At 57.4% G+C, this 115,343-nt stretch carries 104 protein-coding genes and 4 tRNA genes (1 of these 108 running past the window's edge); 46 read left to right on the top strand and 62 right to left on the bottom strand.

The features are described from left to right. Both thiC and CLV44_RS17220 read left to right on the top strand, forming a co-directional pair. A protein-coding gene (gene thiC, locus CLV44_RS09275; protein ID WP_106591842.1) for a phosphomethylpyrimidine synthase ThiC crosses the window boundary here: on the top strand, positions 1 to 172 show its end. 1,703 nt of this gene lie to the left of the window's left edge; the window shows 172 of its 1,875 coding nt (coding positions 1,704-1,875); its start codon lies off the left edge, out of view; the stop codon is at positions 170 to 172. Between the two features lie 175 nt (positions 173 to 347). Then, positions 348 to 962, top strand: a complete 615-nt coding sequence (locus CLV44_RS17220; protein ID WP_146139990.1) for a hypothetical protein — start codon at positions 348 to 350, stop codon at positions 960 to 962. A gap of 738 nt (positions 963 to 1,700) precedes the next feature. Here the strand turns inward: CLV44_RS17220 and CLV44_RS09270 are convergent. Beyond that, complete coding sequence (locus CLV44_RS09270) at positions 1,701 to 2,780, bottom strand: TRAP transporter substrate-binding protein (protein WP_425436428.1); 1,080 nt, start codon at positions 2,778 to 2,780, stop codon at positions 1,701 to 1,703. A gap of 190 nt (positions 2,781 to 2,970) precedes the next feature. On the opposite strand from CLV44_RS09270, the gene hexR reads away from it, so the two are divergent. After that, positions 2,971 to 3,870, top strand: coding sequence for a transcriptional regulator HexR (gene hexR / locus CLV44_RS09265; RefSeq protein WP_106591841.1), 900 nt, complete (start codon positions 2,971 to 2,973; stop codon positions 3,868 to 3,870). 173 nt (positions 3,871 to 4,043) lie between these two features. Beyond that, positions 4,044 to 4,253: a PA3496 family putative envelope integrity protein gene (locus CLV44_RS09260; RefSeq protein WP_106591840.1), complete on the top strand. Its 210-nt coding sequence runs from the start codon at positions 4,044 to 4,046 to the stop codon at positions 4,251 to 4,253. A gap of 42 nt (positions 4,254 to 4,295) precedes the next feature. On the opposite strand, the gene CLV44_RS09255 is transcribed toward CLV44_RS09260, so the two are convergent. Beyond that, complete coding sequence (locus CLV44_RS09255) at positions 4,296 to 5,786, bottom strand: FMN-binding glutamate synthase family protein (RefSeq protein WP_106591839.1); 1,491 nt, start codon at positions 5,784 to 5,786, stop codon at positions 4,296 to 4,298. Positions 5,787 to 5,943: 157 nt separating this feature from the next. Here CLV44_RS09255 and CLV44_RS09250 point away from each other — a divergent pair, with 157 nt between their 5' ends. Then, positions 5,944 to 6,597 carry an alpha/beta fold hydrolase gene (locus tag CLV44_RS09250; RefSeq protein ID WP_106591838.1) on the top strand — a complete coding sequence of 218 codons (654 nt, stop codon included), beginning with the start codon at positions 5,944 to 5,946 and terminating at the stop codon, positions 6,595 to 6,597. On the opposite strand, the gene uraH is transcribed toward CLV44_RS09250, so the two are convergent. Both uraH and CLV44_RS09240 read right to left on the bottom strand, forming a co-directional pair. After that, the gene (uraH, locus tag CLV44_RS09245; protein ID WP_106591837.1) at positions 6,582 to 6,992 is read right to left on the bottom strand and encodes a hydroxyisourate hydrolase; all 411 of its coding nucleotides are present in this window, start codon (positions 6,990 to 6,992) and stop codon (positions 6,582 to 6,584) included. The genes CLV44_RS09250 and uraH overlap by 16 nt on opposite strands. A 35-nt stretch (positions 6,993 to 7,027) precedes the next feature. After that, a complete protein-coding gene (locus CLV44_RS09240) occupies positions 7,028 to 7,528 on the bottom strand; it encodes a GlcG/HbpS family heme-binding protein (protein ID WP_106591836.1) in 501 nt (166 codons plus the stop codon). Between the two features lie 147 nt (positions 7,529 to 7,675). Between CLV44_RS09240 and CLV44_RS09235 the strand changes: the two genes are divergently transcribed. Both CLV44_RS09235 and CLV44_RS09230 read left to right on the top strand, forming a co-directional pair. Next, the gene (locus CLV44_RS09235) at positions 7,676 to 8,347 is read left to right on the top strand and encodes a heavy metal response regulator transcription factor (RefSeq protein WP_106591835.1); all 672 of its coding nucleotides are present in this window, start codon (positions 7,676 to 7,678) and stop codon (positions 8,345 to 8,347) included. Continuing rightward, positions 8,344 to 9,768, top strand: coding sequence for a heavy metal sensor histidine kinase (locus tag CLV44_RS09230; RefSeq protein WP_106591834.1), 1,425 nt, complete (start codon positions 8,344 to 8,346; stop codon positions 9,766 to 9,768). Before CLV44_RS09235 ends, CLV44_RS09230 begins: the two co-directional genes overlap by 4 nt. 38 nt (positions 9,769 to 9,806) lie before the next feature. On the opposite strand, the gene glmS is transcribed toward CLV44_RS09230, so the two are convergent. Both glmS and glmU read right to left on the bottom strand, forming a co-directional pair. Next, entirely contained in the window at positions 9,807 to 11,633 is a 1,827-nt protein-coding gene (glmS, locus tag CLV44_RS09225) for a glutamine--fructose-6-phosphate transaminase (isomerizing) (protein ID WP_106591833.1), read from the bottom strand. A gap of 2 nt (positions 11,634 to 11,635) precedes the next feature. Continuing rightward, a complete protein-coding gene (gene glmU, locus CLV44_RS09220) occupies positions 11,636 to 13,003 on the bottom strand; it encodes a bifunctional UDP-N-acetylglucosamine diphosphorylase/glucosamine-1-phosphate N-acetyltransferase GlmU (protein ID WP_106591832.1) in 1,368 nt (455 codons plus the stop codon). 121 nt (positions 13,004 to 13,124) lie between these two features. Between glmU and CLV44_RS09215 the strand changes: the two genes are divergently transcribed. Beyond that, on the top strand, positions 13,125 to 13,865 hold the full coding sequence (locus tag CLV44_RS09215) for a TrmB family transcriptional regulator (protein ID WP_106591831.1): 741 nt from the start codon (positions 13,125 to 13,127) through the stop codon (positions 13,863 to 13,865). Positions 13,866 to 13,916: 51 nt separating this feature from the next. Here CLV44_RS09215 and CLV44_RS09210 read toward each other — a convergent pair whose 3' ends face one another. The 17 genes from CLV44_RS09210 to rpmH form a co-directional block, all read right to left on the bottom strand. Next, entirely contained in the window at positions 13,917 to 14,342 is a 426-nt protein-coding gene (locus tag CLV44_RS09210) for a F0F1 ATP synthase subunit epsilon (RefSeq protein WP_106591830.1), read from the bottom strand. Positions 14,343 to 14,375: 33 nt separating this feature from the next. Then, positions 14,376 to 15,752, bottom strand: a complete 1,377-nt coding sequence (gene atpD / locus CLV44_RS09205) for a F0F1 ATP synthase subunit beta (RefSeq protein WP_106591829.1) — start codon at positions 15,750 to 15,752, stop codon at positions 14,376 to 14,378. Positions 15,753 to 15,789: 37 nt separating this feature from the next. Next, positions 15,790 to 16,653: a F0F1 ATP synthase subunit gamma gene (gene atpG, locus CLV44_RS09200; RefSeq protein WP_106591828.1), complete on the bottom strand. Its 864-nt coding sequence runs from the start codon at positions 16,651 to 16,653 to the stop codon at positions 15,790 to 15,792. Between the two features lie 76 nt (positions 16,654 to 16,729). Continuing rightward, positions 16,730 to 18,274, bottom strand: coding sequence for a F0F1 ATP synthase subunit alpha (gene atpA, locus CLV44_RS09195; RefSeq protein WP_106591827.1), 1,545 nt, complete (start codon positions 18,272 to 18,274; stop codon positions 16,730 to 16,732). Between the two features lie 15 nt (positions 18,275 to 18,289). Next, a complete protein-coding gene (locus CLV44_RS09190; protein ID WP_106591826.1) occupies positions 18,290 to 18,826 on the bottom strand; it encodes a F0F1 ATP synthase subunit delta in 537 nt (178 codons plus the stop codon). A gap of 11 nt (positions 18,827 to 18,837) precedes the next feature. Continuing rightward, a complete protein-coding gene (locus CLV44_RS09185; RefSeq protein ID WP_106591825.1) occupies positions 18,838 to 19,308 on the bottom strand; it encodes a F0F1 ATP synthase subunit B in 471 nt (156 codons plus the stop codon). 72 nt (positions 19,309 to 19,380) lie between these two features. Continuing rightward, a complete protein-coding gene (gene atpE, locus CLV44_RS09180; protein ID WP_106591824.1) occupies positions 19,381 to 19,611 on the bottom strand; it encodes a F0F1 ATP synthase subunit C in 231 nt (76 codons plus the stop codon). A gap of 81 nt (positions 19,612 to 19,692) precedes the next feature. Next, complete coding sequence (atpB, locus tag CLV44_RS09175) at positions 19,693 to 20,514, bottom strand: F0F1 ATP synthase subunit A (RefSeq protein WP_106591823.1); 822 nt, start codon at positions 20,512 to 20,514, stop codon at positions 19,693 to 19,695. A 26-nt stretch (positions 20,515 to 20,540) separates the two neighbouring features. Beyond that, complete coding sequence (locus CLV44_RS09170) at positions 20,541 to 20,963, bottom strand: ATP synthase subunit I (protein WP_106591822.1); 423 nt, start codon at positions 20,961 to 20,963, stop codon at positions 20,541 to 20,543. Positions 20,964 to 21,095: 132 nt separating this feature from the next. After that, positions 21,096 to 21,992: a ParB/RepB/Spo0J family partition protein gene (locus CLV44_RS09165; RefSeq protein WP_106591821.1), complete on the bottom strand. Its 897-nt coding sequence runs from the start codon at positions 21,990 to 21,992 to the stop codon at positions 21,096 to 21,098. After that, entirely contained in the window at positions 21,992 to 22,822 is an 831-nt protein-coding gene (locus tag CLV44_RS09160; RefSeq protein ID WP_106591820.1) for a ParA family protein, read from the bottom strand. The genes CLV44_RS09165 and CLV44_RS09160 overlap by 1 nt, the downstream gene beginning before the upstream one ends. 2 nt (positions 22,823 to 22,824) lie before the next feature. Next, positions 22,825 to 23,448, bottom strand: a complete 624-nt coding sequence (gene rsmG / locus CLV44_RS09155) for a 16S rRNA (guanine(527)-N(7))-methyltransferase RsmG (RefSeq protein ID WP_106591819.1) — start codon at positions 23,446 to 23,448, stop codon at positions 22,825 to 22,827. Next, positions 23,448 to 25,346, bottom strand: coding sequence for a tRNA uridine-5-carboxymethylaminomethyl(34) synthesis enzyme MnmG (mnmG, locus tag CLV44_RS09150; RefSeq protein WP_106591818.1), 1,899 nt, complete (start codon positions 25,344 to 25,346; stop codon positions 23,448 to 23,450). The genes rsmG and mnmG overlap by 1 nt, the downstream gene beginning before the upstream one ends. Positions 25,347 to 26,272: 926 nt before the next feature. Continuing rightward, complete coding sequence (gene mnmE, locus CLV44_RS09145) at positions 26,273 to 27,640, bottom strand: tRNA uridine-5-carboxymethylaminomethyl(34) synthesis GTPase MnmE (RefSeq protein WP_106591817.1); 1,368 nt, start codon at positions 27,638 to 27,640, stop codon at positions 26,273 to 26,275. A 70-nt stretch (positions 27,641 to 27,710) separates the two neighbouring features. Continuing rightward, positions 27,711 to 29,381: a membrane protein insertase YidC gene (gene yidC / locus CLV44_RS09140; RefSeq protein WP_106591816.1), complete on the bottom strand. Its 1,671-nt coding sequence runs from the start codon at positions 29,379 to 29,381 to the stop codon at positions 27,711 to 27,713. A 21-nt stretch (positions 29,382 to 29,402) separates the two neighbouring features. Then, positions 29,403 to 29,768, bottom strand: coding sequence for a ribonuclease P protein component (gene rnpA / locus CLV44_RS09135; RefSeq protein ID WP_106591815.1), 366 nt, complete (start codon positions 29,766 to 29,768; stop codon positions 29,403 to 29,405). Positions 29,769 to 29,798: 30 nt separating this feature from the next. Continuing rightward, entirely contained in the window at positions 29,799 to 29,933 is a 135-nt protein-coding gene (gene rpmH, locus CLV44_RS09130; RefSeq protein ID WP_106591814.1) for a 50S ribosomal protein L34, read from the bottom strand. Between the two features lie 492 nt (positions 29,934 to 30,425). Here rpmH and dnaA point away from each other — a divergent pair, with 492 nt between their 5' ends. From dnaA to gyrB, 4 genes are read left to right on the top strand one after another with little or no spacing between them, the layout of a single operon-like run. Further along, positions 30,426 to 32,009, top strand: a complete 1,584-nt coding sequence (gene dnaA, locus CLV44_RS09125; RefSeq protein WP_106591813.1) for a chromosomal replication initiator protein DnaA — start codon at positions 30,426 to 30,428, stop codon at positions 32,007 to 32,009. A gap of 29 nt (positions 32,010 to 32,038) precedes the next feature. Next, positions 32,039 to 33,142, top strand: coding sequence for a DNA polymerase III subunit beta (dnaN, locus tag CLV44_RS09120; protein ID WP_106591812.1), 1,104 nt, complete (start codon positions 32,039 to 32,041; stop codon positions 33,140 to 33,142). 47 nt (positions 33,143 to 33,189) lie between these two features. Beyond that, positions 33,190 to 34,299 (top strand): DNA replication/repair protein RecF, encoded by a 1,110-nt coding sequence (gene recF, locus CLV44_RS09115; RefSeq protein WP_106591811.1) that lies wholly within the window; start codon positions 33,190 to 33,192, stop codon positions 34,297 to 34,299. After that, positions 34,296 to 36,716: a DNA topoisomerase (ATP-hydrolyzing) subunit B gene (gene gyrB / locus CLV44_RS09110; protein ID WP_106591810.1), complete on the top strand. Its 2,421-nt coding sequence runs from the start codon at positions 34,296 to 34,298 to the stop codon at positions 36,714 to 36,716. Before recF ends, gyrB begins: the two co-directional genes overlap by 4 nt. 169 nt (positions 36,717 to 36,885) lie before the next feature. On the opposite strand, the gene glyS is transcribed toward gyrB, so the two are convergent. Next, positions 36,886 to 38,934 carry a glycine--tRNA ligase subunit beta gene (glyS, locus tag CLV44_RS09105; RefSeq protein ID WP_106591809.1) on the bottom strand — a complete coding sequence of 683 codons (2,049 nt, stop codon included), beginning with the start codon at positions 38,932 to 38,934 and terminating at the stop codon, positions 36,886 to 36,888. Beyond that, a complete protein-coding gene (gene glyQ, locus CLV44_RS09100) occupies positions 38,934 to 39,899 on the bottom strand; it encodes a glycine--tRNA ligase subunit alpha (protein ID WP_106591808.1) in 966 nt (321 codons plus the stop codon). Before glyQ ends, glyS begins: the two co-directional genes overlap by 1 nt. A 176-nt stretch (positions 39,900 to 40,075) precedes the next feature. Here glyQ and CLV44_RS09095 point away from each other — a divergent pair, with 176 nt between their 5' ends. After that, a complete protein-coding gene (locus CLV44_RS09095) occupies positions 40,076 to 40,972 on the top strand; it encodes a lysophospholipid acyltransferase family protein (protein WP_106591807.1) in 897 nt (298 codons plus the stop codon). Here the strand turns inward: CLV44_RS09095 and CLV44_RS09090 are convergent, their stop codons facing one another. The 5 genes from CLV44_RS09090 to def form a co-directional block, all read right to left on the bottom strand. Then, on the bottom strand, positions 40,973 to 42,421 hold the full coding sequence (locus CLV44_RS09090; protein WP_106591806.1) for a TrkH family potassium uptake protein: 1,449 nt from the start codon (positions 42,419 to 42,421) through the stop codon (positions 40,973 to 40,975). A 10-nt stretch (positions 42,422 to 42,431) separates the two neighbouring features. Further along, positions 42,432 to 43,808: a Trk system potassium transporter TrkA gene (gene trkA, locus CLV44_RS09085; protein WP_106591805.1), complete on the bottom strand. Its 1,377-nt coding sequence runs from the start codon at positions 43,806 to 43,808 to the stop codon at positions 42,432 to 42,434. Positions 43,809 to 43,812: 4 nt separating this feature from the next. Next, positions 43,813 to 45,132, bottom strand: a complete 1,320-nt coding sequence (rsmB, locus tag CLV44_RS09080; protein ID WP_106591804.1) for a 16S rRNA (cytosine(967)-C(5))-methyltransferase RsmB — start codon at positions 45,130 to 45,132, stop codon at positions 43,813 to 43,815. After that, complete coding sequence (fmt, locus tag CLV44_RS09075; RefSeq protein WP_106591803.1) at positions 45,125 to 46,072, bottom strand: methionyl-tRNA formyltransferase; 948 nt, start codon at positions 46,070 to 46,072, stop codon at positions 45,125 to 45,127. The genes rsmB and fmt overlap by 8 nt, the downstream gene beginning before the upstream one ends. A gap of 66 nt (positions 46,073 to 46,138) precedes the next feature. Beyond that, positions 46,139 to 46,657 (bottom strand): peptide deformylase, encoded by a 519-nt coding sequence (gene def / locus CLV44_RS09070; protein WP_106591802.1) that lies wholly within the window; start codon positions 46,655 to 46,657, stop codon positions 46,139 to 46,141. 163 nt (positions 46,658 to 46,820) lie between these two features. On the opposite strand from def, the gene CLV44_RS09065 reads away from it, so the two are divergent. From CLV44_RS09065 to CLV44_RS09030, 8 genes are all read left to right on the top strand, one after another. After that, the gene (locus CLV44_RS09065) at positions 46,821 to 47,855 is read left to right on the top strand and encodes a LysM peptidoglycan-binding domain-containing protein (protein ID WP_106591801.1); all 1,035 of its coding nucleotides are present in this window, start codon (positions 46,821 to 46,823) and stop codon (positions 47,853 to 47,855) included. Between the two features lie 18 nt (positions 47,856 to 47,873). Further along, positions 47,874 to 48,980, top strand: a complete 1,107-nt coding sequence (gene dprA / locus CLV44_RS09060; RefSeq protein WP_106591800.1) for a DNA-processing protein DprA — start codon at positions 47,874 to 47,876, stop codon at positions 48,978 to 48,980. A 164-nt stretch (positions 48,981 to 49,144) separates the two neighbouring features. Next, positions 49,145 to 49,633, top strand: a complete 489-nt coding sequence (purE, locus tag CLV44_RS09055; RefSeq protein WP_106591799.1) for a 5-(carboxyamino)imidazole ribonucleotide mutase — start codon at positions 49,145 to 49,147, stop codon at positions 49,631 to 49,633. Positions 49,634 to 49,638: 5 nt separating this feature from the next. After that, the gene (purK, locus tag CLV44_RS09050) at positions 49,639 to 50,703 is read left to right on the top strand and encodes a 5-(carboxyamino)imidazole ribonucleotide synthase (RefSeq protein ID WP_106591798.1); all 1,065 of its coding nucleotides are present in this window, start codon (positions 49,639 to 49,641) and stop codon (positions 50,701 to 50,703) included. Positions 50,704 to 50,782: 79 nt separating this feature from the next. Beyond that, entirely contained in the window at positions 50,783 to 51,340 is a 558-nt protein-coding gene (gene tsaC / locus CLV44_RS09045; protein ID WP_106591797.1) for an L-threonylcarbamoyladenylate synthase type 1 TsaC, read from the top strand. 42 nt (positions 51,341 to 51,382) lie between these two features. After that, positions 51,383 to 52,297 (top strand): oxygen-dependent coproporphyrinogen oxidase, encoded by a 915-nt coding sequence (hemF, locus tag CLV44_RS09040; RefSeq protein WP_106591796.1) that lies wholly within the window; start codon positions 51,383 to 51,385, stop codon positions 52,295 to 52,297. 1 nt (position 52,298) lies between these two features. Beyond that, positions 52,299 to 53,129 carry a shikimate dehydrogenase gene (gene aroE, locus CLV44_RS09035; protein WP_106591795.1) on the top strand — a complete coding sequence of 277 codons (831 nt, stop codon included), beginning with the start codon at positions 52,299 to 52,301 and terminating at the stop codon, positions 53,127 to 53,129. A gap of 145 nt (positions 53,130 to 53,274) precedes the next feature. Further along, on the top strand, positions 53,275 to 55,647 hold the full coding sequence (locus tag CLV44_RS09030) for a Lon protease family protein (RefSeq protein ID WP_106591794.1): 2,373 nt from the start codon (positions 53,275 to 53,277) through the stop codon (positions 55,645 to 55,647). 41 nt (positions 55,648 to 55,688) lie between these two features. On the opposite strand, the gene CLV44_RS09025 is transcribed toward CLV44_RS09030, so the two are convergent. From CLV44_RS09025 to CLV44_RS08995, 7 genes are all read right to left on the bottom strand, one after another. Then, positions 55,689 to 58,088 (bottom strand): TonB-dependent receptor plug domain-containing protein, encoded by a 2,400-nt coding sequence (locus CLV44_RS09025; RefSeq protein ID WP_106591793.1) that lies wholly within the window; start codon positions 58,086 to 58,088, stop codon positions 55,689 to 55,691. A gap of 140 nt (positions 58,089 to 58,228) precedes the next feature. Then, the gene (locus CLV44_RS09020) at positions 58,229 to 59,335 is read right to left on the bottom strand and encodes a cytochrome-c peroxidase (protein WP_106591792.1); all 1,107 of its coding nucleotides are present in this window, start codon (positions 59,333 to 59,335) and stop codon (positions 58,229 to 58,231) included. Between the two features lie 2 nt (positions 59,336 to 59,337). After that, complete coding sequence (locus CLV44_RS09015; protein WP_106591791.1) at positions 59,338 to 60,453, bottom strand: DUF1513 domain-containing protein; 1,116 nt, start codon at positions 60,451 to 60,453, stop codon at positions 59,338 to 59,340. Beyond that, positions 60,443 to 61,519: an imelysin family protein gene (locus CLV44_RS09010; protein ID WP_106591790.1), complete on the bottom strand. Its 1,077-nt coding sequence runs from the start codon at positions 61,517 to 61,519 to the stop codon at positions 60,443 to 60,445. Before CLV44_RS09010 ends, CLV44_RS09015 begins: the two co-directional genes overlap by 11 nt. Then, positions 61,519 to 62,931 (bottom strand): di-heme oxidoreductase family protein, encoded by a 1,413-nt coding sequence (locus tag CLV44_RS09005; RefSeq protein WP_106591858.1) that lies wholly within the window; start codon positions 62,929 to 62,931, stop codon positions 61,519 to 61,521. Before CLV44_RS09005 ends, CLV44_RS09010 begins: the two co-directional genes overlap by 1 nt. 28 nt (positions 62,932 to 62,959) lie before the next feature. Next, the gene (locus tag CLV44_RS09000) at positions 62,960 to 64,273 is read right to left on the bottom strand and encodes an imelysin family protein (protein ID WP_106591789.1); all 1,314 of its coding nucleotides are present in this window, start codon (positions 64,271 to 64,273) and stop codon (positions 62,960 to 62,962) included. Positions 64,274 to 64,398: 125 nt separating this feature from the next. Further along, positions 64,399 to 64,944, bottom strand: coding sequence for a gamma carbonic anhydrase family protein (locus tag CLV44_RS08995; RefSeq protein ID WP_106591788.1), 546 nt, complete (start codon positions 64,942 to 64,944; stop codon positions 64,399 to 64,401). 100 nt (positions 64,945 to 65,044) lie between these two features. Here CLV44_RS08995 and prlC point away from each other — a divergent pair, with 100 nt between their 5' ends. From prlC to CLV44_RS08980, 3 genes are read left to right on the top strand one after another with little or no spacing between them, the layout of a single operon-like run. Then, a complete protein-coding gene (gene prlC / locus CLV44_RS08990) occupies positions 65,045 to 67,075 on the top strand; it encodes an oligopeptidase A (protein WP_106591787.1) in 2,031 nt (676 codons plus the stop codon). A gap of 11 nt (positions 67,076 to 67,086) precedes the next feature. Then, positions 67,087 to 67,362, top strand: a complete 276-nt coding sequence (locus CLV44_RS08985) for a YheV family putative zinc ribbon protein (protein WP_106591786.1) — start codon at positions 67,087 to 67,089, stop codon at positions 67,360 to 67,362. Between the two features lie 21 nt (positions 67,363 to 67,383). Then, positions 67,384 to 67,986, top strand: coding sequence for a DNA-3-methyladenine glycosylase I (locus CLV44_RS08980; RefSeq protein ID WP_106591785.1), 603 nt, complete (start codon positions 67,384 to 67,386; stop codon positions 67,984 to 67,986). Positions 67,987 to 68,090: 104 nt separating this feature from the next. Here CLV44_RS08980 and CLV44_RS08975 read toward each other — a convergent pair whose 3' ends face one another. The 5 genes from CLV44_RS08975 to CLV44_RS08955 all read right to left on the bottom strand — a co-directional run bounded on the left by CLV44_RS08975 (position 68,091) and on the right by CLV44_RS08955 (position 72,649). Beyond that, entirely contained in the window at positions 68,091 to 69,179 is a 1,089-nt protein-coding gene (locus tag CLV44_RS08975) for a PQQ-dependent sugar dehydrogenase (RefSeq protein WP_106591784.1), read from the bottom strand. Positions 69,180 to 69,242: 63 nt separating this feature from the next. Beyond that, positions 69,243 to 70,589, bottom strand: a complete 1,347-nt coding sequence (locus CLV44_RS08970) for an MATE family efflux transporter (protein WP_106591783.1) — start codon at positions 70,587 to 70,589, stop codon at positions 69,243 to 69,245. Then, a complete protein-coding gene (gene znuB / locus CLV44_RS08965; RefSeq protein ID WP_106591782.1) occupies positions 70,586 to 71,383 on the bottom strand; it encodes a zinc ABC transporter permease subunit ZnuB in 798 nt (265 codons plus the stop codon). Before znuB ends, CLV44_RS08970 begins: the two co-directional genes overlap by 4 nt. Continuing rightward, positions 71,376 to 72,164, bottom strand: a complete 789-nt coding sequence (znuC, locus tag CLV44_RS08960; RefSeq protein ID WP_106591781.1) for a zinc ABC transporter ATP-binding protein ZnuC — start codon at positions 72,162 to 72,164, stop codon at positions 71,376 to 71,378. Before znuC ends, znuB begins: the two co-directional genes overlap by 8 nt. Continuing rightward, positions 72,164 to 72,649: a Fur family transcriptional regulator gene (locus CLV44_RS08955; RefSeq protein WP_106591780.1), complete on the bottom strand. Its 486-nt coding sequence runs from the start codon at positions 72,647 to 72,649 to the stop codon at positions 72,164 to 72,166. Before CLV44_RS08955 ends, znuC begins: the two co-directional genes overlap by 1 nt. Positions 72,650 to 72,722: 73 nt before the next feature. Here CLV44_RS08955 and znuA point away from each other — a divergent pair, with 73 nt between their 5' ends. The 3 genes from znuA (at position 72,723) to CLV44_RS08940 (ending at position 74,023) form a co-directional block, all read left to right on the top strand. Continuing rightward, a complete protein-coding gene (gene znuA, locus CLV44_RS08950) occupies positions 72,723 to 73,709 on the top strand; it encodes a zinc ABC transporter substrate-binding protein ZnuA (protein WP_106591779.1) in 987 nt (328 codons plus the stop codon). Between the two features lie 62 nt (positions 73,710 to 73,771). Next, positions 73,772 to 73,858: transfer RNA gene (locus CLV44_RS08945), tRNA-Leu, on the top strand. A 78-nt stretch (positions 73,859 to 73,936) separates the two neighbouring features. Then, positions 73,937 to 74,023: transfer RNA gene (locus CLV44_RS08940), tRNA-Leu, on the top strand. A gap of 264 nt (positions 74,024 to 74,287) precedes the next feature. On the opposite strand, the gene CLV44_RS08935 is transcribed toward CLV44_RS08940, so the two are convergent. From CLV44_RS08935 to CLV44_RS08915, 5 genes are read right to left on the bottom strand one after another with little or no spacing between them, the layout of a single operon-like run. Next, complete coding sequence (locus tag CLV44_RS08935; protein ID WP_106591778.1) at positions 74,288 to 75,481, bottom strand: LPS assembly lipoprotein LptE; 1,194 nt, start codon at positions 75,479 to 75,481, stop codon at positions 74,288 to 74,290. Positions 75,482 to 75,491: 10 nt separating this feature from the next. After that, on the bottom strand, positions 75,492 to 76,952 hold the full coding sequence (locus CLV44_RS08930) for a DUF6844 domain-containing protein (protein WP_106591777.1): 1,461 nt from the start codon (positions 76,950 to 76,952) through the stop codon (positions 75,492 to 75,494). A gap of 17 nt (positions 76,953 to 76,969) precedes the next feature. Continuing rightward, entirely contained in the window at positions 76,970 to 77,587 is a 618-nt protein-coding gene (lpoB, locus tag CLV44_RS08925) for a penicillin-binding protein activator LpoB (RefSeq protein WP_106591776.1), read from the bottom strand. Then, positions 77,584 to 78,000: a DUF1425 domain-containing protein gene (locus CLV44_RS08920; RefSeq protein WP_106591775.1), complete on the bottom strand. Its 417-nt coding sequence runs from the start codon at positions 77,998 to 78,000 to the stop codon at positions 77,584 to 77,586. Before CLV44_RS08920 ends, lpoB begins: the two co-directional genes overlap by 4 nt. 21 nt (positions 78,001 to 78,021) lie before the next feature. Beyond that, positions 78,022 to 79,467 carry a COG3014 family protein gene (locus tag CLV44_RS08915; protein ID WP_106591774.1) on the bottom strand — a complete coding sequence of 482 codons (1,446 nt, stop codon included), beginning with the start codon at positions 79,465 to 79,467 and terminating at the stop codon, positions 78,022 to 78,024. 706 nt (positions 79,468 to 80,173) lie between these two features. Between CLV44_RS08915 and CLV44_RS08910 the strand changes: the two genes are divergently transcribed. Together CLV44_RS08910 and CLV44_RS08905 are read left to right on the top strand one after the other, a co-directional pair. Further along, on the top strand, positions 80,174 to 81,004 hold the full coding sequence (locus CLV44_RS08910) for an SEL1-like repeat protein (protein ID WP_106591773.1): 831 nt from the start codon (positions 80,174 to 80,176) through the stop codon (positions 81,002 to 81,004). Continuing rightward, complete coding sequence (locus CLV44_RS08905; RefSeq protein ID WP_211298110.1) at positions 81,001 to 83,307, top strand: EAL domain-containing protein; 2,307 nt, start codon at positions 81,001 to 81,003, stop codon at positions 83,305 to 83,307. Before CLV44_RS08910 ends, CLV44_RS08905 begins: the two co-directional genes overlap by 4 nt. A 3-nt stretch (positions 83,308 to 83,310) precedes the next feature. On the opposite strand, the gene CLV44_RS08900 is transcribed toward CLV44_RS08905, so the two are convergent. The 6 genes from CLV44_RS08900 to CLV44_RS08875 all read right to left on the bottom strand — a co-directional run bounded on the left by CLV44_RS08900 (position 83,311) and on the right by CLV44_RS08875 (position 90,266). After that, positions 83,311 to 85,392 (bottom strand): putative bifunctional diguanylate cyclase/phosphodiesterase, encoded by a 2,082-nt coding sequence (locus tag CLV44_RS08900; RefSeq protein ID WP_106591771.1) that lies wholly within the window; start codon positions 85,390 to 85,392, stop codon positions 83,311 to 83,313. Next, complete coding sequence (locus CLV44_RS08895; protein WP_245912651.1) at positions 85,392 to 86,420, bottom strand: substrate-binding domain-containing protein; 1,029 nt, start codon at positions 86,418 to 86,420, stop codon at positions 85,392 to 85,394. Before CLV44_RS08895 ends, CLV44_RS08900 begins: the two co-directional genes overlap by 1 nt. A 230-nt stretch (positions 86,421 to 86,650) precedes the next feature. Continuing rightward, a tRNA-Phe gene (locus CLV44_RS08890) sits at positions 86,651 to 86,726 on the bottom strand. A gap of 53 nt (positions 86,727 to 86,779) precedes the next feature. After that, positions 86,780 to 87,052 (bottom strand): oxidative damage protection protein, encoded by a 273-nt coding sequence (locus tag CLV44_RS08885; RefSeq protein WP_106591770.1) that lies wholly within the window; start codon positions 87,050 to 87,052, stop codon positions 86,780 to 86,782. Between the two features lie 14 nt (positions 87,053 to 87,066). Further along, positions 87,067 to 88,110 carry an A/G-specific adenine glycosylase gene (gene mutY / locus CLV44_RS08880; protein ID WP_106591769.1) on the bottom strand — a complete coding sequence of 348 codons (1,044 nt, stop codon included), beginning with the start codon at positions 88,108 to 88,110 and terminating at the stop codon, positions 87,067 to 87,069. Further along, positions 88,107 to 90,266 carry an AsmA family protein gene (locus tag CLV44_RS08875; RefSeq protein WP_170069303.1) on the bottom strand — a complete coding sequence of 720 codons (2,160 nt, stop codon included), beginning with the start codon at positions 90,264 to 90,266 and terminating at the stop codon, positions 88,107 to 88,109. Before CLV44_RS08875 ends, mutY begins: the two co-directional genes overlap by 4 nt. Positions 90,267 to 90,414: 148 nt before the next feature. Here CLV44_RS08875 and hisB point away from each other — a divergent pair, with 148 nt between their 5' ends. The 4 genes from hisB to hisF all read left to right on the top strand — a co-directional run bounded on the left by hisB (position 90,415) and on the right by hisF (position 93,248). Beyond that, a complete protein-coding gene (hisB, locus tag CLV44_RS08870; protein WP_106591767.1) occupies positions 90,415 to 91,008 on the top strand; it encodes an imidazoleglycerol-phosphate dehydratase HisB in 594 nt (197 codons plus the stop codon). Positions 91,009 to 91,011: 3 nt separating this feature from the next. Further along, entirely contained in the window at positions 91,012 to 91,659 is a 648-nt protein-coding gene (gene hisH, locus CLV44_RS08865) for an imidazole glycerol phosphate synthase subunit HisH (RefSeq protein ID WP_106591766.1), read from the top strand. A gap of 61 nt (positions 91,660 to 91,720) precedes the next feature. After that, positions 91,721 to 92,461: a 1-(5-phosphoribosyl)-5-[(5-phosphoribosylamino)methylideneamino]imidazole-4-carboxamide isomerase gene (hisA, locus tag CLV44_RS08860; protein WP_106591765.1), complete on the top strand. Its 741-nt coding sequence runs from the start codon at positions 91,721 to 91,723 to the stop codon at positions 92,459 to 92,461. A 13-nt stretch (positions 92,462 to 92,474) separates the two neighbouring features. Next, positions 92,475 to 93,248, top strand: a complete 774-nt coding sequence (gene hisF / locus CLV44_RS08855) for an imidazole glycerol phosphate synthase subunit HisF (RefSeq protein ID WP_106591764.1) — start codon at positions 92,475 to 92,477, stop codon at positions 93,246 to 93,248. 85 nt (positions 93,249 to 93,333) lie between these two features. Here hisF and CLV44_RS08850 read toward each other — a convergent pair whose 3' ends face one another. The 3 genes from CLV44_RS08850 to CLV44_RS08840 form a co-directional block, all read right to left on the bottom strand. Then, positions 93,334 to 95,463, bottom strand: coding sequence for a putative bifunctional diguanylate cyclase/phosphodiesterase (locus tag CLV44_RS08850; RefSeq protein ID WP_106591763.1), 2,130 nt, complete (start codon positions 95,461 to 95,463; stop codon positions 93,334 to 93,336). Between the two features lie 99 nt (positions 95,464 to 95,562). Beyond that, the gene (locus CLV44_RS08845; RefSeq protein WP_106591762.1) at positions 95,563 to 96,411 is read right to left on the bottom strand and encodes a DNA ligase; all 849 of its coding nucleotides are present in this window, start codon (positions 96,409 to 96,411) and stop codon (positions 95,563 to 95,565) included. Positions 96,412 to 96,504: 93 nt separating this feature from the next. Continuing rightward, the gene (locus tag CLV44_RS08840; protein ID WP_106591761.1) at positions 96,505 to 96,936 is read right to left on the bottom strand and encodes a c-type cytochrome; all 432 of its coding nucleotides are present in this window, start codon (positions 96,934 to 96,936) and stop codon (positions 96,505 to 96,507) included. Positions 96,937 to 97,233: 297 nt separating this feature from the next. Here CLV44_RS08840 and CLV44_RS08835 point away from each other — a divergent pair. Continuing rightward, positions 97,234 to 97,310: transfer RNA gene (locus tag CLV44_RS08835), tRNA-Arg, on the top strand. A 166-nt stretch (positions 97,311 to 97,476) separates the two neighbouring features. Here the strand turns inward: CLV44_RS08835 and CLV44_RS08830 are convergent. Next, positions 97,477 to 98,268, bottom strand: a complete 792-nt coding sequence (locus CLV44_RS08830) for a TIGR00266 family protein (protein WP_106591760.1) — start codon at positions 98,266 to 98,268, stop codon at positions 97,477 to 97,479. 174 nt (positions 98,269 to 98,442) lie between these two features. Between CLV44_RS08830 and CLV44_RS08825 the strand changes: the two genes are divergently transcribed. Beyond that, on the top strand, positions 98,443 to 99,690 hold the full coding sequence (locus tag CLV44_RS08825) for an EAL and HDOD domain-containing protein (protein ID WP_245912650.1): 1,248 nt from the start codon (positions 98,443 to 98,445) through the stop codon (positions 99,688 to 99,690). Then, on the top strand, positions 99,690 to 100,472 hold the full coding sequence (locus CLV44_RS08820) for a sulfite exporter TauE/SafE family protein (RefSeq protein ID WP_106591759.1): 783 nt from the start codon (positions 99,690 to 99,692) through the stop codon (positions 100,470 to 100,472). Before CLV44_RS08825 ends, CLV44_RS08820 begins: the two co-directional genes overlap by 1 nt. Positions 100,473 to 100,493: 21 nt before the next feature. On the opposite strand, the gene uvrD is transcribed toward CLV44_RS08820, so the two are convergent. From uvrD to CLV44_RS08805, 3 genes are all read right to left on the bottom strand, one after another. Next, entirely contained in the window at positions 100,494 to 102,707 is a 2,214-nt protein-coding gene (gene uvrD / locus CLV44_RS08815) for a DNA helicase II (RefSeq protein ID WP_106591758.1), read from the bottom strand. Positions 102,708 to 102,809: 102 nt separating this feature from the next. Further along, complete coding sequence (locus tag CLV44_RS08810) at positions 102,810 to 103,781, bottom strand: homoserine kinase (RefSeq protein WP_106591757.1); 972 nt, start codon at positions 103,779 to 103,781, stop codon at positions 102,810 to 102,812. Between the two features lie 6 nt (positions 103,782 to 103,787). Further along, complete coding sequence (locus CLV44_RS08805; protein ID WP_106591855.1) at positions 103,788 to 104,069, bottom strand: DUF2782 domain-containing protein; 282 nt, start codon at positions 104,067 to 104,069, stop codon at positions 103,788 to 103,790. A gap of 99 nt (positions 104,070 to 104,168) precedes the next feature. Between CLV44_RS08805 and polA the strand changes: the two genes are divergently transcribed. After that, the gene (gene polA, locus CLV44_RS08800; protein WP_106591756.1) at positions 104,169 to 106,913 is read left to right on the top strand and encodes a DNA polymerase I; all 2,745 of its coding nucleotides are present in this window, start codon (positions 104,169 to 104,171) and stop codon (positions 106,911 to 106,913) included. A gap of 168 nt (positions 106,914 to 107,081) precedes the next feature. Here the strand turns inward: polA and yihA are convergent, their stop codons facing one another. Beyond that, positions 107,082 to 107,726: a ribosome biogenesis GTP-binding protein YihA/YsxC gene (gene yihA / locus CLV44_RS08795; RefSeq protein ID WP_106591755.1), complete on the bottom strand. Its 645-nt coding sequence runs from the start codon at positions 107,724 to 107,726 to the stop codon at positions 107,082 to 107,084. A gap of 199 nt (positions 107,727 to 107,925) precedes the next feature. Between yihA and CLV44_RS08790 the strand changes: the two genes are divergently transcribed. The 9 genes from CLV44_RS08790 to tatC all read left to right on the top strand — a co-directional run bounded on the left by CLV44_RS08790 (position 107,926) and on the right by tatC (position 114,979). Beyond that, positions 107,926 to 108,528, top strand: coding sequence for a c-type cytochrome (locus CLV44_RS08790; protein ID WP_106591754.1), 603 nt, complete (start codon positions 107,926 to 107,928; stop codon positions 108,526 to 108,528). 138 nt (positions 108,529 to 108,666) lie between these two features. Beyond that, positions 108,667 to 109,290 (top strand): thiol:disulfide interchange protein DsbA/DsbL, encoded by a 624-nt coding sequence (locus CLV44_RS08785; RefSeq protein ID WP_106591753.1) that lies wholly within the window; start codon positions 108,667 to 108,669, stop codon positions 109,288 to 109,290. A 126-nt stretch (positions 109,291 to 109,416) separates the two neighbouring features. Next, positions 109,417 to 110,982, top strand: coding sequence for a GGDEF domain-containing protein (locus CLV44_RS08780; RefSeq protein ID WP_106591752.1), 1,566 nt, complete (start codon positions 109,417 to 109,419; stop codon positions 110,980 to 110,982). Between the two features lie 51 nt (positions 110,983 to 111,033). Beyond that, on the top strand, positions 111,034 to 112,653 hold the full coding sequence (ubiB, locus tag CLV44_RS08775; protein WP_170069302.1) for a ubiquinone biosynthesis regulatory protein kinase UbiB: 1,620 nt from the start codon (positions 111,034 to 111,036) through the stop codon (positions 112,651 to 112,653). Positions 112,654 to 112,717: 64 nt separating this feature from the next. Next, positions 112,718 to 113,116 carry a phosphoribosyl-AMP cyclohydrolase gene (gene hisI / locus CLV44_RS08770; RefSeq protein WP_106591751.1) on the top strand — a complete coding sequence of 133 codons (399 nt, stop codon included), beginning with the start codon at positions 112,718 to 112,720 and terminating at the stop codon, positions 113,114 to 113,116. Between the two features lie 3 nt (positions 113,117 to 113,119). After that, a complete protein-coding gene (locus tag CLV44_RS08765; protein ID WP_106591750.1) occupies positions 113,120 to 113,449 on the top strand; it encodes a phosphoribosyl-ATP diphosphatase in 330 nt (109 codons plus the stop codon). Positions 113,450 to 113,547: 98 nt separating this feature from the next. After that, the gene (gene tatA, locus CLV44_RS08760; RefSeq protein WP_106591749.1) at positions 113,548 to 113,811 is read left to right on the top strand and encodes a twin-arginine translocase TatA/TatE family subunit; all 264 of its coding nucleotides are present in this window, start codon (positions 113,548 to 113,550) and stop codon (positions 113,809 to 113,811) included. 11 nt (positions 113,812 to 113,822) lie between these two features. After that, entirely contained in the window at positions 113,823 to 114,191 is a 369-nt protein-coding gene (tatB, locus tag CLV44_RS08755) for a Sec-independent protein translocase protein TatB (RefSeq protein ID WP_106591748.1), read from the top strand. Next, positions 114,188 to 114,979: a twin-arginine translocase subunit TatC gene (tatC, locus tag CLV44_RS08750; RefSeq protein ID WP_106591747.1), complete on the top strand. Its 792-nt coding sequence runs from the start codon at positions 114,188 to 114,190 to the stop codon at positions 114,977 to 114,979. Before tatB ends, tatC begins: the two co-directional genes overlap by 4 nt. A 166-nt stretch (positions 114,980 to 115,145) precedes the next feature. Here tatC and CLV44_RS17410 read toward each other — a convergent pair. After that, positions 115,146 to 115,343: hypothetical protein (locus tag CLV44_RS17410; RefSeq protein WP_211298109.1), on the bottom strand; the 198-nt coding region annotated here is incomplete at its 5' end.

Raw genomic sequence — 115,343 nt, 5'->3', positions numbered from 1 at the left:
CCACTTCTGCTCCATGTGCGGACCCAAGTTCTGCTCGATGAAGATCTCTCAGGAAGTGCGTGATCTGGACGAAGCCCAGGTGGCGGCGATCAATGCCCAGGCGGAACAGGGCATGAAGGAGAAGTCGGAAGAGTTCAAGGACAGCGGTGCCGAGATCTACCATAAAGTATAATGGCTATACTTTGAGAGGGCTTCATGCCCTCTTTATGTCTGAATATAGCAGCGTAAAGTTATCATATTCATTTGTGAGTAATTTGTATTTCATACGGTACAAAAAAATTGCTTGAATACCATAAAATGGTTATGTGATAATAAAATTATATTGAAAACTATTACATGGATGTAATATGTCAACTTTATCTATAAAAGACATCCCATACCAAGTTCCTCAAGATACCAAAGGTCAGCTAGCATACCTCGCCTCTATTTTACGCATTGATAAGAGTAAGGCTATAAGCAGCGGAGAGCCTGGACTAAATGCTATGATTTCTGTTCTTGTGTATCGACACTTGGATCGAAATCAGCGAATCGTAGCTTTGCGATCAATAAGAAAGCTATCCTCTATACCGGACTCACCTGGGTTATATCACTTACCAAATAGTCTTACTGCAACAGAATCAAGATCTCTCGAGCAAGCACTCATACATAGGGTTTTAGATACAACGTTTGTAAATAACCAATGGTGGGGACTTTGGGCACTAACAACAGAAGAGCTGAAAAGTGACTTAGACTTTCATGGTATTGTAAATGATGCAGGTGGATCTATAGGTATCACAGTGTCAGCCATGAGTTTCAAAGACTTCTTGGACAAAGCCATTAAAAGTAAAGGCATCAGTAAAAAGGGATGGATCTCATTAATAATTTGGATATCATTTATCGCTAACAAGTCAAGTTTAGATGCAGCGGAAGAAGAAATAGATCGACGTACAATAAAAAATCAAATTGAAACCGGTTTTCACTAAAAGTCATGTTTAGAAAAACATATATTATTACAGTTTATTTTTTGATTTTTTTCATGAGTCTATATGCTTGGGATAATATATCAAACAAGCCATATACTTTTATAGTATTTACAGCTTTTCTATTAATTTATACTTTATTTTTAGAAAGAAAATTAGTCAATAAAGGTTCGATTAAACCAAAGAAAGCCATAACCATCTACTTGATTTATTTTACATTGAATACTGTCATAATAATATTATATTTTTCATCAGCTTACTCAATATCTATCTTTTTCTATTCAGTGTTTTCAATTGGGATTGTTTTTATTAGCACTTTAGGTTATATGAGTTCCAAAAAAAAAATTAATAATCAAAACCTTCCTGAGGAGTAGATTCCGGAATCCAGGCAAGGGAAACTATGAACAAGCACATAACATCTCTGGCTTACCAGCTAGGCTGGCGCACCCTCATTTCCAGTAGTTTATGACCGAACCTCTCATCTTGATCAACGTGTCTTCATAAAAATAAGATGAAAACCGAACACACTGAACGGCTAAAGCTACACTAGGCGACTTTGGGGATAAATGATATGAACCGTTATCTAATACTTACGGCAGTTACTGTAATGCTGACCGGCTGCTGCGGTGTCCCTTTCGTACCGGGAATCTAAATTCGAACCTAACGACAGAGTATTCTGTCAGCGTTACCCAAACAGAAAAGGCCGGAGAATTCTCCGGCCTTTCTCGTTCAGTACGGTGATCAGCCCAGCGAACGGGCGTTAAGGTAGGCTTGCTCGGATACCGCCGTCCATTGCTGGACCTGATCGCGGAACGCCGTGAATGACTCGTACACCTTGCGCGAAATTTCATCCTTCTGCGCTTCCTCGGCGACCACTTCATCCGAAAGGGTGCGCAGTTTGAGGAGAACGTCATCCGGGAAATTGCGCAGTTCAACGCCGTGCTTGTTGACCAGCTGGTCCAGCGCCTGATTGTTCTTCATCGTGAACTCGGCCAGCATATCCTGATTGGCAACGCGCAGAGCGCTACGCACGATCACCTGCAGATCTTCCGGCAGTGCCTGGAAGGCTTCCTTGTTGATGAAGCACTCCAGCGTGCTGCCCGGCTCGTGCCAGCCCGGGTAGTAGTAGTATTTGGCCGCCTTGTGCAGACCAAACGCCATGTCGTTGTAAGGCCCGACCCACTCGGTTGCATCAATGGTGCCGGACTGCAGTGACGAGAAGATTTCGCCGCCCGGCAGCAATACCGGGGTACCGCCGGCACGCTTGAGCACTTCACCGCCCAGGCCCGGAATACGCATTTTCAGACCCTTGAGATCGTCAACACTGTTGATCTCCTTGTTGAACCAGCCGCCCATCTGCACGCCGGTGTTGCCGGCCGCGCCCGGTACCAGCCCGAACTTGTCATACACCTCTTCCCACAGTTCCATGCCACCGCCGTGGTAGAGCCATGAGTTCATCTCCTGTGCGGTCATGCCGAAGGGAACAGAGGCAAAAAACTGTGCCGCCGTACTCTTGCCCTTCCAGTAGTAGGCCGCACCGTGGCCCATTTCAGCGGTGCCGCGAGATACGGCATCAAAGATTTCCAGTGCACCGACCAACTCACCGGCACCGTAGACCTTCACCTGAATCCGGCCATTGGACATGGCATTGATCATCTCGGCCAACCGGTTGGCACCGGTGCCCAGTCCGGGGAAGTTCTTCGGCCAGGTGGTCACCATTTTCCATTTGAATTGCGGTGCGGCAACGGCAGGAGCAGCGATCATGGCACCCGCCGCTACGGTGGCGGCACCGGCACCACGGATAAATTGTCTGCGTTTCACGGCTCTACTTCCTTATTGGTTGTAAACAGGATGTGACAGTCGGATGAAATTAGCACGCGCCCCCTCGCCCTGCAATCGCGGCTGGACCACCCGACTTTCGGTCATTGTACCCGCCTCTTCAGTCGCATTGGGCCGCCACCTGATTCATTGGTATACTGGCAGTTCACGCGATGATACGGAATCAACGGAGATGAACTCCTTCAATCTGCTCAAGTCCATTGCTGAGGCGCGCCCCGAGCTGCGCAAGTCTGAACAGAAAGTGGCCGACTATGTACTGGCGAATCCGAATGACGTGATTCACATGCGCATCGTCGATCTCGCGTCCGAAGCCCAGGTCAGCGAGCCAACGGTGGTCCGTTTTTGCCGGGCGCTGGACTACGACGGCTTTCAGGACTTCAAGCTGACCCTGGCTCAGGGTCTGGCCAGCAACGCCAGTTACGAGCAGTTCTCGCTCGACTCCAAAGATACGGTCATCGAGTTCAAGCAGAAGATCTTCGACTCCATGATCGGCAACCTGATCAATATCCGCGATCAGCTGGACCCCGGTACCCTGGAAGAGGCGATCGACTGTCTGGCCAAGGCCAACCGGGTCGAGTTTTACGGTTTCGGTGCATCGGCACCGGTCTGTGCCGATGCCCAGCACAAGTTCTACCGCATGATGGTGTCTGCGGCGGCCTACTCCGATCCGCATATGCAGACCATCTCCGCGCTGACGCTGGGCGAAGGCGATGTGGTGGTTGCGATCTCCCAGACCGGACGCACCAAAGACCTGCTGCATACGGTCAAGCTGGTGCGTGACAAGGGCGCGGCGGTGATCACCCTGTGTCCGGGCAACACGCCGCTGGCCGATCTGGCCACGATTCCGATTCATGTCGACGTGGAAGAGGACAAGGATCTGAGTACGCTGATGTCCTCTCGGGTCGTGCATCTGGTCATCATCGATATCCTTGCCGTGGGCATGGCGATGAAACTGGGTCCGGCACTAGTCGATCACTTGAAGATGATCAAGCGCAGCCTGCGCAACCTGCGCCAGAACGACAAGCGCATCCCACCGATGCGCCGCCCCCTGACCGATTCCGACGGCGAGTAATCACTCGCCGTCATCCTGCTGCAACACGTCTGTTCTACGCTCATGCCCGTCCTGCATGGATTTGATATTTATCCGCGATTGCGGTAAATAAAAAACTCCATGCGTGTTTGCTGTCATCAGCCAGACACCCGGTTGTCTCCTGATTACAGTGACCCTGAGATCGGAGCAAGGCTATGCTGATACGGAAAGAGCAGGACCTGGACCCTATCCAGACCGAGGTTTTCGACATCATGGTAGGGTACGACATTGAACAACGGAATCGGCGCAAACAGCATGCAACCCGCCGCCTGCTGGAAGCCCGGCGCGCCATCGAACGGCATCGGGAGGAAAAAGAGTTGATGTCCTCAATCGATGAGACGTGCTGGCTGGAAGACGAGCACTGACACTGGAGGAAGCGCCAGCCCCACGGGGCTGGCGTTTTGCGTTCAGCTGCTTGGATAAAGAATGTTGAGCGGCACCGCTCCACCACCGTCTACCACCACCGCCGCGTGCTCGCGCTTGAGCTGGCGTGGCTCGGTGACACCACAGGAGTGTGCTATCAACTCCACTTCGTGCACCAGGTTGTGGTGGAAGTTGGCCACCCGCTCCGCCTTTACCTCGGGTACCAGGCCCTGCTGCAGCTTCGGGTTGTGCGTGGTAATACCGGTCGGGCAGGCATTCTTGTTGCATTGCAGTGCCTGAATACAGCCCAGCGCAAACATGAAGCCACGGGCCGTGACCACAAAATCCGCACCCAGACAGATGGCGGCCGCCACATCGGTGGGGTTGATCAGCTTGCCGGATGCCACGATGCGGATACGGTTGCGCAGGTTGTGCTGATGCAACTTGTTGACCAGCAACGGCAGGCTTTCCCGCAACGGCAGACCGACACTGTCCATCAACGGCATCGGTGCAGCGCCGGTGCCGCCATCGGCGCTATCCAGAGTAATGAAATCCGGGGCCGATTCACTGCCGCGTACGCTCACCGCTTCGCAGAAGGTATCGAGCCAGTCGGTCGTGCCCAGCACCAGCTTGAAGCCGACCGGCTTGCCAGTCACTTCACGCACGTGGGCGATAAAATCGAGCAGGTCGTCGATGCTGGCAATTTCAGGATGACGATTAGGGCTGATTGATGCCTGTCCTACCGGAATACCGCGCGCTTCGGCGATCTCCGGGGTGACCTTGTCCGCCGGCAGGATACCGCCCTTGCCCGGCTTGGCCCCCTGGCTGAGCTTGATCTCGAACATGCGCACCTGCTCGATCGCTGCCATTTCCGCCAATCGGGCATCGTCCAGCTGGCCAAATTCACCCCGCACACCGTATTTGGCCGTGCCGATCTGGAACACGATGTCACAGCCACCTTCCAGGTGATACTTGGACAGCGCACCCTCGCCGGTATTCATCCAGCACCCCGCCTTGGCAGCCCCCATGGACAGGGCCCGCACCGCCGGTGCCGACAGGGCACCAAAGCTCATGCCGGAAATGTTAAGAAAAGACGGCGCGTCATAGGGGGTACGACAGTAAGGCCCGATCCGCATCGGCTGGGTACCGGCAGCATCCTCACTCAGGGTCGGGAACGGGCAGTTGAGAAAGTAGTAGGTACCGGGCTTGCGCAGGTCACGCGTGGAGCCGAAGGCCACGGTGTTGTCGATGTTCTTGGCCGCACGATAGACCCAGGAGCGCTGCGCGCGGTTGAACGGCATCTCTTCACGGTCCATGGCAAAGAAATATTGTCGGAAGAATTCGCCCAGATTTTCAAAGATATAGCGGAAACGCCCCAACAGCGGATAGTTGCGGCGGATGGTATGGGCCGTCTGGCGCTTGTCGACCTGGTACATGACCACACCCGCCACCAGGGCTCCCAGAATTACCACCAGGACAATCACACCGATCAAGGCAATGAAGCCGATCGCCAACATAAAGAGAGTATCGTTCATTTCGTTCCTTGCTTCCCTCGATTCGACAGGCCTTATCCTAACCCGAGGCCTGCACAACAGCCATGGCCTGCTGCGGGAAAAGCCGGCGCGGCCCCACTTTCCCTGCCCCAGTGACTAGCGGTAAGCTGAGCCCCTGAAATACAGGGAGTCATCGCAGATGCGAGTCAAGAAAGTCGTCGTATTACACGGCCTTTACATGTCGGGACTGGTCATGTGGCCACTGTGCCGACGGCTGGAAAAACAGGGGTATATCATCCTCAACCTGAGCTATAACACCCTGTCTCCCGACATGGATGCGATCAGTACACGGCTGGATGAATTCATTGATGGCGAGGCGACAGCGTTTATCTGTCATTCGATGGGGGGGCTGATCGCGCGGCGTTATCTGGAACGCGCGACCGCCCAGGCTGGCTGGGTGGATCCGGTGATTACGCTGGGCACGCCGCACAAGGGCAGCACGCTGGCACGGGAGATTCACGACTCGCGACTGAAGGGGATGCTCAGAAACAGTATCGATTATCTACTTACGGAGAACCGGCATTGGCCGTTCCGCGCGCGCCTCTACAGCATTGCCGGTGATCTGCCGATCGGGTTGATGCCCCTGCTGAGCAAGGACAGTGCATCGGATGGCACCGTGCTGATCGACGAAACCCGTGTCACCGGCATGACCGCACACAAGGTGTTTCCACTCAGCCATACCAGCCTGATCTATTCCAGACGGGTATTGGACTATATCCTGCAAATATTGTCAGCGCCCTGCCTGCCAACAGCAGACAGGACGCCGGACCGGACTGATCAGTTGCCGCGGTAGGTAGAGAAGCCGTACGGGCTCAGCAGCAACGGGATGTGGTAGTGCTCAACCGCGCCGTCGACGTTGAAGATCACCGGAATTTCCGGGAAGAAGGTTTCGCTGTCATGCTTTTCGAACCAGTCACCGGTTTCAAAGGTTACACGGTAGGTACCGGTTTCCAGTGATTCACCTTCCGGGAACAGTGCGGTGATGCGACCGTTTTCGTTGGTCACGCCGCTGTTCAGGGCATCCCAGCTGTCACCGTTTTTCTGCTCCAGGGTCACGGTAACGTCAGGGGACGGCAGACCGTCTTCCAGGTTCAGTACATGTACGCTCAGCGGGTTGCCGGCAGCAACAGCCAGAGTAGACATACCGGTCAGCACGACGCCTGCACAAAGGGATTTCAGCTTGTTCATGTGGTAACTCCTGATAGAGAAAAAGGGTGATACGTTTAAAGGGTTTTCGGTAGCACTTTATCGATTGCCGTCAGCGCGCAACCTTCATCGATCGCTGCACCACTGGCACCGGCGACACCGATCGCACCAATGACATGGCCTTCAACCTTGAGCGGTACACCGCCGCCCAGCAGCAGCAACTCGTCCAGCGTGTTCAGGTTTTCGGCATCCGGGGTATTACGTGCCAGATCAGACAGTGCACGGCTGGTATTCTTGGTGGACAGCGAGGTAAATGCCTTGCGCTGTGCCGCCAGGGTGTTGTGCGGGCCCACATTGTCATCACGCTGCAACGCCACCAGGTTGCCACCGCGATCAACCACCGCCACAACGGCAGTACGGTCATCCTGATGGCAGGCATCCAGCGTGGCTTCAATCAACTGATTGGCCAGTGTCAGGGATACATCGGGACGCTGTTCTACCAGCGCCGGAGCTGCAAATGCGTTGGCAGCGCAGAGGGTCAGGCCGAGGGCGGTCAGACGTGCAGTCTTGGCAAGCATGGTGTTCTCCGTTCGTGGGCTTGATAAGCAATTGGCAGCCATAATGCCTGCACGACCCCGTCAAACTCATTGCCGCTGAATGACCAATTTGTAATGGAAGCGAGATACCGATCGGCTTACCCTAATAGGTCACGTGGAGAGACCAATATGCGCATTCTGGTTGTAGAAGATGAACACAAGACCGCCGACTACCTGTTCAAGGGGCTGAGCGAGTCCGGGTATACCGTCGCGGTAGCGCTGAACGGCCTGGACGGCCAACACCTGATTCAGGAGGAGGAGTTTGATCTGATCATTCTCGACGTGATGCTGCCGGGCATGAACGGCTGGCAACTGCTGCAGACCATACGTCGCACCTCACAGGTACCGGTACTGTTTCTGACCGCACGCGATGCGGTGGAAGATCGGGTCAAGGGGCTGGAGCTGGGGGCTGACGATTACCTGGTCAAACCCTTCTCCTTTGCCGAGCTGCTGGCGCGGGTACGTACCCTGCTGCGCCGTGCGCCCGCCCGTGAATCATCGGTCTTTGAAGTGGCCGATCTGCAGCTGGACCTGTTGCGCCGCCGCGTGACTCGGCAGGAAGAGCGGATCAATCTGACCAACAAGGAATTTGCCCTGCTCCATCTGCTGCTCAGCCGTGAGGGTGAAGTACTGTCACGTACCTATATTGCGTCCCAGGTATGGCAGATGAATTTTGACAGCGACACCAACGTGGTGGATGTCGCCATCCGCCGCCTGCGTGCCAAGGTCGACGACCCCTATCCAATCAAACTGATCCAGACCGTGCGCGGCATGGGCTATGTGCTGGAACAACCGTCATGAGCCCCTGGCCACGGGCATTGAGCCTGCGCCTGGCACTGCTGTTCGCACTGGTCAGCACGCTGGTGCTGGGGGCCATCGGCTTCTACCTGTATCAATCACTGCAGAAAGAGATTGTCTGGCGCGATGACCAGGCCCTGCTTGGTCGACTCGAACGCATGCGCGCGCTACTGGATGACAGTGACAGCATCGAAGTCCTGCGCCAGCGGCCGCATCTGTACAGTAATATGCTGGGTAACCAGGAGAGTCTGCTGTTGATGCTGGACGAACGCCAACAGGTACTGATCGAGATCAACCCGACCCAGCTGCATATCCCGCCCCTGCCGGAAGCCGACCATGTCCAGCTCATTGATACCACAGGGGCAGAACCGGCACGGCTGGCGTGGATACACGTACAGCGGGATACGCAGCCGGTCACGCTGATTGCCGGCAAGGTGCTCACCGAGCGCAACCAGATGCTGGCCGCATACCGGCTGAAGCTCGGGATTGCCCTGGCCGCCGGAGCCCTGCTGGCATTTCTGCTGGGCTGGCTGGTCAGCCAGCGGGCGCTGCGACCGGTACGGCGACTGGCCAAGCGGGCAGCGGCCATCGACGTACAGCATCTGTACCTTCGCCTTGATGACGAGCAGCAGGTCAGCGAACTACGCACCCTGAGCCGCGCGTTGAATCTGATGCTGGCTCGACTGGAGGATGGCTTTGCCCAGCTGTCACGCTTCTCTGAAGACCTGGCCCACGAAATGCGTACCCCGCTCAGCAACCTCATGGGGCAGACCCAGCAAACCCTGCGCCGCTCGCGCAGTGAAGAGGAATATCAAAGCCTGCTGGCCTCCAATCAGGAAGAGTATGAACGGCTGGCGCGGATGATCGACAGCATGCTGTTTCTGGCACGGACCGAACAGCCGCAGGCATCAGTCAACCTGACCCGAGTAGACCTGCATGCGCTGGTCGAACAGCTGTGTGAGTATTTTGAAGGCATGGCCGAGGACAGCGGCATGCAGCTGGTCAATCAGACCGAAGGCTGGCTGCTCGCCGATGAGGAGTTGCTGCGCCGCGCACTGGCCAACTTGATCGCCAACGCCCTGCGTTACGGCGAAGCCAACAGCCCGATCAGTATTACCAGCCAGCAGCTGGAAGACCGGCTGGAGATCGGGGTACACAATTTGGGCACACCGATTGCGGCCGAGCACCTGCCACGGCTGTTCGAACGCTTTTACCGCTGCGACCCGGCTCGGGCCCAGACCGGTGACTGCGGTGGCCTGGGTTTGTCCATCGTACGTTCGATCCTGCAGCTGCACGGCGGCCGTGTCCGGGTCAATAGCAGTGAGCGGGGCACCTGGTTCGTGCTGGTACTACCGACCAACGGTGTCACGCCAACAGCCGAGGCCATGACCGACCCGGCCCAGTCAGGCCCAACGACCCGCTGAGGGACAGCTGTGCCGAATGGCACAGCGGGAGTCTCCGTTTATTCTACCGTCACACTCTTGGCCAGGTTGCGCGGCTGATCCACATCGGTGCCCTTGAGCACCGCCACATGGTAGGACAGCAGCTGCAACGGCAGCGTGAACGCAATCGGGTCCAGCACCTGAGGCATGGCGGGCAGATGGATCACGTGTACGCCCTCTTCCGGCTGGATGCTTTCCTCGCAACCGGCAAACACGAACAGCTCACCGCCACGAGCACGTACTTCCTGCAGGTTGGCCTTGAGCTTGTCGAGCATACCGTTACGCGGCGCTACCGCGATCACCGGCATATCCTTGTCCACCAGTGCCAACGGCCCATGCTTAAGCTCTCCGGCAGGATAGGCTTCAGCATGGATATAGGAGATCTCCTTGAGCTTGAGCGCACCTTCCATCGCTACCGGGTAGAGCACATTGCGACCCAGGAACAGCGCGTGATGCTTCTCGGCAAAGTGCGCCGACATCGCCTCAATCGGGCCATCCAGTGCCAGCAGCTGCTGCAGCAGGACCGGCAACTGTTCCAGTGCCGCAATCAGTTCCGCTTCCTTATCGCGGCCCAGACCATGGCGTCGACCCAAAGCTATGGTGGTCAACATCAGCGCGACCAGCTGGGAGGTGAAGGCCTTGGTAGAAGCAACACCGATCTCGGGACCCGCGTTGGTCATCAGGCTGATATCCGATTCGCGCACCAGCGAGCTGCCCGGTACGTTGCAGATCGCCAGCGTTGCCAACACTCGGTCTTTCACTTCGCGCAGCGCCGCCAGACTGTCGGCCGTCTCGCCGGACTGCGACAACGTCAGCAATAATGTGCCTTCAGGCAGCACAACCGGGCGGTAGCGGAACTCGCTGGCCACTTCCACCATGCAGGGAATGCCGACCAGCTCCTCAATCCAGTACTTGGCTACCATACCGGCATGGTAGCTGGTGCCACAGGCGACAATCTGCACCTGTTTAACCTGGTCGAAAATGGCACTGGCTTCGCTGCCGAACGCCTGCTCCAGCAGATGGCCGGAGGCAACGCGCCCTTCCAGCACTGCCTGCATGACCCGCGGTTGCTCATAAATCTCCTTGAGCATGAAGTGGCGGAATTCGCCCTTCTCCGCACTGGCCTGGCCATGTTCAAACGTGGTAACGGCACGTTCGACTGCCTGCCCCTGTGCATCCAGTACCCGGATCTGATCCGCTTCCAGCACCGCAATATCGCCATCTTCAAGAAACATGAAGCGGTCGGTTACCGGCAACAGGGCCAACTGGTCGGAGGCGATGAAGTTCTCACCAATCCCCACGCCGATGACCAGCGGACTGCCCTTGCGAGCGGTCAGCAGCTGTTCCGGCAGGTCGGCATGAATCACGCCCAGCGCAAACGCACCTTCCAGCTGCGTCATGGTCTGGCGCAGTGCCTCGACCAGCGTCAAACCGTGCTGCAACTCTTGGTCCAACAGGTGCGCGACCACCTCGGTATCGGTCTCTGAGGTAAAGGTGTAGCCCTGCTGCTGCAGATCGCGCTTGAGCGGTTCGAAGTTTTCAATGATGCCGTTATGCACCACGGCCAGACGCTCACCGGACATATGCGGATGGGCATTCTGCTCCGACGGTTTGCCGTGGGTGGCCCAGCGCGTGTGGGCGATGCCAAGATGACCCGCCAGCGGCTGCTGCTCGCAGGCATCGGCCAGCGCCTGCACCTTGCCGATGCGGCGCAAGCGACTGATCTGGCCCTGATCCAGCACGGCCATGCCGGCCGAGTCATAACCACGGTATTCAAGACGACGCAAACCTTCCAACAGGATTCCGGCTACCGGGCGTGCCGCAATGGCACCTACAATTCCACACATGCTCAGGATCCTTTTTTCTGCGGGCGCGCCCAGTTATCGAGATTGACCTGTTTGCCACGGGCCACGGCGAGCTGGTCATCGGCCACGGTTTTGGTAATGGTAGAGCCTGCTCCGACCGTCGCACCGGCTCCGATCTCCACCGGTGCGACCAGCGAGCTGTTGGAACCGATGAAGGCGCCATCACCGATGCGAGTCAGCGACTTGTTGACGCCATCATAATTGCAGGTGATGGTACCAGCCCCCACATTCACCTCTGCACCGATCTCGGCATCACCGATATAGCTCAGATGATTGATCTTGGAACCTTTGCCGATTACCGCTTTCTTGGTTTCGACAAAGTTGCCCACTTTGCTGCCCGCGGCCATTTCAGTCCCCGGACGCAAACGCGCGAAAGGACCGATTTGGGCATTTTCGGCGACCACGGCACCATCGATGATGGAGTTGGCATCGACTCGGGTACCGGCACCAATACGGGCGTTGCGAATGATGCAGTTGGCACCGATTTCAACACCTTCGCCCAGAAGCACCTCGCCTTCAAAGATCGTGTTGATATCGATCAGGACATCCTGACCCACGCTCAGTTCACCACGCACGTCGATACGGGCAGGATCGGCCAATGTGGCACCGGCAGCCATCAATAGATCGGCATGCTGACGCTGATACCAGCGTTCCAGCTGCGCCAGCTGCAGACGGTTATTGACGCCCTGCACTTCCTGCTCGGCCTCGGGCTGGATGGCACGTACACGCATGCCCTCTTCCGCTGCCATCGCAATCACATCGGTCAGGTAGTATTCGCCCTGGGCATTGTCGGCCGACAAACGCGGTAACCAGTCATGCAGTGCAGCCGCCGGCAGCGCCAGAATGCCGGTATTGACCTCGCGCACCAGTTTTTCCTGTTCGGTCGCATCCTTGTGCTCGACAATCGCCACCACATCACCGACCGCATTGCGGATGATCCGGCCATAACCGGTCGGGTCATCCAGCGTCACCGTCAACAGACCCAGATCGCCATGCGCGGCAATGCGGGTCAGCTGCTCAAGCGTGTCCGCACGCGTCAGCGGGACATCACCGTACAGCACCAATACGACCGAGTCCGCCCCAATCTGCGGCATCGCCTGGGCCACCGCATGGCCCGTGCCCAACTGTTCGTGCTGCCAAACGAAGTTCAGTGTCTGCCCTTCCATAGCCTGCTCGACCTGTTCGCCGCCATGGCCGATCACCACATGCAGACCTTCCGGGGCCAGCCCCTGTGCACTGTCAATCACATGCTGCAACATGGGCTTGCCAGCCAGACGGTGCATCACCTTGGGCAGGGCCGATTTCATGCGACTGCCCTGTCCGGCAGCCAGAATTACCACATCCGTTTTCATCGTGTTTCGAAGTCCTGATATCGCGTCGCAGCCTGTACGACCGTTAGCTGATAGATTGCGCGAAACTTTAGCGTATACTCGGTTTCAATCAAGACTAATTGTCACAGAAAAAATGACAAATATGCAGCAGATGATTTTTGACCAGCTCGGTTTGAGCGAGCGCGACGTCCGTATTTACAAGGCATTGCTGGCATTAGGCCCCAGTGCTATTCGAACCATAGCTGAACGTGCTGCTGTCAATCGCGGCAGTACCTATGAGTGCCTGAAGAGTTTGCAGCAACGTGGCATTGTCACCTATCTGCCCAAGGGCAAGCGCCGCTACTTCTCGGCACGGGAGCCTGAAGTGCTGTTGCAACTGGCCGATGCCCGGCGCGAGCAGCTGGACAAGGCGATCGATCAGCTGAAAACGTCGGTGATCCCCGACCTGCACCATCTGAAACCGGACTTCAGTGTCGCTAACGTGGAATTTTATGAAGGCGATGCCGGTATCGAACAGGTACTGCGCGATATTCTCAACCGTGTGGGCGAACAGGAAGATCCTGTCTACTCGGTGTTCTCATCGAAGCCGATCCGGCCTCTGCTCTACCGCCCCTTTCCCAACTTTACCGCCCAACGGGTGGCACGCAAGATCCGCGTGCGCGCGATTGCCATCGGTGAAGGCGGTGAAAGTGCCGAGTACTCGGAGCGCAAATGGATTCGCACCGAAGGCCCGGTCGATGCCGCCTATATCGCCATCTACCCGCCCCGCTGCGCGATCATCTCACTGGCCTCCGACAACTATCCCACCGCCGTGGTGATCGACTCGCGCGAAGTCGCCGGTGCCCAGCAGATCATCTTCAATACGTTGTGGGGGTTGCTGTAGACACAAAAAAAGCAGCCCGAAGGCTGCTTTTTAGTTGTCGCACCGGCTGTTTTACTTGCCGGCTTTGCGACGAATCTGCTGCAAGGTGCGAAGCTGGGCAGCAGCCTCAGCCAGCTGAGCCGCAGCGCGGGAGTATTCAAACTCGCCGGTCTTGTCGGCCATTGCATGCTCGGCATGCTTCTGGGCTTCAAGTGCTGCAGCTTCACTCAGATCACCCGCGTGCAGTGCGGTATCAGCAAGCACTGTCACTTTGTGCGGCTGGACTTCGATGAAGCCACCGGAGACGTAGAATACATCTTCCTCACCGCCCTGCTTGCGCAGCTCGACAGGGCCTGGTTTCAGTTCCGTCAGAAGCGGAGCGTGACCCGGGTATACACCCAGATCACCCAGGCTACCTGTCACGGAGACGAACTCGATCAGGCCAGAGAAAATCTCTTCTTCGGCACTTACGATGTCACAATGAACAGTCATAGCCATCTTGATTACCTCTTAAAAGGTTCCGCTTGGAACTTACAGGCCCTTGGCTTTCTCGATTGCTTCGTCGATGCCACCGACCATGTAGAACGCCTGCTCCGGCAGGTGATCATACTCACCACCCAGAATGCCCTGGAAGCCGCGGATCGTTTCCTTCAGGGAGACGTATTTACCCGGTGCACCGGTGAATACTTCTGCCACGAAGAACGGCTGGGACAGGAAGCGCTGGATCTTACGCGCACGGGATACACTCTGCTTGTCTTCTTCAGACAGCTCGTCCATACCCAGGATCGCGATGATATCCTTCAGTTCCTTGTAACGCTGCAGAGTAGACTGCACGCCACGGGCGATGTCGTAATGTTCCTGACCGATCACCAACGGATCCAGCTGACGCGAAGTAGAGTCCAGCGGATCGATTGCCGGGTAGATACCCAGTTCTGCGATCTGACGGGACAGTACCACGGTCGCATCCAGATGCGAGAAGGTGGTTGCCGGAGACGGGTCGGTCAAGTCATCTGCCGGTACGTATACCGCCTGGATGGACGTGATGGAACCAGTCTTGGTAGAGGTGATACGTTCCTGCAGAACGCCCATCTCTTCCGCCAGCGTCGGCTGGTAGCCTACCGCAGACGGCATACGACCCAGCAGTGCTGATACTTCAGTACCGGCCAGGGTGTAACGGTAGATGTTGTCGACGAACAGCAGTACGTCACGACCTTCGTCACGGAACTTCTCGGCCATGGTCAGGCCGGTCAGCGCAACGCGCAGACGGTTACCCGGCGGCTCGTTCATCTGACCGTATACCAGCGATACCTTGTCGATAACGTTGGAGTCGGTCATTTCGTGATAGAAGTCGTTACCCTCACGAGTACGCTCACCTACACCCGCGAATACGGAGTAACCAGAGTGCTCGATCGCGATGTTACGGATAAGCTCCATCATGTTGACGGTCTTACCTACACCGGCACCACCGAACAGACCAACCTTACCACCTTTGGCGAACGGGCAAACAAGGTCGATAACCTTGATACCGGTTTCCAGCAGCTCGTTGGAAGAAGCCTGGTCAGCATAGGAAGGCGCCTTACGGTGAATCGGCATGCGCTCTTCTTCACCAATCGGACCTTTCTCGTCGATCGGGTTACCCAGTACGTCCATGATGCGACCCAAGGTCTTAGTACCGACAGGTACAGAGATCGGGGCACCGTTATTGGACACTTCCAGACCACGGCTTACGCCTTCAGTCTGGCCCATTGCAATTGTACGCACAACACCGTCACCCAGCTGCTGCTGGACTTCCAGTGTCAGGCCGGTTTTGCCGACGACTAGTGCGTCGTAAACCTTCGGTACGCTGTCACGCGGGAATTCCACGTCAACAACCGCACCGATAATCTGAACAATACGTCCGCTACTCATGTTCGGATCCTCTTAACATGTAAACCTGTTCACTGCATCAAACAGCAGCAGCACCACTGACGATCTCGGATATTTCCTGAGTAATCGCCGCCTGACGGGCTTTGTTGTATACCAACTGCAGCTCATCGATCAGGTCGCCGGCGTTATCAGTTGCGTTCTTCATCGCCAGCATACGGGCTGCCTGCTCACAGGCATTGTTCTCAACCACGGCCTGATAGACCAGGGACTCGATGTAACGCGTCAGCAAGCCGTTCAACAGCTCTTTTGCATCCGGTTCATACAGATAGTCCCAATGGTGGTTGAGCGTCTCATCATTGTCTTCCGCTTTCAGCGGCAACAGCTGCTCAACGGTCGGCTTCTGGGTCATGGTGTTCACGAAGTCGTTAGACACGATGAACAGACGATCCAGCTTGCCTTCCTCGTAAGCATCCAGCATCACCTTGACCGAACCGATCAGCTGCTCCAGCTCCGGCGCATCGCCGAGGCCGCCTTTCGCAGCGACGACGTTACCGCCGAAGTTACGGAAGAAGGTGATTGCCTTGGCGCCCAGTGCGCAGACGTCGACTTCGACATTCTGCTCATGGAACCCCTTCATGGTGCTTACTGCTGCCTTGAACGCATTCACGTTCAAGCCGCCGCAGAGGCCACGATCGGTCGCTACAACGATGAAACCGACCCGCTTGACCTCACGCTCCTGCATATACAGGTGATGGTATTCAGGATTGGCTTTCGCCAGATGCTGAATCACACCTTGGATACTGCGGGCGTACGGACGGGAAGACTGCATGCGATCCTGCGCCTTACGCATCTTCGACGCAGCAACCATTTCCATGGCGCTGGTGATTTTGCGCGTGCTGCCGATACTCGCAATCTGCGTCTTGATCTCTTTTCCGACTGCCATAGTTCCGCCTATTAAACTTGACTCAGTGTCCGGCCGAGCGGGGAAACCCCGAACGGCCGCCTACTCTGACGAGTAATTACCAAGTTTGGGTAGACTTGAACTTCTCGATGCCAGCCTTGAACTGAGCCGCGATTTCGTCGTTGTAATCGCCTTTCACGTTCACTTTCGCCATCAAGTCAGCATGTTCGCTGTTGAAGTAGGCGATCAGGGCTGCTTCGAATGCACCGATCTTGTTCAGCTCAACACCCTTCAGGAAGCCTTCGTTGGCAGCGTACAGGCTCAGACCCATCTCGGCGACGGACATCGGAGAGTACTGTTTCTGCTTCATCAGCTCGGTCACGGCCTGACCATGTTCCAGCTGTGAACGAGTAGCGTCATCCAGGTCAGATGCGAACTGGGCAAATGCTGCCAGCTCACGATACTGCGCCAATGCCAGACGTACACCACCACCCAACTTCTTGATGATCTTGGTCTGAGCAGCACCACCCACTCGAGATACGGACAGACCTGCGTTGATCGCAGGACGAACACCCGAGTTGAACAGGTCAGCTTCCAGGAAGATCTGACCATCGGTGATGGAGATTACGTTGGTCGGTACGAATGCAGAGACGTCACCGCCCTGAGTTTCGATAACCGGCAGCGCAGTCAGGGAGCCAGTCTTGCCCTTGACTTCACCATTGGTGAACGCTTCAACGTAGTCGGCGTTAACGCGCGCAGCACGTTCCAGCAGACGGGAGTGCAAATAGAACACGTCACCCGGGTAAGCTTCACGGCCCGGCGGACGGCGCAGCAGCAGGGAGATCTGACGATACGCCCATGCCTGCTTGGTCAAATCATCATAGATGATCAGTGCGTCTTCACCGCGGTCACGGAAGTATTCACCCATGGCACAGCCGCCATACGGCGCAAGATACTGCATGGCAGCCGGATCGGCAGCGCCAGCAGCGACAACAATGGTGTGATCCATTGCGCCGTGTTCTTCCAGCTTGCGTACTACGTTGGCGATAGTGGACTGCTTCTGTCCGATCGCAACATAGATACACTTGATGCCGGTACCTTTCTGGTTGATGATCGCATCGATCGCAATCGCGGTCTTACCGATCTGACGGTCACCGATGATCAGCTCACGCTGGCCACGGCCTACCGGTACCATCGCATCAATCGCTTTCAGACCGGTCTGCACCGGCTGATCAACGGACTGACGTGCGATAACACCCGGCGCCACTTTTTCAACGGCGTCGGTCAGTTTGGTTTCGACCGGACCTTTACCGTCGATCGGGTTACCCAGGGCGTCAACGACGCGACCGAGCAGTTCCGGACCTACCGGTACTTCAAGAATACGGCCGGTACAACGGGCAGTCATGCCCTCTACCAGACTCTGGTAATCGCCCAGTACTACGGCGCCAACAGAGTCGCGTTCCAGGTTAAGCGCCATACCGTAGACGCCACCCGGGAATTCGATCATCTCGCCGTACATAACATCGGCAAGACCGTGGATCAGGATAATACCATCGGATACGCTGACGATGGTGCCCTCATTACGGGCTTCAGAAGACACGTCGAGTTTTTCGATGCGCTTCTTGAGAATCTCGCTGATCTCAGAAGGATTCAGTTGCTGCATTTTTATTCCTCACACTCAGGAATTCATCGCTTCGGCCAGTTTCGCCAAACGCGCACGAACGGAACCATCGATCACAAGGTCATCAGAGCGAACGATTACACCGCCAATGATGGACTTATCCACCAGAGATGTAAGTTTCACTGTACGACCCAACTTGGTGCTGAGGGCTTTCGCCAGTTTTTCCTGCTGCGCGTCATCCAGTGCGAAGGCCGTGGTCAGGTCAACATCGACCTTTTTCTCCAGGTTGGCCTTCAGTACTTCAAACTGCGCAGCGATCTCTGGCAGCAAGCCCAGACGACGATTCTCTGCCAGCAGGTAAATAAAGTTCTTACCTGCTTCGTCGGCCTGTTTTTCACAGACCGCAATCAGAGTTTCTGCCTTCTGTTCCGCTGTCAAAGCCGGATTACTCAGCACAGGGGTCATCTGGCTGTCCTGCACCACCTGAGTGGCGACAGACAGCAGATTTGACCATTGATCGAGGCTGCCCTTCTCGCGCGCATGTTCAAATGCGGCTTTGGTGTAGGGCCGAGCGACTGTATTGAGTTCAGCCATCGTAACCTCGCTTAAAGCTCAGCTGCCAGTTTCTCAACCAGCTTGGCATGCGCTTTTTCGTCAACAGAGGCTTCCAAGATCTTCTCGGCACCGGCAATTGCCAGTGCACCAACCTGTGCACGGAGAGTTTCCTTCGCACGGTTGACGTCCTGATCGAGTTCCGCCTGAGCAGAGGCTTTTACGCGATTTGCTTCTTCGCGTGCCTGCTCTTTGGCTTCCTCGACGATCTGGTTAGCCCGCTTGTTGGCCTGTTCAATGATGGCGGCTGCCTCTTCCTTGCTTGAACGCATGTCGTCAGCGGCTTTTTCCTGCGCCAGCTTCAGATCTCGTTCAGCACGGTCGGCCGCATCAAGCCCTTCGGCAATCTTCTTCTTACGCTCAGCCAGCGCACCGGTAATCGGCGGCCAGACGTATTTCATACAAAATACGACGAAGAGGAAGAATGCAATGGCCTGACCAATGATGGTGAGATTGATATTCACGCCATTACCTCTCGCGGTTGTGTCTGATTAAGTAGTTACCCAGGATGGGTAAAACGCCATTCGAACTACTTATTAGCCAGCAACAGCGAACAGGACGTACAGGCCAAGACCTACACCGATCATCGGGATCGCGTCGACCAGACCCATTACGATGAAGAACTGTGTGCGCAGCAGCGGTACCAGTTCCGGCTGACGAGCAGCACCTTCCAGGAACTTGCCACCCAGGATACCGATGCCGATAGCAGCACCGATTGCACCCAGACCCAGCATCAGCGCAGCAGCGATATACAGCATTGCTTCCATTTTTTCTCTCCAACTATTTTCAAGGTTAAGTTTAAGTTTTCAGAGTTTTACAAAGGTAAATCGTTAACTATCCGATCCCACTCAGTGGTCATCGTGCGCCATGGCCAGGTAGACAATTGTCAGGACCATGAAGATGAACGCCTGCAGCGTGATAATCAGAATGTGGAAGATCGCCCAGGGCACGGACAGCACCCACTGTGCCCAAAACGGCAGCAGCGCGATCAGGATAAAGATCATTTCACCGGCATACATGTTACCGAACAGTCGCAGTGCCAATGACACCGGCTTGGCCAGCAGGCCGACCAGTTCCAGGAACAGGTTAAACGGTGCAAAGATTTTCGGCAGCGGCTGGAATGACAGCTCTTTCAGGAAGCCGCTCACGCCCTTCTGCTTGATGCTGTAGTACAGGATCAGAGCAAATACGCTGAGGGCAATACCGCCTGTCGCGTTCACATCAGTGGTCGGTACGATCTTCATGTACTCGACACCCATTTCCGCGAACACGAACGGAAGCCAGTCAATCGGCACCAGGTCCATCAGGTTCATCAGGAAGATCCAGACGAAGATGGTCAGCGCCAGCGGTGCAATCACCGGACTCTTGTGATGGAAAATGCTCTTCACATTGTCATCGACGAATTCAATGATGGTTTCGACAAAGTTCTGCGCACCGCCCGGTACGCCAGAGGTCACAGATGTGGCCACTTTGCGGAAGAACCACAAAAACAGGACACCCAGGCCGATAGACCAGAGCATGGTATCAACGTTGATCGCCCAGAAACCCATCTCAGCCGCTTCCTGCGCACCGTGTGCGAAGCTCCAACCGTTTTCGGGATGATTACCGAACGTCAGGTTGGTCAGGTGGTGGGATATGTATTCTGAGGATGTAACTGTTCCACTTGCCATTCTCAGTTTCTCTCATCAAAAGTTTTTCAGGAGCCGGTCTTGTACAGCTTCAACTGCAGCATCCATCCGGATAGTTGCAATAGCATGAAGGTGCCAAATAGGGAAAATGGGCTCAACGGTTGAACCAGCATGAAGGTGGCACTGAACAGTGCTACCGCCAACATCATTTTCCCTATTGCGCTCGCATACATACTGAGCAGCACACGCCGTGCACTGTTGGCGTCCTTGTTGCCCAGGGCACGCCAAGTAAAGTACAGGCCGGGAACCAGATAGAGCATACCGCCCAGCAGAGCCGAATAGGCCGCTACCGCGCTGTGCAGCAAACAGGCCGAAGATACCAGCAGTATCAATATGGCCTGAATGAGAAAGATACGCATGAACTCCCTGTAACTGCGTCGTTGATGACGACTGATCGCAGCCGGAGCCTGTTCTGCTTTACCTTTTCCCAAGTCTGATCCTGTTTCTAGCCTGAACAGTGCCCATATAGCGGGCAGATTATAGGCATTCCCCCTCACATTCTCAACTCAATCCCGACAGTTTTGCACTAAGGTCTTAACTTCACCCAACCTGTCTGTCTTGGGTCAAGAGATCAGTAGCAGAATGGCGTCAAGCTCGGCACGGGATTTGAATTCAATTGCAATTTTGCCTTTACCCTTGCTGCTGGCTCGGATCTGCACACCGGTTGACAGTCGACGTGCCAGGGAGCCTGCCAGTTGCTCCAGTTCCGGACTCTGGGCGGATGCTACCGGCGCAGACGTGTCGGCAGGCTGCAGGTAGCGTTTGACCAGCTGCTCTGTTTCACGAACCGACAGATTTTTGGCCACGACCTCATCGGCAACCCGGATCTGTAACAGTCCCGACAGAGCCAGCAACGCGCGGGCATGGCCCATTTCCAGATCGCCATGCTCCAGCAAACGCTTGACCTCATCACTGAGGTTCATCAGCCGTAACAGATTGGCAATGGTGGAGCGGGACTTGCCGACCGCATCCGCTACCTGCTGTTGGGTCAGCTCAAATTCGCTCTGCAACCGCTGCAGGGCCATCGCTTCTTCGATCGGATTGAGATTTTCGCGCTGAATATTCTCGATCAGTGCCATGGCAATCGCTGCCTCATCCGGCACATCCCGGATGATCACCGGTATCCGCTCAAGACCGGCCATGCGGGTCGCGCGCCAGCGACGTTCACCGGCGATGATTTCGTAGCGATCATCGGCAATGGGGCGCACCACAATCGGCTGCATTACACCCTGGCAACGAATGGACTGTGTCAGCTCTTCCAGGGCTTCGGGGTTCAGGTCCCGACGCGGCTGGTACCGCCCCGGTTCGATGCAATTAAGCGCCAATTCGCGCAGATCGGCGCTCTTTACAGCAGTCGCATCTTGGTTTGACGGCGTTTCTGCCATCCCCCCGTGTGGGCCTGACATATCGGACAACAGCGCATCCAGTCCTCGTCCAAGCCCGCGTTTTTTCACTACCATTATTCGCTTTCCTGTACCGTCAAGGCCGTTGCCACCGGCTCGGCCGTGGCCGTCGCCGCCTGTTCACGTTCCGAGCGGCGAATCAGCTCACCGGCCAATGCCAGATAAGCCTGTGCGCCCCGAGAGTTCTTGTCATAATGCAGCGCCGGCAACCCGTGGCTGGGGGCTTCCGCCAGGCGCACATTGCGCGGAATCACCGTGCGATACACCTTGTCACCGAAATATTCGACCAGGTGTGTAGAAACATCCTTGGTCAGGCTCATCCGTGGATCGAACATGGTGCGCAGGATGCCCTCGATCTGCAGCGCAGGATTCAGCCGCTGGTTGATCTTGTTGATCGTACCGACCAGCGCACTGATCCCTTCCAGCGCATAATATTCACACTGCATCGGAATGATCACCCCGGCAGACGCCGCCAGTGCATTGACCGTCAGCAGGTTCAGCGAGGGCGGGTTGTCGATCAGAATAAAGTCATAGTCATCCATAACCGGCAACAGCGCCATCTTCAGGCGGAACTCACGGCGCGGCAGTTGCAACAACTCCACTTCTGCCGCCGTCAGATCACCATTGGCACCGATCAGATGGTAGCCACACTTGGCATCCTTGATGATCGCATCGGCAGCGGTAGCCTGATCGGTGAGCAGCTCATAAACCGAACATTCCAGTTGATGTTTGTCGATACCGCTGCCCATGGTGGCATTACCCTGGGGATCCAGGTCTATCATCAGAACACGCTTGTGAGTGGCGGCCAGTGAAGCCGCCAGATTCACGCAGGTAGTGGTTTTACCCACACCGCCCTTCTGGTTGGTGATCGTGATGATGTTGGCCACGCCTATGCTCTCCCTAGAATCAGCAGGTGCCGCTCGCCTTCAGTCGCCGGCAACTCCAGTCGATGTGACTCGTGCAGCACGAAATTTGCCGGTATCCCCTCGAGTTCAGATTCAGGATACAGCCCTTTCATGGCAAGAAAAATACCCTGTTCAGAGGCCAGATGACCACTGAGCTGTAACATGTCGGCAATAGAGGCGAACGCCCGTGAAATCACCATATCGAAAGGCGGTGCTTCAACCGCTTCAACCCGGCCGTTGATAACGGTCAAGTTATCCAGCCCCAGCTCGTTTTTCACCTGCTGCTGAAAGCGGGTTTTCTTGCCGTTGCTGTCCAGTGTGGTGACATCGAGTTGCGGCCGGCAGATGGCCAGCGGAATACCGGGCAGGCCCGGGCCGCTGCCCACATCGAGCAGACGTCCGCTACCGATCCAGGGCAACACGCTCAGGCTATCGACCAAGTGGCGCGTTACCATCTCGGCGGGGTCTCGCACCGCTGTCAGATTATAGGCCTTGTTCCATTTCACCAGCAGCTGATGATAGGCCAGCAGCTGCTCAATCTGGGCATCATCCAGCTCGATCTGCAGCGGTTTCAGGCTGCTCAGCAGCAGGTCACGGTATAGGGTCATCACGGTGTCTCCTGGACATTGACCGACTGGTTGAGCTGACGCTTTTTCAGGTATACCAGCAACAGCGACAGTGCCGCCGGAGTCATGCCCTGAATGCGTGAAGCCTGGGCCAGTGTTTCCGGACGTTGCTGGTCAAGTTTCAGTTTCAGTTCGTTGGACAGGCCGCTGATCTGGCTGTAATCGAAATTTTCGGGCAGACGGGTATTTTCCTGACGGCGCATCTGCTCGATTTCACTTTTCTGACGTTCAATATAACCGGAATACTTGAGCTGGATTTCAACCTGCTCCGCCGCCTGAATATCATCGATGGGCTCACCCTTGAGTCCGGCCACATCGGCATAGCCCAGCTCGGGGCGCTTGACCAGATCAGCCAGATTGTATTCACGATTCAGTGGTGTCTTCAGCTTTGCATTCAGCTGCTCGGACTCGGCCGTTGATGGGTGTACCCAGGTGTTTTTCAGGCGCTGCAGTTCCTGTTCCATCGCTTCGCGTTTGGCTTCGAAACGGGCCCAGCGTGCATCACCTACCAGCCCCAATTCGCGGCCTTTCTCGGTCAAGCGCAGATCGGCGTTGTCTTCACGCAGTATCAGGCGGTATTCGGCCCGGCTGGTAAACATGCGATACGGCTCTGACGTTCCCAGTGTAATCAGGTCGTCGACCATCACCCCGATATAGGCTTCGTCGCGGCGCGGATACCAGGCATCTCGCTCCAGTGCGCGGGCAGCAGCGTTATAGCCTGCCAGCAATCCCTGGGCACCGGCTTCTTCATACCCGGTTGTACCGTTAATCTGACCGGCAAAGTAAAGCCCGCCGATATGTCGGGTTTCCAGGGTATGGCGCAGATCCTGCGGGTTGAAGAAGTCATATTCGATGGCGTAACCCGGACGCATGATGTGCGCCTGTTCAAAGCCACGGATTGAACGTACCAGCTCCATCTGCACGTCGAATGGCAGACTGGTCGAGATACCGTTCGGATACAGCTCATGGGTGGTCAGGCCTTCGGGCTCGACAAATATCTGGTGCTGGTCCTTGTCGGCAAAACGATTGATTTTGTCTTCGATCGAGGGGCAGTAACGCGGACCAATGCCTTCGATCACACCGGTATACATCGGTGACCGGTCCAGCCCATTGCGAATAATGTCGTGCGTGCGTGCATTGGTATGGGTGATGAAGCAGTTCACCTGCTGGGGATGATCTTCAACGTGGCCCATGAATGACATGACCGGCGTAGGGGTATCTCCGGGCTGTGGCTGCATAACCGAAAAATCGACACTGCGTGCATCAATACGCGGTGGAGTACCGGTCTTCAGGCGATCAACCCGGAGCGGCAATTCGCGTAGTCGCTCGGCCAGGCGGATGGAGGGCGGATCTCCTGCACGACCACCCGCATGATTATCCAGACCGATATGGATAACACCGCCCAGGAACGTCCCCGCGGTCAATACCACTGAGCGGGCATGAAAACGAATGCCGGTTTGGGTGACGACGCCCTTGACCTGGTCACCCTCGACAATCAGGTCATCAGCGGCCTGCTGAAAGATTTGCAGGTTGGGCTGATTTTCCAGAATCGAGCGGATCGCCGCCTTGTACAGCACACGGTCAGCCTGAGCACGAGTAGCACGTACGGCTGGTCCCTTGCGGGCATTGAGTACACGAAACTGTATCCCGCCACGGTCAGTGGCCAGAGCCATAGCACCGTCCAGCGCATCGATCTCTTTCACCAGATGGCTTTTGCCAATGCCACCGATAGCGGGATTGCAGGACATCTGTCCCAGCGTCTCGATGTTATGGGTCAGCAGCAGCGTCTTGGCTCCGATACGAGCTGATGCCAGTGCGGCCTCCGTTCCGGCATGTCCGCCACCAATTACAATCACATCAAAGTGGTCAGGGTAATCCACTGAAGGCCTCACAGGTTGCATGTTTAGAGTTGACCACAGGGGTCGGGTGAATAGGTGGACAAGTATAGCGTTCTGTCTGGGTTTAAGAAATGGTCAAGGAATGAACAACCCCTTGGCTGACTGTCTTATATAAGGTTAAAGAGTCTTTTATATAAAGAGATGATTATTATGTATTATGTTTATAGAGCCTGTTTTTCGTGCATATCCTCATATTGATCAGCATATTCAACCACTTAGACATCATCAAACCCTGTATAGCCTTACCGTATAGGCTGAGCCGAGGGTGGGTGTACCCTGTGTGTAAAAGGGGCTGTTATGCACAGGGGTATTTCATCCCCTGTTAACTCACAGGTAAGGACCGGTTAGAAACACATCATGCCACCAGGGTTCAGTGGATAACTATTCGCAGGTATAACCCTTTGCATTACTTCTGAGTAACTTGTTGGTAATAAATTCAGGTTGAAAAACTGTCCCGAAAATCTGTGGCTCTCCATGTGCATAAAGCTGTGGGTGTTATGTATAACATGGATGAGGAGTTCTTGATTACTTTGGGGGTAAGTTATTTTTAATAACAAGGTTAAGCTGTAAAGTTATTACAAAACAAATAGTTATGATTGATCCGTATGTGGGTAAGTATGTGCATGGTCTTTTTTTTGCGACCTGTTTGCGACCTGATATACCGTTGCGGTTGGCCATTGGTGAGAGATTGAGCAGTCAGGAATGAAGAGCCAGCTTTCGTGTGGGTAACTATTTATGAAATATTTTTCAATATTCCCTGTGGATAACGCTTAGGCTTGTTCAGAAGATAGCCGCATACGGATATGCCGTGTATCAAAGGGAGATGATGGGATTTTCTGCCGCGGGGAAGGCGTTGGATGAGCGGCTGTTGCAAAGACAGCCGCTGGCAGGAGATGCGTGTTGAGGGATTACTTGCCGATGCAGAAGGAGCTGAAGATGCGGCCCAGAAGATCGTCGGAACTGAACTGACCGGTGATCTCCCCCAGCACCTGCTGAGCTTGACGCAGGTCTTCGGCGAGCAGCTCACCGGCTCCGTGCAGCAGTAACTGTTCGGAACCGGTTTCCAGCAGTTCGCGGGCACGTTCAAGGGCATCAATATGACGGCGACGGGCCATGAAGCCACCTTCGGTGGTGCTGCTGAACCCCATGACCTCCTTCAAGTGTTGGCGCAGCAGGTCTACACCACTACCGCCTTTGGCGCTCAATCGGATCAAGGTGTATTCACCTTGCTGTTCCAGACCGATGCTTTCGCCGGTCAAATCGGCCTTGTTGCGGATCAGGGTGACATGGCTGAAATCATCCAGGTGATCAGCCAGTTCCGGCCATAGCTGAGCCGGATCGGTGGTGGCGGAACGGGTGCTGTCCACCATCATCAGAATGCGGTCTGCCTTGCGAATTTCATCCCAGGCGCGGTCAATACCGATCCGCTCGACGGCATCCGGTGCATCACGCAGTCCGGCGGTATCGATAATGTGCAGAGGCATGCCGTCAATGTGGATATGTTCGCGCAGGACATCGCGGGTGGTGCCTTCGATATCGGTGACAATGGCGGTCTCGCGGCCGGCCAGTGCATTGAGCAGACTGGACTTGCCAGCGTTGGGACGTCCGGCAATAACCACGTTCATGCCTTCGCGCATCAGGCTACCCTGGCGTGCTTCCTGGCGTACCTGTTGCAGGTGGGTCAGGATCTGTTCCAGATCGGCCTGTACCTTGCCGTCGGCAAGAAAGTCGATCTCCTCTTCCGGGAAATCGATCGCGGCTTCAACGTAGATACGTAACTGGATCAGTGCTTCCACCAGCGCATGCACCCGTTCCGAAAACGCGCCCTGTAATGAGCGCAAGGCGCAGCGGGCGGCCTGCTCCGAGGAACTGTCGATCAGGTCGGCAATGGCCTCGGCCTGGGCCAGATCCAGCTTGTCGTTGAGAAAGGCGCGTTCAGAAAACTCTCCCGGACGGGCCAAACGTGCGCCGAGGGCGATGGCCCGGTGCAGCAGCATATCGATAATGACGGGTCCGCCGTGACCCTGGAATTCAACTACGTCTTCCCCGGTAAAGGAGTGCGGATTGGGGAAGTAGAGCGCAATTCCCTGATCCAGCTGTTCGCCAGCAGCTCCCAGGAAAGGTGCGTAGTGGGCATGCCGCGGTTTGGGAGTGAAGCCCAGCAATTGTTTGGCGATGTTCAGTGCGTCGGGACCTGAAAGACGGATGATGCCGACGCCACCGCGCCCGGGCGGCGTAGCTTGTGCGGCGATGGTGTCCTGACTGGTGCTGAGCATGGGATTCTCCTGAACTGAAAACGCAAAAAGGCTCCCGAAGGAGCCTTTTATTCTACTGTGCAAGCGGGTGTTAGTCTTTCACTTCACCGGCTTCAATCTGCTTGTTGATGAACCACTGCTGGGCAATCGACAGGATGTTGTTGACCAACCAGTACAGTACCAGACCGGCCGGGAACCAGAGGAAGAAGAAGGTGAACAGGATCGGCAGCATCTTCATCATCTTGGCCTGCATGGGATCAGGCGGAGTCGGGTTCAGTGACTGCTGGATGAACATGGTCACACCCATCAGGATCGGCAGGATGAAGTACGGGTCCATCTGCGAGAGATCCTGAATGTAGCCGTAGAACGGTGCATGACGCAGCTCCACCGACTCCATCAGTACCCAGTACAGCGCGATGAACACCGGCATCTGTACCAGAATCGGCAGACAGCCCCCCAGCGGATTGATCTTTTCCTTCTGGTACAGCTTCATCATCTCCTGGGACATCTTCTGACGATCATCGCCATAGAGTTCCTTGAGACGGGCCATTTCCGGACCGAATTTGCGCATCTTGGCCATGGAGCGGAATGCTTTGGCGTTCAGGTGGAACAGCGCCGCCTTGACCAGAATGGTGATACCGATGATCGCCAGACCCCAGTTACCAACAATGGAGTGGATCCATTTCAGCAGCATGTACAGCGGCGAAGCAATCCACCACAGCCAGCCATAGTCTATGGTCAGGTTCAGATCCGGAGCGATCTTTTCCAGCTGGTCAACATCCTTGGGGCCGGCGTAGAAGGTTGCGCTGACGGTTTCGCTCTGGCCCGGTGCCACACTGAACTCCGGCGAAATGAAACCAACCAGATACTGACCGTTCAGCTTGCGTGACTCGTACTTGTATTCGGCACCGGGGGCTGGAATCCAGGCACTGAGGAAGTAATGCTGCACCATCGCAACCCAGCCATCCGGGCTGCTGGCGACGAAGCGTTCTTCATCCATGTCGCCGAAGTCGACCTTCTGGTAATTGTTCTGTGCCGTCGAGAATACGGCACCCAGATAGGACTGCATGCCCATGGAGGTCTGCTGGGACGGGTCGGTTGAACCATCACGCTTGATCTGACCGAACAGCACAGCATTGAACGGTGCGGCAGACATATTGTTGACGATGGTTTCGACGCCGACCTTGTATTCACCGCGGGTAAAGCTGAAGCGCTTGGTGACCTGTACACCGGTCTCGGTGGTCAGGTTCAGATCAACGCTCAGGGCATCACCGTCCATGACGTATTCAGTATTGGCCGAGGTGTATACCGGGCGTCCGTCGGGACTGGCATCAGGACCGTCACGGCCGATCAGTCCACTCTGGGCAACATAAGTGCGGTTGGCATTCTGTTCCAGCAGGATGAAGGGCTGGTCGCTGGCGAGCGCGGACAGATGTTCCTGCAGGGCAACCTGAATGATGTCACCACCGTGGGGATCGATCAGGACATCCAGTACGTCGGTACGGACGCTGATCAGTGACTGCATCGCAGGCGCGGTGGCCGGACTGCCGGCAGTAACCGGAATATCGGCACTGGCGCTGGCATCGGTTGCCTGTGGCAATTCAGATACGTTCTGGGCCGGAGTGGTATCGGCATAGGCGGAAACGGTAGCCGCTTGCTGTTGTGGCTGCTGGGCAGGACCGTAATCGTCATTCCACTGCAGCACCATCAGGTAGGAAACCAGTGCCAGAGCGGCGATCAGTATGACTCGCTGTACATCCATGGTGGTGTAACCATCAGTTTGTTATGTGAGCTTTCGGGCTTTTTTACCGGCACGTGACCAGCAACGGATGATCATGGCATGCAAATCCGGATTATCAAGCTCATCCAGTCCCTTGCGGGCCAGAATAATCATGTCGAGAGCCGGGAGTTGATGCTGATGCAGGCGAAAGGATTCGCGTATGACGCGTCGTATGCGGTTACGTTGTACCGCTCGACGGACATTTTTTTTGGACATGACAAAACCGATCCGGGCATGGCCGAGATCGTTGGGGCGGGCCAGAATCAGCAGATGCTTTTCTGGTACTTTTACGACCGCTCGGTCGAAAACGCGTTTGAAATCCCCGCCAGTCAACATTCGCAACTGACGGGGATATCGGAAGTCGCTCATTCAGTCATTCGACCTTATGTAGTGTCTGAATTAAGCAGACAGACTCTTACGACCTTTGGCACGACGACGGTTCAAAATCTGACGGCCGCTTTTGGTTGCCATGCGAGCACGGAAACCATGGTTACGCTTGCGTTTGAGAACGCTGGGTTGAAATGTTCTTTTCATTGCCTCAGTCCTACTTACTTACACTGATGTACGTGAGGTGGCTGATATCCACGGGGAAAATCAAGACGCGAAATTTTAGGTAATTACTGGTTATCTTGCAAACACTTTTTGCAATAACCGCAGCGGCCATCATGGAATGCAACGGTTGGGACCAGATATGTGGATGCTTTATGGGGAAATGCAGGTGCATACCCGTAGGCGGATAAATAAATAAATTATTGTGTGGTTAAGGTTGAAAATATCAATTAAAACAATAAATTAATCTGTTATTAAGTCTGAATAAAAGGTGTATTTAAACTGTTTTTGCAAAGTATTTGTACGCTATTCAAGAATGGAATGTGACTAACTTCGCAGTGAAAATTAGTTATTCATATTTTTACACAAAATGACGTTTTACTGTGGATAACCGTTGTTGTAGGGGTTAGAATAGCGCTTCTTCTATATATGTGATCACCCTTGGACTCTGAAGCCTGAGCGGTCGGGAGTAGATGGATGTCAGTTGATCTTTGGGAGCAGTGCCTGCGGGCATTGCAGCAGGAGTTTCCCTCCCAGCAATTCAACACCTGGATCAGACCTCTGCGGGCGCAGGATGCGGCCGGCAGCGAGCTATTGCTGCTGGCACCCAATCGTTTCGTAAAGGATTGGGTTGCCGACAAGTTTCTGGCGCGCATTCAGCAAGCCGTATCGGAAACCACGGGTGACATGAGTATCGAGGTGCGCCTGGATGTATCTGGCCAGCCTTCATCGGTGCCGCGTACACGTACGGCTCCGGCGCGGATGCGTGCGCAGCAGCAGGCGATGCCTGAACGTGTGGCTCCGGCCCGCGCACCGGCTCAGGCTGCTCCCGTGTTGCAGAGCCCGGTCACTGACTCTGCGGCTGCGTTCCGGCCGGCAGCGGCAGAGCCGGATCGAGTGGACCACGGTGCTGATGCGGTACCGGTATCGGAACCCACGCCGCAGATGGGTATCTTTGATCAATTCGACCAGCCTGAACATGCCAGCAGAATGCCGACCATGGGTGGACGCCGCGTGGATGTTGAAGGCGGCGTGCGTCACCAGTCCAACCTGAACCCGATGTTTACCTTCGATTCCTTTGTTCAGGGCAAGTCCAACCAGCTTGCACTTGCTGCCGCGCAACAGGTGGCAGACAATCCGGGCGGATCTTACAACCCACTGTTTATATATGGCGGTGTTGGTCTGGGTAAAACCCACTTGATGCACGCAGTCGGTACCGAAATGCTCAAGCGCAATCCGAATGCGCGTATCGTCTATTTGCACTCGGAACGGTTTGTTGCTGACATGGTCAAGGCATTGCAGCTGAACGCGATCAACGATTTCAAGCGGTACTACCGATCCGTGGATGCGCTGCTGATTGACGATATCCAGTTCTTTGCCGGCAAGGAGCGTTCGCAGGAGGAATTTTTCCATACCTTCAATGCGCTGCTTGAAGGCGGTCAGCAGATGATCCTGACCAGCGACCGTTACCCGAAAGAGATTCACGGTGTCGAAGAACGTCTCAAGTCCCGCTTTGGCTGGGGCCTGACGGTAGCGATCGAGCCGCCTGAACTGGAAACCCGGGTAGCGATCCTGATGAAGAAGGCACAGGAAGCACAGGTCAACCTGCCAGATGATGCCGCCTTCTTCCTGGCGCAGAAAATACGCTCTAACGTGCGTGAACTGGAAGGCGCGCTGAAGCGCGTGATTGCCAATGCCCACTTCACTGGCAATGTGATCAATACACCTTTTATCAAGGAATCCCTGAAGGACCTGCTGGCGTTGCAGGACAAACAGGTTAGTATTGATAACATTCAGCGAGTGGTGGCTGATTATTACAAGATTAAAGTGGCGGATTTGCTCTCCAAGCGCCGTAGCCGTTCAGTGGCGCGACCGCGCCAGATGGCCATGAGCCTGGCGAAAGAGCTGACCAACCACAGTTTGCCCGAGATCGGTAATGCGTTTGGTGGTCGAGATCATACGACGGTGTTGCATGCCTGCCGCAAGATCAAGTCATTGCGTGAAACCGATACCGATATTGCTGAAGATTACAAAAACCTGCTGCGTCACCTGACGGCGTAGTAAAGGATCCTGACAGGGTAGCCAGAATCATGAGACTTGTTATATCCCGCGAAGCGCTCATCAAACCACTGCAGCTGGTCGCAGGTGTTGTGGAACGCCGTCAGACGCTGCCGGTGCTCTCCAATATTCTGCTGGTGGCAGAGGGAGATCAGCTGTCCCTGACCGGGACCGACCTTGAAGTCGAACTGATCGGCCGCGTGCAGCTGGAAGAGCCTGCTGACGCCGGTTCGGTCACCGTGCCGGCGCGCAAGCTGATGGATATCTGCAAATCCCTGGCTGACGATGCCCGCATTGAGCTGGAACTGTCCGGTCAGAAGATGATGATCAAATCTGGACGCAGCCGTTTCAGCCTGTCCACCCTGCCCGCGCACGAGTTTCCCAATGTCGAAGACAGCCCGGAAACGTTTGAGCTGGAACTGCCGCAGTCATCACTGCGTCGTCTGATCGAACAGACCGGCTTTTCCATGGCGCAGCAGGATGTCCGTTACTACCTCAACGGCATGCTGTTGGAGGTCAAGGATGGCGAGTTGCGCAGCGTGGCCACCGATGGCCACCGCCTGGCGACGTCGGTCAGCGCCGTGCAGACCGATGCCGGTTCGCAGCAGCAGATCATTGTGCCGCGCAAGGGTATTCTGGAACTGGCGCGCCTGCTGCAGGGCGGCGACGAAAGCGTCAAACTGGTGATTGGTGCCAACCATATCCGTGCCAATGTCGGTGATTTCACATTTACCTCCAAGTTGGTAGATGGCAAGTTCCCGGACTATCAGCGCGTTATTCCGCGCAATGGTGACAAGGAGCTGCTGGGCGACCGACAGGAGCTGCGTCAGGTGTTCAGCCGTATCGCCATTCTGTCCAACGAGAAATACCGTGGCGTGCGCCTGACCTTGAACGACGGCGTACTCCAGGTCATGGCGAACAACCCGGAGCAGGAAGAAGCGGAAGAAACCGTATCGGTTGATTACCAGGGCGGTCATCTGGAAATCGGTTTCAACGTCAACTACCTGCTCGACGTGCTGTCGATCCTCAACTCTGACGTGGTGCGTTTCACCCTGCTGGATTCCAACAGCAGTGCGCTGATCCAGGGCTATGACGAGCCTGAAGCACTGTATGTCGTCATGCCGATGCGCATGTGATTCACTCCGGGCACCCTGTCGGGTGCCCGCTTGTCTGTACCCCTCCGATGCCGCTCAAGCAGCTCAAGATCCAGCACATCCGCAACCTGTCTGCAGTCAGTCTGGCACCGTTGAGTCGTATCAACATCTTGCATGGTGATAACGGCAGCGGCAAAACCAGCGTGCTGGAGGCGATCCATTTCCTTGGTCTCACCCGCTCCTTCCGTGGCAGCCAGTTCCGTCATCTGCTGCAGGAAGGTCAAACGTCTGCACTGGTATTTGCTCAGGCCGACCCTTTGGGTCATGGCGCGAACAAGCCGCTGGGGGTGGAACGCACGCTCGATGGTGATGTGCGGGCGCGTTATGCCGGTCAGACGTTGGGTCCAACCGAGCTGGCCGAACTGCTGCCGCTACAGGTTATCAACAGTGATACCTTCGATCTGCTCGATGGCAGCCCAGGCGTGCGTCGCCAGTTTCTCGATTGGGGCGCATTTCATGCCGATCCCGCCTTCATCCAGCACTGGCGCGGGTTCAAACGTGCGCTCAAGCAGCGAAATTCATTGCTGAAATGTGGTAAAATCGACCCTCGGATGCGCAAAGTCTGGGATGCCGAGCTGATCCATTATGCCGAGCTGATGACGGTTCAGCGGCAAGCCTATATTGACCGCTTGTTACCCGATTTCGAAGCCACGTTGGCAGCACTGCTGCAAGGTGTCGAAGTACGGTTGCTGTTCAGTCCGGGGTGGGATCGCAGCAAGGGACTGGAGGCACTACTGGCCGAAAGTTTCGAGCGCGACCTGCGTCAGGGGTTCACCGGTCTGGGGCCTCAGCGTGCGGACATCAGATTTAAGGTCGGCACACTGAATGCCGCCGATCGTCTTTCCCGTGGTCAGAAAAAACTGGTGGTCAGTGCGTTCAGGCTGGCCCAGGGTGCCTTGTTTCATCGCCTCAGCAAGCGCGCCTGTATTTATCTGATTGATGACCTGCCGTCGGAGCTCGATGAGCGCCACTGCAGGCAGTTTTGTGAGTTTTTGGAGGCGAGTGCCAATCAGTGCTTTATCACCTGCGTGGATCCCGGCCTGTTGAGTCGGGTCTGGCAGCCAGAGACTGATGTTGCACTGTTCAGGGTGGAATCCGGTACGTTAATGCACGAGGGTGCACCAGGAGATCAAACATGAGTGGTGAAAACCAGAATTACGACTCGTCCAGTATCAAGGTCCTGAAGGGACTTGATGCCGTCAGAAAGCGACCGGGCATGTACATTGGGGATACTGATGATGGCAGCGGTCTGCATCATATGGTGTTCGAACTGGTCGATAATGGCATCGACGAGGCGCTGGCCGGTCACTGCTCGGAGATCGGTGTCATCATTCACCCGGACGAGAGCGTGACGGTATCGGATAACGGCCGTGGCATTCCGACCGATATCCACGAAGAGGAAGGCGTGTCTGCTGCCGAGGTCATCATGACCGTACTGCATGCAGGCGGCAAATTTGACGACAACACCTACAAGGTGTCCGGCGGCCTGCATGGCGTAGGTGTGTCCGTGGTTAATGCGTTGTCGTCGGATCTCACGCTGACCATCCGTCGTGCCGGTCAGGTCCATGAACAGATCTACCATCACGGTATCCCCGAAGCACCGTTGGCGGTGGTGGGTGAAACCGAGTTCACTGGCACCATCGTGCGCTTCAAGCCGTCCGAAGACACCTTCACCAACATCTGCTTCCAGTACGATATCCTGGCCAAGCGTCTGCGCGAACTGTCGTTCCTCAACTCTGGCGTGCGCATCCGGTTGAAGGATGAACGTAGCGGCCGCGAAGAGGTGTTCGAGTATGAAGGCGGCCTGGGTGCGTTCGTTGAATACCTGAACCAGAACAAGTCACCGGTTAACAAGATTTTCCACTTCAACACCATGCATGAAAACGGTGTGGGCGTGGAAGTGGCGATGCAGTGGAACGACAGTTTCCAGGAAAGCCTGCACTGCTTTGCCAACAACATTCCGCAGCGTGACGGCGGTACCCACCTGTCCGGTTTCCGCACCGCCCTGACCCGCTGTCTGAACAACTACATCGAGTCCGAGCAGCTGAACAAGACCGGCAAGGTCAACACCAGTGGTGACGACAGCCGTGAAGGCCTGACCGCGATCATCTCGGTGAAGGTACCCGATCCCAAGTTCTCCTCGCAGACCAAGGACAAACTGGTTTCCTCCGAGGTGAAAACCGCGGTCGAGCAGCTGATGGGCCTGCAGCTCAATGAATATCTGCTGGAGAACCCGCAGGACGCCAAGGCGGTGGTACAGAAAATGATCGACGCCGCCCGCGCCCGTGAAGCGGCCCGCAAGGCGCGTGAAATGACCCGTCGTAAAGGCGCGTTGGATGTGGCGGGTCTGCCTGGTAAGTTGGCGGATTGCCAGGAAAAGGATCCGGCACTGTCTGAACTGTACCTGGTGGAGGGTGACTCCGCGGGTGGGTCTGCCAAGCAGGGTCGAGACCGCCGTACCCAGGCGATCCTGCCGCTCAAGGGCAAGATCCTCAACGTGGAAAAAGCGCGTTTCGACAAAATGCTGACCTCGGTTGAGGTCGGTACGCTGATCACGGCACTGGGTTGTGGCATCGGCCGCGAAGAGTTCAACCCGGACAAACTGCGTTATCACCGCATCATCATCATGACCGATGCCGACGTGGATGGCTCGCACATCCGTACCCTGTTGCTGACCTTCTTCTTCCGTCAGATGCCGATCCTGATTGAACGTGGCCACATCTATATTGCCCAGCCGCCGCTGTACAAGATCAAGAAAGGCAAACAGGAGCAATATCTGAAAGACGACGAGGCACTGGATAACCATCTGCTGCAGGGCGCTCTGGATGGCACCAGCCTGTTCCCGGGTGAAGATTCGCCGGCGGTTTCCGGCCATGCGCTGGAAACGCTGATTACCCGTTACCGTCAGGTTGAGCGCATGTCGCAGCGCCTGAGCCGTGTGTATCCGCTGGAAGTGCTCAAGCGCCTGCTGTACCTGCCGGAACTGACACTGGAACAGCTGTCATCCGCCGAGGCGGTACAGCAGTGGTCCGAGCGTCTGTGTGAAGCTCTGGCGACCTATGTCGACGGCGGTGAGCGCTATGAGTGTTCACTGAAGGAAGACCGCGAACATCGCCTGTTCCTGCCGTTGATCAAGATCATCCAGCACGGTGTCGATACCGACTATGTCATGGATGCCGAGTTCTTCCGCTCACGTGACTACCAGTCGATCGTATCGCTGGGTGCCGAGCTGCAGTCTCTGCTTGAAGATGCAGCGTATCTGCAGCGCGGCGAACGCCGCTTTGTACTGACGGAGCTGGGTGACGGCATCCGCTGGTTGCTGGAGCAGTCACGTCGTGGCAACTCGATCCAGCGCTACAAGGGTCTGGGTGAGATGAACCCGGATCAGTTGTGGGAGACCACCATGGATCCGAATGCCCGCCGTATGCTGCAGGTGACGATTGATGATGCGATCTCGGCTGACCAACTGTTCACTACACTGATGGGCGACGAAGTTGAACCGCGTCGCAACTTCATCGAGTCCAATGCGCTGAACGTATCCAACCTGGATATCTGATGCGGGTGGTGTAAGGCAAAACACGAAAAGCCGCTCATTGAGCGGCTTTTCTATGGGCGTCACTCAGCACATGGAACGATACTCTCGGGGGCATGGGCAGCGGCGCGTTTCACGTGAAACAAAAAAGCCCCGCGGTCGCGGGGCTTGGCAGTAAGGATCCTGGTCGGGATTAACCCAGCAGTGAGATATCCGCGACACCGAGGAAGAGACGGCGTAGACGCTTGAGCAATGCCAGGCGGTTGTTGCGGATCGCTGCGTCGTCGGCCATGACCATAACATTGTCGAAAAAGGCATCGATGACGTCACGCAGGCTGGCCAGACGCTCCAGCGCGTTACGGTAATCACCCTGTTCGAACAGTGGCTGCAGATCATGCTCGGCGGCGGTCAATGCAGACGCCAGTGCCTGTTCGGCAGCTTCCTGCAGTAGATCGGTATCGATATCGCTGCCGATCTCGCCCTTCTGCTTGCCGAGGATGTTACTGACGCGCTTGTTGGCAGCCGCGAGTGCGGCGGCTTCCGCCAGATTGCGGAAGTGGCTGACGGCGTCGATACGACGGTCGAAGTCCAGCGGGCTGGTCGGGCGCAGTGCATGAACGGCGAGGAAGATCTCGGCGCTGATGCCTTTGTCGTCGTACCAGGCGCGGAAGCGGTCGAGCATGAAATCGAGTACACGATCCGCCAGTCCGTCCTTGCCCGGCAGGTCGCCGTGCTGTTCGGCGGCCAGTGTCAGCAGCTGGTGCAGGTCCAGGTCCAGTTTGTGTTCGACGATAATGCGCAGTACGCCCAGGGCGGCGCGACGCAGTGCAAACGGGTCTTTGGAGCCGGTTGGCGGCTGGTTGATGCCGAACAGGCCGGTCAGCGTATCCAGACGGTCGGCGATGGCCAGCGCGATACCGGTGCGTGTTGCCGGCAAGTCGTCGCCAGAGAAACGCGGCATGTACTGCTCGTTCAGCGCCTGTGCAACCTCTTCCGGCTCACCGTCGTGCAGCGCATAGTGGTAGCCCATCAAACCCTGCAGTTCGGTGAACTCGAACACCATGTCGGTCATCAGGTCACATTTGCTCAGGCTGGCCGCGCGGCGGGCATAGCCGGCATCGCCCTTGATCAGTTCGGCGATGGCCGCAGCCAGGCCTTCAATGCGGCGAGTTTTGTCGTATACGGTGCCCAGCTGCTGCTGGAAGACAACGGTCTTCAGCTTCTCGATACGTGCTTCAAGTGGCTGCTTCTTGTCGGTCTCAAAGAAGAACGCGGCATCGGCCAGACGCGGACGGATCACCTTCTCGTTGCCTTCGATCACCTGGCGCGGATCTTTGGACTCGATGTTGGCGACGGTGGTGAAGTACGGCATCAACTGGCCATCGGCATCCAGTGCGTGGAAGTACTTCTGGTTTTCCTTCATCGACAGGATCAGGGCTTCAGCCGGTACATCGAGGAAGCGTTCTTCGAAGCGCCCGGTCAGGGCGACCGGCCACTCGTTCAGGGCGGTGACTTCGTCGAGCAGGTCTTCATCGATCTGGGCGGTGCCACCGATGCGTTCACCTTCACGGATGACCTGCTCACGGATCAGTTCACGGCGTTCAGCGAAATCAGCCAAAACCTTACCGGTTTCTTTCAGGACGCGGGCATAGTCAGCCGGTGCGATCAGTTCGATTTCGTGGTTGTAGTGGAAGCGATGACCGCGGGTCTTGCGGCCTGCCTTGAGACCGAGAATTTCGGCATCCACAACTTCATCACCCAACAGCATTACCAGCCATTTGACCGGGCGTACAAATTCGGTGCGCGAGGCACCCCAGCGCATGCGCTTGGGAATCGGCAGTTTGCTCAGGGCGTCGGTGACGATGGCCGGCAGCAGTGAGGCGGTGCTCTGCCCCTGCTCGACACCACGATAAACATGGTAGTTGCCCTTGGGCGTTTCCATCACTTCGAGTTGGTCCATGCCTACACCACAGGAGCCGGCAAAGCCCTGTACCGCCTTCTCGGGGGCCTGCGTGGACGGGCCACGCTTTTCGATGGTGCGGTCAGGCTGCTGCAGTTCGATGTCGCTCAGCAGTACCGCGAGGCGTCGCGGAGAGGCGTATGCATGGGTGTTGCTGTAGCGGATACCGGCAGCATCCAGACCGGCACTGATACCTGCCTGGAACGCGTCGGACAGGGCCTTTAGCGCCTTGGGCGGCAGCTCTTCGGTGCCGAGTTCAACCAGAAAATCATGCTGAGACATTATTTATCCTCCTCGCAGGCAGCCAGTACTTCTGCCCGGATCGCTTCAGGTGCCATCGGGAAACCGAGCGCACGACGGGCTTCAAAATACGCCTGGGCCACATCACGGGCCAGTGTGCGTACGCGCAGAATATAGCGCTGACGTTCGGTAACGGAGATGGCGTGGCGGGCATCCAGCAGGTTGAAGGTATGCGACGCTTTCAGCACCATTTCATAGGCCGGCAGCGGCAGGTTGGCCGCCAGCAGTTTCTGGCACTCAGACTCGTAGTGATCAAAGCTGGTAAACAGCGCCGGTACATCGGCGTGTTCAAAGTTGTAGGTCGACATTTCCACTTCGTTCTGGTGGAACACGTCGCCGTAACTGACGGTGCTGCCATCCGGGTGGCGGGCCCAGATCAGGTCGTAGACGCTGTCCACGTTCTGGATGTACATGGCGATACGCTCCAGGCCGTAGGTGATCTCACCGGTGACCGGATAGCATTCCAGACCGCCAGCCTGCTGGAAGTAGGTGAACTGGGTCACTTCCATGCCGTTGAGCCAGACTTCCCACCCCAAGCCCCAGGCACCCAGGGTTGGTGATTCCCAGTTATCTTCGACGAAGCGCACGTCGTGTACACCCAGATCGAGACCCAGGCGTTCGAGTGAACCCAGGTAGAGCTCCTGGATATTGTCGGGTGAGGGCTTGAGTACAGTCTGGAACTGGTAATAGTGTTGCAGGCGGTTGGGGTTGTCGCCGTAGCGGCCATCAGTTGGGCGGCGGCTGGGCTGAACGTACGCCGAGCGCCAGGTTTCGGGGCCGATGGCACGCAGGAAGGTACAGGGGTGGAAGGTGCCGGCACCTACCTCCAGGTCCAGTGGCTGCACGATGACACAGCCCTGTTCGGCCCAGTATTGTTGCAGGGCCAGGATCAGTCCCTGGAATGTGCTAACGTCTGGAGTCACCTTGTCAGTCACGGAAATCACCATTGCTGTTGAATGTGGTCGAAATAGGAGCAGAATTATACATGAACATGGGGCTGAATGACCCCACCCCGCTTGACCCGCCGACATATTCCTGTCTGTTGCACCTCTCGTGCTTACCCCCGCTGGCCGGTCTGACTATAATCACAGCCTTGAGGTAGCCGACGGATGGAGAGCGCGTTGTGAAATTGATCAAGTCATTATTGGCTGTAGCCCTGCTGGGGTTGCTGTCGCTGTTGCCGTTGCGGTGGTCACAGGCGCTGGGCCGACGCCTGGGCAATCGGCTTTGGCGCAAGGGTGATGCGGCCAAGATGACGCGCCAGACCCGCCGCAACATCAATGCCTGCTTTCCCGAGTTGAGCGAAGCGGAGCGCGAGGCGTTGGTACATGCGAGTCTGCAGCAGACCGGCTGCTCCCTGTGCGAAACCGGCATGGCCTGGTTGTGGCCGGCACCGCGAACGCTGAAAAAAGTCCGTCAGGTGCATAACGAAGCGCTGGTGCGCGATGCCGTTGCTGCCGGTAAGGGCGTGATCCTGATCGCCCCGCATCTGGGTAATTGGGAGGTGTTGAACCTCTATCTGTCCGCCCACTATCCGTTCACGGCCATGTACAAGCCGCCGCGGATGAAGTTGATGGATGACCTGATCAAGCGCATGCGTGCCCGCCTGGGGACGCGGATGGCACCGGCGGATACCCGCGGAGTGCGGATGGTGATGAAGGCGCTGCGCCGAGGTGAGATGGTCGGTATTCTGCCGGATCAGGAACCGGATGCCAGTGGCGGCATCCATGTGCCCTTCTTCGGTGTACAGGCGCTGACCATGAAACTGCTGCCACAGCTGGCGGCGCAGACCGGCGCGGTGGTGGTCTGTGGCTATGCCGAGCGTCTGGCCGATGCGAAAGGTTTCGACCTGCACTTCGTTGCGGCTGATGAGGCGATCAACAGCCGTAATCTGGAAGAGGCGACTGCGGCGATGAACCGCTCGGTGGAAGCTTGTGTTCGTGCCCTGCCCGCCCAGTACCAGTGGGAATATCGTCGTTTCAGTACGCGCCCAGAGGGCGCGCCCCGCTTTTACGACTGATCAGCGTCGCCAGAATGCCGGGGTAAACAGTACCAGCATGGTGAACACCTCAAGGCGTCCCAGCAGCATGGCCAGGCACAGAATCCACTTGGCGGTCGGGTTGAGGTCGCCATAGTGGGCGGCCACGTCGCCCAGCCCCGGACCCAGGTTATTCAGTGTCGCGCCCACGGCTGACCAGGCCGTGACCTGATCCAGCCCGGTCGCAAGCAATGCGATCAGCATCACTACAAAGACGATCAAGTAGACCGAAAAGAAGCCCCAGACCGCCTGCAAAATACGATCCGGAATCGGGCGTTGGCCCAGCTTCACCGGGATCACCGCGTTGGGGTGAATCAGGCGCAGGATTTCACGGTAGCCCTGTTTCAGGATCAACAGCACGCGAATCGCCTTCATGCCGCCGGCGGTTGAGCTGGCGCAGCCGCCGACAAACGCCAGCACGAACAGCATGAACGGCAGCATCGCTGGCCAGTGCGCAAAATCGGCGGTAGCAAAACCGGTAGTAGTGGCGACGGACACGACCATGAAGGCGGCCTTGCGCAGTGATTCCACCGCCGGATAAGTCTCGGTCATTACCAGCACAAACAGCGTCAGCAGGGTTATCAGGCCCAACAGTGACAGGTAGAACCTCACTTCCGAGTCTTGTAGATAGTGCATCAGGGTATGGTGGCGCCAGGCAAAAAAGTGCAAGGCGAAGTTGATCCCGGCGACCACCATGAAGAAGATGCCGATCGCCTCGATGGCAGCGCTGTCGAAATACCCGATGCTGGCATCATGGGTAGAGAAGCCGCCGATGGCGACCGTGGAAAAGCTGTGGCCGATGGCGTCGAACAGGCTCATGCCAGCGAGCCAGTAGGCCAGCGCACAGGCAACGGTCAACGACAGGTAGATGTACCAGAGTGCCTTGGCGGTTTCGGTGATGCGCGGGGTCAGTTTGTTGTCTTTCACCGGCCCCGGAGTTTCGGCGCGGTACAGCTGCATGCCACCGATGCCGAGCATCGGCAGAATGGCCACTGCCAGCACGATGATCCCCATGCCGCCGAGCCACTGCAGTTGCTGGCGGTAATAGAGAATCGAGTGCGGCAGAGAGTCCAGTCCGGTCATCACCGTGGCACCGGTCGTGGTCAGGCCGGAGACCGACTCAAACACGGCGTCCACGGCTGACAGCCCCGGTTGTTCGGACAGCATCAACGGCAGCGAACCGAACACCCCCAGTACCGTCCAGAACAGTACCGTGACCAGAAAGCCGTCACGGATGCTGAGTTCCTGTCGTACCGAATAGACGGGTACCCAGATAATGAAACCGGTCAGCAGGGTGATGATGAAAGCGGTCATGAACGCCCAGTGGGTCATGTCCTGGTAATAGAGTGACACCGCCAGAGGCGGCAGCTGGGTGATGCTGAAGATCATCAGCAGAATACCCAGAATGCGCAGAATCACTTGAAAATGCATCGACAAAACCTCAGAAGAAGGCCAGACCAACCTGGAACAGACGCTCCACTTCCGCAATGCGCCGCTTGTCGACCAGGAACAGGATGACATGGTCGTCGTTTTCGATGACCAGATCATCATGTGCGATTAGCACTTCACTGCCGCGGATAATGGCACCGATACTGCTGCCCGGTGGCAGATCGATCTCTTCAATGGCGCGGCCGACAACCCGTGAGCTGCGCTTGTCACCGTGAGCGACCGCTTCCAGTGCCTCGGCGGCTCCACGGCGCAATGAGTGTACGGCAGCCACATCACCACGGCGTACGTGGGTCAGCAGCGCACCGATAGTGGTCTGCTGCGGCGAGATGGCGATATCGATGACACCGCCCTGCACCAGGTCCACATAGGCGGGGTTGTTGATCAGCGTCATCACCGTGCGTGCGCCCAGACGCTTGGCCAGCATCGACGCCATGATGTTGGCTTCGTCGTCGTTGGTCAAAGCGCAGAACACATCGGTATCTTCGATGTTCTCTTCCACCAGCAGATCGCGGTCGGAGGCACTGCCATGCAGCACGATGGTGTTGTTCAGGTCTCGTGCCAACAGATTGCAGCGCTCCATGTTGCGCTCGATCAGCTTGACCTGGTAATCGTTCTCCAGCGAGCCGGCCAGACGCGCACCGATATTGCCGCCCCCGGCAATCATGATCCGTTTGTAGGAGCGGTCGAGACGGCGCAGCTCACTCATTACCGCACGGATATCGCGGCGGGCAGCGATGAAGAACACCTCGTCATCGGCTTCGATCACCGTATCTCCCTTCGGGATCATGGGGTGGTCCTGACGGAAAATCGCGGCCACACGGGTATCGATGTTGGGCATGTGCGAGCGCAGAAAGGAGATTTCGCGGCCCACCAGCGGCCCGCCATAATACGCCTTGACTGCGACCAGCTGGGCCTGTCCAGAAGCGAAGTCGAGTACCTGCAGGGCACCAGGGTACTGGATCATCCGCTTGATGTGCTGAGTGACCAGCTCTTCCGGACTGATCAGTACATCGACGGGAATGCCCTTGTCGCCGAAAATGGCCTGGTTATGCTGCAGGTAATCGTGTTCGCGTACACGGGCGATCTTGGTCGGTACGTTGAACAGGGTGCGGGCGATCTGACAGGCGACCATGTTGACTTCGTCACTGTTGGTCACGGCGATCAGCATGTCGGCATCCTGGGCACCGGCTTGTTCCAGTGCGCTGGGGTAAGATGCCTTGCCTTCAATGGTGCGAATATCGAGGCGATCCTGCAGCTCGCGCAGGCGTGCGCTGTCGGTATCGATCACGGTGATGTCATTGGCTTCATTGGCCAGATGTTCCGCCAATGAACCGCCCACCTGCCCGGCACCCAGAATGATGATTTTCATAAGCTCAGCCGTCCGTCACTTTGCTCAGCACCGCATAGTAGAAGCCGTCATGTCCGCCGATCTGTGGGAACAGCTGACGACCGAAGGGGCGTTCTTCACCCCAGTCCGCATCAATCGGCTGGTGTCGGGCATCAGCATGCTGTTTCAGGAAACGCCCGATGATGCGTTCATTTTCCTGACTGAAGACGGAACAGGTGGCATACACCAGACGGCCCCCGGGTGACAGCATCTGCCAGAGGTTGGTCAGGATGTTGAGCTGAACCTGAGCCAGTGCGTTGACATCCTCGCCTTGGCGCAGCCACTTGATATCGGGATGACGGCGGATAACCCCGGTGCCGCTGCATGGGGCATCAATGAGGATTCGGTCGAAGGGCTGCCCATCCCACCAGTCGCTGCTGCTGGCGTCGGCGGTCAACACCTTGCACTCCAACTCCAGGCCCAGGCGCTGCAGGTTGTCGGTGATGCGCTGGGCGCGTGCAGGTTCCAGCTCAACGGCCACAACATCTTGCAAGCGTGGCGTTGCTTCCAGCAGATGACATAACTTGCCACCGGGCGCGGCGCAGGCATCCAAAACGCGCTGTTCGGGTTCGGTCGCGAGCAAGGTGGCGGCCAGCTGGGCGGCTTCGTCCTGCACGCTGAGATCACCCTCGCTGAAGCCGGGAATGGCCTCGACATCCATGGCCTGGGCAAGAGTCAGGCCGACCTCACTAAAGGGGGTGGCAGTGGCTTCAATGCCTGCGGTTTCCAGTCGTTCAAGTGCCTGCTGGCGTGACTGGCGGCGGGTGTTGGTTCGCAGTGTCAGGGGAGCCTGCTCGTCATTGGCCGCGAGGATGTCCTGCCAATGCTCGGGCCAGTTGTGGCTGAGCTTGCTGATGAACCATTGCGGATGGTTCCACGTGAAACAGGGGTCATTCGCCAGCTGCTGTTCCAGGGTCTTGTGCTCACGCTGGTAGCGGCGCAACACGGCGTTGAACAGTTTCGTGGCCCAGGGCTTGTTGAGTACAAGCGTGGCTTCAACGGTTTCATGCAGCGCGGCATGTGCCGGAATACGGCTGGATCTGAGCTGCCACAGACCAATCAGCAGCAGTGCCTGCAGGTCCATGTCTTCACTGCGGAACGGCTTTTTCAACAGACAGGCGGCCAATGCCTGCAGCCGGAAAAATTCGCGCATGCTGCCATAGCAAAGCTGTTGCAGCAGTGCCCGGTCCTGCGGGGGGCAATGTTGCAGCGCGCTGGGCAGGTGGGTGTTGAGCGAGCCATGCTGACGCAGCAGCGGTGCCATGACGTTGGCGGCCATGGCACGAATGTTGATGGTATCAGCCAAGTTTAACCCCCGGCGCAAAGCGCTCCTTGTGAGCATTCAACAGTGTTTTTACGGGTTGTGCCTTGCCGCCTGGCAATTGCAGCTGGGTCAGCCGCAGGGTGCCCTGACCACAGGCAACATGGATGCCCTGGCCGTCGGCGGCGAGAATGGTACCGGCAGCAGCATCACTGCCCTGCTGGTCAGGCTCGGCGGACCAGATCCGCAGGTTGTCATCGCCCAGGCGAGTAAAGCAGACGGGCCAAGGGTTGAAACCACGGATGCGGCGCAGGATTTCTGCAGCGGGCAGGGTCCAGTCGATCAGGCCCTCCTGCTTGTCCAGCTTGTGCGCATAGTTGGCCAGTTGGTCATCCTGCGGTTCGGGTGCCAGGGTGCCTGCAGCGAGTGGAGCCAGCGTGCTGACCAGCAGCTCAGCGCCGAGCACGGCCAGGCGGTCATGCAAGGTGCCACTGGTATCGTTGTCATCAATGGCACAGGTGGCTTTGTTCAACATGGCACCGGTATCCAGCCCGGCGTCCATCTGCATGATGGTGATACCGGTTTCAGTATCCCCTGCCAGCAATGCTCGGTGGATCGGTGCAGCCCCGCGCCAGCGCGGCAGCAGGGAGGCATGAACATTGATGCAGCCCAATCGCGGAATGTCGAGTACCGCTTGCGGCAGCAACAGACCATAGGCTACGACGATCATCAGGTCGGCATTAAGCTCAGCAAGGATCTGTTGTTGCTCGGCATCCTTGAGCGACAGCGGCTGATATACCGGCAGATCATGTTCCAGTGCCAGTGTTTTCACCGGCCCCGGATGCAGCTTGCGCCCTCGCCCCGAGGGGCGGTCGGGTTGGGTATAGACTGCCACGACCTGATGTTCGGTCTGAAGTACGGCAGCCAGACACTCGGCGGCAAAGTCGGGGGTACCGGCAAAAACGATACGCAGGGGGGTACTCATCAATCAGGACTCCATACAAAAACAGGCTTGCCTTCGCAAACCTGTTTCGGAACATGCCAGCACTACTCAGGCCTGGTGTTGCGCATCAAGCCGATGCTGTTTTTCCAGCTTGGTGCGGATACGGTTGCGCTTGAGTGTGGTCAGGTAATCGACAAACAGCTTGCCGTTCAGATGGTCCAGCTCGTGCTGGATACATACTGCCAGCAGGCCTTCCACTTCACGTTCATAGGGCGTGCCGTCGCGGTCAAGCGCCTTGAGTCGAATGCGGTTGGGTCGTTGCACTTCTTCATAGAAGCCCGGTACTGAAAGGCAACCTTCCTGCATCGGCTCCAGTTCGTCCTGCAGCACGGTGTATTCCGGGTTGATCAGCACCATAGGTTCGCTGTTGTCTTCTGACAAGTCGATGGTAACGACGCGTTTGTGTACATTGACCTGGGTTGCCGCCAGGCCAATACCTGAGGCGTCATACATGGTCTCGAACATGTCGTCGACCAGTTGGCGGATAGCGTCATCAACTTGCGTCACCGGTTCGGCGATGGTTCTTAGACGCGGATCAGGAAATTCGAGAATATTGAGCTTGGCCATAGGTATCTGCTTTGCCGGACGTTAAAATCCAGCCCTTAAGTGGTAAAAAAATTAATCTGCCATCATTATACTGAATAACGTGCCTAATGCATTGCTTTGCAGGCCGGGCGCACGCGGATGCGGCGGGTTGTTTGAGGCCAGAAACATACAAGGGAGCTGAACAATGAGAGGATTGCTGTATGGCGTGGTCGGCGCCTGCCTGATGCTGGCAGGTACCGTCAACGCTGCCGAGCGTGCAGACCGGTTGAAGCTGAACGAAGACCACCCGAGTGAATATGTGGTGGTCAAGGGCGATACCCTGTGGGATATCTCGGGTCGCTTCCTGCAAACGCCCTGGCGCTGGCCGGATGTCTGGGAGGTCAATCCGCAGATTGACAATCCCCACCTGATTTACCCGGGTGACCAGATCTATCTGACCTGGGTCGATGGGCAGCCGCGCCTCAACCTGCGTCGAGGCATCCGCAAGTTGACCCCGCAGGTACGAGTACAGCCGCTGGTACAGCCGGTGCCGGCCATTCCACTGCGTGACATCGCCAGCTTCCTTAACGACAACCTGGTGACAGAAGATGATGTGCTGCAAGCGGCACCCTATGTTATCGGTGGTCGCAATGAAAGCATCATCGCCGGTGCCGGTGACCGTGTGTATGCCCGCGGTATGTTGCTGGATGAAGCGGTCGATCAGCAGACGCTGTACCGCCCCTCGCGTGAGTATACGCATCCGGTGACCGGCGAGTTCCTGGGCTATGAGTTGTATAAGGTCGCTGACGTGTCGGTGGCGTCCATCGATGCGGATATTGTCACCCTGGACCTGCGCAAGACTCGCGAGGAGGTGCGTACCCGTGACCGCCTGCTGCCGAGCCAGTCCGAGCGCATCCAGTCAGTGTTCCAGCCCCAGCCGGGCCCCGAACTCAAGGATGGCGTGATCATCGATGTATTGGGCGGCGTGGCCAAGATCGGCCAGTTCGATGCGGTGGCGCTGAGTTTCGGTGCCTACGAGGGTGTTGAACCGGGACATGTGTTTGCCATCTATAAGAAGGGTGAAGCGGTCAAGGATCCGGTCAACGGCGAGATCATCACCCTGCCGGCAGAGCGTGCCGGTGAACTGATGGTGTTCAAGGCATTCGAGCGGGTCAGCTACGGCCTGGTGTTGAATGCGACCAATGTGATCTCGGTCGGCGACGAGCTGCGCGCACCCTGATTCTGCAAGGATAACGACATGAGCGATCCAATGGAGTGGATCGCAGCCAGTCTGTTGCCGGGCCTGGGTCCGGTGACATTGGCGCGACTCCGCCAGGAAGGCGTTGATATCCCTCGCCTGTTACGAGCCGAAACCGGCCTGCCTTCACACTGTCGCCTGCGTCCGCAGACGATGGCTGCATTGCATGACTACCAGCGCCGTGGTGCACTGTATCGCCGGGCCGAAGAGATGCTGGCGGATGCCGAAGCACACGATTTCAGCTTGCTGACCCTATCCGATCCCGCCTACCCCGAACTGCTGCACCAGATTCCTGACCCGCCAATGCTGGTGTGGTTGCGTGGTGATGCCCGCCTGCTCTCGTTGCCACAGCTGGCGCTGGTGGGCAGTCGCAAGGCCAGCCGCGAAGGCTGCCGCCTGGCCTACGAGTTTGCTGCCGCTCTGTCGGCGTCGGGTATTGTGCCGGTCAGTGGGCTGGCGTTGGGTATCGATGCGGCAGCCCATCGCGCCTGTGTTGACCAGCAACGGCCGACAGTGGCGGTGATCGGGACTGGTGTGGACCGAGTGTATCCGCAGCGGCACCGAGCGCTGGCCGATGCGATCCTTGATAACGCTGGCGTTATTCTGTCGGAATATCCCCCCGGAACCCCGCCGCTACCGGCCCACTTCCCCAAACGCAATCGCATCATCAGCGGGCTTGCGGTGGGCACACTGGTCGTCGAGGCTGCCGTGCGCAGCGGTTCGCTGATCACGGCTCGACAAGCTCTGGAGCAGGGCCGTGAGGTGTTTGCCATCCCCGGCTCCATCCATAATCCGCTGAGCCGTGGCTGCCATGCCCTGATTCGTGAAGGGGCCACTCTGGTCGAGCAAGTGGATCAAATCATTGAGCCGCTGGGTGCGTTGCTGGGCGCGTTACTGCCGGAGCGACCGCCGGCATCTTCACATGTGGCAGCCGCTCCTGCACCGACCGATCCGTTGCTGGAGCAGATTCCCTTCGACAGTGTGTGGCTGGATCACTTGGCCGCCGAGCTGGCGCTCCCGGTTGCCGAGTTGCAAGCGGGTTTGATGCTGCTGCAACTGGATGGCCATATCGAATTAAGTGGCTCCCGTGTGCGCCGCATTCGCTAGCGCTGCAGCGGTCGACATTCACCGGCTATAAGTGGGGAATTTTTGCCCGGTGCTTGCTATAATCGCGCCCTTTCCTTTTTTCCGGCGCGGCCGGAAGCCAGACCGCAAGTGTAGTGGCGGCTCCCTGCCCTGCTGCGCAGTCAGAGTGAAGACGGGAGTTAAACATGAGTGCAAAAGTGGCGATCGTGATGGGTTCACGTTCAGATTGGCCCACCATGGAAGAAGCGGCCGGTATCCTGGATACCCTGGGTGTCGACTATCACACCGAGGTGGTATCTGCGCATCGTACACCGGACAAGATGTTTCGTTTTGCCGAGCAGGCCGCCGATAACGGCTACAAGGTCATCATCGCCGGAGCCGGTGGCGCGGCACATCTGCCGGGCATGATTGCGGCCAAGACGCTGGTGCCGGTACTGGGTGTGCCGGTGCAGAGCAAGGCACTCAATGGCCAGGACAGCTTGCTGTCGATCGTACAGATGCCGCGTGGCATCCCGGTCGGTACGCTGGCGATCGGCGGTGCCGGTGCCTTTAATGCAGGCCTGCTGGCGGCGCAGATGCTGGCGACCGAAGACAAGGCGCTGGCGCAGCGTCTGGCCGACTGGCGTCTGGCCCAGACCCAGACTGTTCTCGATAATCCCGATCCGCGAGGTTAATTGCCATGCTGCCACGAATCGTCGTTGCCGGTAACGGCCAGCTGGGCCAGATGCTGCAGCAGGCCGCTGCACCGCTGCAGCTGGAAGTGATGCCGGTAGATCCCAATGCCGATGTTCAGCTGGATCTGCGTGCGGATGATGTCATCACCGTAGAGATCGAACACTGGTCCGACAGCGTTAGCGGTCTGCAGCTCAAGCAGCACCCGAACTTCCGCAACGCTGAAGCCCTGTACGCGGTGATCGACCGTCAGCGCCAGAAGGCGCTGCTGGACCGCCTGCAGGTGCCGACCTCGCCCTGGGTCAGCCTGGAAGACGGCGACCTGAGCGCACAGCTGGAATCCGTGGCCGACAAGGTGATCGTCAAGCGCCGTCGCGGTGGCTATGACGGCCGTGGTCAGTGGCGCTGGCAGCAAGGCGACCAGCCGGAAGCCGAGTGGGCGGGTGAATGTATCGCCGAGGCGATGATTCCGTTCAGCCATGAAGTGTCACTGGTGGGTGCCCGCAACGCGGCTGGCGAGAAGGTCTTCTACCCGCTGACTCGCAACTGGCACGAAAACGGCATCCTGCGCGCCAGTGTCGCCAATCTGCCGGTACCGGCTGAACAGCAGGCGGACGCTGAAGCCTGGTTGGGTCGAATCATGGACGACGAAGACTACATCGGCGTAATGGCGATGGAGTGTTTCGTGGTCGATGGCAAGCTGCTGGTCAATGAGCTGGCACCGCGTGTCCATAACTCCGGTCACTGGACTCAGGAAGGCTCGGCGATCAGCCAGTTTCAGTTGCATCTGCGGGCGCTGGCCGACCTGCCGCTGATCACCCCGCCGGTGGACGGCGTGTCGGTGATGTACAACCTGCTGGGCCGTGACTGGAAACCCGAGTGGCTACAGGTGCCGGGCGTACATGTGCACTGGTACGGCAAGGAGATCCGTCCGGGACGTAAGGTTGGCCACGTTAACATCTGCCGTGCCGATGTCGCTTCCCTGATCGACAGCCTGCAGGCGTTGCAGGCAATGGTCGATGAGGCGGACAAGGTGGTCTTTGACTGGAGCATCGCCCAGTTACAAGGCTGAGGCGGCGCATAACCTGTATCTACCCGCCGGAGCGGTGATCACACCGCTCTGCGCATCCCTTCTTCGCGGTGGTGTAACCATGAATCACTGGCAACTCAAGGAAGCGGTCCGCTGTCTCAATAGCGGCGGCGTTATCGCCTACCCGACCGAAGCGGTCTGGGGGCTGGGCTGTGATCCCTATAATCGTCAGGCCGTACAACGGCTGCTGGAACTCAAGCGACGCCCTGAACACAAGGGGCTGATTCTGGTTGCCGCGGATGAGTCTCAGATCGAACCGCTGCTGGCGCCGTTGAGTGCAGCGCAGCGTCAATGTTTGCGTGACACCTGGCCGGGGCCAAACACCTGGCTGTTGCCTGACCCAAAGAATCTGGTGCCACGTTGGGTCAAGGGTTGTCACAGCCCTGTAGCCGTGCGGGTCAGTGCGCATCCGTTGGTACAGGCGCTGTGTCACGCCTATGGCGGTCCCATTGTATCGACTTCGGCCAATCGCAGTGCGGCAGAGCCGGCAAGGTCAAAATTGAAAGTCAGTGCTTACTTCGGCTCAAGCCTCGACTTCATAATCCCCGGTGAGCTGGGAGGGTTGGACAAGCCGACGGTGATTCGTAATATTCAAGATATGCAGACCATTCGGGCGTAGTAAGCGTTCGCTAACATTGTTTCGAAAGTGTGGAGAAAGCGTATGTCGGCACCTGACGTGCAACAGGTCAAAGAGTATCTGCTCGGATTGCAGGACCGTATCTGTGCAGCCCTTGAACAGGCAGATGGCGAAGGCCGCTTTGCTGAAGACAGCTGGGAACGGGCCGAAGGCGGTGGTGGCCGTACCCGCGTGATCAGTCAGGGCGCGGTGATCGAGAAAGGTGGCGTCAATTTCTCCCACGTTCATGGTGTCTCCCTGCCCGCTTCAGCCACAGCGCACCGTCCGGAACTGGCGGGCCGCAGCTTTGAGGCGATGGGCGTGTCCCTGGTGATCCACCCGCACAACCCCTATGTACCCACTTCCCACGCCAACGTTCGCTTCTTCATTGCGGAAAAAGAGGGTGAAGAGCCCGTATGGTGGTTCGGCGGCGGTTTCGACCTGACCCCCTACTACGGCAATGATGATGACTGTCGTCACTGGCACCAGATGGCCCATGATGCCTGTGCGCCCTTCGGTGACGATATTTATCCGCGCTTCAAGCAGTGGTGCGACGACTACTTCTACCTCAAGCACCGCCAGGAACCACGTGGTATCGGTGGTCTGTTCTTTGATGACCTCAACGAGCTGGGCTTTGACGACAGCTTCGCCCTGATGCGTGCCATCGGCGATGCCTATACCCCGGCGATCGTGCCGATCATCGAGCAACGCAAGGACACGCCTTACGGCGAACGTCAGCGCGACTTCCAGCTGCACCGTCGTGGCCGTTACGTCGAGTTCAACCTGGTGTGGGATCGGGGCACCCTGTTCGGACTGCAATCCGGCGGCCGTACCGAGTCGATTCTGATGTCGCTGCCGCCGGAAGTGCGCTGGGACTATGACTGGAAGCCCGAAGCGGGTACCGAAGAAGTCGTGCTGTACGAACGTTACCTGCAGCCGCGCAACTGGCTGGAGGTCTGAGATGAATGACCGCTATGCCGTGTTCGGCAACCCGATCGCGCACAGCAAGTCACCGCAGATCCATGCCCGCTTTGCCGGGCAGACCGGGCAGGATCTGATCTATACCGCTGAACACATCGAGGAAGCCGTCTTCGAGACGGCGGTGCAGTGCTTTCTGCAGGGCGACGGCAAGGGACTTAACATTACCGTGCCGTTCAAGGAGCGGGCCTGGGCACTGGCGCAGTGGCGCAGCGACCGCGCCGAGCTGGCCGGTGCGGTGAACACCCTGTACCGGCTTGAGGACGGTCGTATCGCCGGTGACAACACCGATGGACTCGGGCTGGTGCGCGATCTGGCCGATAACAACAGCGTACAGTTGAGCAATGCGCGGGTACTGGTACTGGGTGCCGGTGGTGCCGTGCGTGGCGTGTTGCAGCCGCTGTTGGCCGCCGGCGTGGCGTCGATCCTGATTGCCAACCGTACACCGGCCCGAGCCGAAACGCTGGCCGAGCTGTTTGCCGACGATGGCCGTGTGCAGGCGTGTGGTTTTGAGCAGGTTCCTGCCGAGACGTTTGATGTCATCATCAACGGTACCTCGGCCAGCCTGCAGGGTGAACTGCCGCCAATTCCCGCCGCCACGGTGGGGTCGACAACCGCCTGTTACGACATGATGTATGCGGCCGAGCCGACGCCCTTCTGTCGCTGGGCGGCGGAGCTGAATGCCGGGCGGGTCATTGACGGCCTGGGGATGCTGGTCGAGCAGGCTGCAGAATCCTTCCGCATCTGGCGCGGGGTGCGGCCGGATACCGCACCGGTGATTGCTGATCTGCGCGCAGCCCTGCAGGCGGGCTGAAACAGCTTCCAGCCTGGCCTGAGACATTCGTGTTCAGGTCAGGCTAGTCCACTGAATCTGAACGCGTTTTCTACTGGCCGTCTTGCATCCTGCAAACGCGAGGCGGTATAACAGAGGGACATCTCTCTGTTAGTGGAGTACGCGCATGGACAAGCACCTGCCATTGGCGCCTGAGGCGCTCTATCGTACCTGCGACCCGGAACTCCTGCCCTTCAAGACCACGGAATCTCTGGAACCCTTTGCCGGATTTTTTGGTCAGGACCGTGCCATTGAAGCCATGGCCTTCGGCATCGGCATGCAGCGCCCCGGCTATAACCTGTTCGTAATGGGCAACCCGCATACCGGCCGTTTCTCCTTCGCCATGGAAAGCCTGAAAACATCGGCCAAGAAGCAGCACAAGCCCAGCGACTGGTGCTACCTGAACAACCTCAACGACAACCGCTATCCCGTGGTTCTGGAATTGCCGGCGGGCAAGGCGACGCAGCTCAAGCGTGATATCCGCCACCTGCTCGATGCCATTCTGGCCGAGCTGCCCGCAGCCTTCGAAGGCCCGGCCTACCAGCGCATGAAGAGCCAGATCGAACGCGAATTCAACCGCCACTACGACGACGCGCTGAACCGTGTTGAGCGCAAGGGGCGTGAATACAACATTGCGGTCTACCGTGACGGCGCTACCGTGGGGTTCACGCCGGTGGCCAATGGTCAGGCCATGGACGAGGCGGTTTTCTCCCAATTGCCCGAAGCGGAGCGCGATGCCTTTCAGGCCCATATCGCCGAGCTGGAGGAGATGCTCAATGACAGTTTGACCGGCTTGCCGATATGGCGGCGCGAGGCGGCCGAACAGATGCGGGTGCTGGACCGAGAAACCGGTCGTCAGGCGGTGGAGCCACTGATCCAGCCTGTACGCGACAAGTATGCGAATATCGGCGGTATCGTTGATTACCTCAAGCACGTCGAAGCTGACCTGATCCGTAACGCCGGAGACCTGGTCGGCGAAGACGGTGCACTGGAGGCGAAAAGCGATGTGGTACGCCGCGAGTATCTGGAACAGAGTTATGGTCTCAACCTGCTGGTCGACAACAACAAGACCAAGGGCGCGCCGGTGGTGTACGAGTCGCACCCCAGCTACGAAAACCTGTTCGGCCGAGTCGAATACGTCAGCGAAATGGGCTCCATGGTCACCAACTACACCCTGATCCGCTCCGGTGCCCTGCACCGTGCCAATGGCGGCTACCTGGTGCTGGAGGCAGAGAAGCTGCTGGAGCAACCGTTCGTCTATGCCGCGCTCAAGCGTGCGCTCAAGGCGCATGAGATCCGCATCGAAAATCCGGTCAGTGAATATGCCGGGATCAGCGCCATTACCTTGAGCCCGCAGCCTGCAAACCTGAAGGTCAAAGTGGTACTGGTGGGCGAACGTGACACCTATTACCTGCTGCAGGAGCTGGATCACGATTTCGAGAAGATGTTCCGGGTGGTGGTGGATTTTGACGAGGATGTACACCGTACGCCCCACTCCATCCGGCAATATGCGCGGCTGATGAAGACGCTGGCGACCGAAGAGAGCCTGGCGCCCCTGACCCGTCGTGCGGTCGCTCGGCTGGTAGAGCACAGTTCGCGTCTGGCCGGGGATCAGGATCTGCTTTCCGCCCACGTGGGCGAGCTGGTGGATCTCCTCTGTGAATCCGACTTCCGTCGCCGTGAACAGGGTGATACTCAGATCAACGCCGAGCATGTGGAGCTGGCGCTGGAAGCGAAGGAGCGCCGTACCGGACGGCTGTCACAAAAAATACTGGAGAGCATCCTCAACGAAACGGTATTGATCGATACCGATGACGAGGCGATCGGCAAGTCCAACGGGCTGACCGTGCTGCAGGTGGGCGATGTTTCCTTCGGCAGCCCGGCCCGGATCACCGCCACCGTACATCCGGGCAACAAGGGCATCGTCGATATCGAGCGTGAAGTGACCTTGGGTCAGCCGATCCATTCCAAGGGGGTACTGATCCTGTCCGGTTTTCTCGGCCATACCTATGCCGGTGATTTCCCGCTGACCCTGTCAGCCAGTCTGGCCATGGAGCAGTCCTATGGCTATGTGGACGGCGATAGTGCTTCACTGGCGGAGATCTGTACCCTGATCTCCGCCCTGACCCACATTCCCATCCGGCAGCAGTTTGCCATCACTGGTTCGATCAACCAGTACGGTGAGGTGCAGGCCATTGGTGGCGTCAACGAGAAGATTGAGGGTTTCTTTCATCTGTGCAAAACCCGTGGCCTGACCGGTTGGCAGGGCTGTGTGATTCCCAAGGCCAACGGCCGCAATCTGATGCTCAAGGCCGAAGTGGTGCAAGCCGTGGAAGACGGGCTTTTCCATATTCATGCGGTGAGCAGCGTCGATGAGTGCCTTGAACTCCTGATGGGGCGTACCGCCGGGGCGCGCAAGGCCGATGGCCACTTCACCCAGCGCAGCATCAATGCGCTGGTGGTCAAGCGCTTGCGCGAACTGGCCAAGGCAAAGGCATGATAAGCGAGCTTCGTCATCCTGTTAACGCGGGTGCAGTCGGGTTAAAAACGCAGCCCCATTTCCAGCCAGACCTTGCGGCCGGGGGTGTATAGGTCACTGATATATTGTGAGTCACCGGTTTTGGTGCTGATTACATCGTCGAACACATTGCTCACTTCGACCATCAGGTAACCCTGGTGGTCTGACCAGAGTTTGGGTTTCCATTGTAGTTTGGTGTCTAGGGTAACCAGATCGTTCAGGGCCACATCGTCATAGATATCGTAACCGTCAGCGGTGTTATCGCGAGTGTCGCGCGCGATAACACCGCCGTTGCGCAGGTTGACGACATTGGACCAGGTCAGATTCCAGGTCGCTACTTGGGTAATGCTACTCAAACTAACGCTGAGCGGAATATTGTAATCCCAGGCGGGCAGGTCGCTGCTGTCGATCAGGCGGCCTTGGTAGAAAACCGGATTGGTATCGATCTTGCCTTCGTAACCATCATCATCTTGGCTGTTACTGGTACTGTCTTTCCAGCCCAGTGCCAGTCGTGCCACGGTAGCACTGTTACCGATGCGCAATGGGTGATCGGCGTGGTCCAGTTCCCAAGTGATACTGGTGGTGTTGCTGAGGCCACCGTTATCGTAGTAAGTCAGATCATTGTGGTCCACCTTGCGTACACCATCATGGCTGTCGCGTCGTACGAGCTTGAGCGTGCTATTGAAGGGGCCTGCTTGCTGGACCCAGCCCAGCATTAGCTCGTCTGAATAGGGTGTCGACAGATCCAGTTGGCCAGAGCTGTCGACACCCTGTTTGATTCGAAGCACTGTGCCATCGGGTCGGTAGGTCGTTTGGGTGTACAGACCCTGAAGGGCATCGTTGATGGCATATTGCAGAAAACTGCGGCCATAGTAGCGGTTGGCACCGGCCAGCAGTCGGGTGTGGCCGTTGCCGAATAGATCCCAATCAGCACTGAGCCGGGGGGCAAAGTCGAGATTGCCCAGCCAGCCGTTGTAGTCGGCACGCAGACCTAGACGTAGATCGACATTATGCCAGCGGATGCGATCATCCACATACAGCGCTTGGCTCAGGTAGTTCACGGCGACATCGCCTCGGGCGTAGCGGCTATGACGTGACAGGCTTCCGGAGGCCAGATAAAAATAGTTGTCCACATTTTCCGGTCGACTGTAGCGTGCATCCACATAACGCAGTTCACCGCCGAGGGTGATACGGTGTTCAAGGTTACCGTTGTGTACGGGCCTCAGTTCCAGCTTGGGGGCCAGGCTCAGGCGGGTCTGGTGCTGATCGATATCGCCGAAGCCGCCGTATTTTTCACCACTGGACAGGTCGATCACAGAGATTGAACGGGCTGAGTCCAGAGTGTCTTCGTTACGATCCAGGCCCATGTCGAGGGTAAAAGTTTGGCCAGCTGCCAATTGATACTCCAGGTTGCCGCCCAAGCCGATGCCGCTGTGGTCTTTGGTATAAGGGTCGTCATAGACTGGCGAGGTGATGCCATCGTGGTGGCGCTCCGAATAGCGCAGACTGATCCCCGTATCCAGTCGCTCACTCCATTGGGTATCAACGCGAGCGTGTATGTTGTCGATGCGGTCATTGAAATAGACCGGATCTCCGTCTGGGGTGGTTTGCAGGAAGGCGGAACTACGGCGGCTCAGCCCCAGAGTCAGGCCACTGCGTGCGGTCAAGCCCTGTTGTGCCGACAGACTGTAACTGTCTTTGCGGTAAATTGGGGTAAATTCGGCGTCATAACCGGCGGCATTATCAAAGTCATCCACGTCCCGGGGGGCGATATGGAAGGATTCCCATTCATCACGCTGAATACCGTAGCGCAGGTCAACAAAATCGCCGCCGTCGTAACGTTTCATTTTGGCGCTGACCACCCCGCCGGTGAAACCGCCAAAACTGGCCGGCACGTTGCTGTCATAGATCTCGACCTGATCAAGCAAGCCGACATCGAGATAATAGCCCTGAGGTGAGCTGCCACCTGTGGGCCTAGTCAGTCCGGGAGTACCGAAATCGCTGTTGCCTGAAGCAGGGTTGATGTCGTTGTTGACCCCAATACCATCGATCATGAAAAGATTTTGATAGTAGGCCTGACCGTGGAAGGAAAACTCTTCCGGGCGCATGACACCGCTGTTAGCTGATCCGCGGCTACTGCGGGAGAAGTCTACCGCTGGATTGATGCGCAGCAAATCGGCCAAGTTCCCTTCGCCGGTGGGAAGTTGCTCGATCAGCTCATGATTCAGTACTTGGAGGCCTGCAGGCAATGCTTGACCTCTGACCTTAATAGCGGGCAGCACCTGTGGGCAGGCCGTATCAGTAGAGTTGTCGCGACAAGGTGTGGCAGCGGTCACGGATGGAGGGTGGTTGGCGGAGACGGATGCAGCATGGAGACCAGCGAGTATGGCGATCAGTGGTGTTAAGGACATCAGGGCACGCATGGAACTTCCTTTGCAAGCAGGTTGATAGAGTGGCCAGTCGTCAGGGATAGTATTTAACAAGCCACTAAAGCCAATCTAACTGATTTCGAGAATCATTTCCATTTGTGTTTTTATGGTTCTGATTATACCGTCTGTATCATTCAGTTCTTGGGTGGGCTCTTTGGCAGAATGGGCGACCGTACGACAATCGGGCTCTGGCTCAGAGTGTGTAAAAAGGCTTCAAGCGCCTCAAGTTCAGAGGGGGTGAGCTGTAGGGGCTGAATCAGTGGCGATAGGGGTGGCAATTCCGGATGCAATTGGCTATTGCCGATCATGCCGGCATTGTACATATTGAGAATACCGCGCAAATTGGGAAAGAACCCATTGTGCATCCATGGGGATGTGTAGGCCAGGTCACGTAAGCTGGGCGTGCGGAACTTGCCTCGGTCCTCTGCCCTGCCCGTGGCTTGCTCGCGGCCGCTGTCCTGATATTGACGGCCGTAGTAGCTCAAACCTGTGTGGTGAAACCGGCGGTCCGAGTACAAGGCACCGCTGTGGCAGTTGAGGCAGCCAGCTTTGGTACGGTAGAGGTGGAGACCGAAAATTTCTCGGTCATCCAAGGCGTTGTATTGCCCGGAAATGAAACGGTCTAAACGATTAGGGCGGGAAACGATACGGCGCTCAAATGCAGCCAGTGCCTTGGCCAGCTGGTCGGCATCAATGGGCCCAGGTCCGAAAGCTTCAGCAAAAGAGGTGCGGTAACCCGGAATGCGATTGAGCTTGGCCAGTACCTGCTCCAGCTCGGCGTTCATCTCTATGGGGTTAGTAATTGGCTGTAGTGCCTGGGCGAGTAATCCGTTGGCACGGCCATCCCAGAACAGTTGGTCAAACCAGGCGGCATTGAGAATGCTCATACTATTGCGATTGCCTGCCTGACGGTTGTGGCCAAAGGCAAAACGTCGACCGTCGGCCCAGCCTAAATCCGGGTCATGGCAGCTGGCGCAGGCAATCTGACCGGAGCCGGACAGCCGAGGGTCGAAAAACAACTGCCGGCCCAGTGTTTCGGTGGCTTCTGTGTGCCATATAGCCGGTGGTAGTTCAGGCAAAGGGGCCAGCTCAGATACCGGGCCTGCTTCCTTATGGATGACCGCCTCTGGCCAACGCTGTTGGGGCTGCCGATAAACGTCTGCGGAGAAAGCAGCTGCCTGAGCTGGGAGCTCCCCGCACAGGCCCAGGGTGGAAATCGCCAGCCAGTATATTGCCCGCATGCCTATACCGGGCCGAAGCGCATATTCAGATGGTTGTCCCAGGCCAGACGGGCGGCCAGCGGGTCCAGAGGCAGGCGTTCACGTAGCCCGTCCTGCGGCCGCATGCGATACAGATGGCCGATGCCTGAGCTGACCAGAAACTCCCCGGCCCGGTCCGTGGCGGCAAGGCCGCAGCCGTCGCGGCAGCGCATGGCGGTGAGAAAGCGGTCCTGCTTGATATCCCAGAAGGTAATCAGGTTGCCGCGTGGAGCGGAGATTGCGGCGATCGTGCCGGAGCGGTCGATGCGGGCACTGCCGGCGTACTGTTCCATCTGGTTGTTGATCGGCTCCGGTGCGCGCAGCAGTTTCAGCGGCTTGCCACGCCGATGCAGCGCGACCAATGGTTTGTTGGCGTCGACAGGCCCCTGCGATTGCAGGGCAATCACTACTGTTCCCTCAGCGTTGCGGTCGATGTGGCGGATGCTGAGTTGATGATTTTCGGCAGTCATGTTGACCTGCTCCAGCAGCGTTCCGGACTTGAGGTCGATGTAGGCCAGTGAGGGTTGCATGCTGTCCAGGTTGAGCTTCTCACGGCCCCGGTCCGGGCGGGTCAGGATGCCGCCGTTGGCGACAATCACTTCGCCGCCATTCAATAACAACTCATGCGGTCCGACCCCAAAGCTCGGTATGCGGCTTGCCTGGGCGAAGTGGTTGTTTACATCACGGATGACGACCTGCCCTTGCCCGCTGGCCACCTCATTCTCGGTACTGACCAGCCAGCGTCCATCCGGCGTAAACAGGGCATGGCCATAAAAATGGTGGCCGTCACCGGCGTCGATCCGTTTGACCTGCTGCCCGCTTGTATAGTCGACCACTTCGATGAAACGGCCCGGGCGGCGTGCCACGGCGGCTGCCCAGGGCTGCTGAGGGTGCAGCTCTACATGGTGGGCACGTTCGGGCAGCGGGTGGCGCAGGCGGGTCTGACCCTCGACATCGGTCACCAGCAACCAGTGCTGGTGGCGGTCGCTGGCAGCACTGACCAGCAGGTTATGGGTGTGGTCGGTGGCCAATACTCGGGTGGCGGGCAACAGCAGGCCAGCGGCCAGCAGGCCGAGAAAGCGGCGGCGATCAGTCTCCATCACGGCTGTTGAACCCCAGTTGGATGCCGAGTACGTCCATGGCGCTGTCCAGCTGTTCACTCAGCTGCTTGAGTTGGGTGGTGATTGCCATCAGTTCAGCATGTGTGTCCGGTTGGGTGATCGCGGTGCTTAACGGTATGTCGATTTGGCTCAGCTTGTGCTGGATCGTGGCAAAACGGGTGCGGATCGCTTCTGCCAGTTCAGCGGCACCGGCCTGCTGCAGCAGGTCATCCACGCTCGGTTCGGTGCCTTGATAAAGCGTATCCAGGGCGGCCAGGTTGCTGCGGATGTTGGCCAGCGAGCTGCCGCTGCGGTAGCTTTCCAGCAATTTGGGTCTGGCCGCCGCAGCCGTGTCCCCCATCGGTTTGAGCAGTTTGCTGTCGCGCACCGCTTCAATCGGCTCCACCAGCGAAGCCATCAGCTCGACCGCCAGTTCAGCGGCAATGTCGGTATCCTGGTCGGCGATAAACTCGCCACTGGCCTGTGCCTGCCACTCACTGTGGATGGCGTGGCTCATCTGCGCCACATGGCCTGCAATGGTGCGGGTCAGTTCACAATGACGACCGCGTTGCAGGTGCTCCAGTGCGTCATCGGCGAACAGCAGGCGCTCCAGCGCGGGAAAACCTTGAATGGAGACGCTGGCCTGCCGGAAAAATTCGGCATCATAGGGCTGTTCTGAGGTCAGTGCCTGGCGCAGCTGGCGGGCACCGATGTTCTTGCGGTCGGGCCAGAACTGCAGGCCGAAACTGCGCATCAGAAACTGCACCGGGCCAAACTGCACATGCTGAATGCCCTGCCAGGCCTGCATGGCGTCATGCCAGTCGCGACGCGCCTGTTCCAGCGTGTCGATGGAGGGGGCCTGACACAGGGCTTCGGTGCTGGCGGCCAGCCTGGCGGTGCTGCTGTCCAGTTGTGCATAGCGTGGCAGGATATGTTGCTGTACGGCCTGATGATTGAAGGTCGACCAGTCCGGTGCCGGCCCGGCGGCGTGGACCATGCCCGCCATCAGGATCAATGCACTGGCGAGCAGCCAGAGCGGCCACATGCGGGTAGGGTTTGATTGCATCAGAGAGACTCCAGAAACAGGATCAGTTGGTTGCGTTGTTCGGGGGCCAGTTGACGGAACTGTTCGCGTGCGTTCCCGGCTTCACCGCCGTGCCATAGAATTGCTTCAGTCAGGGTGCGAGCACGGCCGTCATGCAGCAGGGCGCGCTCACCGCTGACCGCCTGGTGGCGGCCCAATCCCCAGAGCGGCGGAGTGCGCCATTCACGGCCATTGGCGGCAAACTCGGGGCGGTGGTCGGCCAGGCCTGCGCCCATATCATGCAGCAGCAGGTCGGTATAGGGCTGGATTGACCGGTTGCTCAGTGCCGGACGGTCAGGATCGGGACCGGTGCGCTGGGTGGGCGTGTGGCACTGGCTGCAACCGGTCTCATTGAACAACCGCTCCCCTGCCTTCACTTCGGGATGCTGGACGTTACGCCGTGGTGGAACCGCCAGATGCTGTGTGTAGAACAGCAGTACCGCCATCATCTCGGCGGAAGCTTCAAGGCCACCCTGAGCGGCCGTGTTGCCGTTGGGAGCGTTCAGGCAGGCAGGCTGTGCCGAGGTGCAGTCACCGCTCGGGCGTGGGTAGTCAGGGTTGGAAATGCCGATATCGGTATTCAGCGCACTGGCGTTCTGCAGGCGCAGGTCGGGCTGCCCTGCTTTCCAGCCGAACCGGCCCAGCTGAGGCTGATCATGGTCGGGGTGGTAAACCCGATTGGCACGACCGGAGATGCCGTCGCCATTGCGGTCATCCGCATCTTCACGACGCAGAATGTCGGCCTCGGGAATCAACTCCAGCAATCCCAGCCCGATCATGGCCGGAGCCAGTCGTGGCGACAGCCGAGTCTGCGGATGCAGTGCGCCATAGGCAGGGTTGACCAGTTGATAGACCGGCTGGCGCAGTTCTGCTTGCTCGCCGCCGCTGAGTGCGACGGTATGCGTGCGGTAGGTCAGGCGGAGCTGTGCTTCAGCCGCTAGGCCGGACGTGGCGAAGGTTTGTAGCTGGGTGCCATAGGTTGGTTCCGGGGTGACGCCTTGTGCGCTGGCGTGGCCTGCACCCGGCACGCCCAGACGGAGCAGAATGCCGTTGCGGTTGGTGCTGCCCTGCGCGTCTGGTGGCAGGCCACGACCGTTGTTGCGGTGGCACTGCAGGCAGGAACGGGCGTTGTACAGCGGACCCAGGCCATCGCTTGCCGTGGTGGACGACGGTGACGATACCCAGAGCTTTTCAAAAATGGCGCGGCCCAGCACAAAGGTCATGCGCTGCTCGAAGGGCAAACCATCGCTCGGCTGCATGAACGCCTTGCGCTCGGTCGCGGAAAAAGAGGTGCCGGGAGTTGCCCGGTCCGGTTCCCCCGCCACTGCCGTGGCGGCCGGCGGGATGCTCGCTGTCAGCGACAGTGCCAGCCACAGGCGGCTCCAGCCGGGCATACGGAGTGGACAACGGGCCATTGAGATTTCAGCCGCCGAGCACGGCCGACGGGTTGTCCAGGCTGTCGGAACCTTCCAGTTCCACATCCGCGATGCCCAGCGTGGTCATGACCTCTTCGAGGACCTGAGTCTGTGCGGTCAGGGCATCGACGAAGGCCTGTACCTTGGCGTTGCCTTCGGTGTTGCCGGCCGCGATCAGTACATCAAAGGTTTCACCCTTGGCAGCCGCATCGACCATCGCCTGGGCGGCAGCCTGGGTGGTATTCAGATGGTCGCGCATCTTCTGGTCCAGTGCCGGGTTGGTGGCCTTGGCCAGTGAGGACAGCGACGGGCCTGTCAGCTGGCTGCCATCGATGCGGCTGTACTCGCCCAGGTAGGCGTTGCGAATGCCCAGTGCGTCATGGAAGTGTGACCAGTGGGTGTTGTCGGAGAAGCAGTCGTGCTCCTCTTCCGGGTCGTGCAGCATCAGGCCCAATTTGGTGCGTTCACCGGCCAGTTCACCGTAGGACAGGCTGCCCATGCCGGTGGTGATGGTGGCCAATGCACCGAGCTCACCCTTGGCGGCTAGCTGCTGCCGGGCCGGCCCGCCCGGCTTCCAGTTGTTGGCCATCTCGGTCAGGTCGTTGACCAGCAGTGCTGTTGCGGCGCGCAGGTAATCGCGGCGGCGTTCGCAGTGGCCGTTGCTGCAGTTTTCGGTATCAAAATCGGTGGCCGGGCGTTCGCCGGCTCCTGGCCGGGTGCCGTTCAGATCCTGCCCCCAGAGCAGAAACTCGATGGCGTGATAGCCGGTAGCTACGTTGGCTTCGACACCGTCGATCTCGTGCAGGGTTTCGGCCAGCAGGGTGGTGTTGATGGTCGACGCATCGACTTGCTGGCCGCCAATGTTCAGTACCGGGTTGGCAATGATATTGGCACTGTACCAGCGGTTGATGTCGGACTCGCTGCCGTAGCGGTCACCATCAACGTAGTCGATCAGCCCTTCATCCAGCGGCCAGGCGTTTACCTTGCCTTCCCAGTCGTCAACGATGGCATTGCCGAAACGGAACACCTCGGACTGCTGGTAGGGGACACGTGCGGCTACCCAGGCTTCGCGTGCGGCGGTCAGGGTGGCGTCAGAGGGTGTGGCCAGCAAAGTCTCGATCGCCTGCTGCAACTGCAGGGCTGCCGTCAGAGAGTCAGCGAAAACGGCTTCGGCAATATCGGCGTAGTGCTGGTTCACGCCGGTGGCTTGAGCAATGACAGCCTGCGGTGCCGCAACAGCCTGGCTGATGGCAACGGGTGTGAACGGGGTCAAGACCGCAGCGGCAATGGCGGCGGGCAGCAGAAGGCGTTTCAGTGACATGACAGCTCCCTGGGTGGGTTGAGGTGCTGACTAAATTAAACTAAATGCAAATCGTTATCAATAGTGTTATTTGAGTCGTAAGCAAAAAGCCGGCACAAGGCCGGCGAGTATTCAGGTGCACGGTTTTAGCGTTGTGCCCAAGTCTCGGCATTATGCTTACCGGCCAGGCGAGCGTAGTTCTCTGCGGTATAGGTGAAGAATTCCTTTTCTTTCTGCGTCAATTCGCGCTGCGGTTTTGCCGGGCGGCCGACATAGAGATAGCCGCTTTTCAGTGTTTTGCCCGGCGGTACCAGGCTGCCGGCACCGATGATGACCTCATCTTCCACTATGGCACCGTCCATGATCATGGCACCCATACCAACCAGAATGCGGCTGCCAAGAGTACAGCCGTGCAGCATCGCCTGATGGCCTACGGTAACGTGATCGCCGATGATCAGTGGGAAGCCATCCGGGTTGTAGGGGCCGGCATGGGTGATGTGCAGTACTGCGCCGTCCTGCATGCTGGAGTAGCGGCCGATGCGGATGTGGTGCATGTCGCCGCGGATGACCGTCATCGGCCAGACAGAACTGTGTTCGCCGATCTCTACATCGCCCAGTACCACGGCGCTCGGATCGACAAAGACATTCTCGGCCAGTATGGGGGTCATCCCCTGATAGGTACGCACATTCATGACGGTCTCCTTGTTCTGATTGAAATAACGTTTGCCGGACCCCATTGTATAATAATTGAAGTGTTGACCCTGCAATGCCGACCCTTGATGGAGAGAACCGATGCCCAACCCCCTGCTCGAACGCCACCTGCTGCCGCCGTTCAGCCGTATTTTGCCGGAGCATGCCGAGCCCGCCATCGACGAACTGCTGGCACGCAACCGTGCCCGTATCGCTGCGTTGACTGCCGATGCTGCGGTCAGTGGCTGGGCGCTGGTCGCCGAGCTGGAACAGCTCAATGATGAATTGGCACAGGCCTGGTCACCGGTCTCCCATCTCAATGCGGTGATGAATTCCGATGCCTGGCGCGAGGCGTACAATGCGTGTCTGCCAAAACTGTCCGAATACTGGACCGAACTGGGCCAGCATCAGGGTCTGTTTCAGGCGTTCGAGACGCTGGCGGGCAGTGATGACTACACGCAGCTGACATCGGCACGGCGCAAGGTGGTCGACAACGCCCTGCGTGCTTTTCGCCTGTCCGGTATCGCCTTGCCGGAAGCCGAACAGAAACGTTATGCCGAGCTGCAGCAGCGCCTGTCCGAGCTGACGACGAAATTCTCCGAGAACGTACTCGATGCAACTCAGGGCTGGTGGAAAGAGGTCAGCACCGAGGCTGAGCTGTCCGGTCTGCCGGAACATGCCATCGCGGCGGCCAAGGAAGCGGCCAAGGCCAAGGATGTAGACGGCTGGGTGATCACGCTGGATTTCCCTGCCTATTACGCGGTGATGGCCTTTGCCGACAACCGTGCCCTGCGCGAAGAGTTGTACCGTGCCTTCAGTACCCGTGCGTCCGACCAGGGGCCGAAAGCGGGCGAATGGGACAACTCCGAGGTGATGAACGAAATTCTGGCACTGCGTCACGAATTGGCACAGCTGCTGGGCTTTGCAACCTACGCCGATTATTCGCTGGCCACCAAGATGGCGCAGTCGCCGCAGCAGGTTGTCAGTTTCCTTGAAGACCTGGCCAGTGAAACCCGTCCGGTAGCGGAACAGGAAGTGGCTGCTCTGCAGGCCTTTGCCCGCGAACAGGATGGTATTGATGAACTGCAGGCCTGGGATGTCACCTATTATGGTGAAAAACTGAAGCAGGCCACATTTGATATTTCTCAGCAGGAGCTGCGTCCCTATTTCCCGTTGCCCAAGGTACTGGATGGCATGTTCAGCATCGCCGGTCGCCTGTTCGATCTGCACGTGGAAGAGCAACAGGGTTTTGACAGCTGGCACTCGGATGCGCGCCTGTTCGCGCTCAAGCGTGACGGCGAGACTTTTGCCTACTGTTACCTCGACCCCTTCGCGCGCAGCGGCAAGCGTGGCGGTGCCTGGATGGATGACTGTCGCGTGCGTCGCCGCCTGAGTGAGGCTGAACTGCAGTTGCCGGTCGCCTATCTGGTGTGCAACTTCACCCCGCCCCTGCCTGGCCAGCCGGCGCTGCTGACCCATGATGAGGTCACCACCCTGTTCCATGAGTTCGGCCATGGTCTGCATCACATGCTGACACGTATGGAAGAGGCAGATATCAGTGGCATCAATGGTGTGGCCTGGGATGCGGTAGAGCTGCCCAGCCAGTTCATGGAGAACTGGTGCTGGGAACCGGAAGCGTTGGCGCTGATTTCCGGTCATCACCAAACCGGTGAGCCGCTGCCGCAAGCACTGCTCGACAAGATGCTGGCGGCCAAGCATTTCCAGTCCGGCATGATGATGATGCGCCAGCTGGAGTTCTCGCTGTTTGATTTCCGCCTGCACCATGAATTCCAACCGGGTCAGACCGATGTGCAGGCGTTGCTGGACAAGGTGCGTGAGCAGGTGGCGGTGATCCGTCCGCCGGCAGAAAACCGTTTCCAGCACGGTTTCAGCCATATCTTTGCCGGTGGTTATGCAGCGGGTTACTACAGCTACAAGTGGGCTGAAGTGCTGTCTGCCGATGCTTTCTCCCGCTTTGAAGAGGAAGGCATCTTCAATACCGATACCGGTCTGGCCTTCCGTCAGGAGGTGCTGGAACAGGGCGGTTCGGGTGATCCGATGGACCTGTTTGTTGCCTTCCGTGGTCGCGAGCCCAGTGTTGATGCCCTGCTGCGCCATTCCGGCATCCGTTGAGAGGATTGAACATGAGTGTAACCAAGCGTTTCATTGCGGGCGTGGTGTGCCCGCGCTGTGCGGCCATGGACTCGGTACGCATGTACCGTGACGAAGAACGGGAGCACCGTGAGTGCATCAAATGCGGCTTCGCCGATTCCCTGCGCCTGGACGGCCGCCCAGACCCTGAACAGATCGAAACCCGAGTCAGTGGCGAGCGTTCAGAACACGCGCCGGAATCGAAAGCGGATGACAGCCCGCAGCCGATCCGCATCATGGATCCCGGCAGTTTTCGCCGTGATCACTGACCCCGTCGTCGCCCGCGCATCATGAGCGTACCTTCATCGCCCATGTCCTGTGGCTGGGCGATGCACAGCGCACTGGAACAGGAATACCATGATCGGGAATGGGGCGTACCCCAAACCGATGATCGGATACTGTTCGAGTTTCTGGTACTGGAGTCGGCGCAGGCCGGTCTGAGTTGGCGCACGGTACTGGATAAGCGCGAGGGCTATCGTCGGCATTATGCCGGTTTTGACCCTGAGCAGGTGGCTCATTTCGGCGAGACCGAGATTGCTGCCATGCTGGTCGACCCCGGGGTCATTCGCAACCGTGCCAAGATCGAAGCCTCAATCAGCAATGCACGGGTGTTCCTTGAATTGCAGGCACACCATGGCAGCTTCGCCCGTTTTCTCTGGCGTTATGTGGATGGTCAGCCGATCCAGTCCAACTGCGATCGGCTGGAGCAGATTGCGGCTCAAACCGCCCTGTCGCAGCAGCTGGCCAAGGATCTCAAGCGTGAAGGCGTGCGCTTTTTCGGTCCGACCATCGCCTATGCTTACATGCAGGCGGTGGGGCTGGTGAATGATCATGTACGTCACTGCCCTCGCCATCAGGCCTGTCGGGCCATGGGGCAGACCATTAGGCTGTAGCACGTCAGTCGCAGGAGACCAGGCTCAGCGTATCGCTATTATCGCCGGTATATCCGCTGTCATCGACATGCTCGGCGACCGGCTAGGCCTTATGTGTTTTCTGTTCAGTCAGTCTGGTACCAGACTCGATAGATGACCCCCGCCTTGTCATCGGAAATCAGCAGGTCGCCATCGGCCTCCACCAGCACATCAACAGGACGCCCCCAAGCCGTCTCCTCTTGCAGCCAGCCCGTAATGAAAGGCGTGATGCCAGTGACGGCCGCGCCAGTCGTATCCACCCGCATGACGCGATAGCCGACTTTACTGGAGCGGTTCCATGACCCGTGCTGAGCCATGAACAGGCTGGTATGCGGGGTATCAGGAAATTGCTGACCGCTATAGAAGGTAACGCCCAGTGCGGCCACATGGGCACCGAGCAGAGCCACGGGTGTTTCACTGTTGATCACCTCTGCACTTGAGCCGAAGCGCGGGTCCGGCAGGCTATCGCCATGCACGAATGGAAAGCCGAAATGCAGCCCGCCCCGCTCGGCCCGGTTCAGCTCATCATCAGGCTGATCATCGCCAAGATGGTCGCGGCCATTGTCGGTAAACCAGAGACTGTTGTCTTCGGGATGCCAGGCAAAGCCAACCGAGTTGCGGACGCCGCGTGCCCAAGGCCTGGCGTTGCCGGTTTCCGGGTCAAGACGCAGGATGCTGGCAAAGCGCGGGTCGCTTTCCAGGCAGACGTTGCAGGGTGCGCCCAGGGTGAAATAGAACGCGCCGTCCGGCCCCTGCTTCAGATATTTCCAGCCGTGATGAGTGATATCGGGCAGGCCGTCGAGCAGGGTTTCTGGCGCAGGCGGGCTGTCCAGTCGTTGGTCGATATCGGGCAAACGTACCAGCTGCGTCAGTTCGGCGATATAGAGATCGCCATCGCTCCACGCCACGCCATTGGGCATGCGCCGTCCCGACAGCAGGGTATGCCGGGTTTCATAGCGTTGATCACCATCACGATCCTGCAGGGCAAATACGCGACCATCACGGCGGGTGCCGACATAGAGGGTACCGGTCGGGCTCAATGCCATCTGGCGGGCGTTGGGCACCTCGGCAGCAATTTCAATGTGATAGCCCGGTGGCAGTTGCAGCTGCTCCAGTGGCAGAGCCTGGCTGTAGCCGGCGATCCCCAGTGTCGTGATCAGTAACAGACGGTGCATGCAAGCCTCCCTCGCTATCATTGCCGTTGAGGGAGTCTGGCTGCTAATCGCGCTTTATGCCACTCAACGTCGGTCTTCAAACCAGGCATCACGCCGATTCAGGCGCCAAAATACCCAGGCACCGCTCAGGCCGCGTGCGGCGAACAGCGACATGAACGCCAGCCAGAGGCCATGGTTACCCAAGGATTGGCTCAGCCACCAGACCGGCATGAACACCAGTAGCACCGACACCAGCATGGTGTTCTGCATCACCTTGACCTGAGTGGTACCGATGAAGATGCCGTCGAGCAGGAAACTCCAGGTGCCGATCAGCGGCAACAGGATAATCCACGGCAGATAGCGTACCGCCGCCTCGCGAACGTCGGGGATGTCGGTCAGCAGATAGATGATCGGCTCGCCGCCAAGCCAGAATGCCAGGGTCAGCAGGACAGCACTGACGGCCGACCAGAGCGTGGCGCAGATCAGTACCTGGTAGAACCCCTGTCGTCGCCTTTGGCCCAGTACCTTGCCGGTGAGTGCTTCGGTGGCATGGGCAAAGCCGTCCAGCGCATTGGATATGAGCAGCAGAAAGTTGAGCAACACGGCGTTGGCCGAGAGGATGGTGGTGCCCTGCTGGGCTCCTTGGGCAGTGAAGAAGGCAAAGGTCATCAGCAGCAACAGGGTACGTACGAACAGATAGCGATTGACGCTGATCAGCTCGCGATAATCACTCAGGCGGCGCAGCTGCTGCCAGGCCCAATGCCCCGGCATTTTTCCCAGCAGACGGCGGCAGAACCAGAGCCCCAGCGCCAGGCTGAAGTATTCGGCACAGACGGTCGCCAGTGCGACCCCGTCGGCGGCCATGCCAAAACCGAACACGAACAACAGATCGAGCAGCATGTTAAGCAGGTTGGTGCTGGTCAGCAGAATCAGCGCGATACGCGTGTTCTGATTGCCGACAAACCAGCCTAACAGTGCGAAGTTGCACAGGACCGCTGGTGCACCGAAAGCACGGATGGCGGTGTATTCGGCAGCTGAGGCCAGCACCAGCGGTTCCGGTTCCATCAGTTGTAGCGCCAGTGCGGTCAGTGGTGTGCGCAACAGCAGAATGACCAGGCCGATGCCGGCACCCAATACCAGCGACTGGCCCAGCAGGGTACGGATGCGCTCGCTATCATTACGGCCACATGCCTGCGCTACCATGCCTGTCGTGCCCATGCGCAGGAAGCCGAAGGCCCAGTACAGAATGGAGAAAATCATGCTGCCCACGGCCACGGCACCGAGGTGATGCGGGTCGGGCAGATGGCCGATCACTGCGGTGTCGACCAGTCCCAGCAGCGGCACGGTGATATTGGACAGCATCATCGGCCAGGCCAGTGCCCAGACGCGACGATGGGTAGCCCGATCGGGCCAGCGGGCGTTGCTGTTCATCGCTGCTGGAGTGCCCGGATCGGCAGTGTGTACAGCAGCAGGAATTCAATCAGTGCGGTGACGACCACCGACGGTCCTGCCGGTGTATTCCAGAACCAGGACGCGCTGATCCCGCCGACAACGGCCAGCATGCCCAGCAGCGAGGCGAACACCGCCATCTGTTCCGGTGTGCTGGCCAGCCGTCGTGCTGCCGCCGCCGGGATGATCAGCAGCGAGGTGATCAACAGGATGCCGACCAGCTTCATTGCCACCGCAATCACCACCGCGATCAACAGCATCAGCGCCAGTCGGGTGCGTGCCACGGGCACACCTTCCACCTGTGCCAACTCTTCGTTAATGGTGATTGCCAGCAACGGGTTCCATAATCGCCACAGCAGCAGCAGCACCAGCGCGCCGCCCCCGTAAATCCAGTAGAGGTCGCTGGGTGCAATCGCCAACAGGTCACCAAACAGGTATTCCAGCAGGTCGATGCGCACATTATCCAGCAGCGCCACGGCCACCAGGCCCAGCGACAGCGCACTGTGTGCCATGATGCCGAGCAGTGTATCCGTAGCGACCAGATGCTGGCGCTGCAATGACACCAGCATGACGGACAGGAGCACGCAGCAGGCAACTACGGCCAGATTCAGGTTGATATCAAACAGAAAGCCCAGCGCGATGCCCATCAGTGCCGAGTGCGCCAGAGTATCGCCAAAGTAAGCCATGCGCCGCCACACCACGAAAGCGCCCAGCGGGCCTGCCAGCGCGGCGATGCCAATGCCGCCGGCCAAAGCGAGAATAAGAAACTCAGCCACAGTGATGTCCGTTACAGTCGTCGGGTTGCGGGTGATCGACGATGATATCGCCGTGGGCATCGTGTTGGTGCCCATGATGGTGGTTATACAGTGCCAGGGTGCTGGCCTGAGCCGGACCGAACAGCTCGATAAATGCGGGATCGTTGCTCACATGTTCCGGGTTGCCGGAGCAGCAGATGTGCTGGTTCAGGCAGATCACATGGTCGGTGGACGCCATCACCAGATGCAGGTCATGGGAGATCATCAACACGCCACAGCGGCGCTGCTTGCGGATGTCCGCGATCAATTGATACAGCTCCAGCTGTCCGTTCAGGTCGACGCCCTGTACCGGCTCATCCAGGACCAACAATTGCGGGTCACGCAACAGGGCCCGTGCCAGCAGTACCCGTTGGGTCTCGCCACCGGAAAGATTGTGGATGGAATGTTTCAGCAGATGGGCGGCACCCACGTCATCCAATGCCTTGTGCATCAGTTGCTTATCGAGTTTTTTTGGAATTTGCAGGAAACGTTCCACTGACAATGGCAGGGTGCGGTCGATATGCAGCTTCTGCGGCATGTAGCCGATGCGGAGACCGGGTTTACGCCATACATTGCCGGAGGAAGGTTTGATCAGTCCCAGTACCACCCGCACCAGTGTTGTCTTGCCAGCTCCGTTGGGGCCGATCAATGTGGTGATGCAGTTGTCATGCAAATGCAGGTCGACGGTGTTCAGCGCGGTCTGCTTGTTGAACTGGACATTGACCTGTTCCAGCCGGATCAGGTCCGGGTTGTGCTCAGGCATCAGCCCCCCTCCCCGTCACGGCAGTTGGGACACAAGCCGGTGACTTCGACGGTCTCCTGTTCGATGCTGAAGCCGACAGCCTGGGCGCTCAATTGCAGGGTGGCGTGTACAGGGCCTGCGTCCAGCTCCGAGGTGGAATGGCACTGGCGGCAGATCAGGAAACAGCCCTGGTGTGCCTGGGTTGGGTGCGGACAGCCGACAAAGGCATTCAGAGAGGCGATGCGGTGGACCAGCCCCTGCTCCTGCAAAAACTCCAGTGCCCGGTATACGGTTGGCGGTGCCGAGTTGAAACCCGCCTCGGCCAGTGCCGGCAGCAGTTCATAAGCACCGATCGGCTGGTGGCTCTGCCAGATCAGTTTCAACACCAGTTCACGTACCGGTGTCAGGCGCTGTTGGCGCTCGCGGCACAGGGTTCGAGCCAACTGCAGGGCCTGATCGATGCAGTGTTGATGGTTGTGGCCAGACTCAAAAGCCAGGTTTTCCATAATGTTCGAGTTCGTCTTTTCGATGTTTTGTTATAGTATAACTTATTGATGGCGTAACCGAGAGCTTGTCCCGATGAAACATGTACTGCGCACCGCACTGTCCACCCTGTCTCTGTCGGTGGCCGTGCTGACCCCGCTAACGGCTGCCGCTGCTGACGTTGTCACCAGTATCAAACCGTTGCAGCTGATCGCCTCGGCGCTGACCGATGGCGTAACCCAGCCTGCGTTGTTGTTGCCACCTGAAGGAACACCGCATCACTATGCGCTCAAACCATCCGACATGCGTAACCTGGCCGAAGCGAAGGTTGTCATCTGGGTGGGGCCGGGGCTGGAGCAGTTCTTGCAGAAGCCATTGTCCCGCACCGACGCTCATATTGTAACCCTTCTGCCGGATAGCCAGCCGCATGCACATGATCCAGTGACAGCGGATGCGGAACACAACGAGGCTGACGACCACGACCACGACCACGACCACGACCACGACCACGCTGCAGCAACCGGGCAACCCGTGGCCGATGAGCATCATGGTCATGCTGACGGCAATGATCCCCATATATGGCTGGACCCGCTGACGGCACTGGAGATGGCCGACCAGATGCTGCCGGCACTACAGCAGGCGTTCCCGCAACAGCGCGAACGTTTGGCGGAGAATCGTGCTGTGTTCGAGCGTGCGGTGCGCGGCAAGGATGTCCAGATTCGTGCCCAGTTGGCACCCTATACGGAGCAGGGATTTTATGTGTTTCATGATGCCTACAGCGGTTTCATCAATCATTATGGCCTGAAGCAGCTGGGGTATTTCACGGTTGATCCGGCGCGTCGCCCGGGTGCGCGCCATTTGGCCGAAATCCGTCATCAGCTTGAGCAGAGCCATGTCGTATGCGTGTTCAGCGAACCCCAGTTTACCAGTGCCATCGTGAGCGCGATCACCAGCGGCTTGCCGGTCCAGTTGGGCGAACTGGACCCGCTGGCGCGTGATGCGATCATCGGGCCTGACGGCTATATCGATTACTTGCAGTCACTGGCGGATAGCTTTGCCGCGTGCCTGCAGGAAAAAGAATAACAAAATTGAAAAAAGGCTATACAAGGTAAAAGGGGGCCGATATAATGCGGCCCACTTTCGAAGCAGATGTGGTGGAATTGGTAGACACGCTAGCTTCAGGTGCTAGTGCCTTCACGGGCGTGGGAGTTCGAGTCTCCCCATCTGCACCACCTCTTGTCCGACTGGATAAAAGGCCCTTCGAAAGCGACAATTTGAGTGGTAACGCACGTTAAAACGTCACACCCAATGCAGATGTGGTGGAATTGGTAGACACGCTAGCTTCAGGTGCTAGTGCCTTCACGGGCGTGGGAGTTCGAGTCTCCCCATCTGCACCATCCTTGCTTCGTCCTGAAGCGGGATCACTCCAAAAAATCAGATCAAAAAAACAGTCACGCTGTTTATCAGTGCAACTGTCATATTACCCGTTTTCACCTTATATATTGTGCCGTAAGTGCCGTGTCGCCCCGTTGCGCATAGGAATATGCCGTGCTTACATGATCGTCAGTCGCCCCGCATGAAGTATCATCCGGTGTCAGCGAGAAGATAAAAAAAGGTGGCCTGTAGACCACCTTGTCGTATCTTGATGTCACGCAGGGCTATTAGCGACGCACGATGAAGTCCTGTTCGATCAGTTCGGCATCGCCCTCTACCACCTTGGCATAGGTGGTTTTCGCACTGACTCTGACCACTTTGACCACCGCGATCTTCTCTTCCAGCTGACCGAGTGACTCGTTGGTGTAGGGATCGAACATCTCGTCACCCAAAAAGTACACGTCCAGCAGGTCGCCCTTCTTGAGCGTTTTTCCGCCCTGGTTCAGCACGACGGTCTTGCCCTTTACCGCCACGACGCGCATCGGGTAGATATTGGCCAAGGCCTTCTGGGCCAGCTGCTCGGCCAGTTCGGCGGTGATACCGGCCTGGGACGAGCCGTACTGCTTGAGCATGGCGCGGATATCGCTGTCACCGAACTTCAGATTGATCGAGTCGGACCATTTCACCTGTCGGGTAGCGGCCAGTACGATCTTGTAGTCCAGCTGTGCGCTGCCGCTATAACTGACGATGGTTTCGCCGGTCAGCTGCAGGGTTTTCACATGTCGGGTGCTGCGCACATTGCGGATATTGCCAACGACGATATAGTCGGCACCCAGTACGTTGCCGGTTTTGGCTTTCTCCGCCAATGCGGCATCATCGCTGAGCCAAATCGCTTTTTCTGCCTGGAATTCGGCACCGAATTCGCGGTCGAGCACGTTCATCCGACGGGACTGGGTGAACTGATCGAGTACGCGATTGCGCAGTTCGGACTCCAGCTTGGTTGCCGCCGTATTGTCACCCAATAGTGAGAAGCTGCGCTTGTCACTGTGGAATGGCATCACCGCCAGAGTGCGGCGGCTATCGGCGGGCAAACCCGGCTTGTCATACTTGAGCACATGTACGCTGACATCGGCACGGAAACTGCCGTCATCCTGTGGCTCTACCGCGAGAATGTCGTAGCGTGACACCAGACCCTTGGTTTTCAGGCTAAGATCACCGCGCTGTGCAACTTCGAACGAGCTGTTGAACTGCTCACCTTCATTGTTGCTGACGCTGGCACGACCCGATAGGGTTTGCATCACCTCGCGGCTGTCGATGCTGACCCCGGTAGCCTGACGCAAGCCCTGTACCAGGGCATCGCTGATCGCCTGATTGCGGCTGCTGCCATAGCCCGCCGCGTCCACGACCTGCTCTGCCGCGAAGCTGAAGCAGGTCCAGACGAGAGCGGTTAGTGCTACCAGCGTTTTCAGTAATGATCGCATGGTTCCGTCCTTAGAAATCGTCAGCTGACATCAGGTCACGGCTCTGGCTGACGCCGGAGGTGCCGGTAGTGGCTTTGCGTTCCTGGATTTGAACCTGTTCAGTGCGCTTGGGTTTGAAATCACGCATGTCGCGGGCGTTCTGCTCCGAAACAGGGTGCCATACATAGACAACCCCGTTGATCTCGTTGCCATGCAGCGGGTGCTTTGCCGTCCAGCGAATCAACTGGCGGGTGCCCGGCAGATCGGAGATACTGCCACGGGCAGAAATCTCATTGTTGATCGCCTTCACCATTTCGATGCGTTGTTCTTCCGACTCGACCACGCTATCTCTTTCAGCGCGTACTACGCCGTCGGTAGCATCCATGCTTTTCCTGCTGGTACTGAGTTCGGCATTACCAACAGAGTTCAGTAAGTAGGCGAAGTTGGCGTAGGCATCACCCTTGGCGTACAGGAAGGCACCCTTGCGTGCATTCATCTGGCGGTTGAAATCAGAGCCGTTATAGCCGGTACCTGCCTGGCCAAAGGAGACTAGCACCGGATAGCCATTTTCATCGAACATCTTACGGATGCCGAACTCGTGAATCAGTGCGGTTTTGTTGTCGTTAAAGCGCTCACGCAGTGAGGGACCGCCGACCTTTTCAGGGTTGGGTGCCAGATCGCCCTTGCTTTGCTTCATGTCGTACACAAACTGGCGCATTTTGTCCGAAGCGACCACAATCACGGCAATGGCGTGTCGGCCTTGAGCATCATTGGCTTCAAAGGTTTTGACTGGCATCAAACCGGTCAGGCTGGCGCGGGCGCGGGTCGAGATCTGCTCACTTATGGAATTCTCAAGCAGACGGGCACGTTTTTCTGGCGGGGCTGCAGTGAACTCATCCGGGTTAATGCCCAGCTCGCTGAGCTGCTCATCCAGTTTGCCACCGGCCAGTGCAACGGCCTTATTCAGCACTTCCTCGAGCTTGCTGGAGCTCTGCAGTTCTTTGGGCAAGAACTTGGGCATTTGGCTCTTGTCTTCAAATAACTTGCTGACGGTTTCAGCGCGCGTGCTGATGCCTTCAAACTCGATAAACTGTGCCTGGGCATGCATCAGTGCTTCTTTGTAGGCCATCAGACGGTGATCAGCCCAGTCAGCTGCATCCGGCGTGACTTTGACAAAGGCGATGCCTTCAGCCATGAAAATAGCGCTATTGTCAGCGCGTTCGGTTAGGCCAGCGCCGGCACCATATTTCCATTCATCGATCTGTTCCATCAACTTCATACCGGGATCGACCGGTGCAGGCTCTGCGGCGTCTGCGGCAGCAATCTCAACGGCTTCTGTCTGCGCAGTTGTCTGAGGGGCCTCTGCCTGAGGTGCTGTCAATGGTGTTTCAGGTTGACGCTCAGTTGCTGCGGTGGTGCCCTGTGCATGAACACCCAGGGCCAGGCTGCTCAGTGCAAATGCCAGCGCGGTCTTTTTAAAAAGAATTTTCATCATCGTATTCCTTTACGTTACCAGGAGGTTCCCTTGGCGCTACCGAGCTTGCGGATCGGTGTTTCATCTTCCCAGATGGCCAAACCGTTGGACAGGTCGGTCAGGGTCAGCTGGAAGTAGTACTCCACCAACTGCTTGTTGCCGTCGACGCGGTTGTTACGCTGAATGATCTTGCCGGACAGGCTCATGTTCGGTGCGGCCAGGCGCTGACGAACGACGGTTGAGCGGTCGACCTTGCGCGACTGGCTCAGTTCGGCATAGGCCTGAGTCATCTTGTCTTCAGCACCGTTGAGGCCAATTGCAGTGGTGGTCAGCACCTTGCCGCTACGCAACAGGTCCACGCGGATCTTCTTCACCAGCTGGTCGGTATCGATGCGCTGCATGGTGTCATTGAGTACCGTGGACACCACCATGATGTTCTTCTTGCCGTCGGTACGGTCGACGGCACCGGAGGTGAGCATGGACTGCACGGCATCGGAGGCGGCCTGGGCAAAATCGGATCCGCTCAGGCCCATGGTGACCGGCTGGTCGACGCCGCCCTGTGGCAGCAGCCGGGTTTGCGGGGTACAACCGGCCGCGAGGCCGAGGACGGTGGTCAGTGCGAGTGCCTTGATCAGAGTGTTACGAGGGCTCATCCATCAATTCCTTGTGTAGAGTTGGCTACAGGTGTGCGGGGATCAAATAACTGAATGCGGTAACTGACCGCTTTGGGACTGGGCGCCACACGATCAATCATCACCGGTTCGGCGGGACGCAGTGGCTGTTGCTCCCAGCGCCCGGCCATGCCCTTGAGTTCGAAACCGTTGGCATCAAACCAGCTGAAGCGGTAGCGCAGGGTCTGTTCCTGACTGCTGCGGTTGTACAGGCGTACGCCGGCACGCAGCAGGTTGCTGGAGGCATAGCCTTCCTGTACCGCTTCGATCTGCAGATATGATTGGGCACGAGGGCCGATCTGAAGCTGGGGATATTGTGTGGGTTGTTGTGGCTGAGTCTGGCAGCCCCACAGCGCAAGGGCGGCTGTTGCCAGCACGCCGATACGAATCTGCATGGTTCGTCTCCTTACGAATAATCAGGCGTCAAAGCCTGCGACCTGATACACAGGTGTGCTTCCTGGTGCACTTGCCTTGACATAAATAACAGAAAAACGGGTTTTTGGCAGTTCGACTTTCAGCGGTTCCGACAGTCCGGGGGCATGCAATTCCAGCGTACCGTTGGCGGGTTTACGCACACGCGAAACCTGAACTTCCTTAGGCAGGCTGCTCCAGCTGCGGGTATCGGCACGAGTGGTGGCGGCTTGATAGATCCCTGCTACCAGGCTACCCGCCAGCCCCAGTTCCTTCTTCGCTTGATACTGAATAAAGGCCTTGGTCAGGGTGCTGGCAATAGCCTCGGTAACCTTGAGCGGGAATTCACGCTTGAACTCGGTCTGGATCACCCGATCCATGCTGGCCAACAGCTCGGTTTTGCCCAGGCGCTTGCCGCCGGAACGGATTTCCAGATAAGGATAGGCGCGTGCACGTTCTTTCAGTTTCGGCAGTGCAATCTGCGCGTACTCGACCTTGTCGCTGATCAGGAACAACGGCAGCGGCACCAGGATCTCGTCGATTGTAGGCGCTTCACCGTTTTCAAAGATGACCCAAACCGCGGGATTAAGCTTGTGCTTGCGCCAGGCTCCGGTCCGCAGCTTGTTGATCACCATGTAATCGGTTTTGACAGCGTCGTTGTCCGAGACCATACCGCGGACACGGCGCATGGACTCGCGCGCCTTGCCGTAGTCGGCACGGTCTGCGCTGGCCAGCATGAAGTAGAGGCCGTGCAGGTAATCGGTATAGGGATTGACGAAGTCGGGATAGGCTTTCCAGTCATCCAGCTCGGCAAAAGCTTCATCAATTGCCTGGCGCGAGGCCTGTTCACTTTTGCCAAAGTCGAGCTGTGAGTTGGCGGCCTGCTCACCTTCGGTTTGCTCGCGGGTCTCGGCCAGTTTCGCTTTCTGTTCTTCGATTCGCGTCTTGAAGGTTTCTTCGGCACGGCGCTGGCGGTCGGCGGCACGGTTGAACTCGATACGTGCGCCCTGCAGATCCTGCAGGAAGATACTGTTCAAGGCCTTGTAGGTGTTCACCATGACGCCGTCATAGACTGTCGGGTCGTAGCGATTGAGGTTGTTGTTGATCAGAGTCGCTGTGACTTTCTCAAGGCCTTTACGGCCGATATTCTCGGTATCTTCCGCCTTCATCATGGTTTCAGCGTGATCGAACACCTTGGTACTGTAGGCGAACTGGCCGCTGGCCTTGAGGGCCGAGCCGGCCTGGAGTGACCAGAGCAGGTTACCGCCCTCGCCTTCGGCATTGATACCGCCGGACGTGAGGGCAAAATCGGCCGCTGCTTGATAATTGCCTTGTCCGTACTGCTGATTGAAATCATCCAGACTCTGTTTGCTGGAAAGTGTTTGGCAACCGGAGAGCAGTAGTAAGCCGGAGGCCAGCGCAAGTCCTTTTAGCGTGTGTCGTGTTCGCATCGGTATTTCCTTATCTCCCTGATATTGTTGAATATACGCGCTTTGCGCACATGGATTCAATTTATCAGCTTAAGCCAGTCGGTTAAATACGATGTATGTGTGAGGCGACAGTATTGGCCATGGTAAATAAGCCCAATTCGGGCAGGAAAATACTACGATTATCCACAGAAGGTTATGCACATTCTTTTTTACACACAGGCTTAGGCAGGACTATCCCGGATAACAGGAACCGGGATGGCATATCAAAATATTTGGGTGTAAGTTGTGCATAACCAGCTTTATCCCAGCAGCTGATCAAAAAACAACCGGTTTTCTTCGTCTCAGGCTGGCTGCAGGTTCAATCCTGATGTAACGACCTTGTGCAAAGGTTATGCACAGGTCCATGCAAGGGTAATGGGGATAGAAGTAAGCCATGGTTATCAACAGGCCACCATGGTTTGATCCAGCATCTCCGGTGTGTTTTTTGTTATCAACAGGAGGTGCTGAGGGTGTGCCTAAACCTGTGTATAGATTAAGTGCTGAACCAGCAGGGCGACGGCCGTCCATCCGGCGTACGAATAGGCGATCATGCCGTCCTTCGGGTATTATCAACTCATGACAAGAGTCTGTTCATGTCGCACCGCTCTGAAATTTGAGTGGATGTGCTGTTGAACCGTCTGCAGCCCTGTTATCGGAATGATCAACAACGCCTATGTTCTCTGCTTCCATGTACAAACATCATCCAGACCCCGTGTCGATCATGCGAATGGCCAAGTTCATGCTGCCCTTGCTGATGACAGTGATGTTGAGCGGGTGTGCGGCGCTGGAGAGCTCCAAATTGGCGTATGACGCGGAAGAACAACGGGTGCAGGCGCTGTTCAATCAGCCCTATATCGACCCTTTGACGACCTTTTTGCGTACGCATGAGCAGGATGAAACGCGCCGTGCTGACCGGGAGCGGGTCGCTGCTGAGCGTGAACAGCGTTGTCTGGCGGTAGCGCAACGCTTTGCCGAGCGTGATGTGACCGAGCAGGTGTTGGCGCGCTATCGGGCCGGTTACCAGTATTCCTGTCCACGACAGGTGGAAGCGTTTGCCGTCCGCGTAGCCCGCAAGTCGGCCGTGGTGACAGAGCCGTTGCCGGAACCGATACAACCCGTGGCTAACCCTGCCTGGGATACCACGGCCAATGAATGCTATCTGCTGGCGGGGATTCACAATCACGCCGATGCGATCCGTGCCTGTGAGCCACCTGCGCGAGCGGGCAACCGGCGGGCACAGAGTGCCTTGGCCACCAGCCTGGCGGCGTTGCAGCAGTATGGCGACGCGCGCCACTGGTGGCTGCGGGCCGCACAGCAGCAGGATCGCGATGCACAGATTCGATTGGCTGAACTGGCACTGGAAGGTGTGGCAGGCGTCCGCGATCCGGCGCTGGCCTGGGCCTGGTATGAATATGCCGGTGCGCGTGACCGTGCAGCAGTGTTGGCAGGGGAATTGAGCCTGTCCCAACGTCGTAGCGCGCGCAAGCAGGTACATCAGCAGCTGGATCTGGCTCCGTGAGTGTGTCCCGGCATCTGGAACGGATACTGCCCGGGTTAAAGCGTCTGGACCCTTCCAAGCAATCCATTATGTGGGGTTTAGTGCTGCTGGTGGGTTTGTTTCTGGCCGGGCTCTGGATCATGTCGTCACTGAACCTGAAATATTCCCAACAGGCGATGTCAGCCGTGCGGCAGCAGCAGATCGAGGATGGTTTTCATGCCCATCTGGATCGTATCAATGCCGAGCATCAGCGGCTGGAACAATATACCGCTGATCTGGTGCAGCAGGCGGCACTGTTTGCCCGGCTTAACCTCGAAGGCGGGATGTCAGTGCATAATCTGGAGCAGGAGTTGCTGCAGCGGTTGCAACGCTTCCCGGCTGCCTTCGGTAGCGGTGTCTGGTATCGCTCGGATGTGATTCGACCACAGCAGCCCTTTGGTGCGCTGGCATATCGCAGTGGAACCGGCACACAGGTATACGCGGGTGCCGATCTACACTGGCAGGATTACCGGCAGCAGATCTGGTTCCCGCTGGCGCTGGGCCCTGACTGGCGTGAACAAGGTGTGGATAAGAAGGATCACTATTGGACGCCGGTTTACTACAACCCCCTGACGGATGCTGCGGTGATCAGCCTTATCCGCCCGCTCAGAACAGCGGACGGGGCGCTGCTTGGCTTGGTCAGTGCCGACTGGCATGCCGATACGCTGATTGAGCGGGTCAGCCGTATCGAGATGACGCCCGGCAGTTTTGCCTGGCTGATCGACCGCAATGGCCGCCGACTTTCCAGTCTGAGTCAAATTAAGGACGCCCGGTATGCCGAACAGCTGATGGCAGCGGTTGAGCAGCAGCTGGCGCCTGTGCAAAAGGACGGACGCAGCCACATACACGTAGAGGGTCGCGACTTCGCGCTGTTTCATGCTACCACCCGTGGCGGCATGGTATTCGGCATCGGGGTTCCCCGTGATGAGATCGACGCCGTGTTGGCACCCATGCGCAGCACCAATCTGCGTATTCTGCTGTTGGGCGGGCTGGGCATTCTGCTGCTATCGGGGCTGGTGTTGTTCAAGGTGGCGGCACTGATGCGGGAGTTGCAGGCATCCTACACGGATGAACTCACCGGATTGCCCAACCGGGCCCGGCTGCTGCTGGATCTGCAACAGCGGCAGCAGGCGGCCTTGATTCTGCTTAATCTCGATCGCTTTCGGCAGCTGAACGGGCTGCTGGGTCATGCCTGCGGTGACTATATCCTGACGACGCTGGTGGCACGGCTGCAGGCATCCTCACCGCCGGGGCAACGCCTGTATCGGCTGGGGGCCGATGAATTCGTCTTGCTGGTTGCGCCGCTGGCCGTCGACGCGTTGGGTGCTGAACTGCAACGCCTGTTGCATTTTGTACAGGCGCAGCAGCTGCATTGGCACGGGCATGATATCAACCTCAGTGCGACCCTGGGCGCGGCGGTATCAACTCCGGACCGTCCGGTGCAGCAGTGTGACCTGATCAATGAGGCTCAAGAAGCGTTGAAGCAGGCGCGTCAGCATGGGTTGAATTACCGGATTCATGACAACGCCCATTCACTGGAGCAGCAGTTCGCGTTCAATCTGCGTTGGGCCAACCGCTTGCGCGAGGCCTTGCGTACCGATCGATTGCAGCCCTGGTATCAGCCGATCCTGAATACCGCGACCGGACAGGTGGAAAAATATGAATGTCTGGTACGCATGCTCGATGAAGAGGGCCGCGCGATCAGCCCCGGCCATTTTCTGGGTGTAGCGCGCCAACTGCGCCTGGACCGTCAGATTACCCGCTTGATGATCGAGAAATGCTGCCATCATTTTGCCGATTCCGAACTGCAATTTTCGATCAATCTGGCCTACGGCGATTTGCGAGACGGTGCGCTGACCGCGTTTATTCTGGAGCAGCTGGACATGACCGGTGTTGGCCCACGGCTGATCTTTGAAATTCTGGAATCCGACGGCATCGATAACTACGACCAGGTGCGCCATTTCATCGAGGACGTGAAAACGCGGGGCTGCCGTATCGCCATTGATGATTTTGGCACCGGCTATTCCAATTTCGCACATCTGCTGCGTCTTGATGTCGATCTGCTCAAGATTGATGGCAGTCTGATTCGTCACCTGCACACCGATGTGAACGCGCGGCGGGTAACACGGGGCATTGTCAGTTTTGCCCACAGCCTTGGCATCCAGACCGTGGCCGAATTTGTACATTCGGCCGCCGTGCTGGAGCAGGTGCAACAGCTGGGGATCGATTTTGCCCAGGGAGAACTGATCGGCATGCCAGGGCCGGATCTGTTGGAGCGGACTTGAGGCTCAGGCTTCCCGAATCAGACCGGCGTCGTTGAGCATGAAGGCTTCGGCAGCAACGGCAGGCAACGGACGTGAGTAGAAGTAGCCCTGGATCTGTCGGCATCCATGTGCCAGCAGGAATTCGACCTGCTCTGCCGTTTCCGCGCCTTCGGCAATGATTTCCAAACCCAGACTATCGGCCAGTGCAATCACCGCGCAGGTAATGGAGGCATCCTCTTCATCATGGGGCAAGTCACGCACGAATGACTGGTCGATCTTCAGTTTGGTGATCGGCAGGCGCTTCAGATAGGACAGTGATGAGTAACCGGTACCGAAATCATCCAGGGCGATGCGGATACCGGTCTGGTGAATCTGACGCAGGACTTCAATGGCGGCTTCCGGCTTGGTCATCAGCTGGCTTTCTGTCACTTCGATTTCCAGCCATTCGGGGCGGAATCCGGTATCTGTCATCAGCTGCTGCAGCGTAGTAACAAACTGCTGGTGCTGAAAATGACGGACGGTCAGGTTGACCGACAGTACTCCGGGGTTTAGGCCGCGGGTATACCAGTTCGCGAACTGCAGCATCGCCTGGCGGATGATCACCAAATCCAGTTGATGGATCAAGCCGGTGACTTCAGCCAGCGGAATAAAGCGTGCCGGTGAAATCATGCCCTGTTCGGGGTGGTGCCAGCGTGCGAGCGCTTCAAAGCCGATGAGCTGTCCGCTGGCGGCATCAACCTGCGGTTGGAAATACGGACTCAGTTCGCCATTTTGCAGGCCGCTGCGGAGTTGTGCTTCCAATGACAGGCGTTCCCGTGCCTGCTGGGTCAAGTCGGTATTGAAATACTGGTAACTGTTGCGGCCCTCGCTCTTGGCCTGGTACATGGCAGCATCGGCCTGCATCAGCAGCTCGGTCGCACTGCTGCCGTGATCAGGAAAGAGGCTGATGCCTATGCTGCAGCTGATGTAGAGTTCGGTCTGTTCGATCTGCAGTGGACGGGTGATCGCCTGCAGAATCGTGTTCGCGCAGGCTGTGACCTGCGCAATATTGTCCAACCCTTCGAGCATGATGGTGAACTCATCGCCACCGGGGCGGGCGAGCGTGTCGCCGGCGCGAAGGACACGGCTCAACCGGTTGGTGATGATGTTGAGTACCTTGTCGCCAGTATTATGGCCGAGTGAATCGTTGATGGTCTTGAAATGGTCAAGGTCGATGAACAGGACGGCCAGCATCTGCTGTGCATGGGCGGCGCGGGGAATGGCGCTGCTCAGGCGCTCGGTGAACAGGGTACGGTTGGCCAGCCCGGTGAGCGCATCATGATGTGCCATATAGTCCAGAGCATCTTTTTGTGCCTGCAGGTCGATACGGGAATTACGGATCGAGGTGATCATTGTGTTGATGCTCTGGGCCAGAGTACGCACTTCATGAGGCCCCCGGTCAGGCATCATGTTGATTGGTATGCCGTCTTTGTCAGTGGTGCGTATGGCGGCGATCATGCTGGCCAGAGGCTTAAGAATGACGCTGCGCGTCAGTACCAGCAGTGCGACCACCATCAGGGTACAGATGATCAGAGTATTGAGCAGTGAGTCGTGGATGATCGCTTTCAGTTTGGCATCAAGTGCTTCGTTTGAGGTATACAGGTGGATCAGGCCGATGGGGCTGCCATCGCTGGCAAGCACGGGCATGCTGCCGGCCGCATAGCAGTGGTCGAGCCGACGCCGGTGCTCGGTAAGGTCGGCATCAAAGGCGCTGACGGTGCCGTCCGGCAAGCGCAGGCTGCCGGTCATGTAAGCGGGCTTGCCGAGGATGGTGCCGAGATTATAGTCGTCCAGCAGGATGCCACAGTTATTATGCAGGCCAACCTCGGTGGCAATGATCTGTTCATATTCGTTGACCGCGTAGGCCTCTATCAGGCCTGCAATATTTTGCTGCAGGGTCTGCAGGCTTTGTGCGGCGCTGCGCTCCATGTCGTGGTTGATGCGCTGTTTGGCGGTGAAATAGTTGAACGCGGCGCCGCTGGAGACGGTGATGAAAATGGTGGGCAGGACGATACAGACCAGCAGCATATAAAGAGAGGATGAGCGCTGAGTGCGAAGCATGGGCATCAGGGCGTTGTCTCCAATCCCAGTACATTGCGCCGAATGAGTGCCAGATTGGCGCCTATATTGTCGGCCGAGATGGCCAATACCGGGAGCTTTTGTTCCGGTATCACGGCCTTGCCTTGCAGGTGGTCGTGCAGGGCCATGACCGCTTTTTCGCCCATCAGGTAGGGCTGTTGCATGGCGGCACCGACCAATACGCCGTCGGGAATCAGTTGCAGGAAATCCGGTTCGGCATCAAACGTAACCAGCAGGACGTCATCTTGTTTGCCAGTGTCGGCCAGTGCATCCAGTGCGGCCTGATAGCGGTCTGAGCCCTGCAGCCAGATGGCGCGCAGGTCGGGGACAGTGGTAATCAGTTCACGGGTGAAACGATAGGTCTCGTCATGGGAAAAATCCACCTGCTGGCGCATGGCGGCGTTCTGGATGCCGGCTTCGTCAAGTGCCTGCATGAAGCCGGCGGTACGTTGCTGACCATTAAGGCGCTTTTGCGGAATGGCGATGATACCAACCCGCCCCTGCTGCCAATCGCGTTGTTCCAGTGCCCGGGTGAGAATAGTGCCGATCGCATAGGCTCCCCCCCGGTTGTCAGCCGAGATGTACGCGACGTAGCGGTCCGAATCGGCGCCTATATCCGCAATGACCACGGGAATATCGGCCTTGGCTGACAGTTTGATCAGTGTTGCTGCAGCGGACGAGTTGGTCGGTGAAATGATGATGCCGTCGACCTGCTGACGGATTGCACCGGCAACCAGCTCCAGCTCCGTACGGGCATTGTTCTGTGCATTCAGGGTTTCGACCTGATAGCCCAATGCCGTAGCCTGACGATGGATGCCGCGGGATAAAACGTTCCAGAATGGAATGCGTGTATCTGACGTAATATAGATAATGCGCGGGCTGCCTGCAGTCGATTCGAGAGCATGGCCGGGCTTGGCTGAAAGCAGCAGGCCGATCAATAACATCAATAGCAGTAAAATGTTCGCGGTCTGCCCTTTCAGTGGGATCCTGGCCACTGGGCCTGTCTGTTCGTGCATGGCATGACTACCTGTATCCGCTAACACCTGTTCGGGTATGGGCAACATAACATTTTTTTGCCATTTTTTGGCTACCGGCCCGGTGACAAAGAGGGAGTGCAGGAGGAGTGATGAACTCGTTTCTGATCTGCGACAATATATAGGGAGCTGTAGTCGCGTAAAACATGATCTTTAACGGGTAATCAGATACGAAAAAGCCTCGCATATGCGAGGCTTTTTCTGGAATCAGGTGGTGCCCAGAGACGGAATCGAACCGCCGACACGGGGATTTTCAATCCCCTGCTCTACCGACTGAGCTATCTGGGCAACGGGGGCGTATTTAATCGAAAAAAGTCGCCCCGGTCAAGCACTTATTGCGATTATTTTTCAGGAGGCACGTAACCGTCCGCCTGATCATAGTCATCACCGGAGAGGAATTTTTCCATCTCCTGCTGCAGATACTTGCGGCTTTCAGGGTCCATCAGACTCAGGTGCTTCTCGTTAATCAGCATGGTCTGATGATCGGTCCATTCCTGCCATGCCCGTTTGGAGACGTTGTCGAAGATATTCTGGCCCAGCGCGCCGGGGTAAGGGGGGCGTTCCAGTCCTTCCAGTTCCTGTTGGTACTTGCGGCAGAAAACAGTGCGTGTCATCAGGGATCTCCGGTTCAGCTGACATAGCGTTCAAGCAGGCGCTTGACCGGTGCTGCCAGACCAATATTTGCAGGTTGCTCCACGTTATACCAGAGAGCCGGCGGACCTTCCATGACAGAGTTTGTGGGGTCTTTTACGACTACACGTGCCGGGGTGATATCAAGATGGTAGTGGCTGAAGGTATGACGCAGCGGTTCCAGCACCTCGGTGGCGGCAGGGTCAAGCTCCATTCCCAGAGTGGTTGCTGCATCGCGCAGATCAGCCACTTCCGGCAGACTCCACAAGCCGCCCCAGATGCCAGTAGGCGGACGCTGTTGCAATAGCACATCGCCCTCGGCGTTGCTGATCAACAGCATCAGCGTCTGCTTTACCGGCAGTATTTTCTTTGGCCGTGGTGACGGCAGGCGGTCGGTCAGGTTCAGTGCGCGGGCTTCGCAATGCGTCTGCAGCGGGCAGAGCAGGCAGCTGGGTTTGCTGCGGGTGCAGAGCGTTGCCCCCAGATCCATCATCGCCTGGGTATAATCGCCGACCCGGTGATGCGGGGTATTGTGCTCGGCGCAGGCCCAGAGTTCCTTCATGATCGCAGGCGTTCCCGGCCAGCCTTCGACGGCATAGAAGCGTGCCAGCACCCGCTTGACGTTGCCGTCGAGAATGGCGGCGCGGTTACCGGTCGAGATGGATACGATGGCACCTGCGGTGGAGCGGCCTATACCGGGCAGGGCTTCCATCTCCTCGACAGTGTGCGGAAATTCACCGCCCCGTTCACGGCTGACGATACGTGCGGTCTTGTGCAGGTTGCGGGCGCGGGCGTAGTAGCCCAGCCCGGTCCACAGGTGCAGCACTTCGTCCTGATCGGCATCGGCCAGATCATGCACGGTCGGGAAGCGTTCGATGAAACGTTGAAAATAGGGGATCACCGTCTTCACCTGCGTCTGCTGCAACATGATCTCGGAGATCCAGGTGAAATAGGCGGTTTTTTCGGCCTGCCAGGGCAGGTTATGGCGGCCGTGCCGGTCGAACCAGTCCAGCACGGCACCATGGAACTGTTCAGGTGTCATCGGCCAAACAACCCCTGCAGTACCTTGCCGGCACCGTCTTCGCCCAGTTTTTCCTTCAGTTTTTCTTCCAGTTGGTTGCCGACTTTCTCTTCTACCTTGCGCTTGGCTTCAGCCTTGAGCAGGTCGCCGATAAAACTGGTATCCAAACGGCACAGTTTGGCGGGCTCATCATTGAAACCGCCCTTGCAGTTGACCGGGATTTCAACGCCTTCCAGGCGGTCGTTAACCGAGCAGCTCTGGTTGAACAGGTTGTCTTCGATGGTCAAGCCGACACGGTAATCCAGTGTCTGCTGCGGCAGATTGATGCTGCCACGGCCCGCCACGCGCATGGCATCGAGCTTGGCACCCAGGTCGTTGTTGCTGACGACACCATTACGCAGGTTGAAGCTGGCGCTGAGGTCGGCAAAGGGGGTGGTCTGGTCGACGCGCTCGGCGTTGATCCACAGGGCGGACAGATTGTTGATGCCCTGACACATGGACTGGGCAGCATCGATACCCTTGAGTACACCTTCGGCCATATTGAGGCTGGCGGTGCCGCTCAATGAATTAACCCAGGCATGCACCGACTGACCGCGCAGGGTCAGGTCAGCTTTGGCGCTGAACTTTCCGGCCAGCGCATCGTTGTCGGCCAGAGTCTTGAGTACCTGGCCGACTTCCACATTGCTGATCTGTTTGCTGATGCTCAGTTGCAATGGCGTCTTGCGGGCATCGATGCGGGCAGTGGCATTGATCTGACCATCGAACGCACGGGTTTTGAAGCGGGTCAGACGGATCAGGCCGCTGTCGGCGCTCAGGCTCAGGCCCGGTTGACCCAGTGCGATACCGTTGACAGTCAGACTGTCCAGATCCAGATCAGCGCTCAGATTAAGCGCGCGCAGCGGTTCCAGTGGAATAATCTCATCCTTGGGCCAGCCCTGTGTGGCTGCTGGCTTGGCGGCACTGGCCTGACTGTCTGTCGCACTGTTGCTGCCGCTGGTGGCAACCGGGGGCAGGTAGCGGTCGGCATTCAGTGCATCACCCTTGAGCTTCAGGGCAATCATCTGGGAGGCGAGTACCACGCTGGCTTCACCGTTGAAGCGGGTGTCATCCAGTTGCAGGCTCAGCGGTTTGAGCTGCACGGTGCCGGCAGGGCCGCCGAGGGTAGCGTTGAATGCCAATGCGGTCAGTGCCTTGCTGTCGGCAGTCTCGGGTGCGCTCTGGCCCAGGGTGGTCAGCAGCTGTTTCAGGTTGAAGGTGTTGCTGCTCAGCTGACCGCTCAGCTCGGGTTGGCTGAAGTTGCGCAGGCTGATCGCGCCGTTGATCGCCAACGGGTCGGCATTGATGCTCAAGTTGCTGACCTCGACCTGCTGCTCGTTGATTCGCGCATCCAGATCGGCGGCCAGTGTCAGGGTCAGTGCCGCCGGCAAGCTGGCACCCTCGATCAGGTCGAGCTGGGTGGTCAGTGTGTTGAGCTGATAGTGGTTGGCGGTCAGATTGAGCGTGACCTCGGTGTTCAACTCTGCAGTGCTGCTCAGTTGTAACTGGTCGCCGCTGAACTGACGCAGGGCAGCACTCAGCTGCAGCGGGAAGGCAAGGCCATCGCTGATGCGGCCGGAACTCAGGTTCAGTTCGGTCAGCTCAATACGGCTGTTTTGCGCGGCATCGGTGTAGGTCAGTGCCGCATTGCGGATCTCGACCGCCTCGATATCGAGCGTCAGTGGCTGGCGTGCTTCTTCGTCGACGTTGTCGCGGCCAGCCGTTTCGGCAGCATCGCTGGTTTGGCTGACTGCCGCTGCCGGAGTCCAGTTGTTGCTGCCATCGGCATTCTGCAGCAGGTCCAGTTTCAGACCGTCGACCAGCAGACGGTTCATCTGCAGTTCACCGCTGATGATTGCGGGAATGCTGATTGAAACTTCGGCCCGTGCCAGCTGGCCCAGCGCCGGTTTATCGGGATAGCCGACACCGACCTGATTCAGTTGCAATGCCAGCCAGGGATAGAAGGACCAGGCGATATCGCCCTCGATCTGCAACTCGATACCGGCCTGCTTCAGTGCCGCATCCCGGATTTCGTTTTTGTAGTCGTTGGGGTTTATCAGTGTGGTGATAGCCACCAATGCCACTCCCATAAGGAGTAAAAGCACCAGCAGCAGGGCGAGAATCAGCTTGATCGCTTTCATAGATGGTCCTGTCATTTCCCTGAACGTGAGACTGGGTAAGAGTATAGCGGATCTGCCGTATTCATTGTTATGTCGGCGGATGAACCTGCCGTTAAGGCGCGGTTGAATGTATACTAGGGGTTTTCGTGAATCGCAGGTGGAGAGAGAGATGGCCGAGCGTAAAGCTGAGGTAACCCGCAACACGCTGGAAACCCAGATTACCGTTGCTGTAAACCTTGATGGCACCGGGCAACTGGATGTGGATACCGGTGTGCCTTTTCTGGATCACATGCTGGATCAGATCGCCCGACATGGCCTGATCGACATGGAGATCAGCGCCATCGGCGATCTGCATATCGACGATCATCACACCGTGGAAGATATCGGTATTACCCTTGGTCAGGCATTCAAGCAGGCGCTGGGCGACAAGAAGGGTATCCGTCGCTATGGCCACGCCTACGTACCGTTGGATGAAGCCCTGTCCCGTGTGGTCATCGACTTCTCCGGCCGTCCTGGCCTGGCGATGGATGTGGAGTTTACCCGTGGTCGTGTCGGCGGTTTTGATGTGGATCTGTTCAGCGAATTTTTCCATGGCTTCGTTAACCACGGCATGGTGACGCTGCACATTGATAACCTCAAGGGCAAAAACACCCACCATCAGGCGGAAACCATCTTCAAGGCATTCGGCCGTGCGATTCGGATGGCTGTTGAAGTCGATCAGCGCGCTGCCGACATCATGCCGTCCACCAAAGGGTGCCTGTAAGCCATGAGCAGCATTGCAGTTATCGACTACGGCATGGGCAACCTGCACTCGGTAGCCAAGGCGCTGGAGCATGTCCAGCCGGGCGTTGAAGTGCGGGTGACCGCTGACCCGGCACTGGTGCGCAGTGCCGATCGCGTATTGCTGCCCGGTGTGGGCGCGATTCGCGATTGCATGGCTGAAATTCGCCGCCTGGGAGTGGATGCCGAAGTGCGCGAAGCGATCGCTTCCGGCAAGCCGTTCCTGGGTATCTGTGTTGGCTATCAGGCGTTGATGCAGTTTTCCGAGGAGAACAAGGGCGTTGACTGTCTTGGCGAGTTTGAAGGCCGGGTCAATTTCTTTGGCAACGACCTCAAGGATGCCGATGGCGAGCGCCTGAAAGTACCGCACATGGGCTGGAATACGGTTGAGCAGACGATCGACCACCCGCTGTGGGCCAACATCGACAACGGCAGCCGCTTCTACTTTGTACACAGCTATTATGTGAAGGCCGCGCAATCGGAGCTGGTGGCAGCGACCTGTAACTACGGTGTCGACTTCGATGTGGCAATCGCCCGCGATAACGTGTTTGCGGTGCAGTTCCACCCGGAAAAAAGCCAGAAGGTCGGGCTGCAGCTGTTGCAGAACTTCCTTAACTGGGACGGCCGTCCCTGAGCTTTGCATGCGCCCGAATTTTTGACTGACTTTTGACTGACTACTCTGGATCTGACTCGATATGCTGATTATTCCCGCGATTGACCTCAAAGATGGTGCCTGTGTTCGCCTGCGTCAGGGCCGCATGGACGATTCCACCGTATTCTCCGACAACCCGGTCGAAATGGCTGCCAAGTGGGTTGAAGCGGGCTGTCGTCGTCTGCATCTGGTGGACTTGAACGGTGCGTTCGCCGGTGAGCCGGTCAATGGCGAGATCGTCAAGCAGATCGCCGAAGCCTACCCGGATCTGCCGATCCAGATCGGGGGTGGCATCCGCTCCGCCGAGATCATCCAGGCCTACCTGGATGCCGGTGTGCAGTACGTCATCATTGGTACTCAGGCGGTAAAAGAACCCGAATTCGTGACTGCAATGTGCAAGCAGTTTCCGGGCCACATCATTGTGGGCCTGGATGCACAGGACGGTTACGTGGCAATCGATGGCTGGGCCGAGATCACCGACGTCAAGGCGGTCGAACTGGCCAAGCAGTTCAAGAACGACGGCGTCAGCGCCATCGTTTACACCGACATCAGCCGTGACGGCATGATGCAGGGTGTGAACGTCGAAGCGACCGTCGAACTGGCTCGCGAAGCCGGGATTCCGGTGATTGCGTCCGGCGGCGTGACCAACATCGAAGATATCCGCGCGTTGGCTAAAGTGGCCGATCAGGGCATTCTCGGTGCCATTACCGGTCGTGCCATCTATGAAGGTACACTGGATGTAGCCGAAGCTCAGGCTCTGAGCGACGAGCTGACCGCCAAGTAAGAGGTGTAGTGATATGGCACTGGCAAAACGCATTATTCCCTGTCTGGACGTGGAAAACGGCCGCGTGGTGAAGGGGGTCAAGTTCCTCGATATCCGCGATGCCGGTGACCCGGTTGAAGTGGCCAAGCGCTATGATGAGCAGGGTGCCGATGAGATCACCTTTCTCGACATCACCGCGACGCATGAAGGCCGTGACACCATGGTGCATACTGTGGAGAAGATGGCTTCTCAGGTGTTCATTCCGTTGACGGTGGGTGGCGGCATCCGCACCTGCGAGGATATCCGCACCATGCTCAACGCCGGTGCCGACAAGGTGTCGATCAACAGTGCAGCGGTCACCAACCCGGACTTCGTGCGCGAAGCGGCCGAACGTTTCGGCAGCCAGTGCATCGTAGTGGCGATTGATGCCAAGAAAGTGTCGGTCGAAGGCGAGCCGGACAAGTGGGAGATCTTCACCCACGGTGGCCGTAAGCCCACTGGTCTTGATGCGGTTGAATGGGCCAAGAAGATGGTTGATCTGGGTGCTGGTGAAATCCTGCTGACATCGATGGATCAGGATGGCGTCAAGAACGGTTACGACCTTGGTGTCACCCGTGCCATCAGTGAAGCGGTACATGTGCCGGTGATCGCCTCTGGCGGTGTCGGCAACCTGGACCACTTGGTCGAAGGCTGTATCGAAGGCAAGGCAGATGCCGTGCTGGCCGCGTCGATTTTCCACTTCAACGAGTACAGTATTCCTCAGGCCAAGCAGTACATGCGTGACCACGGGATTGAAGTGCGTCTGTAAAATCGGCTTTTGTCGGGTGTCGTGTTCACGACCCCGACCACTCTTTCAGTTTCCTGCTTGTTGAACTGGCCCGTTCAGGTACAGCTCAACGTTGCTCTGCCGCCAACACCTGCTTCAGGGCTGTAAACGGCATCGGCCGATACAGACCGAACCCCTGCCCGTAGCCGCTGCCTAGCTGTGCGACGCAGGCGCGCTGGCTTTCGGTTTCAATCCCCTCGGCCACGACTTTCAGATCCATCGATTTGGCCAGGGTCAGAATGGTGGCGACCAGTGAGTTGCCGTGTCCGGGATGTAATTCACGGACGAAGCTGCGGTCGATCTTGAGGCCGTCGATCGGCAGTTGGTGCAGGTAGCTCAGGGATGAATAGCCGGTGCCGAAATCGTCGATCCAGATGTTCATGCCGGCTGCCTTCCATTGAGTCAGTGTCTGACGGCAATCATCCAGGTGCTTGATCATGCTGGTTTCAGTCAATTCGATACTGAGGCAGTTGGCCGGCACCTGTGCGTTTTGAGTGAGTTCGGTAAGAAAATCACGGGTACTGTCCTGATGCAGGGCCGCGCCGGAAATGTTGATCGAGACGACGAAACCGGGGTATGGCTGCTGCAGCTCAAGCAAATCCTGCACGGCTTGATGGGCGACCCAGCGGGTAACCGGCTCTATCAGGTCTGAATCTTCAATGGTAGGGATGAACAGCGCGGGCGAGATGAGTCCCTGTTCGGGATGCTGCCAGCGCAGTAACGCTTCGGCTCCACGAATCGTGCCGGTCGCCAGTTCGACCACGGGCTGATACTCCAGATGGAAATGCCCATGCTCCAGTGCGGCTCGCACGCCCTGCAGGATGTCGATCCGTTGCTGCAGCTGCTGGTTCATCTGCAAGGAGAAGAAGGCATACTGGTTACGGCCACTCTGTTTGGCGGCGTACATGGCAATATCGGCATGCTTCAGGATTTCATTGCTGGTGACGCCGTCGTCGGGGTAGACGGTGATGCCGATACTGCTGGAAATCTTGAAATAGCGACCGTCAATCAGGAAGGGCTCGTCCAGAACCTCGGCAATGCGTCGCGCCAGGTCTGCAGCCTGCTCACTGTTGTCCAGGTCAGGATACAGGGTCACGAACTCGTCGCCACCGAGACGTGCAAGCAGCACCTCGTCACTGTCAGGGTTGGACAGTTCGAGCGTCAACAGCAAAGTGCGCAGGCGGGCAGCCGCTTCGAACAGCAGCAGGTCGCCCATGTCGTGTCCGGCGGTGTCATTGACCTCCTTGAAATGGTCCAGATCAATGAAGAGAACGCCCAATCGCTGATTATGGCGCTGGGCCTGTTGCAGTAACGTGTCCAGAGACTGCTGGAACCAGTGTCGGTTGGGCAGCTGGGTCAGACTATCCAGGTAGGCCAGCTGGTGAGTCTGATGGTGGCTTTGTTCCAGGCCGCGCCGCATCTGCTCCAGTGCCTGACTCAAGTGGCCAATTTCATCTTGCTGGGCGGTATCGAACCGTATACTCCGGTCGCCTTCACCGTAGCGCAGGCTCTTCTCGGCCAGTTGCTGCAACGGCTTGAACAGGTGGCGGCAGAAACGATAGATCAGCCAGATTGTGACCAGCAGTACCAGTAGGGTGACCAGCACCAGCTGGTGCAGCATCTGCTTTTCTTTGGCCAGGGTTTCGGCCTGCATATTGGTATTCAATACCGCCAGGTTATCCAGTGCAGGCGAAAAATCCATGCCGATAGCAACATGGCCAGCTGTAGTGCCCGCGATCTGTATTGGCTGTAACTGGTGCAGCTGTGTAGCCTGCCATTGTTGTTGCAAGCGGGTGCCGAGTGATAACGGGGTAAGTGTGTGAACCGGCAGCCCTGCAGGCTGTATATTGGTGCCATCGTGCAGCAGTTTGCCATGGGCATCGAATAAATAGACATAGCTCAAACTGCGGCTGCTGGCAAAGTGCTGCAGTTGCATGCCGACTGCGCTCAGATCACGGTAATGTAGCGGAATACTGAGCTGATCGGCCAGCATGTTGCTGAGCAGTTCGGCATCCTGCTCCAGATGGTGTTTCAGGGCTGCATCAAGATGGCTGGTATCACGGGTACTGGCAAAGCGGCTGTACTGCTGGAAGCTGCTGACCAGCAGTAAGAACTGCACGATCGTCAGCAGCACGACCAACAATGTGAACCCAACCGTCAGGCGTCGTGTCAGCGATGATTTGAAATGATGGTTCATGAGCAAGCCGGTATCCTGTGATCGAGCAGAGATCCTACGTCAGACCCAAGTCGGGTACCAGACCCCTGAGCATCAGCCTGTCGACTCCATGACCCGGTACTAGTCTGGCCGGATACGCAAAAAGCGTGCGAAGCGTGGTTTGCCGTGACGGGTGAGGCCATTGTAGCGGAAGGTGAGTATGGTTCCGATAGCCGGTGGTGCAGCACGTTCGGCATCGCTGAAACCGGAGCCGATACGTAGGCGTGTGCCGTCGGCCTGCTCAACCAGCAGCGACCCCATCATACCGGTATATTTGCCCTTCCCGGGCAGGTGAGCAATCACCTTGGCTTCGGCATCCTGAAACGGTTTGAGTTTACGCAGGTCTGTGGTGCGTTGCAGCTGATACAGCGCGCTGGCCCGGTGCAGCATAAGGCCTTCGCCGCCGCGCGCTTCAACTGCAGCAAACACGACATCCAGTTCAGCCTGGCTGGAACCGCGATGTTGGGGAATCTGCTGCAGGTTGGTGGCGGTAGTGGTGTCCAGAAGAGTGCCCAGCTGGTTTTGGCGCTGGGCAAATGTACCGGGCCAGCGCGGCAGGTCGAAGAGCATGAAACGTACTGGCTGCCATGCGGATGCCGGTGTCTGGTGGCTGCGGACCAGTGCCGAGAGCTGCTCAAATGCGCCATAACCGATCCAGAGTTCGCCCTCCAGGTGTTCGCGGGGCCAGCCGGCGGTAAATACGGCAGGTACGGCGATGGGATAGCCACTGCGTGTCAGCAGTTGGTCGCCGTCCCAATAGGCACGGACACCGTCATACTTCTCACTGATCAGCCAGTTATCCAGATCATGGGGGATAGACAGGTCGGCGCCGACTTCGACACCCTGCATGACAGTATGATCGGGTACGGTGTTAGCCGCTGTAGGCATCGACAGCCCGAGCAGCAGAAGCAGAGGGGTATGTTTGAACATGGTCTTCATCCTTGATGTTGATGGCCGGCCTATCCGTGGTCGGCAGATATGAAAAAGGCTGCCGAAGCAGCCTCTTGCATGCATGCAGCCAGATTAGTTGGCCAGCATGTGATCGATAGCGCCCTGGATCTCGTCATCGGAGCAGTCAGCGCAGGTGCCGCGCGGCGGCATTGCATTGAAGCCGTTGATGGCGTGAGACAGCAGCATTTCCATGCCTTTCTCATCCAGGCGCAGCTGCATTTCGTTGGTGCCGAACTTCGGCGCACCCAGAACACCGCTGGTGTGACAGGCGGCACACTTGCCGGTATAGATCTCTTCACCTGAGCGAGCACCACTGGTGCTGGTAGCGGCTGCAGCAGCAGCGCCGCCGCAGTTTTCGTCACCTTGTACGCAGACAGAACCGATCGGCTTGATACGCTCGATCATCGCTTCATTTGAAGTGGCTGCCTGAACAGACGCCGTCAGCGCCATACCCAGACCGAATGCGCAGAGTGCAGATGCAGCTTTGGCAGCAAATTTTTTCACAGTCACGACCTCATCACTTGGTAAGTTGTCGGGGCAGCGATGCCTGGCGGACGGCCTTGAGTATTCAGGGCAGGACCAGATGCCGACATGACTGCGCTCACAAAATCTGACAAAGGATTATACCGGCAAACCTGCCCATACGGAAATTGCGTTAGGGCAGCTCCAGCGTTTTTATAGTGTGTTTTACGACCAAAGGATCACGGTAGCGATGATGGGCCTGAATGCGTGATGCCAAGAATTTGCTTGGCAAATGCCGGTCTGATCCGTAGTATATGTACCCGCAAACACTTCTATTACGCGCCTGTAGCTCAGCTGGATAGAGTAGCAGGTTCCGATCCTGTTGGTCGGGGGTTCGAATCCCTCCAGGCGCGCCATTTTTTCCTTCTGCATTATCCCGCTTACACACTGTATTTCATTATCGGTTGTCCGCTTTCAGCGCCCACATGTGCTGGATCCGTGTACGCGTACGCCTGTTCAGGGCTGATCTGCTGCCGAATCGATGCACAGGCACACACCCATGCATCTCACCACGTCTACTGTTCAGCGGCTCCCGCCCATCATTCTGCCGATACCGCCGAGCACTGAGCCTTCGCCCTGGTCCTTGCCTCCGCTGGCGGGGGCGTGGGCGATGATGCGGTCGGCCATGCGTGAGAACGGCAGGCTTTGCAGCCATACGGTACCGGTGCCTTTAAGCGTCGCGAGGAACAGGCCTTCGCCGCCGAAGACCATTGATTTGAGGCTGCCGGCGCGCTGAATGTCGTAGTCGATGCCTTCAGTAAAACCGACCAGGCAACCGGTATCCACGCGCAGCGTTTCGCCGTTGAGTTCCTTTTTCACCACGGTGCCGCCAGCCTGGATAAATGCCATGCCGTCGCCTTCCAGGGTCTGCAGGATAAAACCTTCACCGCCAAAGAACCCGGCACCGAGACGGCGGTTGAAGCTGATGCTGACCTTGGTACCCAACGCGGCGCAGAGGAATGCATCTTTCTGACAGACCACCTTTTCGCCCAGTTCAGCCATGTTCAGGGCGACGATGTTGCCCGGATAGGGGGCGGCAAAGGCAACGCGGCGTTTGCCGCTGCCACTGTTGCTGAAATGGGTGGTAAAGATCGACTCGCCGGTGAAGGCCCGCTTGCCGGCAGAGAACAGTTTGCCCATAAAGCCTTCATCAGGGTTGGAGCCGTCACCCATGCGGGTATCAAAGGTGATGTTTTCTTCCATGTAGGTCATGGCACCGGCTTCGGCAATCACGGTTTCGCCGGGATCCAGTTCAACTTCGACCAGCTGCATCTCCGAGCCGATCAGTTCGTAGTCCAGTTCGTGACAACGCATCGTGCAGTTTCCTTTTGTTCAGGGGAGTCAGTGTTCGTTCGAGTATACCGCTGAATCCGATAGTGGTGCCGAGTGGGCGATAAGCGACATCGAGGCTGTTACGATTCTGAGTGAGTCGATATACTTCAGGACTTATTTAAAAATAGAACAGTCAGCAACCGCAAGGAGTCAGCAGTGGCATCGACGGGCTCTCAGATCATGGCCGAGGAACAGCCGCTTCAGGTATTGATGGCGCGTCAGCCTGTGTATACCAAAAGTCAGGATGTTGTCGCGTTTGAACTATTATTCCGTGACGCCGATGGCAACTTTATCGTCGGCCTGAAGGATGACGACGCGACATTGGGTGTTCTTCTCGGAACCTATTCCAGCATTACCAAGGGCGGCGCGGTAAAGTCACTACCCTGCTTCCTCAAGGTTACCGACAGTTTTCTGCTCAACAATGACCTGCCGGAGCTGCCTCGGCAGAGCTTCGTGCTTGAATTGTTGGGACATTCCAATATCACACCGGAGCTGATTGCTCGGGTCAAGGATCTGGCCCGCCAAGGCTACCGTCTGGCACTGGCGGATTACGACCCGCGCGATCCCAAGTTTGAGCCGCTGCTGAATATCGTGCATGTGCTTAAACTGGATATACAGCTGCTGGGTTTGGATAACATTCCTCCGTTGCTACAGCGGTTGCGGCCTTATCAGCTTGAACTGCTGGCGGACAAGGTGGAAACCCAGGATGAGTTCCGCCGCTGTCTGGAAATGGGCTTCGCGTTGTATATGGGCTACTTCCTCAGCAAGCCGGAAGTGGTCAAAGGCAAGAAAATAACCGGTAATAAGGTGGTGTTGTTGCAGATACTGACCGAGCTGCAGCGTCCCAATGCCACGGCCCAGTCGATTGAGCAGATCGCGCTGCAGGACCCGGCACTGACCTACCGTATTCTGCGCGTAGTCAATTCGGCTGCGTTCAACCTGCGCCGTGAAATCAGTTCCCTGTCGCATGCGATTACCCTGTTGGGCATCGAACAGATCAAGCGTTGGGTCTTGCTGTTCCTCAGTGCCGCCGACAAGAACAAGCCGGATGAGTTGACCCGCAATATGCTGGTTCGGGGACGCATGTGTGAGCTGCTGGCTGAAATGATGGGCCGTGATGAGCCGATCAACCATTTCATCGTAGGCCTGTTGTCGCAGCTGGATGTGCTGCTCAACATGGCAATGGCGGATCTGTTGGATCAGGTGCCGTTGCAGCAGGACATGAAAGCGGCGCTGCTCGATCGCAGTGGCTCCTGTGGCGAGCTGCTGAAACAGGTTGAACACTATGAACGCGGCGAGTTCGATCAACTCAGCCGTGCGCTGGAGCGCCCGTTTTATGAAGTGGCCTATCGGCATAGCCTGAACTGGTCGCAACAGGTACTGCAGGCGATGCAGGAGAGCTGATGTTCGCACCGTCCGTGGTGCTGTTGCCAGCAGACCTGTTGTTGCCGGATGCGCTTTGGCTGGTCCTGACGGCCGGGCTGACCTCGCTGATGACGGCGACGCTGGGCATCGGTGGGGGCGTGTTACTACTGGTGGTGATGGCACAGCTGGTACCCATTGCGGCGTTGATCCCGGTGCATGGTCTGGTGCAGCTGGGGTCCAACGGCAATCGCGCGCTGATGACTCGCCGGCACATCGATTGGTCGTTGTGTCGGCGCTTTCTATTCGGTGGTCTGCTCGGGGCCTTACTGGCGTCACTGGTCGTGGTGCAACTGCCGCTGGAACTGATCCAGCTTGCTGTCGGTGGCTTCATTCTGTGGATGGTGTGGGGTGCCAAACCGGCGGCCAAGACACTGACTCCGATAAAAACCCTGTTGGCAGGTGGCCTGACGACCTTTCTCTCGATGTTTGTCGGTGCGACGGGGCCGCTGGTGGCGGCATTCGTGCATCGACACAGTCATGACAAGATGCAGACGGTCGCGACCTTCGCCACTGCCATGACGGGCCAGCATCTGCTCAAGGGCGTGGTGTTCTCGGTGGTTGGGTTTTCGTTCGTCGACTGGTTACCACTGATTGCGGCGATGATCCTCAGTGGCATGCTGGGTACCTGGATCGGCTTGAACCTGCTGCACCGGGTTTCTTCGGTCTGGTTCAACCGGCTGTTTCGTGTGGTGGTGACGCTACTGGCGCTGCGTCTATTGTGGCAGGCGGGCGAGCTCTTGCTGCCGCGCCTGCTGGGTTAGCTACGTTAGCCGATACGTGCTTTACAGCGGCTCCAGCTTGGCGAAACCAACCACCAGCCACTTGCTGCCGACCTCTTCAAAGTTCACCTGAACCCGTGCCTTGGGGCCACTGCCTTCGAAGTTGGTTACCATGCCGACACCGAATTTCTGGTGCATCACCGCCTGCCCCAGACTCAGGTTGGTGCTGGGCACCTCGGCGCTGGACAGGGATGAGCCGCCGGCAAACAGGCTGCTGGTGTTGTCCTGATGACCGGAGCTGTATGGGCGGCGCACGGTGGCGTTGAGGCGGACTTCTTCGATCAACTCCTGAGGGATCTCATTGACGAAGCGGGAGACGCGGTTGAAGGTCTCCTTGCCGTGTAAGCGGCGTGATTCGGCATAGGTGATGTAGAGCTTCTGCATGGCGCGAGTGATGCCCACGTAGCAGAGGCGGCGTTCCTCTTCGAGACGCCCCGGTTCTTCCGCCGACATGCTGTGCGGGAACAGCCCTTCCTCCATACCGGCCAGAAACACCAGTGGGAACTCCAGGCCCTTGGCCGAGTGCAGGGTCATCAGCTGTACGCTGTCAGTGTTGACGTCCGCCTGGGTTTCACCCGCATCCAATGCGGCCTGGTCAAGGAAGGCCGCCAACGGTGAGTTGAAGCCCTCTTCGTTGTCATCCTGCCATTGGCTGGCGAACTGGCGGGTGGCGGTGACCAGCTCCTCCAGGTTCTCGATACGTGACTGCGCCTTCTCGCCCTTTTCCTTTTCGTGGTGCTGGATCAGACCGGCATGCTCAATGACATGTTCGGTCTGTTCGTGCAGTTCAACTTCGCGGGTGCCCGAGTCGAGCGCGTTGATCAGGTCGACGAAGCCCTGCAGGGCGTTGTTGGCCCGTGCCGGCAGGGTCTTGAGTTCGGTGATCTCATTGGCGGCCCGCCACATGGATACGTTTTCGCCACGGGCATGCTCCCGAATCGCTTCAATGGTACGGGTGCCGATGCCACGGGTAGGCACGTTAATCACCCGCTCCATGGCGGTGTCGTCGTCGCGGTTGGCGAGCAGACGCAGATAGGCGAGGGCGTTCTTGATCTCCAGCCGGTCATAAAAGCGCTGACCGCCGTAGATGCGATAAGGCACACCTGCGCGGATCAGCATCTCCTCCAGCACGCGCGATTGGGCGTTGGAACGGTACAGAATGGCGGATTCGTCGCGACGATTGCCTTCCTCGACCCATTTCTGGATCTGGTCGACGATGAAACGGGCCTCATCCTGTTCGTTGAAGGCGCTGTACAGGGCGATCGGGTCGCCATCACCCAGCTCGGTCCACAGCTGCTTGCCGAGGCGACCGAAGTTGTTCTGAATGACCGCGTTGGCCGCCTGCAGGATGGTGCCGGTGGAGCGATAGTTCTGTTCCAGACGGATGGTTTCGGTGCCGGGGAAGTGTTCTTCCAGATGCTGGATATTCTCGATGCGGGCACCGCGCCAGCCGTAGATCGACTGGTCGTCGTCACCCACGGCCATCAGCTTGCGATCGCCTTCACACAAAAGGCGCAGCCAGGCGTACTGGATGGCGTTGGTATCCTGGAACTCGTCCACCAGCACGTAGCGGAAACGCTCGCGATAATGATGCAGCAGCTGAGGTGCACGGTCGCGCAGCAGTTCCAGTGCCCGCAACAGCAGTTCACCGAAATCGATCATGCCGCCGCGCTCGCAGGCGTCTTCGTAGGCTTCGTACACGCGGAGCATCATCGTTTGGTACGGATCGCCGGTGCGCTCGATATGGGCGCTGCGCAGGCCTTCGTCTTTCTGTGCGTTGATGAACCACTGGAACTGACGGGCCGGCCAGCGGCTGTCGTCCAGATTCATCTCCTTGCTCAGGCGCTTGATCAGGCGCAGTTGATCGTCACTGTCCATGATCTGAAAGTTGTCGCGCAGACCGGCGTCACGCCAGTGCGCGCGCAGCAGGCGGTGGGCCAGGCCATGGAAAGTGCCGACCCACATGCCGTGGGTGTTGATGCCCAACAGGTGCTCGATGCGCCCACGCATTTCTCGCGCGGCCTTGTTGGTAAACGTCACCGCCATGATCGAGTAGGGTGAGAGCCCCTCGGTCTCGATCAGCCAGGCGATGCGGTGGACCAGTACCCGGGTCTTGCCGGAGCCGGCGCCAGCCAACACCAGCAGGTTGTTCAGATCAGCGGTAACCGCCTGCCGCTGGGCGTCGTTGAGCGAGTCGATGATGTGTGTAACGTCCATGGGCCCTGCCGAGTTGGAATCAGAGAAAACGAGATGCAAAGAACGCAGTATACCAGTCTGTGCGCTCCGGCCTGAAGCCGAAGGCCAGACCGGAGCCAATGATCAGAGGACTGCGGGGGTATTGATGCGATTGAGCAGGATACGGCGGAACTCGTCCGGGTCTTTCAGTTTGGTGGCGACCCCGCTGCGAGAGGCCTGTTCAACCCCCAGCCAGGGGATCAGCCGTGACAGCCAGAAACGCATGGCGGCCGTGCGTGTCAGGGTTGGCCAGGCGGCGGCTTCCTCATCGCTGAACGGGCGTACATTGGCATAGGCACGGGTCAGCGCCTGTTCCCGCACCGGGTCAACCTGGCCGAGGGCGTTGGTGCACCAATCGTTGGCGACGATGGCCAGGTCAAACAACAGAAATGCGGTAGCAGCGTTGTAGATGTCGAGAATCGCTTCCAGCTTGTCGCCGACGAACAGCGCGTTATCGTGGAACAGATCGCCATGGATGGTACCCAGCGGCAGGCCGAATGGGCGGCTGCGCAGGTCATCGAACAGGGCCACTTCCTGCTGCAGCAGCTCGGCATCCTCTGCTGTCAGCAGATGCCGAATCGCCTGGCTTTCGCGACGCCACCAGAACACGCCTCTCTGAGCCTGACGGCGCAGGTAGAACTCTTCGCCGGCCAGATGAAAACGGGCCAGAGCGGCACCAATTTCAGCGCAGTGTTCTGCCGTGATCGCGTGTTGCTCCAGATGACGGCCATGGAAGCGCGGCTGAAAGAAGGCCGGTTTGCCACAGGCCTGCTTCAACGCAATGCCGTTACGGTCCTTGATCGCGTAGGGCACCGGTACCCGTCGTGCCTGCAGCCATTGGCCGAGCTCGACAAAAAAGGGCATCTCCTCGTAACTCAGTTCCTCGAACAGGGTCAGCACGTAGTCGGTTTGCCGACCATCCTGTTCCAGGGTGACGAAGAAGTTGCTGTTTTCGATGCCGCCTTCGATGCCTTTGACGTCGACCAACTGTCCAAGGGTATAGTCCTCAAGCAGGGTGTCGAGCTGGGCGCGGCTGATATCAGTATAAACGGCCAATGTCGGTTACCAGCGGAAGATGACCCATTTCGGAATCAGCAGCTGTGATTCCTCTACACGGATGAATTTCTGTGAACCATCGGCGGGCACCAGGTAGTAGGGCTTGCCTACCTTGGGCACGACCTTGATCTCTTTGAGCTGGCCGTTGATGGTGTACTCATAGTAGGTGCTGTCGCCATCGTGGGTGATGGTGATTTCCGGCTCGGTGAGCGCGGGGTCATCCACGACTTCGGCCTGGGCCAAAGGAGAGAGCGCCAGTATGGCGGCCAGGGTCAGTTTTTTCAGCATCATTGCTTCCCAATTGGTTACTCGGGGTCGAATTGTCTATGATTGTGGGCCTTGTCGCAGGCACGAACAACCCCGGAACAGTTTTTAATGGATACTCCCATGAGCGAACAACAGGCCCCTGTCATTCTGGTGGATGGCTCCTCCTATTTATACCGCGCTTTTTTTGCTTCCCAGCAGGCGGATTTGCGTACCGCAGACGGTACACCCACCGGGGCTATCCGTGTGGTGACCTCCATGATGAAACGGCTGCTCAAGGATTATCCGGGCAGTCCGGTCGCGGTGATTTTCGATGCCAAGGGCAAGACCTTCCGCGACGAGATCTATACCGAGTATAAGTCACAGCGCCCGCCGATGCCGGATGACCTGCGCACTCAGGTTGAACCTATTCATGCCATCATGCGGGGCATGGGCCTGCCACTGTTTGTTGAAGAGGGGGTCGAGGCCGATGATGTCATCGGCACACTGGCGCGCCAGGCCAGTGCGGCAGGCCGCGAGGTGGTGATTTCCACCGGGGACAAGGATATGGCCCAGCTGGTGGACGAACATGTCACCCTGATCAACACCATGAACGATACCAAGATGGATGTGGCAGGGGTCGAGGAGAAGTTTGGTGTGCCACCGCATCTGGTGATCGACTTGCTGGCGCTGATGGGGGATAAGGTCGATAACATTCCCGGTGTGCCGGGGGTGGGCGAAAAGACGGCGCTGGCACTGCTGCAGGGGATTGGCGGGATCAGTGACCTGTATGCAAACCTGGACAAGATTCCCGAGCTGGGTTTTCGTGGTGCCAAGTCGATGCCGAAAAAACTGGAAGAGCATCGCGACGCGGCGGAACTGTCCTATCTGCTGGCGACGATCAAGACCGATGTGCCGCTGCATATTTCACTGCAGGACATCGGCTTGCCGGCACCGGATACCGAAGCGCTGAAGGAGCTGTTTGGTCGGTACGAGTTCAAGAGTTGGGTACGTGAGCTGGATGCCGGTTCTGTCACTGGCCCCGAGGCTGCAGCACCCGCTGTGAGCGAGCCGGCAATCGAGACCGAATACGAGACGGTGCTGACGCAGGCTGCGCTGGATGTCTGGCTGCAACGGTTGAAGACCGCCGAGGCATTTGCCGTCGATACAGAAACCACCAGCCTGAACTATATGGAAGCGCAGTTGGTCGGCATCTCCTTCGCGGTGGAACCGGGCAAGGCCGCGTATGTACCGCTGGCGCATGATTATATGGGCGCACCTGAGCAGCTCGACCGTGATGCTGTACTGGCACAGCTGAAACCGCTGCTGGAAGACCCGGAACTGAAAAAGATCGGCCAGCATATCAAGTACGACATGAATGTGCTGCGCCACTACGGCATCGAGTTGCAGGGCATAGGTGCAGATACCATGCTGGAATCCTATGTGCTCAACTCGACCGCCAGCCGTCATGACATGGATACGCTGGCTGAGCGTCACCTGGGTATGAGCACAACGTCATTCGAAGATATTGCCGGCAAGGGCAAGAAGCAGCTCACGTTTAACCAGATCGAGCTGGAGCAAGCCGCTCCCTATGCGGCCGAGGATGCCGATATCACCTTGCGCTTGCACCAGAAGCTGCAGCCGCAGCTGGCGGCAGCAGGCAATTTGCTCAAGGTGTTCGAAGAGATCGAACGGCCGTTGATTCCGGTGCTGTCGCGGATGGAATATCGCGGTGCGCTGGTGGATGCCAGGATTCTGGGTGTGCAGAGTCGCGAGTTGGAGATACGCTTGCAGGAGATCGAGCGTGAAGCCTATCTGCTGGCCGGTGAAGAGTTCAACCTCAACTCTACCAAGCAGCTGCAGGCGATCCTGTTTGAAAAAATGGGTCTGCCGGTGAAGAAGAAGACACCCAAGGGCGCACCTTCTACCGCTGAAGAGGTGTTGCAGGAGCTGGCGCTGGAGTACCCGTTGCCGAAGCTGTTGATCGAACAGCGCGGTCTGAGCAAACTCAAGAGTACCTACACCGATAAGCTGCCGCAGATGATCAATCCGCGCACGGGCCGCATCCATACCTCTTATCATCAAGCGGTCACGGCGACCGGACGACTGTCATCTTCGGAACCGAATCTGCAGAACATCCCGGTACGCACGGCGGAAGGTCGACGCATCCGTAATGCGTTTGTTGCCCCCGAGGGGTACAAGATTGTAGCGGCGGATTATTCACAGATCGAACTGCGCATCATGGCTCATCTGTCTGGCGATGAAGGTCTGCTGAATGCATTCCGCCACGATGAAGATATCCACAAGGCGACGGCTGCAGAGGTATTTGGCACGACTGTGGATAATGTTACTGCTGATCAGCGTCGCAGCGCCAAGGCGATCAACTTCGGCCTGATTTACGGCATGTCGGCCTTTGGTCTTGCCAAGCAGCTGGGCATTGGCAACAAGGAAGCGGCGACCTATATCGATCATTACTTCGCCACCTACCCCGGGGTGCAGCGTTACATGGATGAAACCCGTGCGCAGGCACGTGATCAGGGCTATGTTGAGACGCTGTTTGGCCGTCGCCTCTATCTGCCGGATATCAACAACCGCAACCCGATGAAGCGTCAGGCCGCTGAGCGCACCGCGATCAATGCGCCGATGCAGGGTACGGCCGCAGACATTATCAAGTACGCCATGATTGTTGTGGATAACTGGCTTGAGCAAGGTGAGATGGATGCCCGCATGATTATGCAGGTTCACGATGAATTAGTGTTCGAAGTGCGTGAGTCAGAAGTGGATAACTTCTATGCACAGGTAAAACCGTTGATGGAACAGGCAGCCGAACTGGCGGTACCGCTGTTGATCGAAGCGGGCGTTGGGGATAACTGGGAACAGGCGCACTGATCTTTTTTTGATCAGCACTGAACTTTAGCTTTCAAGCCGGTCACAGTTTAAGAGCCACGTAAGAAAAATCCATTGTCTGTGCCAGCGTGGACACGTGGCTCACCTGTCATGACATATTTGCCCCGGCGGTGGTTTCCCCTTCTACCTGCCGGGGTTTTCTTATCCGAATCAGGCGTCGCCGTCGTCTTCGGCCGGTGAGCCCAGCATCCAGTTGTTGATGCGCACGCGCAGTTGATCAACACCGGTACCTTTCAGGGCGGAGAATGTCTGCACACTGACATTGTCGCCGAGTCGAGCCTTCAACGCCTTTTTCAATTGCAACAGCGTACTTTGCGCCGGACCGCGCTTGAGTTTGTCGGCCTTGGTCAGCAGGACATGCAGTGGAATACCTGTCGCTTCACACCAGTGCACCATCATTTCGTCGAACTCTTTCATCGGGTGACGAATATCCATGACCAGCACGACGCCGCGCAGACATTCGCGGTGCTGCAGGTAGGCATCCAGGTGGCGTTGCCAGTGCAACTTCATGGCAATCGGCACTTTGGCGTAGCCGTAGCCGGGCAGGTCGACCAGTCGTAAGCCTTCGACGTTCAGGCTGAAAAAATTGATCAACTGGGTACGGCCGGGGGTTTTGGAGGTGCGTGCCAGGCCTGTCTGTTGGGTCAGTGAGTTGATGGCGCTGGACTTGCCCGCGTTGGAGCGTCCGGCAAATGCAACTTCGGCACCCTGATCCGGCGGGCACTGATTCAGCTTTGAGGCACTGATCTCGAAGCGGGTAAGGTTGTAATGGATGACAGGGTCGGACGTGGTCATGATGTGGGACTCAGTGGTGACAAACTGAACATATCCGTTCCAGTTTGTGGGGATATTAGTTTATAATGGCACCAATTTTACCCGCGAACAGAGTCTGTCTCCAGTCAGGGTAATAGTGGAAATTGGCTGTTTTCGTCGTTTTGCGATAAAACAACGAGAATATACACACATTTCGTCAAGCAAGAGTCTGGGTTAGTCAATGAACAAACTACTGATCAGCTTACTGGTAAGCATCGGCCTCACCGGCGTCGCACATGCGGCAGGTGATGCGGCTGCAGGCCAGACCAAGACTGCCGTTTGTGCAGCCTGCCACAGCGCAGATGGCAACAGTGTTGTCGGTAACTTCCCGAAGCTGGCTGGACAGGGTGAAAAATACCTGCTGAAACAGCTGAATGATATCAAGAGCGGTGCCCGCATGGTACCGGAAATGACGGGGATGCTGACCAACCTGAACGACCAAGATCTGGCCGACATCTCAGCCTACTATGCCAGCAAAAAAGTGCAGCTGGGTCAGGCCGCAGCTGATCAGGTTGAACTGGGCCAGACGATCTACCGTGCAGGTGTTGCCGAGAAAGGTGTTGCCGCATGTACCGCATGCCATGGCCCCAACGGCAAAGGCATCGGCAGTGCGGCCTACCCGTCTTTAAGCGGCCAGCACGCGCAGTATGTCGCATCGACACTGAACAAGTTCAGTAAGGGTGAGCGCAACAACGATCCGGCGCAGATGATGCGTGATATCGCATCCAAGCTGAGTGCTGCTGAAATGCAGGCAGTGTCTCAGTACGTGCAGGGTCTGCACTAATTGCCGGGTATGACGGCAGTGTGATCAAGGCAGCTTCGGCTGCCTTTTTTGTCTGTGTGACAAGGTGCGCCGCTGAACTAAACTACAGAGGCAGTGGTCTATCCGGAACGTTTGAACACAATAAGCAGGAAAAGACATATGTTGAAAAAAGTGCTGATGATGGTGACGTTATCGTTGATGGCAACATGGACATGGGCAGCGGAATACCGTGCCGGTGTCCACTACTTTGAACTGCCGTTTCCGGTCAAAACGGCGTCTACCGACACCATTGAAGTGACCGAGGTGTTCGGCTATTTGTGCCCACACTGTAATACGTTCGAGCCGTTGTTGGCCAAGTGGCGTAAGCAGCAGGCAGATGATGTTGAGTTCGTTGGTTTGCCGGTTGTTTTCGGGCGGAGCTGGGAGCCATTGGCTCGTGCCTATTATGTTGCCGAGTTAACTGATACGGTTGATGCATCTCACCAGCCGATGTTTGATGCCATTCATTTGCAGCGCAAGCGTTTTACCGGTCCCAAGGCGTTGGCGGACTTTTACGCTCCGCTAGGTATTGAACCGGAAAAATTCACCAGCCTGTATGATTCTTTTGCGGTCAACATGAAACTCAAGCAAGGTGACTCCAAATTGCGTGGTTACGAGATCACGGGAGTGCCGGCCATGGTTGTGAATGGCAAGTACCGGGTGACGGCCCAGTCTGCCGGTGGTCATCAGCAGATGCTTGAGGTCGTCAACTATCTGGTTGAGCAGGAACGCGCAGCCAACTGAAGGGCGTTTGCTTGACCCAGTATAAGAAACCGCCTGTTCAGGGCGGTTTTTCGTTTCTATTCAGCGTGCAAGCGCATATTCTATAATTCTTAACATCTCTAAGCATATTTCGTTACGAGGTAACGCGTGTCCGACCAGGCCATCTGGAAGCGAAAATATACTGACCTGACACTCGAAGTTGATCAACAGCGACATGCGGATAGTCGTCTGCGTGAACAGTTGAACTCGCTGGTCAGTCACCTGAGCATGGGATTGCAGGGAAGCGTACCCGATCTTGATGCCGAGCTGGATGCGCTGAATGCCGCGCTGCAGGCACAGGATAATATCCGAGTTCCCGTGTTGGTCCGTCAGGTGAAAACCAGCTTGGGGCAGTATGATCAAGACCGGTATCGTGAGCGCGAGAATTTGGTGCGGGTGTTGCAGCGCTGGGGCCAGCAGCTGCGGCAGCTGAACCGGGTACCTGCAATTGAAGCGGTGATTACCGATGTTGAGGTACGGGCACCGGCGGCAGCTGAACAGCTGCACTCGCTTGTCGCTCTGATAGGCGAGCTGGTCGACTTACAGCACAGTATGTTGGGGGCCAGAGCATCAGGCATTGCGGACAGTGAATTTGAACTCAACACCGATGCCGACCAGGATCTGGAGTTGTTGCAGGCAGAGATTGCCCGTCGGCTGATGCGTCTGCTGGAGGTGCTCCAGGTGCCTGCCGAGGGGGTTGAACGCGCGCGTAATTTGGTACTTAGCCTGGAGCAAGGGCTGCAGTTAAAACAGCTGCCGGACATTATTGCAACGTTGACTGATCTTATCCGGTTGGTGGGTGGCAATAGCCAGGAAGATTTTGAAAATTACCTGATGACACTGAACTCCCAGTTGGCCTATGTACAACAGTTCCTCGAAGAGAGTCGCTGTGATGAAGAGGAAGCGCGTGCAGCGCACCGCACACTGGATGATGTGGTACGCCGTGATGTACGTAACATTCATCGTACGGTCAAGGATTCGGAAGATCTGGGCCAGCTTAAGCAGAACGTCACGCGGCAACTTGCGTCTATCATGCGCAGCATGGAGCACTTCAAGCTGCATGAGCAGGAGCGCGAAAATCGTCTGGGCCAGCGCTATGACGACCTGCTGAAAAAAGTCGACCAGATGGAGTTGGAAACGAGCAAGGCACGCGCGCGCATGCAAGAAGAGCAGTTGCGAGCGCGAACGGATCCATTAACGGGTTTGCCGAACCGTATCGACTACGAGCAGCATCTTAAAGCCGAGATGGATCGTTGGGAGCGCTATAAAACCCATTATTCCCTGGCCGTGGGTGATATCGACTTCTTCAAGCGTATCAATGATCAGTTGGGTCACTTGGCCGGTGACCGGGTGTTGCGGTTGGCCGCCAAGGTGCTGCGTCACAATTTGCGCAGCAGCGACTTCATTGCCCGCTTTGGTGGTGAGGAGTTCGTCATTCTGTTCCCGTCGACCAAAGCCGAAGAGGCATGGCAGGCTACGGAAAAGCTGCGCCTGGCTATCCAGGACAGTCCGTTCAACTTCAAGGGTGAGCGCGTGGACGTAACCCTTTCATTCGGGGTCGCCGAGGTGCAGGCAGGGGACGATATGGAATCCTTGTTTACCCGTGCTGACAAAGCGCTGTATCGTGCCAAAGAGCAGGGCCGAAACCAGACACAGCGTGCAGTAACAGGCTAGAATAGTCCGCTTCTTGAACAGGACAGGATCTTGCTGGCTGTGCGGACCATAATGCGCTCGCTGAAGATCGCGTGGATCTTCGCGTACTATCGACTCGATACATTCTTTAACCAGCCGATGTTGCCCTGGTATATCCGGGCACTGTTCTGGTTGTTGCCCTGGCGTTACATCCTGCCTGCGCGACGCTCCCAGGCCGAACGCTTGCGTTTGGCGCTTGAGGCTCTCGGCCCGGTTTTCATCAAGTTTGGTCAGATGCTGTCGACACGGCGAGACCTGCTGCCGGACGATCTGGCAGAAGAGTTGGCCAAGCTGCAGGACCGTGTACCGCCATTTTCCGGCGAACGTGCGCAGAAAATCATTGAGCGAGAGTTGAAACAGCCGGTCGAACAGGTTTTTGCCCAGTTCGAAGTTGAGCCGATGGCGTCAGCATCCGTGGCCCAGGTACATGCCGCGACCTTGCACAATGGGCGTTCGGTTGTGGTCAAGGTTATTCGCCCCGGTATTGGTAGAATCATCCGCCAGGATGTAGCACTGCTATATTTGCTTGCGCGTTTGGTGCAAGGACTGTGGGCGGAAGGAAGACGTCTCAGGCCTGTTGAAGTGGTAGCCGAATATGAGCAGACCATTTTCGATGAGTTGGATCTGCGCAAGGAAGCGGCCAATGGCTCACAGCTGCGCCGTAACTTTGACCAGTCTCCGGTGCTTTATGTACCGGAAATATTCTGGGATTATACGCGCCAGCAGGTGCTGGTCATGGAACGTATTCATGGCATTCCAGTGGCGGATGTAGCCCAGCTCAAGGCACAAGGAACCGATATGAAGGCCCTTGCCGAGCGTGGGGTCGAAATCTTCTTCACTCAGGTATTCCGTGACAGTTTCTTTCACGCGGATATGCATCCCGGCAATATCTTTGTTTCCCGCAATAACCCCTCTGATCCGCAATATATCGCGGTCGATTTCGGCATCATCGGTTCGCTGAATGCGGAGGACCAGAGCTATCTGGCGCGTAATATTCTGGCGTTTTTCAAGCGCGATTACCGTCAGGTTGCACAGTTGCATATTGATTCCGGCTGGGTACCACGCGACACGAATGTGCATGCCTTTGAAACGGCAATTCGCAGTGTTTGTGAGCCGATCTTTGAAAAGCCGTTGAAAGATATTTCTTTCGGTATGGTGCTCTTGGGGCTGTTTCAGACCGCACGACGTTTCAATATGGAAGTGCAACCGCAATTGGTCTTGCTGCAGAAGACGCTGCTCAATATTGAGGGGCTTGGTCGTCAACTTTACCCTGATCTGGATCTCTGGCAAACGGCCAAGCCGTTCCTGGAAAACTGGATGCAGGAACGTATGGGTATCAAGGCGGTCTACCGTAATATGCAGGCCCAGGCTCCTGAGTGGCTGGAAAAATTGCCGCACTTGCCGCAGATGATGTACGACAGTCTGGAGCAGTTGAAGCTGCATTCCGAGTCTGATGCCCGTGCTCAGCAAGCATTATTGAGTGAACAGCTGCGGCGCCAGCAGCACCAGCGCCGATTGTTATTGTTGGGTGGCTCATTGTTGTTAGGGGCGGTGTTCATGACGCAACCAGAATTGAAGGCAGCAGCGCAGCAGTGGCCGTGGTACGCGTACGCGAGTGCGTCATTGGGGTGGCTGTTGCTTTGGCGGGCCTGAACTGGTCGAGGCATCATGGATCGGTTATGCTTCGCGACAGTCAGTAACCGAGAATGGGGTAGGCATGTCAGTAGAGTGGCTGGATCAGATCAAGTGGGATGACAAGGGATTGGTGCCGGCAATTGCGCAGGATCATCAGACAGGTCGAGTCCTCATGGTGGCCTGGATGAATGCAGAGGCTCTGCGCCTGACGGTGGAAGAAGAGCGGGCGATCTACTGGTCGCGCTCCCGCAATCGCCTGTGGCGTAAAGGTGAAGAGTCTGGACACGTGCAGAAATTGCATGAATTGCGCCTGGACTGTGATGCGGATGTCATTCTGCTCAGTGTTGAACAGTTGGGTGCGATTGCCTGCCATACTGGACGTGAGAGCTGCTTCTATCGTGTGCTGCGTAACGGCTCCGAATGGGAGACCGTTGATGATGTGCGCCGTGATCCCGATGAGATATATACGAAAAAGGCTTAAGCCATGACCGATGTTCTTGCCCGTCTGCATGAAGTGCTTGAAGCGCGTAAACATGCTGACCCAGAAAGCTCTTATGTTGCCTCTCTGCATGCCAAGGGTCTGAACAAGATTCTGGAAAAAGTAGGTGAGGAAAGTGTCGAAACACTATTGGCGGCAAAAGATGCCGAGGTTAGTGGTGATCATACCGACCTGATATATGAAACAGCAGACTTGTGGTTTCATTCCCTGGTCATGCTGTCTCATCTGGGTGAAAGCCATGAAGCGGTACTGGCTGAACTGGCGCGCCGGTTCGATCTGTCCGGTCTTGAGGAAAAGGCGTCGCGCAGTACTTGATTGCAACATGTCAGAAGTAGAGTCGTTCAATGACATGTCGCACGTGTCCAACCTATTATCTCAATTGAGCGTCGCAAGACGTATTCGCAGGAGGCTGCATGCTTGGTGGAATTAGTATCTGGCAGTTGGTAATTGTTCTGGTGATTATCATTTTGCTGTTCGGAACCAAAAAACTGCGCAATATCGGTGGTGATTTGGGCGGTGCTCTGAAAAGCTTCAAAAAAGCGGTCAATGACGATGATGCAGAGCAGAAGCCTGCTGACGCTGACCCGCATAAGAAGCTGTCGTCTGAGCAGGGCGATGCGCAGTTCAAGGATGGCGAAGAAACGCGTAACCAGTCCGACAGTAAAACACCGAAGTAAGCTGAACCCTTATGTTTGATATTGGCTTCTTTGAGTTGCTGGTGGTGGGTGTGGTCGCGCTGTTGGTGCTTGGCCCTGAGCGACTGCCTGTGGCTGCGCGCACCTGTGGTTTGTGGCTGGGGCGTATGCGCCGCTCGTTGACCTCAATCCAGTCCGAAATTCGTGAAGAATTGAGGGTGGATGAACTCAAGCGTACGACAGCAATTCAGAAAGAGCAGCTGGAGCGTGAGCTGGAAGAGATGCGTCAGCCATTTCATCAGCCATTTCCGGACGCTGCGTCTACTGAATCATCTGATGTTGCGATAGATAAGGCCGAACATGACGGCACCGAGATCCAGCAAGAAGCCGAGAGTGGGCGTAATCGCAAGGGTGATGAATGAATACTGCACATTCCGATCAGGAGCAGCCACTCATAGGGCACTTGGTCGAGCTGCGTCAGCGCTTGTTGTACTCGGTGCTTACAGTCCTGGTGATTTTTCTTGGTTTGTTTTATTTCGCCAATGATTTGTACACTTGGGTGTCGGCTCCGTTAACCGCACTGCTGCCGGCAGGCACCAGTATGATCGCAACCGATGTGACATCTCCTTTCTTTGCGCCCTTCAAATTGACGCTTGTAGCATCGGTGTTTCTGGCCATGCCGTTGTTGCTACATCAAGCGTGGAGTTTTATTGCGCCAGGCTTGTATGCTCATGAAAAGCGCCTTGCTGTGCCCTTGCTGGCATCCAGCATCTTTCTGTTCTACTTGGGTGTCGCTTTTGCGTACTTTGTAGTATTTCCGCTGATTTTTGGCTTCTTCACCAGCGTCGGGCCTGAAAATATTGCGGTGATGACGGATATCAGCAGTTACCTCAACTTTGTACTTAAGCTGTTTTTCGCGTTCGGCCTTGTCTTCGAGATACCAGTGGCGACCCTGTTGTTGCTCTGGTCGGGCGTGGTGACAGTTCGGAGTCTGAGAGAGAAGCGTGCTTACGTTATCGTAGGTTGCTTTGTGGTAGGTATGTTGCTGACACCACCTGACATCATTTCACAGAGTCTGTTGGCTGTACCAATGTGGCTGCTGTTTGAGTTGGGTATCTTGCTGGGCCGTGTATTGGTGAAACCACCTGTCGACAGCGATGATGAAGAGCTGGATGCTGCGATTGATGAAGAAACACACAATCGCAGTTGAGTAAGCGATTACCTATATAGAAGAACGTAAACAGGTGCCTCAGGGTACCTGTTTACGTTTTAGCGGTATCTGAAACTTTTTTACAGAAAAGCGTTGACTCCCTCGCTGGTGTCTGTAGAATTCGCCTCCTCGCTTGAGACGACAGGGTTCGCGAAACACTGAAGACTCAAATGAGAAGGAAGTAAGTGCTTGAAACTGAATAAGTTTCTGATGTAGAATTTGCCTCCTTGATGTCACCGGTTCGTTGTTGAAGTGCTCGACACTGAAACAAAAAAACGAAAATAAAGGTTGACATTGAAATGAGACGCGGTAGAATATGCGCCTCGCTTGAGACAACAGGTTCTGCCAAACGGCAGCGTTGTTC

This window comes from Marinobacterium halophilum, from assembly GCF_003014615.1.
Classification (GTDB): Bacteria; Pseudomonadota; Gammaproteobacteria; order Pseudomonadales; family Balneatricaceae; genus Marinobacterium; species Marinobacterium halophilum.
This window is presented reverse-complemented; position numbering and strand designations above follow the sequence as displayed.

Excerpts from the sequence above, each read along its gene's own strand:
- CLV44_RS08910 (WP_106591773.1), top strand. The coding sequence starts at position 80,174 with ATGTACAAACATCATCCAGACCCCGTGTCGATCATGCGAATGGCCAAG.
- glyQ (WP_106591808.1), bottom strand. The coding sequence starts at position 39,899 with ATGGTGATTTCCGTGACTGACAAGGTGACTCCAGACGTTAGCACATTC.
- CLV44_RS08995 (WP_106591788.1), bottom strand. The coding sequence starts at position 64,944 with ATGAATGTGCGTACCTATCAGGGGATGACCCCCATACTGGCCGAGAAT.
- rpmH (WP_106591814.1), bottom strand. The coding sequence starts at position 29,933 with ATGAAAAGAACATTTCAACCCAGCGTTCTCAAACGCAAGCGTAACCAT.
- glmU (WP_106591832.1), bottom strand. The coding sequence starts at position 13,003 with ATGAAAACGGATGTGGTAATTCTGGCTGCCGGACAGGGCAGTCGCATG.
- gyrB (WP_106591810.1), top strand. The coding sequence starts at position 34,296 with ATGAGTGGTGAAAACCAGAATTACGACTCGTCCAGTATCAAGGTCCTG.
- CLV44_RS09030 (WP_106591794.1), top strand. The coding sequence starts at position 53,275 with ATGGACAAGCACCTGCCATTGGCGCCTGAGGCGCTCTATCGTACCTGC.
- CLV44_RS08935 (WP_106591778.1), bottom strand. The coding sequence starts at position 75,481 with ATGCGATCATTACTGAAAACGCTGGTAGCACTAACCGCTCTCGTCTGG.
- CLV44_RS09165 (WP_106591821.1), bottom strand. The coding sequence starts at position 21,992 with ATGGTAGTGAAAAAACGCGGGCTTGGACGAGGACTGGATGCGCTGTTG.
- CLV44_RS09215 (WP_106591831.1), top strand. The coding sequence starts at position 13,125 with ATGCAGCAGATGATTTTTGACCAGCTCGGTTTGAGCGAGCGCGACGTC.
- CLV44_RS08985 (WP_106591786.1), top strand. The coding sequence starts at position 67,087 with ATGAGTGTAACCAAGCGTTTCATTGCGGGCGTGGTGTGCCCGCGCTGT.
- atpA (WP_106591827.1), bottom strand. The coding sequence starts at position 18,274 with ATGCAGCAACTGAATCCTTCTGAGATCAGCGAGATTCTCAAGAAGCGC.
- CLV44_RS08820 (WP_106591759.1), top strand. The coding sequence starts at position 99,690 with ATGTTCGCACCGTCCGTGGTGCTGTTGCCAGCAGACCTGTTGTTGCCG.
- CLV44_RS08975 (WP_106591784.1), bottom strand. The coding sequence starts at position 69,179 with ATGCACCGTCTGTTACTGATCACGACACTGGGGATCGCCGGCTACAGC.
- def (WP_106591802.1), bottom strand. The coding sequence starts at position 46,657 with ATGGCCAAGCTCAATATTCTCGAATTTCCTGATCCGCGTCTAAGAACC.
- CLV44_RS09065 (WP_106591801.1), top strand. The coding sequence starts at position 46,821 with ATGAGAGGATTGCTGTATGGCGTGGTCGGCGCCTGCCTGATGCTGGCA.
- tsaC (WP_106591797.1), top strand. The coding sequence starts at position 50,783 with ATGAATCACTGGCAACTCAAGGAAGCGGTCCGCTGTCTCAATAGCGGC.
- dnaA (WP_106591813.1), top strand. The coding sequence starts at position 30,426 with ATGTCAGTTGATCTTTGGGAGCAGTGCCTGCGGGCATTGCAGCAGGAG.
- rsmG (WP_106591819.1), bottom strand. The coding sequence starts at position 23,448 with ATGACCCTATACCGTGACCTGCTGCTGAGCAGCCTGAAACCGCTGCAG.
- CLV44_RS09020 (WP_106591792.1), bottom strand. The coding sequence starts at position 59,335 with ATGCGGGCAATATACTGGCTGGCGATTTCCACCCTGGGCCTGTGCGGG.
- aroE (WP_106591795.1), top strand. The coding sequence starts at position 52,299 with ATGAATGACCGCTATGCCGTGTTCGGCAACCCGATCGCGCACAGCAAG.
- yihA (WP_106591755.1), bottom strand. The coding sequence starts at position 107,726 with ATGACCACGTCCGACCCTGTCATCCATTACAACCTTACCCGCTTCGAG.
- znuC (WP_106591781.1), bottom strand. The coding sequence starts at position 72,164 with ATGCCTGAGCACAACCCGGACCTGATCCGGCTGGAACAGGTCAATGTC.
- trkA (WP_106591805.1), bottom strand. The coding sequence starts at position 43,808 with ATGAAAATCATCATTCTGGGTGCCGGGCAGGTGGGCGGTTCATTGGCG.
- CLV44_RS08915 (WP_106591774.1), bottom strand. The coding sequence starts at position 79,467 with ATGCGAACACGACACACGCTAAAAGGACTTGCGCTGGCCTCCGGCTTA.
- dnaN (WP_106591812.1), top strand. The coding sequence starts at position 32,039 with ATGAGACTTGTTATATCCCGCGAAGCGCTCATCAAACCACTGCAGCTG.
- atpE (WP_106591824.1), bottom strand. The coding sequence starts at position 19,611 with ATGGAAGCAATGCTGTATATCGCTGCTGCGCTGATGCTGGGTCTGGGT.
- CLV44_RS08830 (WP_106591760.1), bottom strand. The coding sequence starts at position 98,268 with ATGCGTTGTCACGAACTGGACTACGAACTGATCGGCTCGGAGATGCAG.
- CLV44_RS09015 (WP_106591791.1), bottom strand. The coding sequence starts at position 60,453 with ATGGAGACTGATCGCCGCCGCTTTCTCGGCCTGCTGGCCGCTGGCCTG.
- polA (WP_106591756.1), top strand. The coding sequence starts at position 104,169 with ATGAGCGAACAACAGGCCCCTGTCATTCTGGTGGATGGCTCCTCCTAT.
- CLV44_RS08920 (WP_106591775.1), bottom strand. The coding sequence starts at position 78,000 with ATGCAGATTCGTATCGGCGTGCTGGCAACAGCCGCCCTTGCGCTGTGG.
- hexR (WP_106591841.1), top strand. The coding sequence starts at position 2,971 with ATGAACTCCTTCAATCTGCTCAAGTCCATTGCTGAGGCGCGCCCCGAG.
- lpoB (WP_106591776.1), bottom strand. The coding sequence starts at position 77,587 with ATGAGCCCTCGTAACACTCTGATCAAGGCACTCGCACTGACCACCGTC.
- yidC (WP_106591816.1), bottom strand. The coding sequence starts at position 29,381 with ATGGATGTACAGCGAGTCATACTGATCGCCGCTCTGGCACTGGTTTCC.
- CLV44_RS09090 (WP_106591806.1), bottom strand. The coding sequence starts at position 42,421 with ATGCATTTTCAAGTGATTCTGCGCATTCTGGGTATTCTGCTGATGATC.
- mutY (WP_106591769.1), bottom strand. The coding sequence starts at position 88,110 with ATGACACCTGAACAGTTCCATGGTGCCGTGCTGGACTGGTTCGACCGG.
- CLV44_RS08955 (WP_106591780.1), bottom strand. The coding sequence starts at position 72,649 with ATGGAAAACCTGGCTTTTGAGTCTGGCCACAACCATCAACACTGCATC.
- recF (WP_106591811.1), top strand. The coding sequence starts at position 33,190 with ATGCCGCTCAAGCAGCTCAAGATCCAGCACATCCGCAACCTGTCTGCA.
- dprA (WP_106591800.1), top strand. The coding sequence starts at position 47,874 with ATGAGCGATCCAATGGAGTGGATCGCAGCCAGTCTGTTGCCGGGCCTG.
- fmt (WP_106591803.1), bottom strand. The coding sequence starts at position 46,072 with ATGAGTACCCCCCTGCGTATCGTTTTTGCCGGTACCCCCGACTTTGCC.
- CLV44_RS09210 (WP_106591830.1), bottom strand. The coding sequence starts at position 14,342 with ATGGCTATGACTGTTCATTGTGACATCGTAAGTGCCGAAGAAGAGATT.
- CLV44_RS08900 (WP_106591771.1), bottom strand. The coding sequence starts at position 85,392 with ATGCCCATGCTTCGCACTCAGCGCTCATCCTCTCTTTATATGCTGCTG.
- glmS (WP_106591833.1), bottom strand. The coding sequence starts at position 11,633 with ATGTGTGGAATTGTAGGTGCCATTGCGGCACGCCCGGTAGCCGGAATC.
- CLV44_RS08885 (WP_106591770.1), bottom strand. The coding sequence starts at position 87,052 with ATGACACGCACTGTTTTCTGCCGCAAGTACCAACAGGAACTGGAAGGA.
- mnmE (WP_106591817.1), bottom strand. The coding sequence starts at position 27,640 with ATGCTCAGCACCAGTCAGGACACCATCGCCGCACAAGCTACGCCGCCC.
- CLV44_RS08845 (WP_106591762.1), bottom strand. The coding sequence starts at position 96,411 with ATGTTCAAACATACCCCTCTGCTTCTGCTGCTCGGGCTGTCGATGCCT.
- CLV44_RS09260 (WP_106591840.1), top strand. The coding sequence starts at position 4,044 with ATGCTGATACGGAAAGAGCAGGACCTGGACCCTATCCAGACCGAGGTT.
- uraH (WP_106591837.1), bottom strand. The coding sequence starts at position 6,992 with ATGAACAAGCTGAAATCCCTTTGTGCAGGCGTCGTGCTGACCGGTATG.
- CLV44_RS09235 (WP_106591835.1), top strand. The coding sequence starts at position 7,676 with ATGCGCATTCTGGTTGTAGAAGATGAACACAAGACCGCCGACTACCTG.
- hisB (WP_106591767.1), top strand. The coding sequence starts at position 90,415 with ATGGCCGAGCGTAAAGCTGAGGTAACCCGCAACACGCTGGAAACCCAG.
- CLV44_RS08970 (WP_106591783.1), bottom strand. The coding sequence starts at position 70,589 with ATGAACAGCAACGCCCGCTGGCCCGATCGGGCTACCCATCGTCGCGTC.
- ubiB (WP_170069302.1), top strand. The coding sequence starts at position 111,034 with ATGCGCTCGCTGAAGATCGCGTGGATCTTCGCGTACTATCGACTCGAT.
- CLV44_RS08805 (WP_106591855.1), bottom strand. The coding sequence starts at position 104,069 with ATGCTGAAAAAACTGACCCTGGCCGCCATACTGGCGCTCTCTCCTTTG.
- uvrD (WP_106591758.1), bottom strand. The coding sequence starts at position 102,707 with ATGGACGTTACACACATCATCGACTCGCTCAACGACGCCCAGCGGCAG.
- atpB (WP_106591823.1), bottom strand. The coding sequence starts at position 20,514 with ATGGCAAGTGGAACAGTTACATCCTCAGAATACATATCCCACCACCTG.
- atpD (WP_106591829.1), bottom strand. The coding sequence starts at position 15,752 with ATGAGTAGCGGACGTATTGTTCAGATTATCGGTGCGGTTGTTGACGTG.
- hisF (WP_106591764.1), top strand. The coding sequence starts at position 92,475 with ATGGCACTGGCAAAACGCATTATTCCCTGTCTGGACGTGGAAAACGGC.
- tatB (WP_106591748.1), top strand. The coding sequence starts at position 113,823 with ATGTTTGATATTGGCTTCTTTGAGTTGCTGGTGGTGGGTGTGGTCGCG.
- CLV44_RS09025 (WP_106591793.1), bottom strand. The coding sequence starts at position 58,088 with ATGCGTGCCCTGATGTCCTTAACACCACTGATCGCCATACTCGCTGGT.
- CLV44_RS08980 (WP_106591785.1), top strand. The coding sequence starts at position 67,384 with ATGAGCGTACCTTCATCGCCCATGTCCTGTGGCTGGGCGATGCACAGC.
- CLV44_RS08785 (WP_106591753.1), top strand. The coding sequence starts at position 108,667 with ATGTTGAAAAAAGTGCTGATGATGGTGACGTTATCGTTGATGGCAACA.
- atpG (WP_106591828.1), bottom strand. The coding sequence starts at position 16,653 with ATGGCAGTCGGAAAAGAGATCAAGACGCAGATTGCGAGTATCGGCAGC.
- hemF (WP_106591796.1), top strand. The coding sequence starts at position 51,383 with ATGTCGGCACCTGACGTGCAACAGGTCAAAGAGTATCTGCTCGGATTG.
- hisH (WP_106591766.1), top strand. The coding sequence starts at position 91,012 with ATGAGCAGCATTGCAGTTATCGACTACGGCATGGGCAACCTGCACTCG.
- CLV44_RS08895 (WP_245912651.1), bottom strand. The coding sequence starts at position 86,420 with ATGCACGAACAGACAGGCCCAGTGGCCAGGATCCCACTGAAAGGGCAG.
- CLV44_RS08930 (WP_106591777.1), bottom strand. The coding sequence starts at position 76,952 with ATGAAAATTCTTTTTAAAAAGACCGCGCTGGCATTTGCACTGAGCAGC.
- rnpA (WP_106591815.1), bottom strand. The coding sequence starts at position 29,768 with ATGAGCGACTTCCGATATCCCCGTCAGTTGCGAATGTTGACTGGCGGG.
- CLV44_RS09190 (WP_106591826.1), bottom strand. The coding sequence starts at position 18,826 with ATGGCTGAACTCAATACAGTCGCTCGGCCCTACACCAAAGCCGCATTT.
- CLV44_RS08850 (WP_106591763.1), bottom strand. The coding sequence starts at position 95,463 with ATGAACCATCATTTCAAATCATCGCTGACACGACGCCTGACGGTTGGG.
- CLV44_RS08765 (WP_106591750.1), top strand. The coding sequence starts at position 113,120 with ATGACCGATGTTCTTGCCCGTCTGCATGAAGTGCTTGAAGCGCGTAAA.
- CLV44_RS09010 (WP_106591790.1), bottom strand. The coding sequence starts at position 61,519 with ATGCAATCAAACCCTACCCGCATGTGGCCGCTCTGGCTGCTCGCCAGT.
- CLV44_RS09230 (WP_106591834.1), top strand. The coding sequence starts at position 8,344 with ATGAGCCCCTGGCCACGGGCATTGAGCCTGCGCCTGGCACTGCTGTTC.
- CLV44_RS17220 (WP_146139990.1), top strand. The coding sequence starts at position 348 with ATGTCAACTTTATCTATAAAAGACATCCCATACCAAGTTCCTCAAGAT.
- CLV44_RS09255 (WP_106591839.1), bottom strand. The coding sequence starts at position 5,786 with ATGAACGATACTCTCTTTATGTTGGCGATCGGCTTCATTGCCTTGATC.
- hisA (WP_106591765.1), top strand. The coding sequence starts at position 91,721 with ATGCTGATTATTCCCGCGATTGACCTCAAAGATGGTGCCTGTGTTCGC.
- CLV44_RS08875 (WP_170069303.1), bottom strand. The coding sequence starts at position 90,266 with ATGAAAGCGATCAAGCTGATTCTCGCCCTGCTGCTGGTGCTTTTACTC.
- CLV44_RS08790 (WP_106591754.1), top strand. The coding sequence starts at position 107,926 with ATGAACAAACTACTGATCAGCTTACTGGTAAGCATCGGCCTCACCGGC.
- prlC (WP_106591787.1), top strand. The coding sequence starts at position 65,045 with ATGCCCAACCCCCTGCTCGAACGCCACCTGCTGCCGCCGTTCAGCCGT.
- CLV44_RS09005 (WP_106591858.1), bottom strand. The coding sequence starts at position 62,931 with ATGCCCGGCTGGAGCCGCCTGTGGCTGGCACTGTCGCTGACAGCGAGC.
- hisI (WP_106591751.1), top strand. The coding sequence starts at position 112,718 with ATGTCAGTAGAGTGGCTGGATCAGATCAAGTGGGATGACAAGGGATTG.
- tatC (WP_106591747.1), top strand. The coding sequence starts at position 114,188 with ATGAATACTGCACATTCCGATCAGGAGCAGCCACTCATAGGGCACTTG.
- CLV44_RS09250 (WP_106591838.1), top strand. The coding sequence starts at position 5,944 with ATGCGAGTCAAGAAAGTCGTCGTATTACACGGCCTTTACATGTCGGGA.
- CLV44_RS09240 (WP_106591836.1), bottom strand. The coding sequence starts at position 7,528 with ATGCTTGCCAAGACTGCACGTCTGACCGCCCTCGGCCTGACCCTCTGC.
- tatA (WP_106591749.1), top strand. The coding sequence starts at position 113,548 with ATGCTTGGTGGAATTAGTATCTGGCAGTTGGTAATTGTTCTGGTGATT.
- purE (WP_106591799.1), top strand. The coding sequence starts at position 49,145 with ATGAGTGCAAAAGTGGCGATCGTGATGGGTTCACGTTCAGATTGGCCC.
- CLV44_RS09000 (WP_106591789.1), bottom strand. The coding sequence starts at position 64,273 with ATGTCACTGAAACGCCTTCTGCTGCCCGCCGCCATTGCCGCTGCGGTC.
- glyS (WP_106591809.1), bottom strand. The coding sequence starts at position 38,934 with ATGTCTCAGCATGATTTTCTGGTTGAACTCGGCACCGAAGAGCTGCCG.
- purK (WP_106591798.1), top strand. The coding sequence starts at position 49,639 with ATGCTGCCACGAATCGTCGTTGCCGGTAACGGCCAGCTGGGCCAGATG.
- znuA (WP_106591779.1), top strand. The coding sequence starts at position 72,723 with ATGAAACATGTACTGCGCACCGCACTGTCCACCCTGTCTCTGTCGGTG.